The organism is Paenibacillus sedimenti (genome assembly GCF_014534655.1).
Taxonomy (GTDB): domain Bacteria; phylum Bacillota; class Bacilli; order Paenibacillales; family NBRC-103111; genus Paenibacillus_E; species Paenibacillus_E sedimenti.
The window spans coordinates 346,029-461,371 of the sequence record NZ_JACVVD010000003.1; the positions used below are offsets into that span (position 1 = coordinate 346,029).

The 115,343-nt window shown below is 47.3% G+C and carries 116 protein-coding genes and 1 tRNA gene (1 of these 117 only partly in view); 19 read left to right on the forward strand and 98 right to left on the reverse strand.

Translation table 11 applies throughout. The features are described 5' to 3' along the window. Positions 1–449: 449 nt before the first annotated feature. From ICC18_RS10280 to leuC, 10 genes are all read right to left on the reverse strand, one after another. Positions 450–2,297 carry an ABC transporter ATP-binding protein gene (locus tag ICC18_RS10280; RefSeq protein WP_376745619.1) on the reverse strand — a complete coding sequence of 616 codons (1,848 nt, stop codon included), beginning with the start codon at positions 2,295–2,297 and terminating at the stop codon, positions 450–452. Then, the gene (locus tag ICC18_RS10285; protein ID WP_188174302.1) at positions 2,294–4,114 is read right to left on the reverse strand and encodes an ABC transporter ATP-binding protein; all 1,821 of its coding nucleotides are present in this window, start codon (positions 4,112–4,114) and stop codon (positions 2,294–2,296) included. Before ICC18_RS10285 ends, ICC18_RS10280 begins: the two co-directional genes overlap by 4 nt. Before the next feature lie 266 nt (positions 4,115–4,380). Next, the gene (locus ICC18_RS10290) at positions 4,381–8,133 is read right to left on the reverse strand and encodes a dynamin family protein (protein ID WP_188174303.1); all 3,753 of its coding nucleotides are present in this window, start codon (positions 8,131–8,133) and stop codon (positions 4,381–4,383) included. Positions 8,134–8,209: 76 nt separating this feature from the next. Continuing rightward, the gene (locus ICC18_RS10295) at positions 8,210–8,485 is read right to left on the reverse strand and encodes an NAD/NADP transhydrogenase alpha subunit (RefSeq protein WP_188174304.1); all 276 of its coding nucleotides are present in this window, start codon (positions 8,483–8,485) and stop codon (positions 8,210–8,212) included. Positions 8,486–8,510: 25 nt separating this feature from the next. Next, a complete protein-coding gene (gene nth, locus ICC18_RS10300; protein ID WP_188174305.1) occupies positions 8,511–9,182 on the reverse strand; it encodes an endonuclease III in 672 nt (223 codons plus the stop codon). Between the two features lie 195 nt (positions 9,183–9,377). Then, entirely contained in the window at positions 9,378–12,101 is a 2,724-nt protein-coding gene (locus tag ICC18_RS10305; RefSeq protein WP_188174306.1) for an S-layer homology domain-containing protein, read from the reverse strand. Between the two features lie 29 nt (positions 12,102–12,130). After that, entirely contained in the window at positions 12,131–12,712 is a 582-nt protein-coding gene (locus ICC18_RS10310; RefSeq protein WP_188174307.1) for a GerMN domain-containing protein, read from the reverse strand. Positions 12,713–12,767: 55 nt separating this feature from the next. Further along, on the reverse strand, positions 12,768–14,264 hold the full coding sequence (locus ICC18_RS10315; RefSeq protein ID WP_188174308.1) for an N-acetylmuramoyl-L-alanine amidase family protein: 1,497 nt from the start codon (positions 14,262–14,264) through the stop codon (positions 12,768–12,770). Between the two features lie 270 nt (positions 14,265–14,534). Then, the gene (leuD, locus tag ICC18_RS10320; RefSeq protein ID WP_188174309.1) at positions 14,535–15,140 is read right to left on the reverse strand and encodes a 3-isopropylmalate dehydratase small subunit; all 606 of its coding nucleotides are present in this window, start codon (positions 15,138–15,140) and stop codon (positions 14,535–14,537) included. A 255-nt stretch (positions 15,141–15,395) separates the two neighbouring features. Continuing rightward, entirely contained in the window at positions 15,396–16,817 is a 1,422-nt protein-coding gene (leuC, locus tag ICC18_RS10325; protein WP_188174310.1) for a 3-isopropylmalate dehydratase large subunit, read from the reverse strand. A 167-nt stretch (positions 16,818–16,984) separates the two neighbouring features. On the opposite strand from leuC, the gene ICC18_RS10330 reads away from it, so the two are divergent. The 4 genes from ICC18_RS10330 to ICC18_RS10345 all read left to right on the forward strand — a co-directional run bounded on the left by ICC18_RS10330 (position 16,985) and on the right by ICC18_RS10345 (position 20,804). Further along, complete coding sequence (locus tag ICC18_RS10330) at positions 16,985–17,878, forward strand: LysR family transcriptional regulator (RefSeq protein ID WP_188174311.1); 894 nt, start codon at positions 16,985–16,987, stop codon at positions 17,876–17,878. 21 nt (positions 17,879–17,899) lie between these two features. After that, positions 17,900–18,859, forward strand: coding sequence for a helix-turn-helix transcriptional regulator (locus tag ICC18_RS10335; RefSeq protein WP_188174312.1), 960 nt, complete (start codon positions 17,900–17,902; stop codon positions 18,857–18,859). 101 nt (positions 18,860–18,960) lie between these two features. Then, complete coding sequence (locus ICC18_RS10340) at positions 18,961–19,839, forward strand: SDR family NAD(P)-dependent oxidoreductase (protein ID WP_188174313.1); 879 nt, start codon at positions 18,961–18,963, stop codon at positions 19,837–19,839. 473 nt (positions 19,840–20,312) lie between these two features. Beyond that, the gene (locus ICC18_RS10345; protein WP_188174314.1) at positions 20,313–20,804 is read left to right on the forward strand and encodes a cysteine dioxygenase; all 492 of its coding nucleotides are present in this window, start codon (positions 20,313–20,315) and stop codon (positions 20,802–20,804) included. A 50-nt stretch (positions 20,805–20,854) separates the two neighbouring features. Here the strand turns inward: ICC18_RS10345 and ICC18_RS10350 are convergent, their stop codons facing one another. From ICC18_RS10350 to ICC18_RS10360, 3 genes are all read right to left on the reverse strand, one after another. Next, the gene (locus ICC18_RS10350) at positions 20,855–22,237 is read right to left on the reverse strand and encodes a glycine--tRNA ligase (RefSeq protein WP_188174315.1); all 1,383 of its coding nucleotides are present in this window, start codon (positions 22,235–22,237) and stop codon (positions 20,855–20,857) included. Positions 22,238–22,606: 369 nt separating this feature from the next. Further along, the gene (locus ICC18_RS10355) at positions 22,607–23,407 is read right to left on the reverse strand and encodes a carbon-nitrogen family hydrolase (protein WP_223192468.1); all 801 of its coding nucleotides are present in this window, start codon (positions 23,405–23,407) and stop codon (positions 22,607–22,609) included. 71 nt (positions 23,408–23,478) lie between these two features. Next, entirely contained in the window at positions 23,479–24,006 is a 528-nt protein-coding gene (locus ICC18_RS10360) for a DUF1572 family protein (protein WP_188174316.1), read from the reverse strand. Positions 24,007–24,179: 173 nt separating this feature from the next. On the opposite strand from ICC18_RS10360, the gene ICC18_RS10365 reads away from it, so the two are divergent. The 9 genes from ICC18_RS10365 to ICC18_RS10405 all read left to right on the forward strand — a co-directional run bounded on the left by ICC18_RS10365 (position 24,180) and on the right by ICC18_RS10405 (position 34,743). Continuing rightward, positions 24,180–25,382 (forward strand): pyridoxal phosphate-dependent aminotransferase, encoded by a 1,203-nt coding sequence (locus ICC18_RS10365; RefSeq protein WP_312029512.1) that lies wholly within the window; start codon positions 24,180–24,182, stop codon positions 25,380–25,382. Between the two features lie 531 nt (positions 25,383–25,913). Beyond that, positions 25,914–27,014, forward strand: coding sequence for a glutamate 5-kinase (proB, locus tag ICC18_RS10370; RefSeq protein WP_188174317.1), 1,101 nt, complete (start codon positions 25,914–25,916; stop codon positions 27,012–27,014). Between the two features lie 52 nt (positions 27,015–27,066). Continuing rightward, the gene (locus ICC18_RS10375; RefSeq protein ID WP_188174318.1) at positions 27,067–28,794 is read left to right on the forward strand and encodes a proline--tRNA ligase; all 1,728 of its coding nucleotides are present in this window, start codon (positions 27,067–27,069) and stop codon (positions 28,792–28,794) included. A gap of 39 nt (positions 28,795–28,833) precedes the next feature. Next, a complete protein-coding gene (locus tag ICC18_RS10380) occupies positions 28,834–30,081 on the forward strand; it encodes a glutamate-5-semialdehyde dehydrogenase (protein ID WP_188174319.1) in 1,248 nt (415 codons plus the stop codon). Positions 30,082–30,144: 63 nt separating this feature from the next. Continuing rightward, positions 30,145–31,014 (forward strand): pyrroline-5-carboxylate reductase, encoded by an 870-nt coding sequence (gene proC, locus ICC18_RS10385; protein ID WP_188174320.1) that lies wholly within the window; start codon positions 30,145–30,147, stop codon positions 31,012–31,014. Positions 31,015–31,058: 44 nt separating this feature from the next. Continuing rightward, positions 31,059–32,327 (forward strand): 2,3-diketo-5-methylthiopentyl-1-phosphate enolase, encoded by a 1,269-nt coding sequence (locus ICC18_RS10390; protein WP_188174321.1) that lies wholly within the window; start codon positions 31,059–31,061, stop codon positions 32,325–32,327. Beyond that, a complete protein-coding gene (locus tag ICC18_RS10395; protein WP_188174322.1) occupies positions 32,324–32,986 on the forward strand; it encodes a 2-hydroxy-3-keto-5-methylthiopentenyl-1-phosphate phosphatase in 663 nt (220 codons plus the stop codon). The genes ICC18_RS10390 and ICC18_RS10395 overlap by 4 nt, the downstream gene beginning before the upstream one ends. After that, on the forward strand, positions 32,983–33,624 hold the full coding sequence (gene mtnB, locus ICC18_RS10400) for a methylthioribulose 1-phosphate dehydratase (RefSeq protein WP_188174323.1): 642 nt from the start codon (positions 32,983–32,985) through the stop codon (positions 33,622–33,624). Before ICC18_RS10395 ends, mtnB begins: the two co-directional genes overlap by 4 nt. A gap of 504 nt (positions 33,625–34,128) precedes the next feature. Further along, positions 34,129–34,743, forward strand: a complete 615-nt coding sequence (locus ICC18_RS10405) for a hypothetical protein (RefSeq protein WP_188174324.1) — start codon at positions 34,129–34,131, stop codon at positions 34,741–34,743. 51 nt (positions 34,744–34,794) lie between these two features. On the opposite strand, the gene ICC18_RS10410 is transcribed toward ICC18_RS10405, so the two are convergent. From ICC18_RS10410 to ICC18_RS10445, 8 genes are all read right to left on the reverse strand, one after another. Then, positions 34,795–35,475, reverse strand: coding sequence for a DnaD domain-containing protein (locus ICC18_RS10410; protein ID WP_188174325.1), 681 nt, complete (start codon positions 35,473–35,475; stop codon positions 34,795–34,797). Positions 35,476–35,516: 41 nt separating this feature from the next. After that, complete coding sequence (asnS, locus tag ICC18_RS10415) at positions 35,517–36,806, reverse strand: asparagine--tRNA ligase (protein ID WP_188174326.1); 1,290 nt, start codon at positions 36,804–36,806, stop codon at positions 35,517–35,519. 81 nt (positions 36,807–36,887) lie between these two features. Continuing rightward, a complete protein-coding gene (locus ICC18_RS10420; RefSeq protein WP_188174327.1) occupies positions 36,888–38,093 on the reverse strand; it encodes an acetate/propionate family kinase in 1,206 nt (401 codons plus the stop codon). Further along, entirely contained in the window at positions 38,090–38,962 is an 873-nt protein-coding gene (locus ICC18_RS10425; RefSeq protein WP_188174328.1) for a 3-hydroxyacyl-CoA dehydrogenase family protein, read from the reverse strand. The genes ICC18_RS10420 and ICC18_RS10425 overlap by 4 nt, the downstream gene beginning before the upstream one ends. 205 nt (positions 38,963–39,167) lie before the next feature. Further along, positions 39,168–40,673, reverse strand: coding sequence for an AAA family ATPase (locus tag ICC18_RS10430; protein WP_188174329.1), 1,506 nt, complete (start codon positions 40,671–40,673; stop codon positions 39,168–39,170). Beyond that, the gene (locus tag ICC18_RS10435; protein ID WP_188174330.1) at positions 40,666–41,199 is read right to left on the reverse strand and encodes a hypothetical protein; all 534 of its coding nucleotides are present in this window, start codon (positions 41,197–41,199) and stop codon (positions 40,666–40,668) included. The genes ICC18_RS10430 and ICC18_RS10435 overlap by 8 nt, the downstream gene beginning before the upstream one ends. A 136-nt stretch (positions 41,200–41,335) precedes the next feature. Next, entirely contained in the window at positions 41,336–41,824 is a 489-nt protein-coding gene (locus ICC18_RS10440; RefSeq protein ID WP_188174331.1) for a cell wall elongation regulator TseB-like domain-containing protein, read from the reverse strand. Between the two features lie 19 nt (positions 41,825–41,843). Next, entirely contained in the window at positions 41,844–43,139 is a 1,296-nt protein-coding gene (locus ICC18_RS10445; protein ID WP_188174332.1) for an amidohydrolase, read from the reverse strand. Between the two features lie 245 nt (positions 43,140–43,384). On the opposite strand from ICC18_RS10445, the gene ICC18_RS10450 reads away from it, so the two are divergent. From ICC18_RS10450 to ICC18_RS10460, 3 genes are all read left to right on the forward strand, one after another. Continuing rightward, entirely contained in the window at positions 43,385–44,011 is a 627-nt protein-coding gene (locus ICC18_RS10450; RefSeq protein ID WP_188174333.1) for a DUF47 domain-containing protein, read from the forward strand. Between the two features lie 62 nt (positions 44,012–44,073). After that, entirely contained in the window at positions 44,074–45,075 is a 1,002-nt protein-coding gene (locus tag ICC18_RS10455; RefSeq protein ID WP_188174334.1) for an inorganic phosphate transporter, read from the forward strand. Positions 45,076–45,234: 159 nt separating this feature from the next. Then, positions 45,235–46,980 carry an alpha-glycosidase gene (locus ICC18_RS10460; RefSeq protein WP_188174335.1) on the forward strand — a complete coding sequence of 582 codons (1,746 nt, stop codon included), beginning with the start codon at positions 45,235–45,237 and terminating at the stop codon, positions 46,978–46,980. A 73-nt stretch (positions 46,981–47,053) separates the two neighbouring features. Here the strand turns inward: ICC18_RS10460 and ICC18_RS10465 are convergent, their stop codons facing one another. The 14 genes from ICC18_RS10465 to ICC18_RS10530 all read right to left on the reverse strand — a co-directional run bounded on the left by ICC18_RS10465 (position 47,054) and on the right by ICC18_RS10530 (position 60,251). Next, positions 47,054–47,674, reverse strand: a complete 621-nt coding sequence (locus tag ICC18_RS10465; RefSeq protein ID WP_188174336.1) for a redox-sensing transcriptional repressor Rex — start codon at positions 47,672–47,674, stop codon at positions 47,054–47,056. Then, positions 47,671–50,538 carry an ATP-dependent DNA helicase DinG, 3'-5' exoribonuclease type gene (locus tag ICC18_RS10470; RefSeq protein WP_188174337.1) on the reverse strand — a complete coding sequence of 956 codons (2,868 nt, stop codon included), beginning with the start codon at positions 50,536–50,538 and terminating at the stop codon, positions 47,671–47,673. The genes ICC18_RS10465 and ICC18_RS10470 overlap by 4 nt, the downstream gene beginning before the upstream one ends. 96 nt (positions 50,539–50,634) lie before the next feature. Then, positions 50,635–51,228 (reverse strand): tetratricopeptide repeat protein, encoded by a 594-nt coding sequence (locus tag ICC18_RS10475; RefSeq protein WP_188174338.1) that lies wholly within the window; start codon positions 51,226–51,228, stop codon positions 50,635–50,637. A 100-nt stretch (positions 51,229–51,328) separates the two neighbouring features. Beyond that, entirely contained in the window at positions 51,329–51,712 is a 384-nt protein-coding gene (gene panD, locus ICC18_RS10480) for an aspartate 1-decarboxylase (RefSeq protein ID WP_188174339.1), read from the reverse strand. Positions 51,713–51,717: 5 nt separating this feature from the next. Further along, the gene (panC, locus tag ICC18_RS10485; protein WP_188174750.1) at positions 51,718–52,587 is read right to left on the reverse strand and encodes a pantoate--beta-alanine ligase; all 870 of its coding nucleotides are present in this window, start codon (positions 52,585–52,587) and stop codon (positions 51,718–51,720) included. Between the two features lie 26 nt (positions 52,588–52,613). Next, entirely contained in the window at positions 52,614–53,468 is an 855-nt protein-coding gene (panB, locus tag ICC18_RS10490) for a 3-methyl-2-oxobutanoate hydroxymethyltransferase (protein ID WP_188174340.1), read from the reverse strand. A gap of 237 nt (positions 53,469–53,705) precedes the next feature. Beyond that, entirely contained in the window at positions 53,706–54,674 is a 969-nt protein-coding gene (locus ICC18_RS10495) for a biotin--[acetyl-CoA-carboxylase] ligase (RefSeq protein WP_188174341.1), read from the reverse strand. Between the two features lie 50 nt (positions 54,675–54,724). After that, on the reverse strand, positions 54,725–56,035 hold the full coding sequence (locus tag ICC18_RS10500; protein WP_223192470.1) for a CCA tRNA nucleotidyltransferase: 1,311 nt from the start codon (positions 56,033–56,035) through the stop codon (positions 54,725–54,727). Between the two features lie 35 nt (positions 56,036–56,070). After that, the gene (gene bshA / locus ICC18_RS10505; protein WP_188174342.1) at positions 56,071–57,243 is read right to left on the reverse strand and encodes an N-acetyl-alpha-D-glucosaminyl L-malate synthase BshA; all 1,173 of its coding nucleotides are present in this window, start codon (positions 57,241–57,243) and stop codon (positions 56,071–56,073) included. A gap of 20 nt (positions 57,244–57,263) precedes the next feature. Further along, on the reverse strand, positions 57,264–57,956 hold the full coding sequence (bshB1, locus tag ICC18_RS10510; protein WP_188174343.1) for a bacillithiol biosynthesis deacetylase BshB1: 693 nt from the start codon (positions 57,954–57,956) through the stop codon (positions 57,264–57,266). 1 nt (position 57,957) lies between these two features. Continuing rightward, positions 57,958–58,377, reverse strand: coding sequence for a methylglyoxal synthase (gene mgsA, locus ICC18_RS10515; RefSeq protein ID WP_188174344.1), 420 nt, complete (start codon positions 58,375–58,377; stop codon positions 57,958–57,960). Between the two features lie 52 nt (positions 58,378–58,429). After that, complete coding sequence (gene dapB, locus ICC18_RS10520; RefSeq protein WP_188174345.1) at positions 58,430–59,233, reverse strand: 4-hydroxy-tetrahydrodipicolinate reductase; 804 nt, start codon at positions 59,231–59,233, stop codon at positions 58,430–58,432. Positions 59,234–59,270: 37 nt separating this feature from the next. Beyond that, positions 59,271–59,771: a tetratricopeptide repeat protein gene (locus ICC18_RS10525; protein ID WP_188174346.1), complete on the reverse strand. Its 501-nt coding sequence runs from the start codon at positions 59,769–59,771 to the stop codon at positions 59,271–59,273. Between the two features lie 141 nt (positions 59,772–59,912). Next, positions 59,913–60,251, reverse strand: coding sequence for a nucleotide pyrophosphohydrolase (locus tag ICC18_RS10530; protein WP_188174347.1), 339 nt, complete (start codon positions 60,249–60,251; stop codon positions 59,913–59,915). A gap of 147 nt (positions 60,252–60,398) precedes the next feature. Here ICC18_RS10530 and ICC18_RS10535 point away from each other — a divergent pair, with 147 nt between their 5' ends. Continuing rightward, positions 60,399–61,268: a YitT family protein gene (locus tag ICC18_RS10535; RefSeq protein WP_188174348.1), complete on the forward strand. Its 870-nt coding sequence runs from the start codon at positions 60,399–60,401 to the stop codon at positions 61,266–61,268. Between the two features lie 52 nt (positions 61,269–61,320). Here the strand turns inward: ICC18_RS10535 and ICC18_RS10540 are convergent, their stop codons facing one another. The 15 genes from ICC18_RS10540 to hisC form a co-directional block, all read right to left on the reverse strand. Continuing rightward, on the reverse strand, positions 61,321–62,199 hold the full coding sequence (locus tag ICC18_RS10540) for a sporulation protein YpjB (RefSeq protein ID WP_188174349.1): 879 nt from the start codon (positions 62,197–62,199) through the stop codon (positions 61,321–61,323). A gap of 56 nt (positions 62,200–62,255) precedes the next feature. After that, complete coding sequence (locus ICC18_RS10545; protein WP_188174350.1) at positions 62,256–62,912, reverse strand: DUF1405 domain-containing protein; 657 nt, start codon at positions 62,910–62,912, stop codon at positions 62,256–62,258. A 67-nt stretch (positions 62,913–62,979) separates the two neighbouring features. Beyond that, positions 62,980–63,867, reverse strand: a complete 888-nt coding sequence (locus tag ICC18_RS10550) for a menaquinol-cytochrome c reductase cytochrome b/c subunit (protein ID WP_188174351.1) — start codon at positions 63,865–63,867, stop codon at positions 62,980–62,982. Positions 63,868–63,886: 19 nt separating this feature from the next. Beyond that, positions 63,887–64,558, reverse strand: a complete 672-nt coding sequence (qcrB, locus tag ICC18_RS10555; RefSeq protein ID WP_188174352.1) for a menaquinol-cytochrome c reductase cytochrome b subunit — start codon at positions 64,556–64,558, stop codon at positions 63,887–63,889. A 17-nt stretch (positions 64,559–64,575) separates the two neighbouring features. Beyond that, entirely contained in the window at positions 64,576–65,121 is a 546-nt protein-coding gene (locus ICC18_RS10560; RefSeq protein ID WP_188174353.1) for a QcrA and Rieske domain-containing protein, read from the reverse strand. 283 nt (positions 65,122–65,404) lie between these two features. After that, positions 65,405–65,836: a DUF2487 family protein gene (locus tag ICC18_RS10565; RefSeq protein ID WP_188174354.1), complete on the reverse strand. Its 432-nt coding sequence runs from the start codon at positions 65,834–65,836 to the stop codon at positions 65,405–65,407. A gap of 66 nt (positions 65,837–65,902) precedes the next feature. Next, entirely contained in the window at positions 65,903–66,940 is a 1,038-nt protein-coding gene (locus tag ICC18_RS10570; RefSeq protein WP_223192471.1) for an LCP family protein, read from the reverse strand. 146 nt (positions 66,941–67,086) lie between these two features. After that, a complete protein-coding gene (locus ICC18_RS10575; RefSeq protein WP_188174355.1) occupies positions 67,087–67,275 on the reverse strand; it encodes an IDEAL domain-containing protein in 189 nt (62 codons plus the stop codon). 191 nt (positions 67,276–67,466) lie between these two features. Beyond that, positions 67,467–68,612, reverse strand: coding sequence for a hypothetical protein (locus ICC18_RS10580; protein WP_188174753.1), 1,146 nt, complete (start codon positions 68,610–68,612; stop codon positions 67,467–67,469). A gap of 145 nt (positions 68,613–68,757) precedes the next feature. Next, the gene (locus ICC18_RS10585; protein WP_188174356.1) at positions 68,758–69,336 is read right to left on the reverse strand and encodes a histidine phosphatase family protein; all 579 of its coding nucleotides are present in this window, start codon (positions 69,334–69,336) and stop codon (positions 68,758–68,760) included. A gap of 63 nt (positions 69,337–69,399) precedes the next feature. Further along, positions 69,400–70,029: an anti-sigma factor family protein gene (locus ICC18_RS10590; protein ID WP_188174357.1), complete on the reverse strand. Its 630-nt coding sequence runs from the start codon at positions 70,027–70,029 to the stop codon at positions 69,400–69,402. Positions 70,030–70,036: 7 nt separating this feature from the next. Beyond that, positions 70,037–70,618 carry an RNA polymerase sigma factor gene (locus ICC18_RS10595; protein WP_188174358.1) on the reverse strand — a complete coding sequence of 194 codons (582 nt, stop codon included), beginning with the start codon at positions 70,616–70,618 and terminating at the stop codon, positions 70,037–70,039. Between the two features lie 415 nt (positions 70,619–71,033). Further along, complete coding sequence (locus tag ICC18_RS10600; protein ID WP_188174359.1) at positions 71,034–71,897, reverse strand: polysaccharide deacetylase family protein; 864 nt, start codon at positions 71,895–71,897, stop codon at positions 71,034–71,036. Between the two features lie 171 nt (positions 71,898–72,068). Next, positions 72,069–73,157 (reverse strand): prephenate dehydrogenase, encoded by a 1,089-nt coding sequence (locus ICC18_RS10605; protein ID WP_188174360.1) that lies wholly within the window; start codon positions 73,155–73,157, stop codon positions 72,069–72,071. A gap of 25 nt (positions 73,158–73,182) precedes the next feature. Beyond that, on the reverse strand, positions 73,183–74,283 hold the full coding sequence (hisC, locus tag ICC18_RS10610) for a histidinol-phosphate transaminase (RefSeq protein WP_188174361.1): 1,101 nt from the start codon (positions 74,281–74,283) through the stop codon (positions 73,183–73,185). A 171-nt stretch (positions 74,284–74,454) separates the two neighbouring features. Between hisC and ICC18_RS10615 the strand changes: the two genes are divergently transcribed. Further along, positions 74,455–75,030 (forward strand): hypothetical protein, encoded by a 576-nt coding sequence (locus ICC18_RS10615; RefSeq protein WP_188174362.1) that lies wholly within the window; start codon positions 74,455–74,457, stop codon positions 75,028–75,030. Between the two features lie 39 nt (positions 75,031–75,069). Here the strand turns inward: ICC18_RS10615 and trpA are convergent, their stop codons facing one another. The 48 genes from trpA to ICC18_RS10855 form a co-directional block, all read right to left on the reverse strand. Then, complete coding sequence (trpA, locus tag ICC18_RS10620; RefSeq protein WP_188174363.1) at positions 75,070–75,876, reverse strand: tryptophan synthase subunit alpha; 807 nt, start codon at positions 75,874–75,876, stop codon at positions 75,070–75,072. A 3-nt stretch (positions 75,877–75,879) separates the two neighbouring features. Then, positions 75,880–76,998, reverse strand: a complete 1,119-nt coding sequence (trpB, locus tag ICC18_RS10625; protein ID WP_376745626.1) for a tryptophan synthase subunit beta — start codon at positions 76,996–76,998, stop codon at positions 75,880–75,882. A gap of 74 nt (positions 76,999–77,072) precedes the next feature. Beyond that, on the reverse strand, positions 77,073–77,762 hold the full coding sequence (locus ICC18_RS10630) for a phosphoribosylanthranilate isomerase (protein ID WP_376745627.1): 690 nt from the start codon (positions 77,760–77,762) through the stop codon (positions 77,073–77,075). 27 nt (positions 77,763–77,789) lie between these two features. Further along, positions 77,790–78,593: an indole-3-glycerol phosphate synthase TrpC gene (trpC, locus tag ICC18_RS10635; protein ID WP_188174366.1), complete on the reverse strand. Its 804-nt coding sequence runs from the start codon at positions 78,591–78,593 to the stop codon at positions 77,790–77,792. Beyond that, positions 78,583–79,623: an anthranilate phosphoribosyltransferase gene (gene trpD / locus ICC18_RS10640; protein WP_188174367.1), complete on the reverse strand. Its 1,041-nt coding sequence runs from the start codon at positions 79,621–79,623 to the stop codon at positions 78,583–78,585. Before trpD ends, trpC begins: the two co-directional genes overlap by 11 nt. A gap of 69 nt (positions 79,624–79,692) precedes the next feature. Beyond that, positions 79,693–81,240 carry an anthranilate synthase component I gene (trpE, locus tag ICC18_RS10645; protein ID WP_188174368.1) on the reverse strand — a complete coding sequence of 516 codons (1,548 nt, stop codon included), beginning with the start codon at positions 81,238–81,240 and terminating at the stop codon, positions 79,693–79,695. Between the two features lie 333 nt (positions 81,241–81,573). Continuing rightward, entirely contained in the window at positions 81,574–81,951 is a 378-nt protein-coding gene (aroH, locus tag ICC18_RS10650; RefSeq protein WP_188174369.1) for a chorismate mutase, read from the reverse strand. Positions 81,952–81,954: 3 nt separating this feature from the next. After that, a complete protein-coding gene (aroB, locus tag ICC18_RS10655) occupies positions 81,955–83,049 on the reverse strand; it encodes a 3-dehydroquinate synthase (RefSeq protein ID WP_188174370.1) in 1,095 nt (364 codons plus the stop codon). A 1-nt stretch (position 83,050) separates the two neighbouring features. Next, on the reverse strand, positions 83,051–84,214 hold the full coding sequence (aroC, locus tag ICC18_RS10660) for a chorismate synthase (protein WP_188174371.1): 1,164 nt from the start codon (positions 84,212–84,214) through the stop codon (positions 83,051–83,053). Between the two features lie 298 nt (positions 84,215–84,512). After that, the gene (locus ICC18_RS10665; RefSeq protein WP_188174372.1) at positions 84,513–84,677 is read right to left on the reverse strand and encodes a hypothetical protein; all 165 of its coding nucleotides are present in this window, start codon (positions 84,675–84,677) and stop codon (positions 84,513–84,515) included. Positions 84,678–84,812: 135 nt separating this feature from the next. Next, the gene (locus tag ICC18_RS10670; RefSeq protein ID WP_188174373.1) at positions 84,813–85,595 is read right to left on the reverse strand and encodes a CheR family methyltransferase; all 783 of its coding nucleotides are present in this window, start codon (positions 85,593–85,595) and stop codon (positions 84,813–84,815) included. A 141-nt stretch (positions 85,596–85,736) separates the two neighbouring features. Next, complete coding sequence (ndk, locus tag ICC18_RS10675; RefSeq protein WP_188174374.1) at positions 85,737–86,180, reverse strand: nucleoside-diphosphate kinase; 444 nt, start codon at positions 86,178–86,180, stop codon at positions 85,737–85,739. A gap of 301 nt (positions 86,181–86,481) precedes the next feature. Then, positions 86,482–87,459 carry a heptaprenyl diphosphate synthase component II gene (gene hepT / locus ICC18_RS10680; RefSeq protein WP_188174375.1) on the reverse strand — a complete coding sequence of 326 codons (978 nt, stop codon included), beginning with the start codon at positions 87,457–87,459 and terminating at the stop codon, positions 86,482–86,484. Beyond that, the gene (locus ICC18_RS10685; RefSeq protein ID WP_188174376.1) at positions 87,456–88,319 is read right to left on the reverse strand and encodes a menaquinone biosynthesis protein; all 864 of its coding nucleotides are present in this window, start codon (positions 88,317–88,319) and stop codon (positions 87,456–87,458) included. Before ICC18_RS10685 ends, hepT begins: the two co-directional genes overlap by 4 nt. Next, positions 88,306–88,911, reverse strand: coding sequence for a UbiX family flavin prenyltransferase (locus tag ICC18_RS10690; RefSeq protein WP_188174377.1), 606 nt, complete (start codon positions 88,909–88,911; stop codon positions 88,306–88,308). The genes ICC18_RS10685 and ICC18_RS10690 overlap by 14 nt, the downstream gene beginning before the upstream one ends. Further along, positions 88,908–89,783, reverse strand: a complete 876-nt coding sequence (locus ICC18_RS10695) for a UbiA-like polyprenyltransferase (protein WP_188174378.1) — start codon at positions 89,781–89,783, stop codon at positions 88,908–88,910. Before ICC18_RS10695 ends, ICC18_RS10690 begins: the two co-directional genes overlap by 4 nt. A 7-nt stretch (positions 89,784–89,790) precedes the next feature. Next, a complete protein-coding gene (locus ICC18_RS10700) occupies positions 89,791–90,525 on the reverse strand; it encodes a demethylmenaquinone methyltransferase (RefSeq protein WP_188174379.1) in 735 nt (244 codons plus the stop codon). A 13-nt stretch (positions 90,526–90,538) separates the two neighbouring features. Then, positions 90,539–91,405, reverse strand: coding sequence for a heptaprenyl diphosphate synthase component 1 (locus ICC18_RS10705; protein ID WP_188174380.1), 867 nt, complete (start codon positions 91,403–91,405; stop codon positions 90,539–90,541). A gap of 101 nt (positions 91,406–91,506) precedes the next feature. Beyond that, positions 91,507–92,040 carry a hypothetical protein gene (locus ICC18_RS10710; RefSeq protein ID WP_188174381.1) on the reverse strand — a complete coding sequence of 178 codons (534 nt, stop codon included), beginning with the start codon at positions 92,038–92,040 and terminating at the stop codon, positions 91,507–91,509. A gap of 119 nt (positions 92,041–92,159) precedes the next feature. Next, positions 92,160–92,408 carry a trp RNA-binding attenuation protein MtrB gene (gene mtrB / locus ICC18_RS10715; RefSeq protein WP_188174382.1) on the reverse strand — a complete coding sequence of 83 codons (249 nt, stop codon included), beginning with the start codon at positions 92,406–92,408 and terminating at the stop codon, positions 92,160–92,162. A 199-nt stretch (positions 92,409–92,607) separates the two neighbouring features. Next, positions 92,608–92,684: transfer RNA gene (locus ICC18_RS10720), tRNA-Pro, on the reverse strand. 170 nt (positions 92,685–92,854) lie between these two features. Next, entirely contained in the window at positions 92,855–93,127 is a 273-nt protein-coding gene (hbs, locus tag ICC18_RS10725) for a non-specific DNA-binding protein Hbs (protein ID WP_188174383.1), read from the reverse strand. A 250-nt stretch (positions 93,128–93,377) separates the two neighbouring features. Then, positions 93,378–94,856 (reverse strand): stage IV sporulation protein A, encoded by a 1,479-nt coding sequence (gene spoIVA, locus ICC18_RS10730; RefSeq protein ID WP_188174384.1) that lies wholly within the window; start codon positions 94,854–94,856, stop codon positions 93,378–93,380. 266 nt (positions 94,857–95,122) lie between these two features. Then, on the reverse strand, positions 95,123–95,872 hold the full coding sequence (locus ICC18_RS10735; protein WP_312029513.1) for a YphF family lipoprotein: 750 nt from the start codon (positions 95,870–95,872) through the stop codon (positions 95,123–95,125). 17 nt (positions 95,873–95,889) lie between these two features. Next, positions 95,890–96,237, reverse strand: coding sequence for a 2Fe-2S iron-sulfur cluster-binding protein (locus ICC18_RS10740; RefSeq protein WP_188174386.1), 348 nt, complete (start codon positions 96,235–96,237; stop codon positions 95,890–95,892). 14 nt (positions 96,238–96,251) lie between these two features. After that, positions 96,252–96,833, reverse strand: a complete 582-nt coding sequence (locus ICC18_RS10745; protein ID WP_188174387.1) for a hypothetical protein — start codon at positions 96,831–96,833, stop codon at positions 96,252–96,254. A 26-nt stretch (positions 96,834–96,859) separates the two neighbouring features. Then, entirely contained in the window at positions 96,860–97,153 is a 294-nt protein-coding gene (locus tag ICC18_RS10750; RefSeq protein ID WP_188174388.1) for a 2Fe-2S iron-sulfur cluster-binding protein, read from the reverse strand. 19 nt (positions 97,154–97,172) lie between these two features. Further along, the gene (locus ICC18_RS10755; protein WP_188174389.1) at positions 97,173–97,352 is read right to left on the reverse strand and encodes a DUF2768 family protein; all 180 of its coding nucleotides are present in this window, start codon (positions 97,350–97,352) and stop codon (positions 97,173–97,175) included. 106 nt (positions 97,353–97,458) lie between these two features. After that, positions 97,459–97,725, reverse strand: a complete 267-nt coding sequence (locus tag ICC18_RS10760; RefSeq protein WP_223192523.1) for a stage VI sporulation protein F — start codon at positions 97,723–97,725, stop codon at positions 97,459–97,461. Between the two features lie 136 nt (positions 97,726–97,861). Next, positions 97,862–98,905, reverse strand: coding sequence for an NAD(P)H-dependent glycerol-3-phosphate dehydrogenase (locus ICC18_RS10765; protein ID WP_188174754.1), 1,044 nt, complete (start codon positions 98,903–98,905; stop codon positions 97,862–97,864). A 49-nt stretch (positions 98,906–98,954) separates the two neighbouring features. After that, on the reverse strand, positions 98,955–99,557 hold the full coding sequence (plsY, locus tag ICC18_RS10770) for a glycerol-3-phosphate 1-O-acyltransferase PlsY (protein WP_262495855.1): 603 nt from the start codon (positions 99,555–99,557) through the stop codon (positions 98,955–98,957). 29 nt (positions 99,558–99,586) lie between these two features. Continuing rightward, a complete protein-coding gene (der, locus tag ICC18_RS10775; RefSeq protein WP_188174391.1) occupies positions 99,587–100,912 on the reverse strand; it encodes a ribosome biogenesis GTPase Der in 1,326 nt (441 codons plus the stop codon). A 161-nt stretch (positions 100,913–101,073) separates the two neighbouring features. After that, complete coding sequence (locus ICC18_RS10780; protein ID WP_188174392.1) at positions 101,074–101,253, reverse strand: capping complex subunit for YIEGIA; 180 nt, start codon at positions 101,251–101,253, stop codon at positions 101,074–101,076. 4 nt (positions 101,254–101,257) lie between these two features. Next, positions 101,258–102,163 (reverse strand): YIEGIA family protein, encoded by a 906-nt coding sequence (locus tag ICC18_RS10785; RefSeq protein WP_223192472.1) that lies wholly within the window; start codon positions 102,161–102,163, stop codon positions 101,258–101,260. Next, a complete protein-coding gene (locus ICC18_RS10790) occupies positions 102,163–102,813 on the reverse strand; it encodes a YphA family membrane protein (RefSeq protein ID WP_188174394.1) in 651 nt (216 codons plus the stop codon). The genes ICC18_RS10785 and ICC18_RS10790 overlap by 1 nt, the downstream gene beginning before the upstream one ends. Before the next feature lie 62 nt (positions 102,814–102,875). Next, on the reverse strand, positions 102,876–103,934 hold the full coding sequence (fni, locus tag ICC18_RS10795; protein WP_188174395.1) for a type 2 isopentenyl-diphosphate Delta-isomerase: 1,059 nt from the start codon (positions 103,932–103,934) through the stop codon (positions 102,876–102,878). Positions 103,935–103,951: 17 nt separating this feature from the next. After that, entirely contained in the window at positions 103,952–105,253 is a 1,302-nt protein-coding gene (gene rpsA / locus ICC18_RS10800) for a 30S ribosomal protein S1 (RefSeq protein WP_188174396.1), read from the reverse strand. A 149-nt stretch (positions 105,254–105,402) separates the two neighbouring features. Then, positions 105,403–105,984 carry a lysophospholipid acyltransferase family protein gene (locus ICC18_RS10805; protein ID WP_188174397.1) on the reverse strand — a complete coding sequence of 194 codons (582 nt, stop codon included), beginning with the start codon at positions 105,982–105,984 and terminating at the stop codon, positions 105,403–105,405. A 1-nt stretch (position 105,985) separates the two neighbouring features. After that, positions 105,986–106,669 carry a (d)CMP kinase gene (gene cmk, locus ICC18_RS10810; protein ID WP_188174398.1) on the reverse strand — a complete coding sequence of 228 codons (684 nt, stop codon included), beginning with the start codon at positions 106,667–106,669 and terminating at the stop codon, positions 105,986–105,988. A 202-nt stretch (positions 106,670–106,871) separates the two neighbouring features. Then, the gene (locus ICC18_RS10815; protein WP_188174399.1) at positions 106,872–107,096 is read right to left on the reverse strand and encodes a hypothetical protein; all 225 of its coding nucleotides are present in this window, start codon (positions 107,094–107,096) and stop codon (positions 106,872–106,874) included. Between the two features lie 68 nt (positions 107,097–107,164). Continuing rightward, positions 107,165–107,818 (reverse strand): flagellar brake protein, encoded by a 654-nt coding sequence (locus ICC18_RS10820; RefSeq protein ID WP_188174400.1) that lies wholly within the window; start codon positions 107,816–107,818, stop codon positions 107,165–107,167. Between the two features lie 118 nt (positions 107,819–107,936). After that, positions 107,937–109,301 carry a germination protein YpeB gene (ypeB, locus tag ICC18_RS10825; protein WP_188174401.1) on the reverse strand — a complete coding sequence of 455 codons (1,365 nt, stop codon included), beginning with the start codon at positions 109,299–109,301 and terminating at the stop codon, positions 107,937–107,939. Positions 109,302–109,538: 237 nt separating this feature from the next. Further along, positions 109,539–109,694 (reverse strand): hypothetical protein, encoded by a 156-nt coding sequence (locus ICC18_RS10830; RefSeq protein WP_188174402.1) that lies wholly within the window; start codon positions 109,692–109,694, stop codon positions 109,539–109,541. A gap of 46 nt (positions 109,695–109,740) precedes the next feature. Further along, a complete protein-coding gene (gene prsW / locus ICC18_RS10835) occupies positions 109,741–110,436 on the reverse strand; it encodes a glutamic-type intramembrane protease PrsW (protein ID WP_188174403.1) in 696 nt (231 codons plus the stop codon). Between the two features lie 42 nt (positions 110,437–110,478). Beyond that, positions 110,479–111,729 carry a Glu/Leu/Phe/Val family dehydrogenase gene (locus tag ICC18_RS10840; protein WP_188174404.1) on the reverse strand — a complete coding sequence of 417 codons (1,251 nt, stop codon included), beginning with the start codon at positions 111,727–111,729 and terminating at the stop codon, positions 110,479–110,481. A 21-nt stretch (positions 111,730–111,750) separates the two neighbouring features. Then, positions 111,751–113,253, reverse strand: coding sequence for a DnaB-like helicase C-terminal domain-containing protein (locus ICC18_RS10845; protein ID WP_188174405.1), 1,503 nt, complete (start codon positions 113,251–113,253; stop codon positions 111,751–111,753). A 162-nt stretch (positions 113,254–113,415) separates the two neighbouring features. Further along, on the reverse strand, positions 113,416–114,021 hold the full coding sequence (locus tag ICC18_RS10850; protein ID WP_188174406.1) for a genetic competence negative regulator: 606 nt from the start codon (positions 114,019–114,021) through the stop codon (positions 113,416–113,418). Positions 114,022–114,265: 244 nt separating this feature from the next. Next, complete coding sequence (locus tag ICC18_RS10855) at positions 114,266–114,577, reverse strand: hypothetical protein (RefSeq protein WP_188174407.1); 312 nt, start codon at positions 114,575–114,577, stop codon at positions 114,266–114,268. A 168-nt stretch (positions 114,578–114,745) separates the two neighbouring features. Here ICC18_RS10855 and ICC18_RS10860 point away from each other — a divergent pair, with 168 nt between their 5' ends. Next, positions 114,746–115,343, forward strand: the 5' portion of a protein-coding gene (locus ICC18_RS10860) for a polysaccharide deacetylase family protein (protein WP_188174408.1). Its footprint extends 254 nt past the window's final position; the window shows 598 of its 852 coding nt (coding positions 1–598); it begins with the start codon at positions 114,746–114,748; the stop codon falls past the right edge of the window.

Consider the following 115,343-nt stretch of genomic DNA (forward strand, 5'->3'; position numbering starts at 1 on the left):
TATACACGAAAAATCATACACAAAAGCTCTAATTGAAGCGAAGAGCCCGATTTTATATGAAATTTCATACAGAATCGTTGTTTCTGTGATTTATGAACCTTCGCAGTTCCGCTCTTTTTTAAGGCCCGCTACTTAAATAAAGAAAATCAACAACAAAGTTTAACAGAGCCTTTTATAAAAATAAACAATAAATTCTTCTTCTAACTATTGATACAGGATCATATGTTCGATATAATAATAGGTCGTCGCAAACGATAATATCATTCGCGATTGCCGCAGGTTAGTGAGAAAACCTCTATCGAGGCCATTCAATGAAGTGCGACCGCGTTTAGAGGTAAGTTTTATCGCCAATAAGAAAGCGGTTTTCGGGAGCCGAAAACTTTAACTTTCTTATGTGGTAAAAAAAAGCTGCATAACCACCGTAGTAGTCATACAGCTTTGAAGCTTTTTTACCCTGCATCCTGCAAAAACTTGTATTGTGCTTGGATCAAGCCATAATAAATTTTCTGTTCTTTCAGGAGCTCTTCATGATTGCCGCTTTCCATCATACGTCCATGATCCAGGACAATGATTTTGTCTGCGCCTCGGATGGTGGAAAGCCTGTGGGCGACGATGAAGGAGGTACGGCCCGCGAGCAAGGTTTTGAGCGCTTCTTGAATTTTTAGCTCTGTTTCCGTATCGATGCTGGCCGTTGCTTCATCCAGAATAAGAATCCGAGGATTGGCAAGCAGCGCGCGGGCAAAGGAGATCAGCTGCCGCTGTCCCATGGACAGCACGTTACCTCGCTCCTGTACCTCCGTGTCATAGCCGTGAGGCAAGCTGACGATAAAGTCGTGCGCATGAACGGCTTTCGCTGCGAGCTCCACTTCAGCGTCAGTCGCATCCAGACGGCCAAAACGGATATTGTCCCGAATCGTCCCTGAGAAAATAAATGTGTCCTGCAGGACGATCCCGATTTGAGAGCGAAGACTCTGTATCGTTACTTCGCGAATGTCTTGATCATCGATCAGCACTCGCCCTTCCACAGGATCATAGAAGCGGCACAGCAGGTTCATGATGGTACTTTTACCAGAGCCCGTATGCCCGACTAAAGCGATCGATTGGCCGGCTTGCACATCCAGATTAATTCCTTTTAACGCAGGGCGGCCCGGTTCGTACTCGAACACGAGGTTTTCGAATTTCACGTTGCCTTCGATGCTCTTGAGTTCGGCTGCATTCGGCAGCTCGGCTACCGTCGGCTTTTCATCGATATATTCGAAAATACGCTCTGCTGAAGCCATAGCAACTAGCAATTGCGAATACATCTGACCCAGCCGCGTAATTGGTTCCCAGAAATAACCTATGTAGGTGGCGAAGGCGACCAACAAGCCCACTGAAATTTCTCCCGTTTTGATGAGGTGGGCGCCTAGCCAGAAGAGTATGCAGTACCCGATGGCTCCGGTTACTTCGATAATAGGGCCGAAGCTCTGATTGAGCATGGACGCGCGGTTCCATGACAGCCGGTTGACCATGTTCATATGGTGAAAATAGCCGATATTTTCTTTTTCTTGCGTATAGGCTTGAGTAACGCGGATACCTTGAATACATTCATTTAAATGCGAGTTGAGGCGTGACTGTTTGATCGTAACATCCTGCCAGGCACGGCGAATTTTCAACCGCAGCTTGGTAGATATGAGAAACATGAGCGGTACAGTCACAATGATGGCAGCTCCGAGTTTAAAGTTAAAACTCAACAAAATAATAATGATGCCGCAGAGCTGAACGCAATCAATTAATAAGTTAACGACCCCGTTCGTGAATAAGTCCTGCAGGGAGTTGACATAGTTCGTGACACGAACGAGCACAGAACCCGCTGGACGCGTATCAAAGAATCGAAACGATAATTTTTGAATATGGCTGAATAAATCATGGCGAAGGTCATAAATGACTCGTTGACCGATCATATTCGTGTATTTGATTCGAAATGTATTAGCCAACCATTGGATGATATATACGCCTAGCATGATGCCTACAATGACCATCAGCAAATTCCGATCCTTGGGAGTGATCGCATCATCAATCGCAAATCGAATGAGCAGAGGGATCGTCAGCTTCGTAATCGCGCCAACCAGCATCATGATGATGATGATCGGCAGCATCTGCTTCCTGTAAGGTTTCATGTAGCTGAATAATCGCCGCAGTTGATTCCAATCAAACGGCTTATCGATCAATTCATCGTCTTGATAAACAAATCGCTGGCCTGCTTGCGACTCTTCTGCCTTCGCAGATGTATCGGCCTGCTTGGAATGAGTACTCAATGCGCTAACCTTCTTTCCAAAGAAGATGAGAGGTTGTTCGTGTCTATTGCAGTTGCCGCAGCCTGATCTGCACCTGATTGTGCGCTTGGATGATCGGCGTACTGGATTTGGTAGGTTTGCCGATAAAGTCCATCCTGTTGCAGGAGCTCCTGATGAGTCCCTCTCTGCACAATTCGCCCTTGATCCAGCACAATAATCTCATCTGCATGCTTCAAGGAAGAGATCCGGTGCGCAATGATGAAAGTTGTGCGTCCCTTCATCACCTCGCTGAAACCGGCTTGAATCTCATGCTCCGTCTCCATATCAACCGCACTGGTCGCATCGTCCAGGACGAGGATTTTGGGATCTTTCAAAAGCGCCCTGGCAATGGCAATCCGCTGCTTTTGCCCGCCGGATAAGCCGAGCCCCCGTTCACCGACTACGGTATTGTAACCCTCCGGCAGCTCCATGATAAAATCATGAGCTTTAGCCAATTTAGCTGCACGAATGATCTCATCCATCGTTACTTGCTTACGGCCATACGCAATATTATTGCGGATTGTAGATGAGAACAGGAACGTTTCCTGAAAGACCGTAGCAATTTGATTCCGAAGACTCTCAACGCTTACAGAGCGAACGTCGTGTCCATCGATCGTAACCTTACCGTCTTTTACGTTGTAAGCTCTCATCAGCAATGAGATTACAGTCGATTTCCCCGAGCCGGTGCTGCCGAGAAGCCCAATTACAGAGCCCGGTGGAGCATCAACAGAGAAATCATACAGGGCAGGCTGCTTTTCCGGATAAGCAAAGGTCACCTCATTGAATGTGATATGGCCCTTCACTTGGCTTCCTTGTAACTCAATGGCGTTAGGTTGATCTTTGACATGCATATATTGATGTAAAATCTCCAAAATTTTCTCGCCTGAAGCTTTGGTATTCGTAAAGTTATTAATATGGAATCCGAGCCCCCACATGGGGCCGATGATATACCAGATCAAACTGAAGCAGGCAACCAATTCTCCCAGCGTTATCGTGCCTCCGATGACCATATAGCCGCCGACGCCTAACAGAATCACGACGCTCAGATTTGCCAGAATTTCCATGACCGGAAAATATTTGGCCCAAATGCCTGCAGTTTCAATATTCATTGACTTATAATTCTCGTTGCGAGCCGAGAACTTGGTCACTTCATGAGGCTCGCGGGCAAATGATTTTACCGTCCTGACCCCTGTAATATTTTCCTGCACCGCGGTTGTCATTGTGCTTAGCGATTGACGAACCAATCGAAACGCAGGATGAATCTTTCCTTCAAAACGAATCGCAGTGAACGCCAGGAACGGCATCGAAATCATCGTCAGAAGCGCGAGCTTCCAGTTGATCGAGAACATCATTCCCATGCCAAACACAAGCATCAAGGCGACATTCAATAGCTGGGCGAAGCCAAAACCGATAAAGTTGCGGATCTGTTCCAAATCTGCCGTCAGTCGGGACATCAAATCGCCTGTTCTTGCCTGATCATAATACTGAAAGGATAAGTACTGGAGTTTGTGGTAGAGTGCATTTCTCAAATGAAAAGCAACCCTGTTGCCTAACCGTCCCCCGCTCAATCCATGTAAAAATTGAAACATCCCTTTCATCGAAACTACTCCGACCACGATCAGAGACAGCTTGGGGACAAGCCCAAATTCTTTTTTGGTAATGACATCATCAATCAAAAAGCGCAGCAAATTCGGATACACGAGACCGAGTGCGGTTGTCACCGCCAAGCAAAAGATTGAAGCGAATAACAATTTCTTCTCCGGCCAATAATACTGTTTCAGTTGCCTGAACACATCCACCTCAAAGCACCCTCCTCAAGAAGGAAAATTGGAAAAGCCAAGAAAGCGTTTTAAAACCTTTATGAATCTTAACACCATCCCTATATAGGAGCAATGAGAGGATAAGAGGATTTAAACGCTTAAATGACCATAAATTCACAAAAACAAGCAGGAATCCCCCCTATTCTTGGAAATCATCCAAATAACCATCGATGTAAGCCTTTACATGGCCATGTAAAAAAAGAGCCGGACAAGTTATTTCTAACTTGAACAGCTCTCTGCATTTGTCAATCCATAAATGCTTTTAATTGATGCTGTTTGGAGATAAGTTCATCTAAATCGATCTTCATTTCCAAAGCATCGAGCATGCCTCTCACATGTTCATTCACCTGAAGCAGCATCTGCTCTTTCAAATCCGATAGCCACCCTTCCAGTTGGCTCGCATACGCCTGCTCGAGCTGACCGGTTTGCTCTTCTATGAATGAGGCAACGGGTGCGTTCACGCGATTCTCCAGCTCTGTTCTTAGCTTGCTTTTGCCATCGCCTTCGAAAAACTGCTTCGCATTTTTAAAAAAGCTTTGCAAAACTTTCACGGAGACGTCCGTTACTTCCAATTGGGGACTAACTTCCGGTGTATTGAATTTATGCATCTCATAGGTACCACATTCAAAATCTTCAATGAGTTCGGCAATCTGCTCTTCCCAGCGCCGGACTCTATTGCCGCTGATTTGGTTGATTTTATTCTCTACCCGCAGCGTTGTTGCCAAAACTTCCTGCGATAAATCAAACGCAATCATGCGCAACAGTTCCGCCCATGCGGACTGTAAAGCTTGCTTTGGATCACGGGCTTCCTCGCGGAACGTCGAAGGATTAAAAGCGAAATTAAACAGTTCTCCAAAACGGAACATACTTCGCTGCTTAACGTAGTATAAGAGCTCTTGAATTTCTTTTTTCATTTCTTTCAATTCAGGCGTATACTCCGTTTCTTGCAGCAGTTTTTGAGCCGATCGTTCGGCGTCATGTAATTGTGTAATCTGTTGTTTACGCTGTTCTTCACCCGTTCTTGCACGTTCTAGCCATTGCTGCATCGTTTGAACGGCACGGTTCAGCTCCAGGTTCGCCGCATGAATCGCAACATCACTAAGCTCGTTAAAAGTGAATTGAACAAAATCTTGCTCGAATGGCCGAATCCCGGATTGCGCAACTAGCGAATCGCTTCCCGTTATTTTACCTTCTGCCGCAAGATAACTGGAAATCGGATAGATGCGGGGATTACGAATGCCATGCTGCAGCAAATTCGTCTCCACATGCTTGACGACGCCTTCTAATTCATCTGTGCTCGAAGCTAAATCAGCTGCATTGACAATAAAGAACATTTTATCCATTTCAAAGCTGTCCTTCACCCGTCCCAGCTGCAAAAGAAATTCACGATCAGCCTGTGAGAAAGCGTGATTATAGTACGTCACGAAGAGAATCGCATCCGCGTTCTTGATATAATTAAACGCTACTCCGGTATGGCGGGCATTAATGGAGTCCGCTCCCGGAGTATCTACGAAAATGATGCCCTGTTCCGTAAGAGGATTCGAATAATACAACTCTATAAATTCAACAAAACACGATTTGGATTCGTCCGCGACATAGCCAGGAAAATCGTCCTTCGTAATTTTAAGTTCTTTGCCGAGATTGTTACCTGCCAGCGCCCAACCCTTCTCAACAGCTTTCAAGAAGGAATAGTGGGGCTTTCCTTTAGCCGTCACATCGGCCGGCGACAAGGCGCTGATGCGTTGCAAGGCGCTCTGCATATCAGCAGCCTGCACGCCAAGTATGTCCAGTGAGTAGAGGACGTCCTGCTGGATCGCTTCAGCCGATTTCATTTTGACTTTGGCCGTCCCGTGCGGCCAACCTTCCTGCGGCGGCATGATCTTGTTGATAGCCGCCGTCGTCGGGTTCGGCGATACCGGCAAAATCCGTTCGCCAATAAGCGCATTGGCGAACGATGATTTGCCGGCACTGAAGGCGCCGAACAGCGCAATCGTGAACGTCCGCTCACGCAGACGTTCCGCTTTCTCGCGCATGGAGCGCGCGATCGACCTCATCGCCGGCAGGCCGTCGATGAGGCTCGAAGCCGCCTGCAACGCAGCGGCTTTGCGCTCCATGCGCCCCACGTGTTCACCCGAGGTGAACACGGAAGGCGCCGCCGCTGCCTCCACGGGGGCAGCGGTCACGCCTGCGGCCGCCGACGCCGTGGCGGCGGCCTGCAGGATCGTGCCCATGGAGGTCACGTGCAGCCTTGGATGCATAGGCGAGCAGGTGACGGAGTCACCGACCAGCCCGGCCCCGCTCTGCGGGGCGGTTGCCGGCTCCTCCATGGCGGTGAACTGCTGCAAATCCGGCAGCGCCGGCGGAAGCGGCTTCCGCCAGCTGGCCATTTGCAGCAGTTCAGCCTGCGCAGCGGCTTCAAGGTCCTCAAGCCGCTGCAGCTCCCGGCAGGCGCTGAGACGGCCCTCCAGCGCCGCCAGTTCTTCGGCAAGCGCGTCAGCCGCTTGCCCGGAGCGCTCGCGGACAGCAGCCGCAAGCCGGTCAATGACCGCAAACGCCTGTTTGCGGTACTGCTGCTTGATGTCAGCGGCCACCTGCTTCATGTAGTTAAGCGTATATTCACCGCCGAAAACGGCACCTGGGTTCACTTGCGAAGCCAACCATTCCGGCGTGACTTCGACTTTTAGCGCTTCGATTTGCGCCGTTAACGCCGTATCGTGCAGTCCATGCTGCTGGGCGGCTTTTTTCAGCGCATCCCGCAAGTGCCAGTCGAGTTGGGCCTCCACCTGTTCGGCCAGATCATCCCGAAACGCCTGCAGCCGTTTCTGCGTCTCCGCGACTGTCTGCGCAGCGCGCGAGAAGAAACCCACCTTAAACCCCGGCTTGCGGCTCTCCAAGTACGTATGAGCCTGATCCCGGGTCAAGGCCGGCGTAATGTTGGCGTTCTCGATGATTACGCCAACTTCCTTGCGCAGCGCTGCCGTCAACGTCTCCGGCAGCTCCCGCAAACCCTTGAGCTCGCGCTGTTTCACATCCGCTTGCTCCGCTACCTGCTGCACGTCGCCGTCCTGGCGGATTTGTTCCATGAGCTCCGCCTTCTGCGGCTCATGCTGCTCCGCCAGCCACTTGCCGTGCTCCGCCGCCAAATAGCGCGCGGATGCGTCAAGGCTTACGCTTCGCAGCGCCTCACCGCGCTCGATAAGTCCCCTCAGGAGCCATCGCAATTTCGCGTATTCATTGTGGGGATGGCTCGGCTCCTTCATCGTGACATACAGCAATCCATCCGGCTCGATGCCCCAGCTCAGGAAAGCCTGCTTCGTTCCCTCCTGATACTGGGCAAACGATAGCTCCCACTCCTTGTGCTTATCAATCATGTTCACAATAAGATAAAGCGGTTTGCCCCACTCTTTCATCTTCTTGGTAAATGCAAGGTTGACTTCCGATTGGACATGGTTATAGTCCATCACATAGAACACAACATCAGCCAAATGCAATGCGGATTCCGTCGACTGGTGATGCGCATCGTCCGTAGAGTCGATCCCCGGCGTATCGAGCAGAGCCGCATACTCCCCTAAGAACGGAATCGGATAGGTAATCTCAACCGCTTCGATGTCCGTTCCGTTGACCGCATATGCTTCCAATTCCTCCAGCGGAATCGTATGCTTCCTTGTTCCTACATCCGTTCCCTGGCCCACCTTAACCTTAACACGATGCGTCACGTGCGCCCCGGGTTCCCCATTCCGGATGCTTACGATATTCGCACTCGTCGGAATCGGGCTGGACGGCAGCAGTGCATGCCCGCAAAGCTGATTAATCAGCGTCGATTTTCCCGCGGAAAAATGCCCGCAGAACGCAATATTCATCCGTCCATCACTTATTTTATCGAGCAACTGTCCGAGCTTACCCGCGTTATCCAGGTCTCCGGATTGTCGGAGAACATTCTGCATTTGTCTCATTGCTTCCGGCATCGTCAGCACGTTTGCCTCTGTCATTTGATTCATCGTCAATCTCCCCCAGCTAAACTAGCCAATCAACAGCCCTACAATTATAACAGAAAAAAATCTCCCCGAGGGAGATTTAGGACATAACCATTTTTTCATTTTCCGGCAAGAAAATTTCGAATACATCACGATGCTGCAAAATCGTAATATCCGAATCTTTGACTTTCATGACAACCACTTCCGGTTTCGTTTTCATTTTGTCTATGTAGTTTTGCGGAACTTCGCCGGACTCGCTGACGGTAACGCCTTCGATGACTTTTTCTTCATTTTCTTTTAATGGCGTATTAATCACTTGCTCATAGATATCGGAGAACAATTCAAAACTATTGGTGTATACGGCGATGCATTTCATTTCCATCCCATCCTTTGTTTGCATATCAATTGTTTGTAATAGCTTTTCTAGGTTTGCTTGGTTTCATACGTTTTTTGCCTTCACGGCACTTGTCAAGCAAGGGACACACCTCGCATCGAGGGCTTTGCGCTTTGCAATGGTACCGGCCGAAAAAGATAAGGCGGTGATGCGTCTGTGTCCACTCTTCACGCGGAACTTTCTTCATCAGCTTCTTTTCAACTTCAAGCACGGAATCATCCGGGTCAGCAAGGCCAAGCCTTTTGGAAACACGTTCCACATGAGTATCCACTGCGATGGCAGGCACGCCGAAAGCATTCGATACGACGACATTCGCTGTCTTGCGTCCAACGCCAGGCAGCTCGACTAATTGTTCATGCTTCTCCGGAATTTGACCTTCATACTTGTCCAGCAGCAGTTGGCACAACTTCTGAATGTTGCTTGCCTTATTGCGGAACAACCCAATGCGGCGAATATCCTGCTCCAGCTCTTCTAGAGGCACCGCCAAGTAGTCTTCAGGCCTTTTATACTTCTGAAACAAGGATTGTGTCACCTTATTCACGGTTTCGTCGGTACACTGTGCCGATAGGAGCACGGCAATAGTCAGTTCAAACGGATTGCTGTGATGCAGCTCGCAATGCGCATCCGGAAACAGCTCACCAATCGTATCTAAAATATGCCTAACCTGCTTCTGTGTCATGTCGTTTCTTCCTTGAGGCGTAATATCCTCCAGTGTAGCGAATTGTGGCGGCAGAATCAATGCTTCAAAGCGTCAAAATGCGAACATTTTTTAAAAGTTTACAAGTTTTTTTTGAGAGTAAACGAAAAAGATCCGTCTGTATCAGGAAACAAGCTCCTAATAAAACAGACGGATCAATTGCAAAATTGTTCAAACTTATTGCTTGTCCATTTCGACAATCTTGTCGTCCAGCACATAAACCATGACTTGATCGCCTGCTTGGAACGAGGAAGCTGTTAAGACATCAGTACCTTTGTGGTAATATGCTCTTGGAAAAATATTATACGCATTCTTCTCATTTGAGCTCGAAGCTTTGAAATTCATTTGATTCACAATGTTATTGTAACTTGCAAATTCACGTTTAGCTGCAGCTGCCACTTGGATGATCAGCTTATCGCTTGCATCCTTCATCACCTGCACACGATCGCCAACTTTAATCGAAGTGAAGCTCATTGCTGCGCCGCCGTTCAGCTTAACCGCAAAGTTGCTGCCTGCAGCAATCACTTGGCTTTTGCCTGTGAAATCCTGAACGGTCAGACTCGAGCTCGCCGTATCGACAGCCGTTACTTTACCGCGAACAGCACTCACTTGCTCAGCTTTTACAACAGCCAGACCTTTGAAGGTAAGCTTAACATACTCATCCGTAAGGAAGTCTGTCATCGCTCCAACGCTTTGATCGGCTTTTACAATCGGAACACCGTCAAGACTGACGACATAAGAGGTATTCGCCTCATCGAGCACTGTAAGCTGCTTACTGTTCACATTCGTCAGAACTGTTTTGTATAGAGCCGTTTTGCTTGTCACAATCTTAATGACCATCGTTTGATCATAGCTTAAAATCAGACTAACGCCATCGCCAACTTTCAAATCAGAAAGCGTACTGCTTGGTCTGTTAGCCAATTCAACCGCCGGCGCATAAGTCAGCTTAAAGCTCAAGCTTTGACCGCTGTCTGTTTTTAACGTAATGTCGCTTGTTTGCAGGTTCAGTTGTGTCAGTGTACCCGTTAATTGCGTAGACATTTGAATTTGTGTCACGTTATTTTTGGAAACTAACAAATCTACATATTTGCCAGTCGTAAACGTGCTCGCGAAACTTGTAAATGGAAGCTTCATTCCGTTATACAAGATCGTCATGGACTCGGTTAATTGATAAGCATGCGGCACGCCGGAATTGTCTCTGACTGTCAAAATCTTCGTCGTTGAGTCATATGAAATAATTTTAGCAAAGTATAAGTTCTCGATAGAGCGGTTCGTTACCGTAATTTGAGTGACTTTATTATTCAGCACATCCAGCTTTAACTCGTCGCCGGGAGCAAGGTCATAAATACTTGCATTAGCTAATCCGTTAATATTGACCCCGACATTATCGCCGATGAGGTAAGCACCCAGTTGAGAGCCAACAGATTTCGTAATCGTGAGATATGTTTTATCATCACTTATATCTTTAAGAGTACCTTCTACGCTAATGCCTACATCCGCCTGCTTTTTAACTATAATTTTAACGACTTCACTGTTTTTGACCGTATACTCAATCGTATCTCCTACATGAAGAGAATTAATATCAATTAAGCTGTTATCAGGCAAAGTAGCGATCAAACTGCTTGAAAAACCGAAAGTCTCCGGCTGGCCGGATGTACCATCTAGAAGAGTGAGCTGCAAGGCATCTTTATTTATCGTTTGAATCGTGCCGGTAGCCGTTTTATTGACAGGAATTTGTTTTACAATAATGGACGTAATATTCTCGCCTTTAACAATCCTGCTTTTTCTCAACTGGATCGTACTTCCATTAACAATGGAGGCAAGACTTAGTCCCCGGCCATCCACATCCGTTACAGTGACATCGGGAGCGAGGTCGTAAACTTCAAAATTATCAAGCGTAGCTTTCAAAGCATTCATGTTTAAATTCAAAAGCTTGCCTTCATAAATGTCCATTTGAAGCTCATCGTTCAACACTTCAACGTAATAAGCCGTTCCACCTACTTGAACAAGTGAAACCTCGTAGGTTTCTTGAATCGTTTTCGGATCTATCGGCGTATCATCTTTTTTACCGTAAAAGACAGCGTTCTGAGAAAGCTTGTATGTACTCGTATTTCCGTCTTTGTCCATAACCGCGATGCTGCCGGTTGTCTGGCTCGTCATATAACCCCTAACCGCTCTAGAAGGAAGAGTGGCGAGTTCTTTCTGCGAACGGCTTAGGAATGCAGCCATCTGCGCGCGTGTAACCGCACCTTTGGGTTGGAAAGATCCATCCTCAAATCCGTTTACAATCTGCAACTGTACGGCAGCGTTTACGTAGCCTAACGCTGTGTAGCTGATCGCGCTATTATCATTGAAGTTGCTAGGCGATGAGCCAAGACTTTGAGCCAAAGATGCTTTGCCGATAGCTCGAATGACAACCTCAGCAACCCATTCTCTCGTCGCTTTACGAGCACCCCATTTTTCTTTCGATGTTTCACTTTGTGCTCTTGCCTTTTCTTCTTCGTTGGTAATCAGGCCTTTTTGAAGTGCGACAGCAACATAGTTACGAGCATAATTATCAACTTGCATGAAATCCGGGAATACGGTTGACGCCGTCAAATTGTCGACCTCACTCTGCAGCCCCATCATTCGTGTAGCCATAATCAGAACATCTTGTTGGGATACCGAATTTTCCGCCCGGTAAGCTCCATCCTCATAACCTTCAATGATGCCTTCCAAAGCTAGCTTGGAAATGTGTCGGATGCCCCAATAATCAGACTTGACATCTGGAAAAGAAAGCTTAACGGAACCGGAGTTTGAGACTGACGTCTGATTCGTAGATTCCGCTAAAACCGGTGTCGCAGCAAGGCTGGTTGCGATTAAGGAACTGAGAATTGCACTAGCTAATTTCCTGTTTTTCATTGTTTGTATGGACTCCTCTGCTCATTCATTTAATTAAAGCGCTTGATCGGATATGGCAGTTCCATATGCCCCATCAAGCTTTCGACTTGTTTCCCGTCTTTCAACACATAAAGCGAATTGACTTCAGGAAACTGAAAGGCCGTCTTTTTCAAAGCCTGCAGGAAAAGGTCCTCGCCAGGTGCGCCCAACTGTGTTTTGGGACCAAATTTGAGATCAATTTTCAGATCGCCTTTGGCTTTATCAAATGCGACATTTGTAAACTTCAAATCCTCAAACAAGGGAACGGCTTTAGCGTCATCACTCTTTGTCAGTGCGTTAAGAGCAGCTTCATAGATATCGCCATTCTGCTTATAGCTGATCGTGACTTCCTTCTCGATTAATTTCATCTCATCCGGGTCACTGTAATAAGCCTTGACCTTCTTTTGCTTCAACGCTTCAGGTGTTGCTGTTGGCGTTGGTTGCGGATTCTGAACGGCAGGCTTCTCTGATTGAATTGTTGGTTGCGGTGTTGCGCCTCCGACTTGCAGTCCTTTTTGACCACATGCGGTAACGGTAAAAGTGATGGCACTTACAAGAAGCGCACCCTGAATTAGGCGACTGGTTTTGGTCATCTGACTCACTCCTTAAGAGCTTTCCAATATGGAAAGCTAGCTTTGCAAGCTAAGCTTATTTGAGATTCAAGTATTCTTTGATGGCAGTAACTAAGGCGGCAGCTACTTGATCCTGAAAAGCTTCCTTGTACATGGCGGCTTCATCATTTTTATTGGACAAATATCCGACTTCCACCAGGACAGCAGGCATGGTCGTTTTCTTAATGACCCGAAAGTCAGCTTCTCGCACTTTACGGTCAGGGAATCCGGTTGCAGCGACTACGTGTTTATGAACGATGTTGGCTAATGTAAGACTTTCCGGCTTGTTATAGTAAGTTTCTGTGCCCGAAACGCTCGCTTTGGCACTATTGCCGTGAATGGATAAAAACAGATCGACCTGATTGTCATTCGCGAACGCTACGCGGCCGTCCAGCTCTACAAACGTATCGTCGGAACGGGTCATCAGAACGGTAACGCGCTTGTCCTGAGAAAGAAGCTTCTGTACCTTCTTCGATGTAACAAGCGTAAAATCCTTCTCATACTTACCGGTAATCGATAATGCGCCTGGATCATTGTCGCCATGACCTGCGTCGATAACAACGGTCAAACGGTGCTCCTCAATCGTGGCAGTCCATTGATTGGGCTGCTTGGCCGGTTGAATCCGGTAATCCGCCGTGCTTTTCAAATCCATGATAACTCTCACGGTAGACGGGTTGTCCGAAAAGTTGGAGAAACGAATTTTTTGCACAAGCGGGTGCTTGGATGGCAGTTCTCCTGTGTTATTCACCAGCAGCTTCCGAAGCGAATCATCTAACGTCGTATTCGGAAAATCAAAAACGATCCGATTCGGATTCGCCAGCTTCATCATGGTAGGAGCAAGCGTGCCGTCTTTTGCTTTGACAACAAACTCCTTCTCGGATAATTCAATTGACGTAATCAGATGTACAGTAGGATCAGGCGTTTTATCGCCAGTTCCAGAACCCGTCCCGGCAGGCGGCGTTGTACCTTTTGTTGGAGGCTTAGTTCCTGTTGGCGGCGTAGTTGGCTTACCTGAGGCAACCTCCCCTTGGTCGGTACCGTCCTTTTCGCCCACCACAACCGAAGGTGCGGTTACCGGCAGAGATGAAGAGTCATCTTTTTTGAACATGTGAACCGAATACGTTATGGCGTCCCAATTGAACTCGACGCCTAGTTGTTCGCCAACGAAACGGAGCGGCAGCATCGTACTCCCATCTACGATGACCGGCGCCACTTCCATGGTTTGTTTCTTGCCCTTAATGGTCGCATTCTTGCTGTCAATCGTAAGTTGAATATTCATATCATCTTTGGTGATGGTGACTTTGCGGGCAGCCTCATCCCAGGACACTTTCGCGCCGATTTCTTCTGCGATGATCCGCACAGGCACGATCGTGTTGCCGTTAACAATGCGCGGCGGAACTTCGACGGCACGGAGCTGCTTTTCATTCATATATAACTTAATCACACCCGAAGAAGCTTCTGCTCCAAATGCATATGCAGGCAGGATTAGCATCATCACGATAAACATCAAAAAAATGGCAGGAAATTTCATCATTCACCTCTATGTAATGTCGGAATTAAGCATTATTATCGCGGTTGGAAAACAGATAACCAGATTCTAGCAGCAACTCTCTTATTATATCAAAATAGCAAAATTACCGACAGCAAAACCTCCGTTCTTACGACAATCTGGTATTCTATTAGACGTGATTAACTGCCAAAAGTTGCAAGATTCGAAGATGAAAAATGAAAGCCCTTGCTGCAAGCCGGACAAACAAAAAAAGCGTGCCGATTGATCGCTCAATCAGCACGCTTTTTTTGTATATTATTTATAAGCCAGACGTTGTTTGTGAGCTTCTTCATAAGCGGAGATTTTGTCCGCATGTTGAAGCGTCAGGCCGATATCATCCAGACCTTGAAGCAGGAACTGACGGCGGTGCTCGTCAAGATCAAACGTGATGCTGAGACCGTAGTCATCAGTCAGCTTGTTGTTTTCCAGATCCACATGCAGCTTATAACCATCATGCTTAGCTGTGCGTTGGAACAAATCTTCCACTTGTTCTTCAGACAGCTTGATCGGCAGGATGCCGTTTTTGAAGCAGTTGTTGTAGAAAATGTCCGCATAAGACGGAGCAATGATAACGCGGAAACCGAAGTCTTGAATCGCCCAAGGCGCGTGCTCACGGGAAGATCCGCAGCCAAAGTTGGCTCTGGAGATCAGTACGGAAGCTCCTTGAAAACGATCTTGGTTGAGCGGGAAGCTCTCAATCACATTGCCCGCTTCATCCCATCTCCACTCGAAGAACAGGAATTGGCCAAAACCGGAACGCTCAATTCTTTTCAAAAATTGTTTAGGAATAATGGCATCTGTATCTACATTCACACGGTCAACCGGGCCGACTAAGCCGGTATGTTGTTTAAAAGCTTCCATATTCACATTCTCCTTTAAATAAGGTAGTTTAAAATGTCGACATTGATAACGAAGCTATTTCAAGATGTGTTTCGATGTCGAATCTTGAACGAATTCGGGAAGTCCGGTACTCACGTAGCAAATCACTACAGCGAATGCTTACGAAGCCAGTTTTCCTACGGAAAACTCTTAGCTCCGTTCCTCCTTCTCCGAATATCGTCCAACCTTCTCGGTTCTGAATGCCGACATTTTAAACCTTTATTTAGTAAAAAAAAACTAAGCTTGTTGGTACTCTTTGATTTCCCAATCGCGTACGTCTACAAAACGGCCTTTAATCGCTGCAGCTACAGCCATTGCCGGAGATACGAGATGCGTACGTCCACCGCGGCCTTGACGGCCTTCGAAGTTACGGTTGGATGTGGATGCGCAGCGTTGTCCCGGTTGCAGAACGTCCGGGTTCATGGCCAGACACATACTGCAGCCTGCATCGCGCCATTCGAATCCTGCATCGGAGAAAATTTTGTCCAAGCCTTCTTTTTCGGCTTGAATTTTGACACGGCCGGAACCCGGCACGACAATTGCGGTTACACTAGGATCTACTTTGTAGCCTTGTGCGATTTTTGCAGCTGCGCGAAGGTCTTCAATACGGCCGTTTGTACAGGAACCGATGAAGACATAGTCCACTTTCAGTTCTGTCATTGGCGTTCCAGGCGTTAAGCCCATATATTCAAGCGCTTTTTCAGCGGCTTTACGTTCATTTTCAGTTGCGAAGCTTTGAGGATCCGGTACCAACGCATTTACGTTTGTTCCCATGCCAGGGCTTGTTCCCCAAGTAACTTGCGGGATCAAGGAATCGGCATCGAACTCTACAGTCCAATCGTAGGCAGCGCCTTCGTCCGTCACATATTGCTTCCACTGTTCAACGGCAGCGTCGAAATCAGCGCCTTGCGGCACATATTCGCGACCGCGCAGGTAATTGAAAGTTGTTTCGTCCGGAGCAATCAATCCGGCTCTTGCGCCCGCTTCGATGGACATGTTGCACACAGTCATACGCTCTTCCATGGAAAGTCCGCGAATCGCCTCGCCTGTGTACTCAATAACATAACCGGTAGCAAAGTCTGTACCGTATTTAGCAATAACGCCAAGGATCAAGTCCTTTGCCGTTACACCAGGCTTCAAGCTGCCGTTAATACGCACTTCCAAAGTTTTAGCTTTGGATTGCTGCAGCGTTTGTGTAGCCAGAACGTGCTCGACTTCACTTGTTCCGATACCGAAAGCCAGAGCGCCGAACGCGCCATGCGTGGATGTATGGCTATCGCCGCAAACGATAGTCTTACCCGGATGCGTAAGTCCAAGCTCAGGACCCATAACGTGCACGACGCCTTGGTCGATGCTGTCCAGGTCGAATAAAGTAACGCCGAAATCGCGGCAGTTTTGGGATAGCGTATCGATTTGTTGTTTGGAAATAGGGTCTGTAATGTTGTAACGGTCCTTCGTTGGCACGTTGTGATCCATCGTTGCGAAAGTCAGATCCGGTCTGCGAACCTTACGTCCGGACAGGCGAAGACCTTCAAACGCTTGTGGTGAAGTTACCTCATGCACCAGCTGCAAGTCGATATAAATAACGCTAGGCTTGCCAGCTTCCTGGTGAATGACGTGATTTTCCCAAATCTTCTCGAACATCGTTTTTTTACTCATATCCAGTCACCTCTTGTCATAATCCGCTCTTCATTGATAAGTTGAATTACCCTCATAACGTATACTAGCATGGATTTCGTCATAGTTCCAAGATATAATAACTATAAAGTTGATAGGTAAAAACAATAAGCAAGCCAATCAAAATATCACTAAGGAGTTGCTTTCCTATGGAATTACGTCAGCTTCAATATGCTATACAAATCGCCGTTGAGCGCAATTTCTCGCGCGCCGCGGAAAAGCTTCATATCGCCCAGCCCTCCCTCAGCCAGCAATTATCCAAACTGGAAAAGGAAATTGGCGTCCTGTTATTCCAGCGCAGCACCAACTCGGTCGAGCTTACGCATGCAGGATCGCTTTTTGTAGAAAAATCACAAAAAATTCTCGACATGGTCGAGCAGCTCAAAAAAGAAATGGAAGACATCTCGCAAATGAAAAAAGGCCGGCTCGTCGTCGGCAGCATGCCGATCACCGGTTCGACCATTCTACCTTTTGTAGTGCCTGCGTTCCAAGCGGCCTATCCGGATATTGAAATTTCGCTCGTCGAGGAAACTTCAGCGAACTTAGAGACATTGACCAGTAACGGACAAACGGATATCAGTCTTTTATCACTGCCGCTGCGCGAAGATTCGCTAATGTACGAGACACTGTACGAGGAGGAAATCGTGCTTGCCGTTCCTCCAGGGCATCCGCTTGCGACATGCAAGGAGCCGATACGTATCGAGCAGCTTGAAAAAGATGCCTTCATTGCTTTGAAAAAAGGGCAAGGATTCCGCAAGCTGACGCTGGATCTGTGTCAACAAGCCGGCATCACGCCTAATATTGTGTTTGAATCGAGCAATATGGAGACGGTTCAGTCTCTTGTTGCCGCGGGAATGGGCATCGCCTTCGTGCCGTATCTCATATCCCGAAGAAGCTTTAGCGAGTTAGCGCCTGTTCATCTTCCTTTGGCTGGACGGCCGGCAAGAACGCTAGTGATTGCCTATAAAAAAGGCAGATACATCTCCAAAGCAGCTGAAGCCTTTGTCTCCACGATGAAAAAAGTTATGAACGGCATCGTATAGCGGAAGGAGAATCTTATTGGGATGAATAAGACGCAGCGTCTCATTCAATTAATGATGGCTGTCAATGAACGCATGCAATTCACGGTCAAGGAAATGGCCGATGAGTTCGGCGTTTCCGAGAGAACGATGCATCGCGATCTGCAAGAATTGAGCGAGCTGGGGATGCCTCTGTACACGGAGTTTGGTCCTCACGGCGGCTACCGGCTGCTAAAAAAACGGATGCTACCTCCCATTTTGTTCTCCGAACAGGAAGCTGTCGCGATGTTTTTTGCCTTTCAATCTCTTCAGTATTATGGAACGCTTCCTTTTGAAGCGGAATCGACGTCTGCATTAAACAAATTTTATCACTATCTTCCAAGTGACGCGAAAGTACGAATTGATGCGCTCAAGGATCGCGTTGCATTTTGGACACCTCTACGTACCCAAAGCTCTCCGTATTTGCAGCAAATTGTTGAGGCTTCTATAGAAGGAAAACCTTTAGAAATGACCTATGCATCAAAGGCGGGCCCGACACAGAGAACCATACAGCCTATTGGCATCTATTCCAATCATGGCTATTGGTATTTGCCTTCTTTTTGTTTTCAAAAAGAAGGGATTCTCTTATTCCGTGCGGATCGGATCCTCACTTTGGAATTTGCCGGAGAGAATCATCCCGCAGTGGATTTGAGCTCCTATACCATTAAGGAATGGCTCGTAACCGGTTTGGCTCGTAATGCGGAGCAACCCGTCCTGAAGCTGAAGGTCAGATTGACCAAAAACGGCGTGCAAAACTATGAGCGCAGCAACGGTTTCGGCGGCAGTTTGCAACTTAACCAAGATGGAAGCGGGACGCTTGCGACGGAGATGCATCCTCAAAACTTAGACTACTTTTCCAAATATTTTCTAAGTCTGGGCTCAGATGCCGTCGTTGAGGAACCTGCCGAAATGGTGAATTTGATTCGGGAGCAAATTCGAGCCATGCATCATGCCTATTTGTTGTGAACTAATATGAAATACTATGACAACATTTGTCAAGGATACACCTTAACATTAAAGCTGCAGTTAACTTATTTCCGAACGGAAAATAATGAGGAGGCGCAGCAATGGAACAAGGCAGCAAGAAATTACAAGGTAAAATCGTTTTGGTCACGGGATCAAGCCGTGGAGCCGGTAAGGGTATCGCGCTCGCGTTAGGTGAAGCAGGTGCAACCGTATATGTTACAGGGCGGAGCACAAAAGCTCAGGCTGCAAGAACCGATGTAACAGGTACGATAGAGGATACGGCAGATGAAGTTACCGCACGCGGCGGCGCAGGTATTGCAGTCCGCTGCGATCATACGGTTGATGGAGATGTGGACGCATTATACGAACGCATTTACCGTGAACAAGGCAAGCTCGACGTTGTCGTTAATAATGCCTGGGGCGGGTACGAGGATTACGAGGAAGTTGATTTTTCCGCACCTTTTTGGGAACAACCCATGAAACGATGGGACAAAATGTTTCAAGCCGGGCTTCGCGCTCAGATGGTATCCAGCCGCTGCGCGATGAAGCGTTTTTTTCTCGAGCAAAAGAACGGCCTCATCATTAACACCGGCGTGCAATCCGATCTCGGCGGCAATTACCCGGTTAATGTGTTCTACGATACAGTCAAAAGGGCAGTCGTCAACATGACGAAAGCCATATCAATCAATATAAAAGCCGCTGGGATCGGCGTAACCGCCCTTACGCTTGCGCCCGGCTGGATGCGGACCGAGGGTGTCATGAAACACTTTGGCTTGCAGCCTGAGGATCCGGACTTTATGAAGATCGAAGAGCTTCACGTTACGGAGTCCGTCGAATATATTGGCCGTGCCGTCGTAGCGCTGGCAGCAGATCCTGGGGTTCATCAGAAAGCCGGCCAGCTTGTTGAAGTCGGCAATTTGGCGCTGGAATATGGCTTCACTGACATTGACGGCAGGCAGCTGCCTCCGTTTCGCTTATAGTTTTTTCATCAAACTTAAAGACCTAGCGGAAGTTCGAAGTTCACCGCTAGGTTCTTTACTGTGTTATACGTTGCGTTTGTGCGTGGGGGAGGAAAAATCGGATATGGGATTCCGATGACGAATGTCGGATTCGTGTACACAGTGCTTCTCGGATCTTGCGCAAGAGTCTGAATAACGACTGCAGTCGTTATCAGCGTACATAAATGGACGCTAATCGATGGCGATTGGAGCCAAACCGGGGTCCCATTTTATATTTTTCTATCTGTTCAAAATATGGCGGTTGGATTGCGCAGTTACGAAAAACTGCAGTTCCAATCGCCTTTTTTTGTTAAATAAGACCGATTGATAAAAAGATGCACGGAAACACAAACGCATTGGACTCCAACCGCATAAGATATATCAGAATTTCTTATCGTTCTTCAAATAATATTTGATACAAAAATAGAGACGTTTGTCCCTAGGAGGCGGAAATCATGACGTTATTGAGAGCAATTGAACGAACATTCTGTAGATTGCAGCAGCCTACACATGAGCAAATGAAGTCAGCATTATTATCTTTGGGCGAGCTGCTGCAAACAGTCCCCGAGTATAAAACGGAGCCTGAGCAACTCCCTTATGGCCGGAACGCTGTATTTAGCAATAAGGAATTAGAAGTGATCATTATTCACATTCCTGCTAATCAGTCGACAGCCATCCATAACCATGGCTCGTCCATTGGCACGGCATATTTGGTCGAAGGACAGCTTGTGAATACGATGTTTACTTTGGATAGCTATGGCTACCCTGTCCCTGAACATGACGATTTCATTCAAGCGGGACAATGTTTCGACGCACCCGCCGATCAAATTCATCAGCTCAGCAATCCGTTCCACGAACGGGCTATTTCGCTTCATGTCTATACCCCTCCGCTTCGTGAGGTCAATCGATACTTGCCGTACACGGATATCCTTGATTATGTGATCTGAGAAAAAATCCCCTGCATCGCGCTATTGCGTGATTGCAAGGGATTCTATGATTAAAACTGCAGCTTGCTTTCAATGAACGCCTTAAGCTCGCTGATCGGCATTCTTGTTTGCTCCATGGTATCGCGGTCGCGAACGGTAACTTGACCGTCTGTCTCCGACTCGAAGTCGTAAGTGATACAGAATGGCGTGCCGATTTCATCGTGACGACGGTAACGTTTGCCGATGGAACCAGCATCGTCATAGTCAACCATGAAATGCTTCGCCAGATCGGCGAAAACAGCTTGAGCGCCTTCAGCCAGCTTCTTCGAAAGCGGGAATACCGCCGCTTTGATTGGCGCTAACGCCGGGTGGAAGCGCAGCACAGTACGACTGTCGTCGCCTTCAAGCTGCTGCTCTTCGAACGCATCGATCAACAGTGCCAAAGTCACGCGGTCTGCGCCAAGGGACGGCTCGATGCAGTATGGGATGTAACGCTCGTTCGTCTCTTGATCGATGTAATTGAAGTCCTCACCGGAATGCTCCATGTGCTGTTTCAAGTCAAAATCGGTGCGATCCGCGATACCCCAAAGTTCGCCCCAGCCGAACGGGAATTTGTACTCGATGTCTGTCGTCGCATTACTGTAATGGGATAGCTCATCTTCATTATGATCACGCAGACGAAGGTTCTCCGCCTTGGCGCCAAGAGAAAGCAGCCAATTGTGGCAGAAGCTTCTCCAATACTCGAACCATTTGAGATCTTCGCCCGGTTTGCAGAAAAATTCCAGCTCCATTTGTTCGAACTCGCGCGTACGGAACGTAAAGTTGCCTGGCGTTATTTCGTTACGGAAGCTTTTGCCGATTTGACCGATACCGAAAGGCAATTTTTTGCGCATGGTGCGCTGCACGTTTTTGAAGTTTACGAAAATACCTTGTGCCGTCTCCGGACGCAGATAAACGACGTTAGCACTTGACTCTGTAACGCCTTGGAACGTTTTGAACATCAGATTGAACTGACGAATGTCCGTGAAGTCCTTGCTGCCGCAATCCGGGCAAACGATGTCATGTTCTTTGATCAGGTCAGCCATTTGGTCAAACGTCATACCGTCGACGATGATCTCGATATCTTTTTCGGCCAACTTGCCTTCAATCAATTTATCCGCACGGTGACGGGCTTTACACTGTTTGCAATCGATCATCGGATCGTTGAAGTTGCCGACGTGACCGGATGCGACCCAAGCTTGCGGGTTCATCAGAATTGCTGCATCCAGACCCACGTTGTAAGGGGACTCCTGGATGAATTTTTTCCACCAAGCGCGCTTGATGTTGTTTTTCAGCTCTACGCCTAGCGGACCGTAATCCCAAGTGTTAGCCAGTCCGCCATAAACCTCGGAACCCGGGAATACAAAGCCTCTGTGCTTCGCTAATGCTACAACTTGATCCATCGTTACACTCATGTTTCATTCTCCTTCATCTGTTCAAAATGGGTCCATTGACCTTTGACACCGTCTTGAAGATGAGCTCAACATAAAAAAGGCTCATCATCCAAAGGCATCTAACATGCCTAGGGACGAGAGCCTTACGCACCCGCGGTTCCACCCTAGTTGATACGCCGTAACTGCTGCGCATCCCCTTTATCGAATTGGCTCCGAATTGCCTTTTCCTTGAACTTCATCTCTGGGCTTTCACCGTCCCCAGCTCGCTGAACATGAAGGGCTTCAAGTACTATTTATTCATCACGGCCACAATTGTCATGCAATTGGATATAGTGTACAAAAAAACGCCAAAAAAATCAAATGGCAATTGTCTTTAGTGAAACAACCTTTTTAGTATAAGTGAGGGCGGCGGTCTTCAAAAACAGGAATTTTCCCGCGCACACGCACAACTTCACTCAAATCGATCGTTGCACGAAGTATCGCTTCTCCCTCATCGCCTTCAACGAGTACCTCACCCCAAGGGTCGATCACCATGGAATGCCCGAAAAAGTTTGTCGTACCGCTCGTACCAACACGATTGCAAGAAACGACATACATTTGATTCTCGATGGCTCTAGCCATGAGAAGCGTACGCCAGTGATGCAATCTCGGATGCGGCCATTCTGCAGGAACGAACAAAATTCGCGCGCCATCCAGCGCTAACTTACGTGCAAGTTCCGGGAAGCGAATGTCATAGCAGATCATCGCGCCGGCGGGAACACCTTCAAGCTCAAATCGGCCAAGCTGGTCCCCGCTCTGCAGAAATTTCTCTTCATCCATGAGACGGAATAAATGAATTTTCGAATACTCGGCAATTTCCCGGCCTTGACGATCGAACGCATATACCGTGTTGAGCACCTGGTCCCCCCGCTTGTCGGCGATGGAACCTCCGATAATGTTCACATGATGTCTCTGCGCAAAATCAGTTAAAAAAGCTTTCGTTCGAGCGCCATCCTTGTCTGCCAGATCGTGAATCTCGGTTAAGGCATAGCCGGTATTCCACATCTCCGGAAATACGATCACATCCGGTTTAACATCTGCGGAAACCGCTTCGTTCAACAATTGTTCCAATCGAGTATAGTTCGTATCTGGTTCGCCAATGGCAATATCCATTTGAATGAGTGCAATATTCAATGTATGTGTGTCTTGCATAACCAAGATAACTCCTTCCAACTACATAACTATCTTATTTTTATCCATTGTAGTCGAATTATCCGATGAACTCAATTGGGATTAAAAGCTTTGGATTGACCTCTAGCGATGCTAAGCGTTTGCCAATCAGCGCTTGCGAAGTGTTTGCCAAGGAAAACCATTTGACCGACATGGTAGCCGTAATGTGAAACTTGCCGCTGAATCGCCTGTAGGACCGTGTGGCCTTCGCCACGTATATAGATCGTCCGAAGCATATCTTCCGGCGTCAATGAATTAATCGCATGGAAAAGCACGCTCCAGCCCTCTTCCCATAAAGCAACAAGCTCTTCCCGCCCGAGCCGACTACCTTCGAATTCACCGTCGCGATCCCGTGTTTCCTTCTCCCCATCCGTTGTTAGAAAGTCAGTCCATCTAGACAGCATATTGCCGTGCATGTGTTTGATCAATACTTCCATAGAGTTGGATTCCGGATCTAAAGTCTGGTAAAAATGCTCGTCCTGAATCTGCGCCAACGTTCTGTCTGCGAGCTTTTTCATACTTTCAAATGCGCGAATCGATTCCTGTAAAAAAACTTCTGCTACTTGTGCATTTACTGTCATAAGAACCACCTTCCAGTTTATGTTAATTATAACTTTAGGGGAATTCTAGTAAGAAGTAAAATCATTTTTTTCACCAACTTGATAAAAAAATCCAAGTCCCTATACACCACCCTGTAATCATGGTACATTAATGTTATTATGTAAATCCCGACCTACGGAGTGTGAATTAAATCGTGTCTAACTTATCACAAACACAACCGACTTTTTCCATACAGCCTGCCGAGCGGATGCAGGGGCTTCCGACTCAATTTTTTGCGACGTTAGTTCGCAAAGCGAATGAGCAAATCGCTCAGGGTCATGACGTCATTAATTTGGGACAAGGTAATCCTGACCGGCCTACTCCGGCTCATATCGTGCAATCGATGCAAGAAGCTGCGGCTAATCCGCTTTACCACAAATATCCGCCATTCAGCGGATTTCCGTTTCTGAAAGAAGCAGTGGCTCAGCGCTATAAAGAAGACCATGGCGTTGACCTTGATCCTGAGACGGAAGTAGCGATTCTCTTTGGCGGCAAAACGGGGCTGATCGAAATCAGCCAGATCTTGCTGAATCCAGGCGATGTCTGTCTTGTTCCTGACCCTGGTTACCCTGACTATTGGTCCGGTGTGGCACTTGCCGGAGCCGAGATGGCTTTCATGCCGCTAAAAGCAGACAACAACTTCTTGCCGGACTATTCGGCGATCAAGGAGTCGGATCTGGACCGGGCCAAGTTAATGTTCATTAACTATCCTAACAATCCGACGGGCGCTACCGCTCCTGCCTCATTCTATAAAGAAACAGTGGAATTCGCACAAAAGCACGGTATCGTTGTTGCCAGTGATTTCGCTTATGGCGCAATCGGATTTGATGGACAGAAGCCAGTCAGCTTCTTATCCACGCCTGGCGCCAAAGAAGTCGGCGTTGAGTTCTATACGCTTTCCAAAACATACAATATGGCGGGCTGGCGCGTCGGTTTCGCACTAGGCAACCGGGAAATTATCCGGTTGATCAATTTGATGCAGGATCACTACTACTGCTCCCTGTTCGGCGGCATACAAGTCGCAGCGACTACGGCGTTGACAGCTGCTCAAGACTGCGTAACCGAGCTGCGCGATGTCTATGAAAACCGCCGCAACGCGCTCTATCGCGCGCTCGCAAGCATTGGCTGGAACGCCCGCCCGTCGCAGGGCTCGTTCTTTTCCTGGCTCCCCGTGCCTAAAGGTCATACCTCGACAAGCCTTTCCGATCTGCTGCTGCAGGAAGCAAAGGTCGTTGTCGCACCTGGCGTTGGCTTCGGAACTCATGGCGAAGGCTATGTAAGACTTGGGCTCCTTTCGACGGAGTCAAGGCTCGAAGAAGCCGTACAGCGTATAGGCAAGCTGAATTTGTTTGAGTAAACTGAAGACCATGCGTTTCTACAACGGTAGAGTCGCATGGTCTTCTTTCGTTATTTTTCCAGAGCGCAGGAACATTCGGCGGCTTCCAACCTTGCCCGCTGCGTATTTTGCAGTTCCATTATCAGGCATTTCAGCGAATCACATTTTTGCAATCCCTTGGCACCAGCTTCTTTACAAAGACTTGTACTGCGTGCTATTCTAGATAGAACTAAAAAAGGAAGTCCACATCGGCTTCCATATCGCAACGTTATGATGGGAATAGTAGGAAGCGTGCAATCGCGCTGCAGAGAGTAAGCTCCACCGGCTGAGAGAGCTTACCGTGAACCGGTTCCGAACCCGCCCCTGAACGGTCAACGACGAGTTGAACAGTCCCCTGCTGTTATATAGGGAATCCAGAGTTGGGTGCAGCCATAATGGCATGCGCCAATCTAAGGTGGTACCGCGGAAGCTGCAGACTTTCGTCCTTATTTGTCATGAGGACGGAAGTCTTTTTTGCATTTACATACTTGGAATAAAAAGGATGGGATCGTAATGATACAGCGAATCGTCGTCAAAATCGGCAGCAGTTCTTTAACCTCCGAGACGGGCGGCTTGAATCCGGATAAAATACGTTTTTTCGCATCGGAGCTGGCGCGTCTGCAGCAGGATGGCTACCAAGTCCTGCTCGTCACTTCCGGTGCGGTAGCCGCAGGCTTCACCTCGCTGGGCTACCGCTCGCGGCCCAAGGTGCTGCACGAGAAGCAGGCAGCAGCTTCAGTCGGCCAGGCGCTGCTGATGCAGGCGTACCACGAGGCCTTTGCGTCGCACGGGATCAGCGTGGCGCAGATTTTGCTGACGAGGTACGACTTCTCTAACCGCAAGCGCGTGCAGAACGCGCTCATGACCATCGACGAGCTGCTGCAACGCGGCGTCGTGCCGATCATCAACGAGAACGACACCGTCTCGGTGGATGAGCTCAAGTTCGGCGACAATGACACCTTGTCGGCGCTGGTCGGCAATCTGGTGAAAGCCGGCAGATTGGTGATCATTACAGATATGGACGGCCTATACACGGACGATCCTCGCAAGAACGCAAACGCGCAGCGGATCGATCGCGTGAATGCCATCAGCGATGAGCTGTTCAGCTTCGCTGGAGGATCCGGGAGCGCGGTCGGCACCGGCGGCATGCGCTCCAAGGTTGAGGCCGCCCGCATCGCGATGCGCGGGGGCGTGCCGGTATTCATAGGGCGCGTGCTCGAGCCCTATGATCTCCCCATTGCCGTAGACGGCCGCGGCAAGGGCACGTACTTCGACACGACGGTCAACAACCTGCCGGTCAAGAAGCAGTGGGTCGGCTTCCACTCGCTGCCCCAAGGGCGAATCATCGTCGACCAGGGCGCCAGGAAGGCGCTGCTCGAAGGCGGCAAGAGCCTGCTCCCCGCCGGAATTACGGCCGTCGACGGCGACTTCCACCCCGGCGACGTCGTCGAGGTGGTTAGCGCGGACAACGCGCTGCTGGGCCGCGGCGTCGTCAATTACGCGGCCTGGCAGCTGCAGGCCGTCGCCGGCTTATCGACCGACGAAGTACAAAGGCGCGTCGAAGTCGTTCGCATTGAAGTCATTCACCGGGATGAATGGGTTCCGCTGCCATAAAATTGATCTTGCGGAAATTACATTAAACATATGAAAGCGAGGTTCGACAAGCATGAGACAACAACATCTACTCAACCCGACATTGCGGGACGTACCGGCAGATGCTGAAGCTGCCAGCCACCGCCTCATGCTTCGCGCCGGACTCATCCGCCAATTATCCAGCGGCATATATTCATATTTGCCATTAGGCTTGAAAGCACTGCGGCATATTCAGCGAATCGTTCAAGAAGAAATGAATGCGGCCGGCGCGCAAGAAATGCTGATGCCCGCTCTACACCCTTCCGAATTGTGGAAAGAATCCGGGCGCTGGGACATCTATGGACCTGAGCTTATGCGCCTCGAAGACCGCCACGGCCGAGAATTTGCACTGGGGGCTACGCATGAGGAAGTGATTACAACACTCATACGGGATGAAATTCAATCGTACAAAAAACTTCCGGTCAGGCTCTATCAAATTCAGACGAAATTCAGAGACGAACGCAGGCCTCGGTTTGGGCTGCTGCGCGGACGTGAATTTCTGATGAAAGACGCTTATTCATTCGATCGCTCGGCCATCGGGATGGATGAAAGTTACATGCGCATGTATGATGCGTATCACCGAATTTTCACTCGCGCCGGCCTCCAGTTCCGCGCGGTCGAAGCCGATTCCGGTGCCATCGGAGGAACGGACACCCATGAGTTTATGGCGCTCGCCGAAGTTGGCGAGGATACCATCGTTCACTGCCCGGCCTGCGGCTATGCGGCTAATCTTGAGAAAGCAGTCGGTGCCATACCCGCGAACAGCGAAATTGCAGCAGGCGCTACCCATGATCAAACGCCGGAAAAGGTTCATACACCGCAAACAACTAGCATCAAGCAATTAAGTCAGCTCCTGCGTATCCAGCCGAAGCGCATAATTAAATCCATCGCGTTAAAAGCGGGTAGCGCTCCTCTCGTCGTTCTCTTGCGCGGCGATTATGAACTGAACGAAATCAAGTTGAAGCAAGCTATCGGCATTGACCGGATTGACATGATGACAGAGGAAGAGATTGAGAGCGAGCTTCAATCCGCAGCAGGCTTTATAGGGCCGGTCGGACTCCATAAAGTCCGGGTTATTGCCGACCATTCGGTCCAATGCATGAGCAACGCTGTAACAGGAGCCAATGAACGAGATTATCATCTGCTTCATGTTGATGTAAATCGCGATTTACCCGAATTAACATATAGCGATTTACGAAATGTAGCCGAAGGTGATCTGTGTATTCATTGCGGAAATAAGCTCGCATTTGCAAAGGGCATCGAGATCGGTCATGTGTTCAAGCTTGGAACAAAGTATAGCGCAAAGCTCGGCGCGACATTCAACGATGACAAAGGAACTGCCGAACCTATGCTCATGGGCTGTTATGGCATAGGCATATCGCGAATGCTGGCCGCTATCATCGAACAAAATTATGATGATCGAGGTATTATCTGGCCTCATGCTATCGCTCCGTACGCCATCCATCTCCTTACCGTTCAAGTACTTGATGAAGTTCAGATGAAATTATCGCTGGACATTTATACCGCCTTAACGCAATCGGGGTATGATGTACTCTGGGATGACCGTGAAGAACGGGCAGGGGTTAAATTCAATGATGCCGATCTTCTAGGCTTCCCTATTCGGTTAACAGTCGGCAAAAAGGCAGCTGAGCAAGTCATAGAATGCAAAGAACGTCGAAGCGGTGAACAATATGAGCTTACCGTTCCCGATTTGCTGGCGCATTGCCAAGCATTTTTCAATTCGAATATGAGGAGACCTTGATCTCCGCTCAAAAATATCAATTATAGGAGGTTATGACCGATGAGTGAAGTCGTTCAAAAATCGAAGCTAGCCAAACAAGCGGCCCAATCCATGGGTACCTTAACGACCGAACAAAAAAACGCTGCTTTGCTGCTCTTGGCGGACGCCCTCGTTACCGAACAGCAAGCGATTATGGAAGCTAACTCCAAAGATTTACAGCGAGGCAAAGAATCCGGCATCAGCTCCTCCCTGCTCGACCGTCTGGCACTTAATGAGTCGCGTATTGCCGCGATGGCTGAAGGGCTGCGCCAGATTGTTGAGCTTCCTGATCCAATCGGGGACACGCTAGACTCGTTCGATCGCCCAAACGGCCTGCGTATTCAAAAAATTCGCGTACCGCTTGGCGTTATCGGTATTATTTATGAAGCCAGACCTAACGTTACTGTCGATGCTGCCGGACTATGCCTCAAAACAGGCAATGCCGTTGTGCTGCGCGGCGGCTCTTCGGCACTATTTTCCAATGAGAAAATCATTGAGGTGCTCCATCGCGCTCTAAGCCGTTCTTCTATTCCGGTCGATGCGCTGCAATTAATCCTCAGCCCGGACCGTTCTTCTGTTGATGAAATGTTAAAATTAAACGGACTCATCGATGTGCTTATTCCGCGGGGCGGTCATTCGCTCATTCAAAATGTTGTCAATAACGCGTCCGTCCCTGTCATTGAAACAGGAGCGGGTGTATGTCATACTTTTATAGATGAAAGTGCACAGCTTGAGATGGCAATCCGAATTGCCGTGAATGCGAAAGCACAGCGTCCCTCCGTTTGCAATTCGATGGAGACGGTGCTTGTCCATGAAGCATTCGCCGCCAGGCACTTAAGTGCGCTTGCCGGAGCTTTTGAGACCGCCCGAGTTGAATTAAGAGGCGATGATAGAGCCAGAGTGCTTGTCCATTCGATGAAAGTAGCAGAGCCTGCCGATTGGAGCACCGAATATGGGGACTACATCCTCAATGTCAAAGTCGTCGCTGATCTGGATGAGGCTTTAGCGCATATACGCCAATACAGTACCATGCATTCCGAATGCATCGTAACGGAGCATACCGCGAATGCAGAGAGATTCCTGCAGGAGGTTGATGCGGCTGCCGTGTACCATAACGCATCGACGCGTTTCACAGATGGTTTCGAATTCGGCTTTGGCGCCGAAATCGGCATCTCTACACAGAAGCTGCACGCTCGCGGACCCATGGGACTGCCGGCATTAACTTCAACCAAATACCGCATCTATGGAAGCGGTCAAATACGGGAATAAATTGGCAATAAGCTTATGCTTACGATGCAAGTTTTCTTACGAAAACTCTTAGGGGGAAGCACAATGTCTACATCCATATCTCAAGTAAAAATTGCTTTTATCGGCGCAGGTTCGATGGCAGAGGCCATCTTTCGGGGACTTATTGAACGAGAGGTCGCCAACCCGGACAACTTGTATGTCTTGAACCGCTCGGATCAAGCCAGAATGGCTGAACTGCGTTCCCAATATGGCGTGAATACGACATCCGACGCAAAAACCAGGGAGGACTACATTCGCGGAGCCGATATCGTTGTTGTTTGCATGAAACCGAAAGATGTAGAAACGTCTTTCGGCGATCTTCAACCGCTTCTGAACGAGAAGCAACTGCTGATCTCCGTCGTAGCCGGACTCTCCATCGCCAAAATCGAAGCGCTGTTGCAAACGCGCATGCCGATCGTCAGGACGATGCCGAATACGTCCAGTACCATTGGACTTGGCGCCACCGGAATGAGTTTCTCTTCAACAGTAGACGATGCGTATAAACAATTGGCGACTGAAATGTTCGAGTCTATCGGAATCGTCAGCGTTATTGAAGAATCCAAAATGGAAATATTAACCGGAGTATCCGGCAGCGGCCCGGCTTATGTGTACTATTTCATGGAAGCCATGATCAAAGCCGGAATTGAAGGCGGCCTATCTGAAGAAAATGCACGCGAGTTGACGCTTCAAACCGTTCTCGGCGCTGCGCATATGGTTAAAATTACGCAAGAAGATCCCGCTGTACTGCGCCGCAAGGTCACATCGCCTAATGGCGCAACCCAGGCTTCAATTGAAGCTTTGGATCAATACCGATTCTCCGAAGGGATTGCGCGCGCAGTAACCCGTTCGGCAGAACGTTCCAAAGAAATGGGCGAGCAAATCGCCGCCCGTAGCACAAGCTTCAAATCCGTATAAGAGTTCCCTTCTTCTCTAACTTAATCTAAAGCAGGTGAATAACTATGAGCGCTTATTGCTTAGCGACCTATCGGTGTTTTGACGAGAAAGCCGATTTTCATAAAAAAGCGACCGGCATCGCCGTCGGACTCACGGTCGGCAGTTGGACAGAACTGCCTGAGGCTCAGAAGGCGCAGATGGAAAAGCATCTGGGTAAAGTCGTTTCCGTTGAGGTACATGAGCCTGTCGATGGAAGGCCGCAATCCGAACGCTATGCTGACATTCAAATCGCATATCCGGACGTCAACTTCAGCCGGGACATCCCGGCTTTGCTCGTAACGGTGTTCGGCAAGCTGTCCATGGATGGCAAAATCAAACTGATCGATTTGTCCTTCTCCTCCGATTTTCTTGCAGGATTCCCCGGTCCGAAATTCGGGATGCAAGGCGTTCGCGATTTATTGGGCGTGCATGACCGCCCGCTTCTGATGAGCATTTTCAAATCCGTTGTCGGATACGAACTGCCTGCACTTCGCGAGCAATTTTATTTGCAGGCAGCCGGTGGCGTCGATCTGATTAAAGACGACGAGATCTTATTTGAAAATCCGTTAACGCCGCTTGAGAAACGCATTGAAGTGTGTTTGGAAGCAGCGTCACAAGCATCTAAAGAAACAGGGCAGAAATTGCTTTACGCCGTTAATCTGACCGGACCTACCTCAAAACTTGCCGATCAAGCGAAGAAGGCCATCCGTGCCGGCGCTAACGCCCTGCTCTTTAACGTTCTGGCTTACGGCTTCGATGTACTTCACGAATTGAGTTCGGATCCGGAGATCTATATTCCAATCATGGCGCATCCGGCGATGGCTGGAGCCATTTATCCGTCTCCGCACTACGGGATTTCCGCTTCCGTGCTTTTGGGTAAACTTATGCGGCTTGCCGGCGCGGACCTGGTGTTGTTCCCTTCCCCATACGGCTCCGTCGTCATGCCAAGAGAAGAGAATTTAGCCATTAAGCATGTGCTGCTGACCAATGATTTACATAAAGATTACGCGTACGGTGCATCCGACGATGCATCATTGAAGCTGGCAGCCAGCTTCCCTGTGCCTTCCGCAGGCATTCATCCAGGTCTTGTCCCGCTTATCTTGCGCGATTTCGGCGGTGACGTCGTCGTGAACGCCGGCGGAGGCATCCATGGGCACCCGCTCGGAACGATCGCCGGCGGCCAAGCATTCCGGCAAGCGATTGACGCAAGCCTTCAAGGAATAACATTAAGAGATTATGCCAAGACACATCCAGAGTTACAAGCAGCTATTGATACTTGGGGGATTAAAGAATGAACAAGGAACGCATTATTTTCTGCGATTTCGACGGGACGATTACGGTGAACGATAACATCGTGGCGATTATGAAACATTTCAACCCGCCTGGTTGGGAGGAGCTTGTCAAACAGCTCGTGGACAAGAATATTTCGATTCGTGAAGGCGTTGGCGCGATGTTCGCTCTCCTACCGACTTCCCGTAAACAAGAAATAGTGGATTACGCCATAAATAATGCCACGATCCGCGACGGCTTCCGCGAGTTCGTCGATTATTGCAAGGACCGCAACATCACACTGTTAATTACGAGCGGAGGCATCGATTTCTTCATTTACCCGCTGCTTCAGCCGTTTCCGATTGAGGCGGAACATATTTATTGCAATGCCAGCACGTTCGAAGGCAGCACGATTGAAATATTGTGGCCTAACCGTTGTGACGAACATTGTAAGACGGACTGCGGCATGTGCAAAACGAGCATTATCCGGTCTTACGATCCTGAACGCTATGAACGGATCATTATCGGCGACAGTATTACCGATTTTGAGGGCGCCAAACTGGTAGATACGATTTTCGCCAGATCACATCTCATTGAAATGTGCGAGGAATTAGGGTATCCGTACCATCCGTTTGAAACTTTTTTCGATATTATGAAGCAATTGGAGGCTGAAACGGTAGTATGACGATATTCCTGGAAGATAAGCAGCGCGCGTTCGCTGAGTTAAGAGAAATTAAAGCCAATTTAGCAGCCAGAGGCTGGTTCCCCGCTACAAGCGGCAACCTCTCCGTACGTGTTGGCGGCTTTGATCCTGAAGCTTTTACTTTCGCCATAACTTCTAGCGGTCGAGATAAATCGGTGCAAACCCCCGAGGATTTTTTGCTCGTTAACGAGCAAGGCAAACCCACAGAAGCGACAAGTCTGAAGCCATCGGCTGAGACGTTAATCCATAGCGAAATCTACCGGCTAACCGGTGCAGGCGCCATTTTCCATGTACATACCATCTTTAACAACCTGGTCTCTGAGCTTTATTGGGAGCGCAAAAGCATTCCTGTAGAAGGTGTTGAGTTGATTAAAGCATTCAATATTTGGGATGAGGAAGCAAATATTGAAATTCCAATTTTACCCAATTACGCGGAAATCCCTCGCATCGCAGAGCTCGTGGAAGGTGCTATTGTGCCTCGAATTCCGGGGGTCGTACTGCGGAAACACGGTATTTATGCATGGGGCGCTAACGCTTTTGAAGCCAAACGTCATCTGGAAGCTTTCGAATTTCTTTTCGAATATGTGTACCGTTCCCATTTACTTAAAAAAGGCGTATAAAGCTGGGTCAACTAAAATAATAGCCAGGTCTTCTCTTCAAATGTGAAGAAAGATCTGGCTTTTTTTTCATAGGATGAACAGCAAATGGTCAAGCTAAGCGGGGACATTACTTATAAAAATGATAAAGGACTCCGCCATTATGTTACTGGCCATAAAAGTAAGCCTTAGTCTGCTATTACTTGCCCTATACGTTTATACGAAAAAGAACATGAACCTGATGGAGATTCTCTTCTATTGGTTCTGGATCTCGATTTTGGGCGAAGACTTCATGAATATTGTCTATAATAACCTAAAACTCATCCAGCCATATAACAAAATGAGTATGTTTTGGACTATGATGAATTTTCACCTGTTATTAAATCCGATCGCCATGATCTGGTTTTTGCATTTTTATCTGGCCTGCAGTCGAATATGGATTCGAATAATATTGATCCTAGCTATGACTCTACTCTTAACATGCTTTCAGCTTCTGCACGGGCTATTGGGTGAAGTGGATCTGACGAGATGGCATATGTGGTGGTCCATCCCTTTATGGATGATTTTCATTTTATCGACTTTAACTCTTATGAAAGCTTTCCGCTGGATAAAAAGAAGGGAGCAGCTGCAGCAATGATCCTGTTTCTTCCAATTCATTTCGATGCGAATGAGGGTTTCATCACGATTGTGAGCATCGTGCTGCTCCTGCTCTTTATCGCGCTTCCCAAACGAATTCCGATGCCGGTAGCGCTGCTCATTATGATCTTTAACTCTTATTTGGGCCGAGCTACTGACAATATATTGGCTTCTCCCGCTCCGTACGATTTATACGATACTATGGATACTCATTCATACGACTTGTTTGATCTATTGCTTTATTCGCTCCCTTATCCGCTACAGGGATACCTTTATGTATATTTCTATGATAAATTCAGACTTCGCGGCGCTTATCAAGCGATTCATATTATCATATGGTCGGTTGCATCGATCATCTTTGAAGCGATCGGCGTTTGGCTCTCCGTCTTTAAATACCATGGCTGGCATCTTAGTTATTCATTTCCTGTATATTTGTTGACGTTCTGTCTGAACTCGCTTCTGTTTCATTTGGCTATGAAGCACAATTCCCTTTGGAAGTTAAAATGAGAAAACGCCCTAATTCCCAAAGTGCGGAAATTGAGGACGTACTCATGGCCTTTATCTGGATTGACGAAACCGCTGCGAATATTCCTTCGCTTGTTCCACCGTGGCTACCCGATTCCGGCTCCACTCCAGCAAAATGCGATCAATATAACGGAAATAGACCTTGCCTGCGAATACGGCTTCCTTGAGAGCCGTCAGGATGAGCTCTTCCCGATACATATCTTTGTCCAGCCAACCACTGATCGTTTCGAGCTCCATTGGCGTTAACGGACGTGCAAACTCTTTTTCGAACGTAGTGAAAATATCTTTGGCTGCAGCGTCTGCATGAATAGGGGGCCGCGCCGCAGTAAGGGCTGCCATTTCCTGCTCGATGACATGATGGGCAAGCTTCTGATACAGCTGAGATAAATTATACCGCTCAAGTCTAATGCCCGTAGAAGCTTCTGTATCTTCATCGATCGTAATAAACTGCTCATGAAGAAGCTTCTGCAGGCTCGCTATCACTTGATCCGGGGATGCCGACATGCGCGATTGAATTTCCTCAATCGTCGGAAAATCGTTTTTTTCCTTTTCCCAAAAAGAAATCAATTGGATGAGCGTCATAACCTCGATCTCGTTCAGCTTTAGTGCACGATAATGCTTCAAAAGTAGCGTAGGAACGGCAACGCTCCCCTCTCGAACCCCGATTAAAAGGGCGGCTTCCAGCTGTTTGCGCTGTGTATCCAGTCTACTCATCTGATCTGTATCCCCCTTCTACCAGTGGTTGATAAATCTGTTTACGGATACAGTCGATAGAGAAGACGAGGGAAAGGAATCGTTTCACGAACATGATCTAGACCGCAAATCCAAGCTACCGTACGTTCCAATCCCAGACCAAAACCGGAGTGCGGCACTGTGCCGTATTTACGCAGATCCAAGTACCATTGATAAGCTTCTTTCGACAGCTCGTGCTCTTGGAAGCGCTGCTCCATGAGCTCTGGATCATCGATCCGTTGACTTCCGCCGATAATTTCTCCATAGCCTTCAGGTGCAATCATATCCGCACAAAGGACAACCTCAGGACGGCTTGGATCCGGCTTCATGTAGAATGCTTTAATCTCCGTTGGCCAATGCGTAATGAAGACCGGTGTCTCATACTGTTCGGCAATCGCTGTCTCATGCGGCGCTCCGAAGTCTTCACCCCACTCGAATTCATGTCCGTTCGCTTTCAGGAACTTCACGGCATCGTCATATGTAATGCGAGGGAAGCTTCCTTTGATTTTCTCCAGCTTGGAAGTATCCCGCTCCAGGGTTTCAAGCTCTGCACGGCAGTTAGTCAGAACCGTTTGCACAATGTGCGAAACGAACTGCTCTTGAACTTCCAGGTTCTCTTCGTGATTCACGAACGCCATTTCCGGCTCGATCATCCAGAATTCGATAAGATGACGGCGCGTTTTGGATTTTTCCGCACGGAATGTAGGACCGAATGAATACACTTTGCCAAGCGCCATCGCCGCAGCTTCCATATACAGCTGACCGCTTTGGGTTAGGAACGCATCCTCATCAAAATATTTGGTGTGAAACAAATTCGTCGTTCCTTCACAAGAGGAAGGCGTCAAGATCGGCGGATCCACCAGATGAAAGCCTCGCTCATTGAAAAACTGCTGCACTGCTTGAATAATTTGTGCACGGATGACGAGTACGGCACGCTGTCGCGGGCTGCGGATCCACAGATGACGGTTATCCATCAAGAAATCGACGCCATGCTCTTTCGGCGTGATCGGATATTCTTCCGTAATCTGAATAATTTCAACACCCTGCACGTCGAGCTCATAGCCGCCTTTACTGCGCGTATCTTCTTTCACCGATCCGGTTACATAAAGAGAGCTTTCTTGCGTGAGCTTGGAAGCTGCTTCCCATACCTCCTCGTTGACATCACTTTTCACTACGACGCCTTGTATATATCCGGAACCATCTCGCAGCTGCAAAAATTGAATTTTTCCGCTGGAACGCTTCTTATTGAGCCAGCAGCCAATCGTCACCGTTTCCCCTACGTGATGCTTAACTTCTCCAATCGTACACTTCATCTTACCTTCATGCCTCCTGTAAATACCGGAACCTCCGGTTTTTGTACATCTTCTCTATTGTACACTATTTCCACAAAAGAATCAGTTCGTCTTCTGCGCAAGCGCATAGGTATCTCGCGCAATCATCCACTCTTCGTTCGTCGGGATGACGAGCACTTCCACCTTGGAGCCCGGCTTCGAAATCCGCCGATCCTGCCCTCTGCCCGCACGATTGGCTTCTTCATCGAACTCCACGCCAAGGAACGTCAGCTGTTCGCAGACGGTTTTGCGCAGCAGCTCGGAGTTCTCGCCGACGCCGGCGGTAAACACGATCGCATCGATGCCGTTCATCGCCGCCGCGTAAGCCCCGATGTATTTGCGCAGCCGGTACTCATACATGTCAAAAGCAAGCTTGGCGTTCTTATCGCCCGCCTCAACCGCTTCCACGATCTCGCGCATGTCGCTGCTGATGCCGGAGATCGCCTGCAGCCCGCTGTGCTTGTTCAGCATGGAGCTGATCTCGCCCAGCGTCAAATCCTCTTTGCCCATCGCAAAGGGCACGATGGCCGGGTCCAGATCGCCGCTGCGCGTGCCCATCATCAGCCCTTCGAGCGGGGTCATCCCCATGCTCGTATCGACCGACTTGCCGCCCAGGACGGCGGCGCAGCTGGCTCCGTTACCGATATGGCAGGTAACGAGCTTGAGCTGTTCCAGCGGGCGGCCAAGGAAGGCCGCGGCACGCTCGCTGACGTACTTGTGCGAGGTGCCGTGAAACCCGTAGCGGCGCACTTTATGCTTCCGGTACAGAGCCATCGGTACCGGGTAGAGGTAGGCCGGCGCCGGCATCGACTGATGAAAGGCGGTGTCGAACACGACTGCCTGCGGTACGTCAGGCATGTTGGCCTCCACCGCCGCGATGCCCAGCATATGCGCCGGGTTATGCAGCGGCGCGAGGTCGAAGAGTCGCTTGATCTCGCGCTTAACATCCTCGTTCACGAGGACGGAGCTCTTGAACGACTCGCCGCCGTGCACGACACGGTGGCCGACGGCGTCGATCTCCGCCGTTGAGGTAAGCACGCCCTGCTGGGGATGTACAAGCTTGTCCAGCACCTTGCGGATCGCGGTCGTATGCTCAAGTATTTCGCTGACTTCATGCACCTCTGATTTTCCGGATGGTTCGTGGGTCAGTATAGCCGTCTCCATACCGATGCGTTCTACTTTCCCTTTGGCTAGGACGCTCTCGTCCTTCATGTTGAAAAGCTGATACTTGAGAGAAGAACTTCCAGCGTTTATGACCAAAATATTCATAAACGATCACCATCCTTATCATAGCGGAAAAAGCCTTCGCCTGATTTGACGCCCAGATGCCCGGCACGAACCATTTGTTTCAACAGAAAGGACGGTCGGTATTTGATGTCGCCGTATTCGCGGAACATGCCTTCAAGCGCCGCCTGCACGGAATCGAGCCCAAAACGGTCGCACATCTCCAGCGGTCCGTAGCGGAAGTCATAGCCGATGCGCATGGCGCTATCGATATCCTCGGCAGAAGCAACGCCTTCCGATAGTGTGTGCAGCGCTTCGTTTATCAACGTACAAATAAGCCTTGTCGTAATGAAACCAGGCGATTCATTCACTTTAATGCTTTTCTTTTGGATTAGCTCATCGACGAATTTGCGCGTTTGTTCGTATGTTTCATCCGTCGTTTTCATGGCCCGGATAATTTCGACCAGATCAATCTTGGCGACCGGATGCAGGAAATGCAAGCCGATGATCCGTTCCGGATTCGTCGTTACAGCGGCGATTTCCGTAACGCTTAAAGTCGACGTGTTGCTTGCCAGAATTACAGGTGGCGGACAGATAAGATTAAGCTGGAAAAAAATATGTTTCTTCGCATTCAAATCTTCCGAAATCGTTTCAATAACCATATCGCATGACGCCATATCTTGAAGTGAATCCGTTACTTTTATTTTAGCCAAAATCTGCTTTTTCTCGGCAATGGTCAGCGCCCATCGTTCAATCTGTTTATCGAGGCCGACTGTGATCATTTCCAGGGCGTGGTCAGCCTTATCCGTTGTTTTCTCGGCAAGCAGCACCTCTAGGCCGCGGGCAGCCAACATTTCGGCAATTCCCTGGCCCATCGTTCCTCCGCCTACTACACCAACTGTTTTGATTGTCATACGTGTTTCTCCTTCTCCAGATGCATCAAACTCTTCTCTATTTTCTTTGGTTTTGAGCCTAATCTCACTCTAATCATACAAGTTTTGCTCAGTGATTTCATTAGTATACACAAAACATTCATGACCTTCTCAGAACGTTGACACAATTTAGGCACGAATCAGATAGATGACGCCAAAAACCGCTGACCTATGGTCAGCGGCATTCTCAAGCACTCTCTGCGATATGTGAGTCGATCAGTTTGCGGAACGTTTCGCCGGAGAGCACTTCCTCTTTCATCAAAATATCAAAGGAGTGATCAAAAACCGTACGTTGGCGGTCCAGCAGCTCTTTGGTGCGATGCATAAGAGCATCCAAAATCGCTGCATTTTCTTTCATCAACTGTTCTTTCGTAACCATTTCGCGGTCCATGATGCCTAAAGATGTTAAACCTGAATCCATCATATTGCGGACCATCGATAACGCTTGTTCAAAATCATTGCGGGAGCCTGTACTGCGTCCGCCATAGAAAATTTCTTCGGCCGCAGCGCCGCCTAAGGCGATCATAATTTGTTGTTCGATATAATCTTTCGTGTACAAATAATGATCCTGAGGCGGATTGTGGCGTACATAACCCAGCGCTTTGCCGCGCGGACTTACGGTAACTTGCTGCACAGATCCAGGACGAACGATTTCGGCAACAATAGCATGACCCAGTTCGTGATAAGCGACGCGTTCTTTCTCTTCTATGGCTGCCTCTTTATCTGTTCGTTCACCCATCATCACTTTATCGATTGCTGAAGCAAGGTGATGCTGCTCAATCTCCGCTTTCTCTTCACGCAGCGCGTAAATGGCGGCTTCGTTCAATACACTTTCTAATTGGGCGCCGGAGAAACCAAAGGTTTGCTCTGCAATAGCCTCCAGAGATACGCCTTCAGCCAACGGTTTATTTTTGACATGAATATCCAGAATCGACAAACGCCCTTTCTTATCCGGCAAATCCACATCGATATGACGATCAAAACGTCCAGGGCGCAATAATGCGCTATCCAGCATTTCCTTACGATTCGTGGCAGCCATGATAAGGATTCGCGGCGCATCGTTCGTATGGATTCCGTCCATTTCGGTCAAAAGCTGATTAAGCGTCTGGTCATACTCGCGATGTTGGCCGCCGTCACGCTTTCCACCGATGACATCAATCTCATCGATAAAAATAATCGCGCTTTCCTTACCTTCCTTCGCTGCACGGGTTCTTGCTTCTTTAAAAAGATCGCGGACACGGCTTGCACCAACGCCGACGTACATTTCTACAAACTCACTGCCTGAAGTCGCCATGTAAACGGAATTCGTGTAATGAGCCGCGGCTTTCGCCATTAACGTTTTCCCTGTTCCAGGAGGTCCGGTCAGCAGAATCCCTTTCAACGGCCGAATTCCAAGCTTCTGAATCTGATCGTGTTTAATTAGAAAATCAAGAGCTTCCATCAGCTCGCGTTTCGCGCGATCCTGACCGCCAATTTCATCAAAAGTCAGATAGGATGGTGTCCTGTTCTTGCTTTTGCGATCGCCTCCGCCGGCAGAAACGCCAACGCCGCCGCGGCTGCGGATCATATAAAATAAAGATACGCCCAATATAGCAATAAACAATAATGGAACCACATTAACGCCTACAAATGCTAAGAAAATCAGCAATACAGGTACAAAACCGATCCCGATTTCTTTATACAATTTACTCATTCGGCCACACTCCTAACTGAGATGGCGTTCGCGGGAGCATTATGAATTTGGTGAACTCACCGTCTGTCAATCGTATATACACATACGTATTATCCATTTCGCTGTCTACTTTCATATTCGGAATATCTGCTGCATATTTCTGCAAGGTCAACGGAATGTCCGCATAATGCTTCGTTTCCATCGCTTGAGCAACTTCAAACAAGGCTTTTGACCACCATGCTTCCAGTTTCGGCGACGATTGACCTGTCACCTCAACATGAACAGTACGTTTACCGATAATAGACGCACCCTCCGTTCGGATATTATTCATAATATCCCGCATACTAGCTTCAGGCTTTAAGTTAAGTTCTATATTCACTTGGCTGCTGTCCATTTTCATTGTAGAACTAACAACGCCGGGAGCTTTGTTTATGATATCGGATAACGGATTCTCCATAGCCAGACTTGTATATGCAAACCAACCGCCGAATAATACTACGGAAGAGACAATCACACTAAGAACGACAGGTAAGAGACGTAGCTTCATCAGACAACGTCCCCCTTTCTATAAGTCTATTTTGTAAATTCGTTGTTCTTGCTATACGTGAAGTATATCACGCGATATATATGATAGCTCTATGAAATCAGTGGAAACAACCAAGCAGAGCATACAAAAACTCAGCCTATTGCAGGCTGAGTCGATAGGTATCCATATAGGTTCCATCTTTGAATTTATAATAATCATAAAAATAGCGTGTACCTGTATCGTCCTGTTTCTTATAAAAGACTTCCCAGACGTAATCATCGCCAAGCTTACCCGGAAGCACACGCTGGATTTGCAAATCTGCTCCTTTTTTTAGCATGGTATCGCGCACCTGCGCTTCTGTGAAAGCTTCGGCTGCCATTTCGGTGTGCACCTCATTGCCGTAAACCCATACCACAACCGATTGGCCAATTTTATCTTCCCCGAAAACGACCTTGAAAGGCTGATCGCCATAGAACGATTCAACCTTCGTTGCTTTGGTTAAGATCGACTTTTCATATGCGGTTTCTACAGCTTTGCTATTCTCTTCCCAATGGCCGTTCTGGACGTATAAGTAGAAACGGCTGAGAACTACGCAGAGCGTCAATATGATGAACGCGCCGAGCGTCACCGTTCGTTTCCAATTCATTGGCGCCGCTCTCCTTCAATTAACCAAGTAATTTGTCAAAAGATTGCTCAAACTCGCGTTTGATTTTTTCTTCGTCTAGTGTCAGGCATTCGCCTTTGCGAACGATCCAATTGCCGTCTACGCATACATCGACCACATCTTTTGCAGAAGCGGAGTATACAATATGAGAGACAAAATCCGTCTTTGGCAGGAAATGCGGCTGATCGATATCAAGGGCGATGAAGTCAGCCTTCATGCCAGGCAGCAGTTGACCAACGTCCTGAAGCCAAATCGATTCAGCTCCCATTTTAGTTCCCATTAACAATGCTTCAGCGGCAGGTATAGCTACAGGGTTGCCGGAAACGCCTTTGTGGATGAGCGCGGCAAGTCTCATCTCCTCAAACATATCCAGATTGTTGTTAGAAGCCGCGCCATCGGTTCCAAGGGAAACTTTAACACCTGCACGGAGCAATTCCGGCACTCTGGCTACACCGCTGGCAAGCTTAAGGTTGCTTCCCGGATTATGCGAAATACGCACATCATACTGCTTAAGAATTTCAATTTCTTCATCCGTTACGTGCACGCCATGCGCTACAAGCGTAGGTCTTGAGAAAACGCCGAGTTTTTCCAGGTGAGCGACAGGTCGAAGTCCATATTGATCCACATTGGCCTGTACTTCACGGCTCGTCTCCGACATATGCGTATGAATTGGAAGGTTCAAATCGTGTGCGACTTGAACAATACGTTCAATATAATCAGGAGGACATGTATATGGCGCATGCGGGGACATCATCGTCGTAATTCTGCCATCCGCTTTGCCATGCCAGTTTCTAGCGAATTCCGTCGCTTCTTTTAGCTTTGCATCTTGAATTTCCGGAGGACATAAACCGATAACGCCGCGTGTTAAGCAACCGCGCATACCAGATTGTTCAATCGCCATAGCCACTTCATTCATGTGGTCATACATATCCACGATAGTTGTCGTACCGCCTTTAATCATCTCAACGATCGAGAGCAATGTGCCCCATTTCACGTCTTGGGAGCTGAACTTTGCCTCCATCGGCCACATTTTTTCTTCCAGCCAGATTTGCAGGGCAAGATCGTCGCCATATCCGCGAAGCAAAGACATCGCCGCATGTCCATGCGTATTGACCAGACCCGGCATATACAGTTTGTTCGTCCCGTCAATAATTTCATTATAGTTATCTTGAGGCGCTGGAGTTTGTTCGCCTATGTATGTGATTCGGTCGCCTTCAATAACCATGCAGCCATTAATTGTAGTTTTCGTTTCATTATTAGAAATAAAAATCCCGTTTTTAATTAATGTTTTTTTCATGCTAAAAATTCCTCTCTATGCTCATTCTAATAGTGACACTGCTTTTTCAACTGTACATCTTCAAGCTAGTAAAATCAAGAAAACGGGATTTATTAAGAATTTGTAAATTGGCACAGATTTTTCGTTGCTTTCAGTAGGAATATTATGATATTTTTAATTTCGTGAGTTTTTTTCTACAAATTGGTCTGTTTATCCCCATAAAGCGGACAAAATTTTGTACATATAGTAAAACCTAGGAGGGTCTTATGACAACGTTATTCACAAAAAAAGGCGAGATCGATTTCTTGCAGCTCCTTATCCGTTCTGCAGAAAACGCATTGCAAACCGCTCAAATGTTCCGCACGGCCATGATGGGCGATAAACCGCCTATCGATTATGTTAAAGCAATCCGTGATCTCGAGCACCAAGGTGACTCTATTACACACGAAATCTTCAAAGGTTTGAACAAAGTATTCATTACACCATTAGACCGCGAAGATATTATGGAGCTTGCATCTAAGGTGGATGATGTAACAGATGGCATTGAAGCTACGATCGCCCGCTTCGATTATCTCAACGTTTCACATACCGACTCCTTTATGAAAGAATTCTCGGCCGTTATCGTAGACTCCTGTCAGCATATACTGGATGCATTCAAGCTGCTTGCCAGGAAGAAATATATGCAAATCCCTGAGCATACGGTTGCGATAAACAGCCTCGAAAATGATGGAGACCGTTTGATGCGTGAAGGCATCCGCCAAATCTTCATCACGCGCAAAGATCCATACGAGGATTTTAAATTGAAGGAAATCTACGAGCGTTTGGAAGAGACGACTGATGCATGTGAAGACGTAGCCAATATTCTGGATAGTGTGGTTCTGCGTTACTCATGAGAATCAGTTGTCACTATGCTTACGAAGTCGGTTTTCCTAACGGAAACCTTTAGGAGGAACTCATGTTAACCTATCTGATCGTCATCGTGGCCCTGGCGCTGCTCTTTGACTTCATCAACGGATTTCACGATACGGCCAATGCTATTGCTACATCGATATCAACTAGAGCTTTAAGTCCGCGTGTGGCTGTTGCCATGGCTGCGGTATTAAACTTCGTCGGAGCCATGGTTTCATCTGAAGTCGCTAAAACAGTGGGAGGCAGCGTTGCAAACCCTGCCAAGATCGAAAATGGCGTTGAGGTTGTTATCGCCGCCCTACTGGCCGCCATTATTTGGAACCTATTGACCTGGTACTACGGGATTCCTTCTTCCTCTTCTCATACACTGCTTGGTTCTCTAGCAGGAGCTGTTATAGCAGGGGCGGGTATTCAAGGCGTTAACTGGAGCGGTTTTACGCAAATCATTATTATTTTGATTTTATCGCCGATTATTGCATTCGCATTAGGCTTATTAATTATGGTGCTAATTAAATATATCATTTTATGGTCAGGAAATACTTCCAGGTCCAAGCTCAATCGTATGTTCCGATCACTCCAAGTGGTATCCGCCGGATTGCTTTCATACTCTCACGGCGGTAATGACGCGCAAAAGGCAATGGGTATCATCGTTTTTGGTCTGGTTGCCGCCGGTTACCAGTCCGATTTGAGCGTTCCGCTTTGGGTGAAGATCTCCGCGGCTTTAGCTATGGGTCTCGGTACATCCATCGGCGGATGGAGAATTATTAAAACCGTTTCCGGCAAAATCGTTAAAATCGAGCCGATCAACGGATTTGCGGCTGATCTGACCTCTTCATTGGTCATTCAGTTCTCAACACACCTTGGTAAACCATTGTCAACAACACATGTTATTTCTTCCGCCATTATTGGGACAGGCAGTGTCATGCGCTTCCATGAAGTTCAATGGGCGACAGTTGGACGGATGCTTATTACTTGGGTGATAACAATTCCGATTAGCATCGCCATGGCATTCTCGATCTACTTCCTGCTGTTTAAATTCATCTTCTAGTTGAGGAATTAAACTGAAAGAAACCGGTTTTTTTCATTGAATTCCTCATATTCCTGTGATAATATGGAAGTAGCTGAAAGGCAATGTTACCGCAATAAAGGTACAACCTCGAATTTTGATTCGGGTTGTGCCTTTTTTTATTTTGAGAGGAGAATGATTATGAACAGGCATGCCATTTATCACCGCGCCAAACAAAATTGGTCTTACGCTTATGACCTTCAAACGCTCCATATCCGGATCCGGACGCAAAGAGGAGATGTTGATCGCGTCGATCTGCTCTGTGGGGACAAATACGCTTGGGAGGAAACCCATCAAGTCGTACCAATGTCGCTATGGGTTTCGGATCATCTTTTTGATTATTGGACCGCTGAGGTCAGGCCTCCCTTCCGCCGATTGATTTATTGGTTTGCCCTTCATCATGAAGAAGAAACGCTCTATTTATCAGAGAAGGGACTTAGCCCAAGCAAGCCTATTAATTATTACGAAGGCGTATTCGACTTTCCTTATCTGAATGCCATTGATATCATTGATCCGCCGGCTTGGGTCAAGGATGCAATCTTTTATCAAATCTTTCCGGAACGTTTCGCGAATGGTGTTCCTTCCATCTCTCCTGTAAATGTAGAGCCTTGGGGAGGCACGCCCACGCCAAAAAATTTCTTTGGAGGCGATTTGCAAGGGGTGATTGACCGCCTGGATCATTTAACAGCGCTTGGTGTGAACGCGATTTATTTTAATCCTCTTTTTAAAGCAACGACGAATCACAAGTACGATACAACGGACTATTTGCAAGTCGATCCTCAATTCGGCACCAATGATACTTTAAAAACGCTAGTGAAAGCTTGTCATGAGCGTGGAATCCGCGTGCTGCTGGATGCTGTTTTCAATCATTCCGGCAAAGAGTTCGCTCCATTTGCGGATTGCATCCGAAATGGCGCTAAGTCCCGGTATGCCGATTGGTTTCATGTTCGCAAGTGGCCGATTGAAGTTGTCGATCGGGTTCCATCTTATGAGACTTTTGCCTTCGAGCCGCTTATGCCGAAATTGAACACGGAAAATCCGGAAGTCAAGGCGTATCTGCTTGAAGTAGCTCGCTACTGGATTGAAGAGGTAGGCATCGATGGCTGGAGGCTGGACGTGGCTAACGAAGTCGACCATCACTTCTGGCGCGATTTCCGGAAGACAGTCAAAGCAGTGAAGCCGGATGCTTATATTCTTGGAGAAATCAACCACGACTCCATGCCGTGGCTGCAGGGTGACCAGTTCGATGCCATTATGAACTATCCGTTTACCAATGCGGTGAACGACTTCTTCCTTCTTGGTCGAATAGACGCAGCCGGCCTCGCTCATCGTCTATCCGCTCAGCTTGCCAGCTACCCGCAGCAGGTTAACGAAGTGGCCTTCAACTTATTAGGCAGCCATGATACCGATCGCATTCTCTCTCTCGCTGGCGGGAATACTTCGCTCGTAAAGCTTGCAACCTTGTTCCAGCATACGTTCCTGGGCGTGCCTTGCATCTATTACGGGGATGAAATTGGTTTGGATGGCGGGCATGACCCGGCCAACCGCAAATGCATGGAATGGGATGAGCGGAAACAAGATCTCGAATTGTTTCAATTTTTCAAGGAAATAACCCATCTTCGTCATACGTATCCAGCCTTGCGAACAGGCAAGTTTACTATACTTCTGGCTGAGGAGAATGACGGACGGTTTGCTTATGAGCGCTCTGACGGGCAAGATCAACTTATTATTTTACTCAACAGAAGTACGAAAAGCGCTAAATTTGAGCTATTAGTCGAAGGCGCGGAATGGATAAATGTCTTCACAAACGAAAGTATGATCGCAAAAACAAATAAATTGAAATTCATATTACCTGCTTACGGTTACGCGGTTTTTAAAGCGAAATGAAAAATCATCCCAAACTCTTATGAGTTTGGGATGATTTTTGTTGCGGCTGCGCAGCTAAGCCGTTAAGTCTAAGTTAATCCAAATAATAAGCCAAGCTCTGGAGCTCAGTAGTAAAATCCGCATGATGTACACGAACATCAGCCGGTACCTTAATAATGACAGGCGCGAAGTTCAATATGGCTTCTATCCCGCATTCAACGAACTGATTCGCCACATTTTGAGCTTCTACAGCAGGTACAGTAATGATCCCAATGCGCACGCCAAGCTTTGTTATAGTTTGTTTCATCTCATGCATGGGCTGCACGGTCAGATTATTAATCGATTCCCCTGCTTTGCCAGGCATAGCATCGAAAACAGCGACAATTTTCATATCATTGCGCAAATACGTATTATAATTGCACAAAGCGCGTCCCAAGTTTCCGGCGCCAACGAGTGCGACCTGAATGTGCCGGTCCAGCTTAAGAATTTGGCGAATTTTCTCAATCAGGTACGACACATCATAGCCAATCCCCTTCTTCCCGAATTCCCCGAAATACGCTAAGTCCTTACGAATTTGCGCCGGATTCAGATCCAGCTTTTGACCCAGATCCTGCGACGATACGGTCATAATATTTTTCATCGCAAGTTCATTGAGAAATCGCAAGTAAATGGGCAGTCGGCGAACGACCGCCTCTGATATTTTTTGCGTCTTCACGGCAGTACCTCCCCCATCCAATCCTGAATCCTTGGTAACATTTGCTCGGTTGTCATATGTTCGATCTTCGGTCCCGGCAGCGAATAGAGGAAGTGCTTGCCATAGTAAGTATCGATAACACGGGTATCGTAGATGATGACAATCCCTTTATCGGATGCCCTCCGTACAAGACGTCCAAAGCCTTGCTTGAAACGAATAACGGCCTGAGGCACAGAAAATTTCATAAAAGGGTTCTCATTGCGCTTCTTAATATTCTCGCATTTGGCCTCCACGAGCGGATGATTGGGCGGTTGAAACGGAAGTCGGATAATCGCCAAACAGCTAAGCGCATCTCCCGGAATGTCGACGCCTTCCCAGAATGAACTTGTGCCTAAAAGCACGCACATTTTGTTATCCTGGAACATTCTCGTCAATTTACTCCGGTTACCGCTGTCAACCCCCTGCCCAAGCACCGTGATGCCGTGCGGCTTCAAAAAGTCCTTCATGCCCGCGTAAATCTGCTTCAGCATTCGATTCGACGTGCACAAGATCAGCATTCGTCCTTTGGTTACGAGAGCAACGTCGCAAAGAGATTGAATGAGTGCGTTAATGAAAACAGGATCGCCGGATGCACCTTTAATCGTTGGGAAATCCCGTGGAATCACGACCAGCGCTTGCTCACGATAATTGAATGGCGAAGGCAGCTGGACGGTTTTCACCTTCCCTGCCTCTTCATCCTGAGGAATGTGTAAGCCAAGCTGGTCTGCCGAGTATTGGAAAGATTTATTTACCGACAATGTTGCGGAAGTGAGAATGATGCTATCTTTCGTTTCAAAAAAATGCTGCTGCAGCAGAGGGCTCACATCGGTTGGGACACTAAGGAGCTGCAGTGATCTTGCTTTCGAATACGTGCCCGCTTCCATCCAGTATACATAGCCTTCGTCCGCCATTTTCATGAAGAAATGAAGGGCGTCCCGATGGTTGTAAAGCTCCTTAATCGTTCCGTTCAGATCTGTAACCAGTCCTTGAACCTCGAACACATCCTGCATATCCTTGATCTCGCTCAATAGCTTATCCAGGGTGCGCAGCAGATCATTCGCGCCAAGATAGATGTTGTCTTCCATGATCAATAGCTCGTTCCAATTCGACGGCAGCGTCTCCGGCTTCATTCGAAGCACATACTGCGAATTCTCCGATTGAGACGGATCGCTCTTGGAAGAGACCAGCTCGTAAAGCGATTCACTGAGCCGTTCCCAATCCTCTTTGATGTTGACGATCTTCGGGAATAGAGTATCGATCGACTCGCACCATGCCGCGGCACGCTCCGGATGATCGTCGTTTTTTTGTAAGCGGAAGCGCAACATTGGCAGCTGGCCGCTGCGATTATCTTTATACAACCATTGCATCGTATTGTAAAAGGCGGCAGAATGAAGCTCAATCCCGAGATGCTTGCTAGCCACTTCTTCAAAGTGATGAGCCTCATCGATGACCAGATGCTTGTACGCCGGTAAAAGCCGATTCTCTGCTTTCATATCCGTAAACAATAAAGAATGATTCGTAATGACCACATCAGCCGTATTGGCATCGTTACGGGCACGGTGATAGAAGCACTTCTTGAACCAAGGGCACATCCGGTTTAAACAGGAATCCGTATCGCTCGCAACCGTATACCAGAACTGTGCTCCTTTATTTCCAAAATGCAGCTCCTCTTCATCGCCATGCTCCGTCTCGCTTAACCATACAACCATTTGAGCAGCTGTAATCGGATCTTCCTTGCCATGTTCGTAATCTCTTGTGGTCAACTTGTTCTCGAACTTGCGCAAACAGAGATAATGGCTTCTTCCTTTAAGCACAGCTGCTTTAAAATTGACAGGGAAAATCTCTTTCAAAAGAGGAATATCGCGCTCGCGCAGCTGCTCCTGAAGATTGATCGTATGCGTCGAGACGATGACTTTTTTATCATGCTTAATCCCGTAGTACAACGATGGAATTAAGTAACCCAGCGATTTGCCCGTTCCCGTTCCCGCTTCAATCATAAGATGCTGATCCGTTCGCAGGGATTGCTCTACTTCGCGGATCATCTGCTCTTGAGATTCCCGTTCCTCGAACACCTCAAACTTTTGCTTAAGCGCTTCTTTCAGACCCTGATGAAACTCCGTAAAGGTAGAACCGAGCAGGTGACCTGCATCATCCCCATCACGAATGTCATCTTCCTCGCCCCAATCGTTCACATTCAACGTAAATTGGCGGAAATAACGATGTGCATCCACATCCACGCTCGTTTCAGATTCTTTAAACATGCGAATTTCATCTATAAACCAGCCTAAGTCAGTGGCACCGCTTTCGAAAATATGGTTTAAACGCTGTACCGTCAGAAGCGGTAAACGAAGCAGCCTTTCCATGCAAATGATCCAGATCAGTGCGGTTACTTCCGCGTCGCTATCCGCCTGGTGAGGACGCTCATGGTCCAAACCAAACAAGCCCGCAACCATGCTCAGCTGCAGACTGGATATCGATGGGAAAAGAATGCGAAGCATATCCATCGTATCCAGCACACGACCTGAAAATGGCGGGTAGCCTGTCTTGGTTAGTCCTCTTTGCAAGAAAGAAAGATCGAACGGGACATGGTGGCCGACAAGCACACAATCGAATAACAGCGGAAACATATCCGACATCACTTGATCCAAGGACGGCGCGTCCTTTACCATATCGTCCGTTATTCCCGTTAATGTTGTAATCGAAGAAGGTATACCGGTCCCAGGGTTAACCAGGGAAGTATACCTGTCTACGATTTGAAATTGATCTATGATGACAAGCCCGACCTGGATGATCTCATCCGCATGCCCGCTTCCTGTCGTTTCAAAATCCAATACTGCAAATTTCATGACGTGAATTTCAATCCCTTCGTCCTGCGCTTCTCCTAGCATACCAAATCTAATCAGGAAAAGGGAATAGCTAGTTCATTTCTTACGACGTATACCTTAGGACTCATCCAAATTAATAAGCGGATCCACACAGGAAGGATCTGTATGGTACGCTTTTTGAAAATACTCGAACGCCTTCTCCATATTTTGATTCTGAACTTGTATGCAGCCCATTGCGTTATAGGAGATTGCCTTCATCTTCGTATTGTCGGTCAGGGGAAGAAGGAATTGAAAATGCCGATAAGCTTCCCCATATTCCCCTTTCCGCAAATACCCCATGGCCAAATAGATGCGCGCGAGCAAAAAATCCGGCTGCTGCTTGATCAGCACCTCAAATTCTTGAATGGCCTGATCATACATATATAGCTTGTAATAGCCTTGACCTTTTGTAAACTCGTCAGTTTGCTTGCCGGATAAATCCAGTTCCATAAGTTCATTATGGAGAGTTTGGGTACTGATCGGTACGGCCCCATAAAACTTTCCCAGCTTCTCCTCAAACAGCAGCCATGACTCAATAAACTCGTCGCTCATCGTTTTCAGTACTTGTAATTGCTCATCGAGCTCCGCTTTTTTCTCACCGATACTATTTGGGTATTCCTTTTGGATTTCTTCCAAAACCTCGTTCATTGTGGAAAATAAATGCTTAAACATTTGGCATCCCACCTTTGCTTCGAAAGCTTATCCTCATTCTTTGTAAACAACGCCCTTTTCATGCATGGCATATAAGCGAAAGCGGGATTCAAACTACCTGTTAGAGAACCGTAGAATGTTCTTCTTCTTTGAGCAATTGAGCGACTTTGTTATTCGCTCCCATGATCGCGATTGTCGGGCGATGCTTCTTGGCCTCTTCATCAGTCATCATCGCATAGGACACGATAATAATCGTATCTCCCGTCTGCACTAAACGTGCAGCCGCGCCGTTCAAGCAAATGACTCCGGAGCCGCGTGGACCCGGAATAATGTACGTTTCAAGACGTGCACCATTGTTGTTATTGACGATCTGTACCTTCTCGTTCGGGTACATATCCACCAAATCGATCAAATCTTCGTCAATCGTAATACTGCCAATATAGTTCAAATTCGCCTCTGTCACCGTTGCGCGGTGAATTTTGGCTTTCATCATCGTACGAAACATATGCGTCACTTCCCTACGGGTAGAATCAAGTTATCAATAAGACGGGTGTTCCCGAATTTAACGGCCAATGCAATGATAATGGATGAAAGATCGGAAAGATAGCTGCTTTCAAAAGGTTGTAATGTAGGATATTCAAGCACTTCTACATAATCAATTGTGGCAAGCGGCGCTGATGCAATGTGCCTGCTAACCAATTGATTAAGCTGGGCAGCTGTAAAATTCGCGTTTGCTTGAACATAATCTTCGGCTTTCTGAAGTGCCTGAGAAAGTACCAGAGCTTGCCTGCGTTCCTCTTCGCTTAGATACACATTCCGCGAGCTCATCGCTAGCCCATCCGGCTCCCGAAGTGTAGGACAAGGTACAATCTCTACAGGCATATTAAGGTCGTTCACCACTTGCTGAATGACCGCTACCTGCTGCGCATCCTTCAATCCGAAGAATGCCTGATCCGGCTGTACGATATGGAACAGCTTGCTGACTACCGTCGCTACCCCATCAAAATGTCCCGGCCGGGATGCGCCGCATAAGCGGTCAGTAAGACCAGTTACGCTAACCGCTGTGCGAATCTGTCCCGGATACATCTCTTTAATATCCGGCATGAAAACGATGTCGGCTCCCGCGGCTTCCGCCACATATAAATCCCGCTCCGCATTGCGCGGATAACGCTCGAAATCCTCATTAGGTCCGAATTGCAGCGGATTAACAAATATGCTTAATACGACGAGACCGCATTGTTCACGCGCTTTGCGTAGTAGACTGGCATGACCTTCATGTAAAAAACCCATTGTCGGGACAAACCCGACGGCTTGATCGTTCTTACGCCGGTATGAGCGAATGCGTGCACGCAAATCGCTGATTGAATGTATCACTTCCATTGTATGGACAGCTTTCATGGCGACCACTACTCCTTATCCCCGTACAAATATTGAACTACATCATTATCCATATGAAACGTATTTTCCGGTGCAGGGAACGTACGCGATTTCACTTCCTGCACATATTCTCGGATGCCTTCACGTATAGTCTCCCCAATATTCGCGTATGTTTTTACGAACTTTCTGGGTACGCTGGCGCTTCCATACTGAAGAAGGTCGTGATAGACCAGCACCTGTCCATCGCAATGAACACCGGAGCCGATGCCGATGGTCGGAATCGATAGCTCCTTCGTGATCCAAGCCGCAAGCTCCTCGGTAACCAGCTCCAATACAACCATGCACGCCCCAGCTTGCTCAATCGCTTTCGCATCGCGCATCAGCTTCTCCGCTTGTTCAGAGCTTCGGCCCTGAACACGGAACCCTCCTAGCTGGTGCACCGATTGAGGGGTGAGACCAAGATGGCCGACGACGGGAACGCCTGCTTTGGTAATCGCTTCAACCGTTGCCGCTATTTCAGCGCCGCCTTCAAGCTTAACAGCTTTGGCTCCGCCTTCCTGCATCAAACGGGCTACGCCTTTTAACGTCACATCCAAGCTGCCATGATAAGTCAAGAACGGCATGTCTGCTACGACAAACGTATTACTTGCTCCCCGCACAGTCGCGCGAGTATGATACACCATATCATCGAGCGTCACGGGCAGCGTCGAATCGTAGCCCAGCACCACATTGCCCAGCGAATCTCCTACGAGAATCACATCGACGCCCGCTTCCTCAGAGAGCATTGCCGACGGGTAATCATAGGCCGTCACCATCGTAATCGGCATACCATCCTGCTTCATCTTTCTCATCTTGGCTGTTGTTAATGGCTTGCGTTGTTCCATGCGTATCCCAGCTTTCCTATAAAATGAAAAAAACCTTTTAGCCAGGAGCTAAAAGGAGCGCATGCAGAAAGAATCCAATGATCCTTCTGTCTCGGTCCTCTTAAGGCTCAGAGCAGAATCCAACATTTTGTTTCAAGTAGTATTCCATTATTGCCTTAATTAACTCCAGAGTGCAGTTCCTGCAAGATACCGCCTCATGCATTCATTATAGCAAACATTGTATATTTTTGGTACCCTCTACTTTAGCTCAATATCGCCTGAATAGATTTTCACCTTTTCACCGCTGCTTATCACAACAGTTAAAGCCCCTGAATCATCTAACGATTCTGCGATACCCTCGACGATGCCGGTAGGCGTTTGCGTACGGATCGGGCGATGCAGCGTTACGCTCAGCGCCTCCCATAAAAGCCGAATCGGAGCGAATCCTTTGTCCAAATAAAGTGCATACATCTCTTCAAACTCTAGTAAAAAAGCTTGTACAAGTTGTTCTCGAACAATATCTGCACCAGACTCTATGGCCAGCGACGTTGCAATGGAGCGAAGTTCTGCAGGGTAATCCTCAAGCTTCAGATTTGCGCTAATGCCAATACCGGCGATGACGTATTTCAGCCGTTCATCTTCGCCGCTGCTTTCCAAAAGGATACCGCTTACTTTTTTCCCTCCAATGAGCAGGTCATTCGGCCATTTTATGCCGATATCGACCTGGACCACCTTCTGGATCGAACGGCAAAGAGCAACCGCACAAAGCAAAGTGAGCTGCGGCATAAAATAGACCGGGATTCGCGGCGTCAGCACCAAGCTCATCCATATGCCTTTGCCCGCCGGTGAATGCCATTTGCGCCCCATTCGGCCTCTGCCTGCCGTCTGCGTTTCAGCGAGTACTAACGTCCCCTCAGGAGCTCCTGACGCGACGAGATTATGCGCAATCGTCTGGGTCGAGTCCACTTCGCCGTATACATGCAGTTTTTGCCCCAATATCTTCGTCCGAAGCCCGGCAAGCAGTTCGGTCACGTTCCATTTATCCGGCTTGTTTACAAGCTTATAACCTTTGCGCGGAGCAGCCTCGAACTCATATCCGGCTTGACGCAGCGCTTCGATATGCTTCCAAATCGCTGTCCGGCTTACATTTAGCGCACGGCTGATCTCTTCACCTGAGACATAGGCGTCCGGATGTTCATCGAACAATTGTAGGATGCGGTCGTTCATTAATACTCACTCACGATCTATAAGAATTTCAAGAGAAAGCCGCGCTGATGCTACTTGCTAGCATCGCGCGCGGCGTGAAGAAGTGTTTGGCGATCGTTTCGCAGCTCGCCAAGTGCGACGCGCTCAAGAAGCTGCTGAAGCAGCACGCCCATCCACGGGCCAGGCTTCTCGTCCAGCGCTTCCGTCACATCCGCGCCGGTGATGGCGAGCTCCTTCAGGCTGAGGCATGGAATCTCGCTCAGCCAGGTTTCTGCGTGCCGCACTAACAGCGGCACGACCGTTTGTCTGAAGCGCGCGAGCTCGCCGCGCGCCTCGGTATGCTGCTGCGGCAATGCGCGCAGCACTTGCAACAGCATGCGTGCCGCCGCCTCGCCGCGGCGCACGGCACCGAGCTTCCAGACCCGCGCAAGCGTGGCCGGGTCTGCGGTCTCGAGGGCGGCGTCCCGCGGATCGCCGCCGCCGACTGTCAGCTGCGCGGCAAGCCACTCGCGCAGGCTGAGCACGGCCACTACCGCGTCGGTGTCGGCGCGGGAGAAAGTCAGCTCCTGGAGCGCCGTGCGGACGGTGTCCGCCGGCGTCTCCAGGAACATCAGCAGCAGCGCCCAGCGGGTCTGCTGCCCGGATAGCGCGCTGACAGCGTCCAGCGCGTCATCATGCGCGAGCCACATCTCAAAAGGCAGCGGCAGCTGCTTTTTGAGATGTGCCATTAGGCGGCTCGCGAGAAGCAGGCGCACAGCCCGTGCCGGGGCTGGGCCTTCAATCATGCGCTCGAGCTCGCTGCGCACGCGCTCGATCGCGATGTGGCGCAGCAGCGGAGCTTGCTCCAGCAGCGCCTGCCACGTTTTTGCCTCGACCTCTAGGTTATAGGTCGAGGCAAAGCGGATGCAGCGAAGCATGCGCAGCGCATCTTCGCCAAATCTCTCCTCCGCAGCCCCGACGCAGCGGAGCATGCCAAGATCGAGATCCTTTTGGCCGCCAAAAGGATCAATTACCGTACCCGCTATGTCCATCGCCATAGCGTTCATCGTAAAATCGCGCCGCCGCAAATCCTCCGTCAAGTCCGAAATGTACTCGACGGATGCCGGGCGGCGGAAGCCTTCGTACTGCGCTTCCTTGCGGAACGTCGTCACCTCGTACGTCCCCTGTTCCAGGATGACGGTCACGGTTCCGTGCTGCAGCCCCGTCGGCGCCGTTCGCGGGAAGCATGCCATCACCTGCTCCGGCAGCGCGGAGGTGGCGATGTCGATATCCTTGATAGGCCGCTCCAGTACAGCATCTCGGACACATCCCCCGACGAGATAAGCTTCATATCCGGCTGACGTAAGTGCATTGAGTACATATGCCGCTCCATGATCCATCATCTTACTTTCAGCACCACCTAATATCCGCATCAATTCTACTGACAAGACGAAGCCGTGATGCGATGCGATTCCGGCAGTTCTCTCCCCAGCACACGATAATAAATTTCTTCGTATTGTACAGTTGTAATATCATTGCAGAAGGTTTGACGAGCACGATACAAACAATTTTGTACCACTTGATCATAATGTTCCTGAGTGGTTAGCAAATGAATCACATGTTCGGCCATTGCATCCGTATCGCCGGTTGCCGCTAAGTAGCCGGTTTGCCCATGAGTGATAAGTTCAGGAATTCCTCCTGCGTTAGAACCAACCGTCGGCACGCCGCAAGCCATCGCCTCGAGCGCAACAAGACCAAAACTTTCCTTCTCGGACGGAAGAAGCATCACATCAGCGAGTGAAATCACCTGGGCCACATCGTCCTGCTTGCCGCAGAACGTCACTTTATCCGCTAGGCCAAGCTCCTTCACTTTCGATATGATTTTGGACAAATCCGGCCCCTCCCCGACAAACAGCAGACGGGTCGGCACCATTTTGCTCACCTTGGCAAAAATATCGACGACATCCTGCACTCGCTTTACAGGCCTGAAGTTCGAAATATGAATGAGAATTTTCTCATCCGGTCTTGCAAACTCCCCTCTTAGCTTGGAAATATCCCGCGGATAATAAACGCGTTTATCCACAAAATTATAAGCCAAATCGATATCCCGGTCGATATCAAGCGATTCTCTCGTTTCTCTGATCAAATCCTTCGAAACCGCCGTAACCGCATCGCTCTCATTGATGGCATATCGAATCAAATCAGAGATGGAATGATCCTGTCCAAGCACTGTAATGTCTGTTCCGTGCAGTGTCGTTACCACTTTTAGCTTACTGCCGATCATTTGTTTGGCGAGCAGCGCACACACCGCATGAGGAATCGCATAATGCACATGCAGCAGATCCAAATCTTCCATCTTCGCTACTTGGGCCAGCTTACTTGCGAGCGAAAGATCATAAGGCGGGTAGCGGAATACATAGTATTCACTTACTTCCACCTCATGATAGAAAATATTTTTATGAAATTTGCCAAGTCGAAATGGCATACTATGGGTAATAAAATGCACTTCATGCCCTTTTTCCGCGAGCAGCTTCCCGAGTTCTGTCGCTACAACGCCGGAGCCCCCTAACGTCGGGTAGCAGGTAATCCCTATTTTCAGCTTATCGTTCATTGCCTTCCCTCACTTCCCGGTCAGTTGAAGCGATCCACCAAAAGCGGCAGTTTCGAAACGAACCCTTCTGCGTAGGTGATCATCCGTTTCTGGCCCATGAGTCGATCGCGAGCCTCTACGCGCTCCACATAACCTTGGTTAAGCGGCGTTGCCACCGTGTCTTGACCTGTTACAAATTGTGAGCGGTAAGCGCTCAGCGCTGCGATTTTGGCATCATAACTTTCGGTTACATCTACCATCAGATCAGCTTCGTATACATCATTAATAAAATAGAAATAGAGCTGCTGTACATTCACCGGCTCTGTAGCCGGAGCATAATTACGAAGCTTCGCGTTAAAAACCGCTTCCTGGATCAGATGCGAGCAGGCAATATGATCCGGGTGCCGATCCTGCCAATAAGGAGCGAATACGATTCTAGGTTTATGTTTTCGGATTTCCAAGGTAATACGTTCAATGTACGCTTGTGTAAGCGACAGACCACGGTCGGGCAGTCCTAAGTTTGAGCGCATCGTTAATCCAAGTATTTTAGCCGCTTTCTCCGCTTCTTCTTTGCGAATTTCCACGGTCCCATTCGATGACATTTCCGCGTAAGTCAAATCGCAAATGCCGACTCGTAAGCCTGAGGCCGCATGTTTGGCAATCGTGGCTCCCATCCCAATCTCAGCGTCATCCGCATGTGCACCAAATATGAGTATATCTAAGGAATCGCTCATCTTACTCAATACCCGGTTTATATTTATGCACGAGCTCTCTCCAAGCAAAGTCCCCGCGGTCCAAAGCGCGAACGAGCAGTTCTGCTGTCGCTACATTCGTTGCGCAGGGAATACCCTGAACATCGCATAAGCGCAATAATGCGATAATATCCGGCTCATGCGGCTGAGCCATTAACGGATCACGAAGGAAAATAATCAAATCCATTTCATTTTCCGCCACAAGGGCTCCAATTTGTTGGTCGCCACCCAGTGGACCTGACATAAAGCGATGGATGCTTAATTTGGTATTATCCATAATGCGCTGACCGGTTGTTCCAGTCGCATAAAGTTTATGACCGTCAAATACATGCTCATAAGCAGTAACAAAATTGACCATTTCGTCTTTCTTACGATCATGTGCGATCAATGCGATTTTTAACATGTTAGCCACTCCCTAAAGATTTCGTGAAAAAACTTGCTACGTAAGCATTTGCTTAATCGATAAAATGCTCAAATCCGTAAATCATTCCCGTGTAGGTCATCACTTTACGAACGGCCAACGCCACGCCTGGCATATAAGCGGCTCGATCGTAGGAGTCATGCCGGATTTTGAGCGCCTGGCCGTGCTCTGCCATAATCACTTCCTGTTGAGCAAATATACCCGGCAGGCGAACGCTATGTATTCTAAATCCATTGTAATACCCGCCTCGCGAGCCTTCAATGGTTTCTTCTTCTTTGGGATTGCCTTGACGCAGCTCTTCTCGTACTTCAGAAATCAGTTCAGCCGTCTTAATCGACGTTCCTGACGGGGCATCGAGCTTCTGATCGCCATGATATTCGATAATTTCCAGGTTCGGAAAATACTTCGACGCTTGCGCTGCAAACTTCATCATCAAAATCGCACCGATGGAGAAATTAGGCGCAATCAATCCGCCGATTCCGCTTTCTTGACACTGCTTGTCCAGCGTTTCAATATCTTGCGGCGTGAAACCCGTCGTCCCCATAACAGGGCGGATACCATGTCTAATGGCTAAGCTTGTATGCGAAAATGCCGTCTGAGGGCCTGTAAAATCAACCAACACATCGGGCTTCGATTCGACAAGTGCTAACTCCAAATCATTCTGCATCTTGACCCCACATTCTTCAAAGCCTACCAATCTGCCTAAATCAATAGGGCCAGAGGAGCGGTTCACGCCTGCAACCAGTTCCATATCCGGCTCAGTCAATACGGTCTTGACAACCTCCCGCCCCATTCTGCCGCTTGCGCCTACTACTGCTACTCGAATTTTACGATCCATTTCTGATATATCTCCCTTTTCTCTATTTCATGAATGACTATCTCAGCTTTAATCGGTACTGGTCAGCTTGAAGCTTCGCTAACTCATGATGGGGTTCCAGCCGAATCGCTTCAGTAACCGTTTGATAGGCTCTACTATAATCCTTCCGATGTGCAAATGCCTCAGCTAGAATTAAATAGGCTTCAATGGAGAGCGGATCCAGCGCGATCGCTTCCTTCAATAAGAAAATCGCACGCTCGGCATGCTCTGATTCTACATTCAGCTGCTTCTGCGCCAGCTCGACCAGTTCCCGCGCACGAAGCACTTGCAAATGATAACGGTACGCTTCGCTGCCTTCTTCCAGTTCCAACGCCCTAGAAGCGTGGTCTATGGCTTTTTGCAGCTTGTTGCTTCTCGCATAAGTGATGGAAAGTTTGTAGTGATAGGCAGCATTGTCTGGCTCAGCCGCTATCGCTTTTTCAAACCATTCAATGGCTTTTTCAAAATCGTGACCAAGTATGGATTCGTAAGCTTTCTGTATTTGATTTTCTCCATTCATCTGCCCATCCTCCTTCTAAGAGTTTTGCATTTAGCAAAACTTGCTTCGAAAGCATCTGCTTCGTTTTTCTTAGAAAAACTGGCAGCCTAAGCAAGAGCTTTGCGAGATGCCCGCTTGTTGGGATGGTACAGTTTATGAAGCTTATGTGTTTTCGGTGTTAATTTTGGTCCATCTGTTCGCGTCACGGGTATTGAATTTATGCATCACTTTGTTATGTGCTTCGGTTAAATCGATCCCCAGTGAATTGGCAAAACATATGGTAATAAACAGAATATCACCTAACTCCAGCTCGATGGAATTGTCCGCTTCCGACGCTTTCTTTGGTTTCTCCCCATAGGAGTGATTCACTTCCCTCGCAAGCTCTCCCACTTCTTCGGACATTCTAGCCAGCATCGATAACGGACTGAAGTAACCTTCCTTAAACTGCGAAATATAGCGATCCACTTCTTGCTGCATCTCTTTAAGTGTACGTTCTGACATGCTCACCCTTCTTTCCATGTTCGCCAACAAGGCTATCATTACCATGTTAAACTAAAGACGAAAAGTTGACAAATTTTTTTCATTTCTAAAAAAAGATATAATAGATCTAAATAGAACTTTGCAAAGCCAGATGGAGGGCAACAAACGATGTTTAAAGAACGAATTTCCGACCGGTTTACCAATTTATTTGCCATTATGATTGGAACTGCCATTTACGCCTTCGGCCTGCACTATTTCGTCATTTCGAATGAATTAATGGAAGGTGGCGTTACAGGGATTTCGTTGCTGCTTAAATATGTATTGAATGTACCGCCTTCCATCTCAACCTTAGCGATCAACATTCCATTATTCTATCTCGGTTGGAAAAACTTTGGTAAGGAAGCCATGCTTTATACGATATTCGGCGTCGTTTCCTTGTCCTTCTTCCTATGGATCATGGAGCTGCTGATTCGTGAACAGTGGCTCATCCCTTTTCATACGACTCAGGATTACTTCTTAGCTACGCTTTATGCGGGAATTTCCCTTGGCACAGGTCTTGGACTTGTTTTCCGGTATGGAGGAACGACAGGGGGTTCGGATATTTTAGCGAGGATTGGCAATAAAAAGCGAGGTTGGAGCGTAGGACAGGTCATTCTCATTATCGACGTCCTGGTCATCGGTTCCTCATTTTTGTATTTACCCAAGGAAAAGGTTTTATACTCGCTCGTTGCCGTGTTCATAACATCTCGAATCATCGATTATATTTCTGAAGGAGCATACGCGGCTAAAGCTTTTACTATTATTAGTGATCATGCGAATGATTTAGCGCTGCAAATTACGCAGGAACTGGACCGAGGCGTGACCTTGTTCCCTGCCAGGGGCGCATATTCGGGCAATAACAAGGAAGTAGTTTACTGTGTCGTCTACCGTCATGAAACGAGAAGAATGCGCGAGTTGATTACATCCATCGATCCTAGAGCGTTTATCATTATTGGTGATGTTCATGATGTGTTGGGAGAAGGGTTCAAAACGCAATGAGCAGAAAAAACATCCCGGTTCCACATTGATGATGTGGGCGGGATGTTTGTTTTTAATAATGGTCGCTTTTCTTTGCCTGATTGACGGGTACAACATGTTTGCCTGATTGATACATCCTCCAGCCTGCATAAGAAAGCACACTGACAATAATGAGCCCGATTCCCAGGGACCAAATGATTGGTTGCTTCGGATCTGTCAAAGGTACGAAAGCAATCGCATCCTTATGTTTCAAAAATAACTGATCGATGATTTGCTGCAAATGCTCCACTCCGGATTCAATCTGACGCATCTGCATAGGACTGCTGTTCAGATTACTTCGGAGAAATGTCATGAGGGAATCGAGCTTCTCTACGTCCGCTGGCTCCCGGCTTATAAGAAGTGATGGGCGAATGACCGCGATATGCTGCGACAGCTTACCAAAACCCGCTACCGCTTCTTTTTGTTGATTTGCTTTGACGGCTTGGTGCAGCACACCTACATCTTCCTGCAGCACCTTATAATATTGAAGCCACATTGGCTGATTCTTATGCGTAAGCGCATCGGTGGCAAGGCGGATTTTCGCAACCGCTATTTGGCCTTCCTCCGGAGAGTAACTAACTGCGTTATAGACACGCTTAGCCTGCGTAATCGTTTCCGTTAATGCATTGAGTCCTTCCACCGATGTAACACCATCGAACCGGATTTTCGGAATTTGATCAGAAAGTTGCAGTAATTTACTGCGTGCTTCCGTTACTTGCCCTTCCATCGTTTTATTATACATATCATCAGCGATTTGATTCAAAAATTCGATCTTTTGCACTTGTTCGGGATCTGCTTGAACGATTGCTTGTCCCTTGGAACTTGGAATCACTCCACAAGCGACACTTATGCTAACAACGGTTACCAGTAACAGCATAGCTGCCAACCGTCTGACGCCGAAATAAACAAACATGGGACATTCCCTCCTTCACCATCATCTTATGGAGGATTGTCCCATTTTAGACCAGTCTATGTAGTTGAATTTTTGTTTTTATTGCGAGTAAAACTAAACACCAGAGCGATGATAATCCCAGTAATGCTTAACCCTATTGTAAACGCTTCAATCGTAGGCAAATCATCATGTAACCTTTCAGGCAACCCAGGGAAAATGCCTCTTTCATAATCCATAAAGTCATTCCATAAAGTCCAGATCGCTACGATGATGATCGATGAAAGTTTATGTGTGTACCATCTGGCAAAAAGCAACGCCTCAACGGCCATAGCCAAATGCGAAGCCGTCAGCATCCAGCCATCCCAGCCAACTGGAACACCTTGCCAAGCTCCGGTCCATATCATTGCGACTGCCCATATCCCGTACTTAAATGAAGTGATCAAAGCGAAAGCTTCGACGAAACCGCGGAAAGCGCTCTTTGGTTTATTCGATTTGCGATCCATTAACAGATACGCGACCGATCCGGTAAAAAATAGGCTTGCTGTCGGACTATCCGGTACAAATGGGATGTACCAAACCGGATAGTTGGCTATCGTAAACACCATTTGATCCCAATACCACACATACCCATAAATTGTCCCAAGAAAATTACAAACAAGCAGCAACCAAAGCAGCTTCGAATTCAGTAAAAATGACTTGCTCCAATAATAGGAAAGTGAAAATCCTTGCTGCAATTATGCTCCTCCTCTGCAAGTATCGATCCAAAAAAACCTGACCGCTTTCGCGATCAGGTTCAATTTATTATTGAGTCTTTTGTTTGGATAACCAATCAGCAAGCTTGTCAATATCCGCATCATTCAAGCCTTTATCAATGTTGGCTTGATATTGTTTGCCCATATTGCCTTTGCCGTCTTTGATGACACCCATGATTTGATCTTTGGAAAGTTTGTCGCCGATTCCCAATAAAGCCGGTACGCCGGAAGCAGGCATACCTTTCAGCCCTGCACCGTGACATGCCAAGCAGGTTGCTTTCTTGTAAATTTCCGCTCCAGGATCATCAGCAGCCACAATCGCTGCGGCTTTTTTCGTTTCTTTGCCGCCACCGCCGCCTGCTGCGCCCTTGTTTGCGTGCATTTCTTCCTCACGCTTGATATGCTCAGGTACGATATTCTTCTCTTTAAGTTCTGCTTGGTAATGAGCCCAAGAAGTGTAAGTCAAATAACTTACGGCAACCAAAGAAAGAATCATCAAAGATGAGGCTATAGGTCTTTTATAGAAGCGTCGCTCTTTGCCTGTATCCAGGAATGGTGCCAGCAGTAAGGCTCCAAACAACAACCCGGGAAGGACAACTGTTCCGAATATCAGATAGTTGTCTGATGTATAAGGATATTTAAGCAATTGGTACATAAATAAAAAGTACCAGTCAGGCATCGGTATGAATGCAGTGTTCTTAGGATCTGCCGGATACCCCAATGGTGCCGGTTCAGACATAACCAGAACCAGTATGCCTACCAATACGACTACCCCTACCATCCATTCTTTTAACAGAAAGTTTGGTACGAATGCTTCCGATTTACCAGGATAAGCTGAATAATCTTTGGGAATCAAACGTTGTTCTTGTGTTTTCTTAATTACGCGGGAATCCCCAACGTAGACGACTTTTTCGTCAGACTTATGACCATGCGCCACGTGTTGCTCCTCCTTTCAATTATAGCGGTCCGGAAATACCTTGTTTGCGAATCATAAAGAAGTGTCCAGCAAGCAAAGCGAGCAGAACGCCTGGCAGGAAGAACACGTGGATAGCAAAGAAGCGAGTCAGTGTTTGAGCTCCGACAATTTCTCCGCCCTGCAGTAACGTTTTCGCGTATCCGCCGATTAATGGCGCGGATTCGATAATTTTGAGCGTTACGCTTGTCGCAAAATAGGCTTTGTTATCCCACGGAAGCAAATACCCGGTTAGTCCGAGACCTAACATAACGAAGAAAATAAGCATGCCTACAACCCAGTTCATTTCACGTGGAGCTTTGTAAGAACCTGTGAAGAACACGCGCAGGGTATGTAAAAACATCATGACGATAACAAGGCTGGCTCCCCAGTGGTGCATCCCTCTTACGATAACACCGAAAGCCACTTTATGTTGCAAATAGTCAACGCTTGCATAAGCGTTAATAATATCAGGTGTGTAGTACATCGTTAGAAACATACCTGACAAAATTTGAATGACCGTTATAAAGAACGTCAATCCGCCGAAGCAATATACGAACGCGGAAAAGTGATGGGCAGGGTTTACGTGCTCCGGAACCTCGTGGTCTGCTACATCCCTCCACATTGGCGTAATATCAAGACGTTCGTCAATCCAGTTGTATACGTTTTTAAACATCTGACCGTGACGCCTCCTTATACTCGTGTGTTAGCCTGTAGTTGACCCACATAAACGAACCCGTTCTCTACTTTAACCGCGTACTCGTCCAATGGTTTTGGCGCTACTGCAAGAGCCTTACCGTCTGGCGTATAGTGCGCGCCATGGCATGGACAGAAATACTGATCTTTGTAAGCGGGATTGTCGTTCCAGTTCACCGTACAACCAAGGTGTTTACATGTTGGATTCAAAGCAAAAGGCTTACCATCGCTTCCTTTGGAGATCCATGCCACGAGCTCGGCATCGCTTTCGTACCATCCATCCACTTGATGGACTTGAAACGTAAACGACTGTGGTACATTTGTAATTTTGCTTTCTTCTACAACTTTGACCCAATCTGCCGCTTTCTTAGGTTGAAGGACTGGATCTACAGCAAACCTTAGCATTGGTATCATCATACCTGCCGCCATGAACCCTCCGGCGCCACCAAGGGTGTAGGAAAGAAATTGTCGGCGGGACATTTCGCGTTTTGTGCCCGGCTTCTTCCCATGCTGTTCTTCATTGTGATTGTTGTGATCACTCATTCTCAGGTCTACCCTCCTACATTGGCCGAAGTCCGAACCCTCTCGGACGCTCAGTTACCTCTATCACGTGTCGTTCGACATTACACTACATAACTAGGACATTACTAATAATAGCCTACGACTTCTAGGGCGTCAAGAATCCTTAACTCCTTTTCCAACACTGAAATCTTGGCCTTCAGACAAATTTTAACGAAATTGTCACAACTTTTTTAACGGTCAAGAAATCGATTACTCCCCTTAGCGTGCACAACTTTTTTTCCAATAATACGTTCTGGAGTAAAAGTTAATCGCCTTGCTTCCAAAGTTGCTGCACTTGCTCGGAAATACGTGATTTGATGTCTTTCGATTGGCTTGTCCAATCTTGCATATCAACAGCAAGCAGCAAATCCATATGCTCGGCTTTCCACTGTTCAGCCGCTGTATGTATAGTAAGAACAATCACATAACGGAAGCCTGCATGCTTCAATTGAAGGCTGATTGCATTCAACTGTTCCATCACGTCCAAACCAGTCATATAATGAACCGCCGGATAAGTCACCACTCTTCCTTTATAAGGGATCTCGATGGCTTCCAAGGCGTCCCGGAGCTGCTCTAGCGCAAGGGTGGTTTGCGCCGGATCTTCGAATCCTCTTAATCCTGTAAACGGCAGCAAACAAGTGTCCAAATAAGGCTTGAGATCCGGCCATTGATCATGTTCAATTTCATTGAATTTCATATGCAGATCCTCCCATATCGTTTACAAAAGAAGAGCTTGCTATGTAAGCAAGCTCTAATAGTTACTTTAATTCGTCGTTCCTCTACTGTCAATTGAAATAGCCGATTGTTCTCGAAGCGCTGCAATCGCGTGCTCCAATTCCTGCTGCTTCACGACAATATAAGGACTTTCCCACTCACCGTTCAGATGTATATAGTTAACGTTTGATGGCTTCAACGACTTGTAGGAAGTTGTAAATTTGCGAAGTTCGTCTGCCGGTATGTCGGTTTTAACCGAGGCGCCAATGATATCAAGCAATTTGCCCCAGGCCGTCACGCCATTCAGCGATGTCAGCTGATCCATTAACTGATTAAGCACCAGCTGTTCCCGCTGATTTCTTGCCAAATCGGACGATTCCTCGGTCCCTAAATTCGATTTGCGATAACGAATAAAATCGAGCACCTGCTTGCCATTCAGATGCTGTAACCCTTTTGTTAAATTGATGTTTGTACCGTCGCTTTCATCTCTATATTTCATATCCATGTCTACTTGAACCTTCATGCCTCCAAGCTGATCGATCAGCTTACGGAAACCATCGAAGTTGATAACGGCCATATAATCGATAGGTACTTGGTATAAGTCACTGAACAGCTTCTTTGTTTGAGATAGCGCCGTATTTTTATTCTGATTGAAAAAGTATGCGTAGAAATAATTAGCTTTGTGCGAAGAATCTAATCCCGAATCTTCCGCTCGAACTTCCAGATCTCTAGGGATCGATACGACCGTCGCTTGATGTGTTGCCGGATTGACACTGATAAGCATCATAACGTCAGTATTAAGTGATCCCTCGCTGCCTTCTCTTTCATCTACCGCAGTTAATAAGAACGTTAACGGCTTATCTAAATCGATTGTATGATGGTTCATCGGTCTGAGGCCTGCTGGGACATCCGCCGTTGAGTTTGGCCCCAATAAAGGCTGAGGTGCCGCAATATGGTCAATAGTCTGATTCAATTTATGGTTTAAATAGACTGCATATACCGATACAATGCCTAAGATCATACCTATAATTATCATCAATGCTGTAAATGCTTTGTTCTTGCGCGGACTCCAAAATTTTATTTTCATGTACGTTCTCCTCGTGATTGAAATCATTATTCATTTAAATTGACGAAGGAACGGACGATTCGGTTCTTTTTTAGATACACAAAAAGACATGTGAAGTGAATTCACATGTCTTTTCAGACCCGCATATGGAAGGCACCAAACCTGCATTAACCCAAAGATTGTAAGGTTTTAAGCTCTGATGTAAGGGCCAGGAACTTCGCTTGATCTCCCTTGGCTAAAGCACTGTCAATCTCTTTGTAGAGATTTTCCTCTTTATATTTGCGTATGGCATCGTCCCAAACCATCTCCGCGAAAAGTGCCAGCAGCGCATCGTTAGATACATTCATTTTTCCCATAGGACCTACCTCCAAATGTTGTCCGCGGTTTGTCAGGAGCTTTCATTTTCGCAGAAAATATGTTCTTGTTCTTACCCATGTATGTGATGCGTTTGTGTATGCTCCTATTAAAGCATATTCACACAGTCCCTCTTCGTTTACTGCAATCGCCCGCTCAATAAGGAATGTGTTTTTACCCATTCGTACATTTTTTACGCATTATTGATCGTTCCATGTTGATCTAACATGAAAACAACTTTATCTTCCTCGGCCACATACGTCCCTTGTATAACACTGCTTCCAAGCTTCGTTACTTGAACCACTTTTCCCTTCTCCTCATATTCGCCGATGCGTATTAAGCCCAAATGCATCATCATTTGTAAAATCCGTTGCTCGAATATAGATTCTGAATTGTCGTAGTAAAACGGTCTGACTAACTTACCCAGCACATCTCCAAGGGACCCCGACGTTACCCATGAACCGGCAAGACGATCAATCCATAATGAAATAGATTGAATGTTCGGAATAGGATTCTTATACAACCGGAGCCAGAAACGATAAACGGCAGCAAGATTTTCCTTAGTCCCTTCCTGCAGGCGCACTTTCCCAACATCTGTCAATTGAAGGGATTGCTCGTGCTCGGCTATAAGCTGATGGTAATAACAATAGTCATAGATGAATGAGAATCGGTTCGGGTATTCCTTGAACTTTCGGCCGTATCCGAACCTCCATGCCCCTTTGGCTACCATTTCTTCTTGTACGGATAAGCGTTCCAGAATTTGCTGCAGCTGTCGTTTATACATCGTACCTTCAGTTGTAAGTGGTACATCTTGCTGCTGAGCGATGTAAGTCAAGAAATGATTGATGTCATCAACTATCAACATCTGTTCATCCCGATAAACCCCAGGCTCGTTGGTCATCTGCAGATTTGCTTTGAATTGTTTGGTCAATACGTCATTAAAGCGCTTCTTCAAATCTTTTGGAACATGGAACAAATACTTCGTCTGCTGCGAATATCCATTGAACAACCAGCCTAGCTTTTTAAACTTGATGATCATCTCGCGCGGATTCCATTCCTCCTGATCTTGCTTGGAGAAACGTGACTGTCCCACTCTAGCGATCAGCTCTTCCATACTAAAAGCGTTGCGTTGATCGAAGAGCAGCGAGTTAAGAAACCGAATGTCCTCCATATCCAAACTTTGAACATGGCGCTCAAAAATCTCTTTACGCAGCGCTGTGCTCAAAATAGATTGGATCAGCTCATTCTTGGAATGACCATTACATTCGCATTCGTAGGTGTGGGCTATTCTGCTCAATTCATGAATATCGGCGTAGCTGAGCATGTCCGCTAGATTCATTTCCATCATTATGCCCCCCAGTTTGCGAAGCGTACAGCTCCGTCGATTCTAGTAACCATTATGGGATTTTTTTCCGAAAATATTCCGCTCGCGGCAAAAAAAGCACCGCTCCTCGTAGGAGCCGTGCTTCGTAATCAATAGATTATTAAGATTCAGAGTTTAGATGTTTCAAACAATTGTACAACTGAAGCTCCCATCCAAGGTCCTTGCGCAAAAGAATCGTCAATGACGTATTCTGCAGAAACTCCTCCGGTTCCATCTGAAGTCCTCTAAGCACCTGAACGATGAAGCCGCCATGAGATATCAATAACAGCTTCTTATCCGGATAAAGACGAATCAACTCTTCCTCCAGCTGATACCATCGCGCGAGCAGTTCCGAATCCGTTTCTTGGCCTAAGTTCATCTGTTTCCAATCAATACCCCAGCGTGCTTCTCTTTCGGGAGCAGTCGTTCCTTCGACCAATCCATATTTGCGCTCTCGCAATCTAACGTCCGTACCCAGAAATGGAATGCCTGAAAGTTCCGAAACAATAAGCCCTGTCTCTTTCGCTCTAATCAGATCGCTGCTGATAATCCCTGTCCATTGCTCTTTAGCCAGCCTGATGCCTAGTTGTTTCGCCTGATCTCTGCCTTCTTGCGTCAATTCGGTATCCAGCTGACCTTGCAGCTTCCCGAGTCGATTCCATTCTGTACTGCCATGACGGATAAATCCAATTGTGGTCATTACTGAACCTCCGTGTTTTTAAAGTTAAACAACCTCTAAATGAAAAAAGCTCCTTTCGGAGCATTATGCTTTAGTGCGCGACAGCCAATTCATAATGAGCATCGTACTGATTAAACCTAATATGGAAATAACCAGTAAATAGTGAGGATAGGAATGAATCGGCCCGACTTGGAAACGGAGCGGCTCCATAAAGCTTGGATTCAAGCTAGCCACAGCATCGACCATTTTATGGCCGTTCATCGACTCTGTTTGGCTCGATTTTAAGGCCTGAGGCGCCTCCAGATCGAATAATGAATTATCGGCGGCTGCTATCGGGGTTTGAGGTCCCCCGTCGTAAACGATCGCAAAAAGAAAGCTAAAAATGAATAAGGCTAAACAAAATGCTATGACGGCCGTGAGATTTCTCCTAAGCTTGTAGGAGATCGCATACATGCGCTCCGGTACCGGGATTCGCCATGACTCATTCTCATAAATCCGATTCATTACCTTCTCGGATACCATCGGTTCATAATCGGGCAGCTCCCTGGACATGGATACAGAACGAATGAGTAGCGTACTTTCCTCCCAGATTTGAAATTCCTCGGCGCAATTCGGACAAGTCGCAATATGTTTATCCACCGCGACACGCCTCAGGTCATCATTCGGCAAATCCCAATAAACTCCAAATAATTCCTGAATGTCACTACACTTCATCGCTCTTTCATCCCTTCGATTCTTCGAATATCGGCTCACTGAAATAGGGGTCTAGCTGCAGCTTGACAGAAGCTCTTGCTCTAAATAACAAGGATTTCACCGAACTCACCGTCTGCCCCAAAATATTAGCGATCTCTTGATAATCCAACTGGTCGTATTCGCGCAATATCAACGCCGATCTTTGCTTTTCAGGCAAACTGTTGATCGCTTCACGGACCATAGACACCTTTTCGTTTCTCAGCATCGTCTGTTCCGGCATCGCATCGTACGATGCATGCGGCGTATGTCCGCTTTGCTCCAAAGAAACTTGAACACTTTTATTTTTGCGCAGTTCACTCAAAACCGTATTACGGGCAATTGTGTAAAGCCATGTTGAGAAAGAGGCCTCAACTTCTCGGAACGAGTGCAAGCTGCGGTACGCTTTATAAAAAGTTTCATTGCAAAGATCTTCGGCGATCGCTTCCATCTGAGTGCTTTTCAGCATATGGAAAATAAATGCAAGGATTTTACGCTCGTAACGACGCATAAGTTCATTGTATAACTGAACGTTTCCATCCTTGATTTCTCTGATCAACTGGGAATCGGTCATTACGTGGCGACCCTCCTTGCGATTCCGGGTAGCACTCCCAGCTGCTCATACATGTTGTACTGCACCGGGAGTGAAAAGTTGCGTTTTTTTGTTAATAAAATATGAATTGGACATGACGAAAGATGTTAGTCTATAAACTTTCTTGATTGATTGCGAAATTCCTGCTCAATTCGACAAAAATTTGTTAATTCCGATTGGCACATGTCTGTTGCAAACAACAGCCCGTCTTTTCCATTGTATAATAAAATCCCAAAAATATGGTATAAAAACAAAAAAAAAACCGCCGGATCGGCGGTTGCACTTATGGTGCGATTATCGGATAGGAGTGGAGAGAAACCATACTGTACTTTTATTATATGTATACGTTTTCAATTTGTCAATAACTTTTTTGAAAACGGTTACGTATCATTTTCTCTTAATGAATGGTTTGCAGTTGATGGCGCAAAGCTTGCTTGATCAGATTGTTGACGGACTTCGCTCGAACATATGGGCTGCCTGCATTAATACGAGGAATTTGCATCGGATCAGTTTGTCTGGTGACCATCCCATTTTTCGTCGTAAACCCGTATTGAACACCAGCTTGCATTAGCAACTCCATTGTTTGGTTGTCATAGCTGCCAAATGGATAGGCGTAAGCATCTTCTGTTTGGGAGCCATGTAACTCATTTAGTTTACGGGTACATGTCTTGGTATCATTTATAACTCTTTGCTTAAACTGATCGTCCGTCTCGGCAAGGCCGTCTTTCACTATTTTATTCGTGAGCATCGGCTTCCCGTCCCGCGTGGCATGCATCGAATCCGAGTGGCTTTGGAAATCAATATCCGGATACTCTTTTCTCATCTGAATAATTTCGCTTCCGGATAAATACGGGGTTTGGCCACCCAGAGGATCCTCCAATTTATTGGTAATAACAAAATTAACTGCAGGTACGCTCATTTTTTTTAATATGGGATAGGCATTTGTGTAGAAGCTTTTATAGCCATCGTCGAAAGTAACCAAAATAGCATTGTCCGGAATACCGGTTCCCTTGGACATGAATTGTTTAAATTGATCCAGCGAAATGAATTGATACCCTTTGCGCTTCAAAGCTTCTAATTGATTTTCGAATAGTTTTGTGGAAATCGTTACGCCGCCTTCCGTGTGATCATCGATGTGGTGATAAACGAGTACAGAAACTTGATTCGAATAAATGACATCGTTCGCACGAACCAGAGAGGGAAAAAAATTAACAACCACTATCAAAATAATTAGAAAAGCTTTCCACCTTCTATGGATCATATAGTTCTTTCGCCCCACAATATCGTAATATACATATAACAGCAGATGTCATTATAGCATACCTTGCTAGATTTGAATATTACATAAATTAATAAAAAACAAGCCGGTCTCCTCTCTCCTTTTGGTTGCAAAAGGCTAGATACCAGCTTGTTTTTTCGAGTGAATGGACTATTAAACGTGGACAGCGTACTCTTGCTTCAAAAGTCCCCCGGCCCTGTCAGCGTCCTCTTGATTTCGAAACGAAAGACGAAGAACACCGGGTACATCTTCGCGGCTTTCGATGATTTGAATATTGCTCAAATTAATTCTTGCATTGCCAAGAACTGTAGTAATTTGACCGATAATGCCTGGATGGTCGGGGATATCGACATAAATATCATATAAGGATGTAATCATCCCTTTGCGTCGTTCCGGCAGTTGACTCCGGAACTCACCTGCAATACGAAACTGTTCTGCAATTCCCTCTCCATCGCTATGCTCAAGCAAATCGATAAAGCGCGAAATCTCAACATTCCAATCCTTAATCAGACGCAGCAAAACTTCCCGATTATTAACGAGAATATCACGCCATATCATCGGCTCGCTGGAAGCGATTCGCGTAATATCTCTAAAGCCGCCGGCGGCTAAATTCTGATAGAGCGGATTCGAAGCATTGTAACCCCTCACTTGATTGACCAAAGCAACGGCAATGATATGCGGCAAGTGACTAATTGCTCCTACGATATCATCATGCTCGCGGGCGTCTACTTGTACAATCTGGGCTTTGGTCGATTTCAGCAACGCGGCCAACCGATCGACGACGGCTTGCGGTGTTCCCGCTGCAGGCGTCAAAACGTAGAACGCATTCTCAAACAAGTGTGAGGACGCGGCTTCTACACCATGTCTCTCTGAGCCAGCCATCGGGTGTCCACCGATAAAGTGAACGCCCTCTATGTTAAGCGCTGCTGCGCTCTCTGTAATTGAGGCTTTCGTACTGCCAACATCCGTAATAATGCACCCTGGCTTAAGGGGAAGCTTCACTAACTGTTTGACATAATCCTCCAACATGCCTACAGGCACGCAAAGAAAGATGTAATCCGCTCCTTCCACCGCTTCCTCCATTGATGTCGTAGCGATATCTACAACATCGCGATGGAGCAGCTTTTCGACGGATCTGGGGTTCGGGGAATGGCCCGCCACCGTAAATCCTGGTTTACCTTTATAGCATAAGGCAATAGATCCTCCGATCAGCCCTACGCCGAATATCGCAATTTTCGTCATGAAATCAACCTTTTATCTAAATGAATTATGCTTGAACGGCAACATCAGCAAGCACGGCTGTCAGTGCGGCAATGAACTTTTCATTTTGTTCACGGTTGCCTATCGTAACACGAATGGATGTTGGGAAATCAAGCTGGTGCCCTCCGCGAACAATGATACCTTTGCGAAGCAAGCCATCAAATACAGCGCCTGCAGGGCGACCAACATTCACCATAATGAAGTTACCATGCGCCGGGAAAGCTGTCAGTCCGAGTTTATCGAATTGCTCGGTTAAATATTGCAAGCCGGCTGTATTCGCTTCTCTGCAACTATTGATAAAGTCTTGATCTTTGATTGCTGCTACGGCTGCCGCTTGTGCGAAACGAGTTGTGTTGAACGGCTCACGAACTTGATTGATGGAACGAATCACATCCGGATGCCCCACACCATAACCGATGCGCAGAGAAGCCAAGCCGTAAATCTTGGAGAATGTACGCAAAGCGATAACATTGCGGTATTGACCGATCAATTCAATACTGTTCGGATATTCGCCTGTGGTGTTGTACTCACAGTAAGCCTCATCCAGTACAACCAATACATGCGCCGGAACTTTGGCCAAAAATGTTTTGATTTCCGCGTCAGTATTCATTGTGCCTGTTGGATTGTTCGGGTTGCAAATCCAGACGATTTTCGTTTTGTCTGTAATCGCGGCAAGCATCGCATCCAGATCATGAGTACCGTCTCTTAGAGGCACTTCAATCGAGATTGCCCCCTCGATTTCACAGTTATGCTTATATTGCGGGAATGTATGGGTAGCCATGACTGTTTCGTCGCCTTGCACTAGGAATGCCCTGGCCAGCATGAGAATGACTTCGTCAGAACCTGCGCCGAAAATAATCTGGTTCGTTTGCACATCAAGATGGTTAGCGACAGCCGCAGTCAATTCCACCGCCCCACCGTCCGGATATAAACTGATATTGGAAAGTTCATCTTCGATCGCTGCTCTAGCTTTGGGAGAACTGCCAAATGGATTCTCATTGGAAGCAAGTTTAATTACTTCTTTCAGACCTAGCTCGCGTTTAACTTCTTCAATAGGCTTACCCGGTTGATACACAGGTAAATGGACAATCGTTTGCTTCGGTTGCATGCAGGTCACCTCATCAAAAATAGTTAAGACTTCTTCATTATACCGCTATTAAAGAGTGTAACGCTTTAAAGCTGAACAGTAAATAGAAAATATAAAATTTGCTGTCTATCTGCGTAGGATCGTCCAAAATAAAGCATATTAACAAATAACAGAGATGTAAGGAGTATACATATGACATCTGAACAACAGAAGGCGTTTGAAGAAATAATGAATCATGAAACAGTTACCACAAATCTGTGGGTCGAATATTGGAAGCATTATTCTAACTTAAGTACGTGGCAGTTTTGGTTTAACATTGCGTGCCTGCTGCTGCCCTTAATATTTTTATGGTTTTTAATGGATAAAAGAAGAGCCTTCCAATTAGGGTTTTACGGCTTTAGTATTCATATGATGGCAACTTACATTCATGAATACGGTGTGCGTGAATACTTATGGGGATTTCCATATATGATGTTTCCACCCTTGCCTGCAAGCGTTTCTTTGGATGCGTCCTTGGCTCCCATTGCTTACATGCTAATGTATCAGTGGACCCTTAACCGCAAGAAAAATTATTATTTAGCCGCAGCTGTACTGAGTGGCATTTTCGCATTTGTGTATAAACCAATACTTTCAGCTTTCAATTTGTTCCATTTGTATGGTTGGATGAATTACTTTTACTTGTTTCTGGCCTATTTCATCGTCGTGGTTCTCGCAAAATGGATCACGGATTTATTCAAGCATTTTCAATCTGAAGCGGCTGAAAAGTAAAAAACCCTGCTAAACAAAACCGTTTAGCAAGGTTAGTCCTTAACGTTTCAATTGGGATACAAAACTGCCAATCTTCGATATTCCTTCAGGATGCGCACTGTCATCCTTCAGATGGTGCAAAACCTCCTCGATGGTACGGACGATCGCACTGCCCACTACAACACCGTCGCAAAGCTTTTCGAATCGCTGCACCTGTTCGCGGTTAGAAATACCGAATCCAACGACGATCGGCACGCTGGCCGCTTCTCTAACCGTCGCAAGAAAATCATCGACACCTCCGAAAAATTCGGAACGAACGCCGGTGACTCCCAGTGACGATACACAGTACACAAAGCCCTTAGCACCTGCTGCGATGCGTTTAACACGCTCATTCGATGTCGGTGCTACAAGCGGAATCAGATGAACGCCATAGCTATCGGCGATCGCTCGTGTCTCGCTGTCTTCTTCCAGCGGAAGGTCGGGAATAATGACGCCGCTGATCTCATTTTCCTGCATCAGTTTGAAAATGCGTTCAAGACCGATCTGCAGGACAGGATTGTAATAAGTAAACAATATAAATGGCAGCTTTGAGCCTCTATTGCGAGCCTCATTAGCTACATTGATAACATCAAAGATCGAGATTCTGCGCTGCAGTGCCCGCTCGGATGAACGCTGAATGACAGGACCATCCGCCAGAGGATCCGAATAAGGAACCCCCAGCTCGATAAGATCAGCGCCAGAACGCTCCATCTCCAGAATGAGCTCAACCGAAGCTTCCAAGGAAGGATCCCCTATGGTCAAGAATGGAATAAGCGCAGTCTCCCCGCGCTCCCGGAGCTCGGCAAATCGTTGATCAATACGGTTCATCGCCTATTCCCTCCCTATGCCCAAATAGTCCATAATGGCATCCACGTCTTTGTCACCGCGTCCGGAGAGACTAACTATGATGATTTGATCCTTAGACATCGTCGGTGCAAGCTTGACCGTCTCGGCAATCGCATGCGCGCTTTCCAAAGCCGGAATAATGCCTTCTGTTCGGCTCAAGAGCTGAAGTGCATCCAGCGCTTCCTGATCCGTAATTGGGACGTACTTTGCACGCTCAATATCTTTTAAATACGAATGCTCCGGCCCAATTCCAGGATAGTCCAGCCCTGCGGATATCGAATGCGCCGGCAGCACTTGTCCGTACTCATCCTGCAAGAGGTAACTCATCGAGCCTTGGAACACGCCAGGCATCCCCTTCGTCATCGTCGCTGCATGCTCTTCTGTATCTACGCCTCGACCTGCCGCTTCAACCCCGATCAGTTTAACACCCGTATCTTGGACAAAAGGGTAGAATATCCCCATCGCGTTGCTGCCGCCGCCGACACAGGCAATGACCGCATCAGGCGATCTTCCCTCGGCTTCGAGGATTTGCTCCCTGGATTCGTCACCGATCACGCGTTGGAAGTCACGAACCATCATCGGGTACGGATGTGGACCTGTAACCGAACCAAGGATGTAATAGGTGTCTTCTACATGGCTCACCCAATAACGAAGTGTCTCGTTACACGCGTCCTTCAGTGTACGAGTGCCCGAAGTAACGGGAATAACTTCCGAACCGAGAAGTTTCATCCGGAATACGTTAAGCGCTTGACGCTTTGTGTCTTCCTCACCCATGAATACCTTACATTCGAATCCCAGCAGTGCAGCTACCGTAGCTGATGCCACGCCATGCTGACCCGCTCCCGTCTCAGCGATCACTTTCTTCTTACCCATGCGTTTGGCGAGAACCGCTTGTCCGATCGTGTTATTGATTTTATGAGCTCCAGTATGGTTCAGGTCTTCGCGTTTCAAATAGATTTTGGCGCCGCCAAGCTTCTCCGACAAACGCTCCGCGTAATACAACGGGGTTGGTCTGCCTGAATATTGTTTTTGCAAATAACGGACTTCCTCTATGAAATCAGGGTCGTTTTTATATTTTTCATAAGCTTCTTCAAGCTCGATCAGTGCGTTCATTAGCGTTTCCGGTACGTATCGGCCGCCAAATTTGCCAAATCTGCCATGCTGGTCAGGAACTTGCGTCACTTCCGGGTCACCCTTTCCACAAATGAGGTAATTTTCGCGATATCTTTCACACCATCGGTTTCAACGCCGCTGGAAACGTCCACGCCATCTGGCCCATACGCATCCACCAGTTGATCAACGTTATCCGGCTGAAGACCGCCTGCTACAAGCAGTTGAACGCCTGCGCGACGCGTCCATTCCTGATAAACCGGGATGCAGTCCCAGGCGAAGGTTTTCCCTGAACCTCCCCCATATACGGGATCAAACGTATCGAGCAAAATGGCATCGACCGTTCCCTGATAAGGATCAAGCTGAGCAGCAACGGCTTCTGCGGAAGGCATGGAGTCTTCCGATTTGGAAATCGAAACCGATTTGAACACTTTTACTTGAAAATGCTCACGCACCCGCAGACAAAAAGCGGGAGTCTCCTTGCCGTGCAGCTGAACCACATCGAGCGGAGCTGCAGCAAGTGTTTGTTCCAGCTCTTCCTCGCTCGGATTGACAAATACCCCAACAGTCAGAGGTACGTCTATACCTTTCCCGGCTTCGGATTTCAAAAAAGCGATCAGCTCCCCTCCTTTTTCAGGCGTGAGCTGGCGCTTGCTTGGCGCAAAGACAAAACCGATATGGGCAATCGGCAAATGCAGGATCGATTTTAACACTTCAACGCTTTGAAGTCCACAGATTTTTACGGTTGGTGACGTCAGGACAGCCATCTGTTTCGCCTCTTTCTATTACAGCTGGTTTGATGTTTGACTGCGTGCTCCCATCAAATCGTACACAGCCTCTTCCACAACAGGTTGCCGCATAAAATGCTCGCCAATCAGTACGGCTTGAGCTCCAATTTGCTGCAGATAGGCCATGTCTTGCGTAGACGAAATTCCACTCTCGCTAACGACTGTTTTCTCGGGAGGTATATATTGAATGAGATCCTCGGTTGTTTTTAAGTCCGTTACGAACGTTTTTAAATTACGATTATTGATTCCGATCAGCTGCGTATCCAGCTCCAATGCGCGCTCTAACTCTTCACGGTCATGCACCTCAACGAGCACATCAAGTCCCAGATCGCTTGCCAAAGCAAGATACTGCTTCATCTGCTCCGTGGTCAAAATCGCCGCTATGAGCAGAATGGCATCCGCTCCAATCAAACGTGCCTCGTAAATTTGCTTCGCATCAATCGTAAAATCTTTCCTCAGAAGAGGAACGTTCACCGCCTTACGCACAGCGCTTAAGTATTCATTGCTTCCTTGGAAATACTGCACGTCCGTCAGCACGGAGATGCAATCGGCACCTGCACGTTGATAAGCTTGCGCCAATCCAACCGGGTCAAAATCAGCGCGAATCAAGCCTTTGGAAGGGGAAGCTTTCTTCACCTCTGCGATAAGTCCCATGGCGCGATTTTTGCGAGTGGTAAGTGCTTGTTGAAAGCCCAAACAAGGAGGAAGCGCAGCAATCCGTTTCTCAGCATCCTTCACGGAGAAGCTGCTCATGGCTTCGACTTCGGCTAGCTTAGTGGCTACGATTTTATCAAGAAACATGGCTTAATTCTCCTGTAAATTGGATTAGATCGTTCAATTTTTGCTCAGCCCGGCCCGAATCAATAACGTCCGCGGCCAGCTTGACACCTTGCTGTAAGGTTCCAACATGGCCCGTTACGTAGAAGCAAGCAGCTGCATTAGCAAGCACAATATCACGATGGGGTCCCTTTTCACCTGCAAAAATATGACGGATAAGCTCAGCGTTAAGTTGCGCGTCGCCACCGGCCACATCTTTAATACTGTGAGCGCGTAAACCCAGATCATCCGGTGTAATCATATAAGTGCTGATCGTATCGATTTTGAGTTCGGTAACTTTGGTCGGTGCCGAAATACTGAATTCATCCAGTCCATCCTCACTTGCCACCACCAGCGCACGTTTCAATCCTAATGCCTGCAGCGCTTGCGCGATCAGCTCAGTCTTCGAACTGTCGAATACGCCAAGCACTTGGCGGTCAGCTCCAGCAGGATTCGTCAACGGTCCAAGCAAGTTGAACACAGTGCGAATTCCCAGCTCTCGACGCGGTGCTGCAACGTGCTTCATCGATTGATGATAGGCTTGTGCGAACATAAAACAGATGCCTACTTTATCCAAACACAACGCTGCTTGTTCGCCACTGAGCGTAATGTTTACGCCCAGCGCTTCAAGCACATCCGCACTGCCGCTTTTGCTGGACATTGCGCGATTGCCGTGCTTCGCTACGCGAATACCGCCAGCTGCCGCAACTATCGCAGCGGTTGTTGAAATATTGAACGTCTCCGCGCCATCGCCGCCTGTGCCGCACGTATCCAGCAGGTTCGCTTGCTGCACGCTTACCTGTACAGCCTTACTGCGCATCGTCTCCGCGAAGCCGGTAATCTCCTCCAGGGTCTCTCCCTTGATGCGCAGAGCTGTCAGCAGACTGCCAATCTGAGCCGGCGTTGCCGCGCCCTCCATAATTTCCGACATCACGCCCCGCGCTTCTTCACGGCTCAAGTGTCCGCCGCTAACCACTTTGCCGATTGCTTGTTGTACAGAAATGTGTTGACTCACCGAATCTCATCCTCCTTAGCGTTTTCGTGAGAAAACTTGCATCGTAAGCATAGGCTCTCCATACGTTCCCTATGAATTGACAAAATAATCTTTGTTGATTTCACTCACCGGTCTTGGTTCAGGGTTGAACATCGCCTCAGCCATCCGTATCGATTTGATCGACGCCATCGCTTTATTAACAGTTTCTTGATATTCGCTCTCAGGCACCGAATCCCATACGATTCCGGCTCCGGCTTGTACATAAGCTTTACCATTTTTGAAAATAATGGTTCGAATCGTGATGCACGTATCAAGATTTCCGGAAAATCCGAGATAACCGATCGCTCCGGCATAAGCGCCGCGGGACTCAGGCTCAAGCTCCGCAATGATCTCCATTGCTCTCAGCTTAGGTGCTCCGGACACGGTACCAGCCGGCATGCATGAAAGAAAAGCATCGAAGAAGTCTTTGTTCTTGGCGATCTTACCCGATACGTTCGAGACGATATGCATGACGTGAGAATAACGCTCGACATCCATGAAAGTGTCGCATTTGACCGTTCCGAATTCCGATACGCGACCGATATCATTGCGTCCCAGATCGACTAGCATGAGATGCTCTGCACGTTCTTTCTCATCCGCAAGCAGATCTTTCTCCAAAGCGAGATCTTCTTCCGGCGTTTTCCCTCTGGGTCTTGTTCCCGCGATAGGTCTTGTCTCCACCTTTTCTTCTTCAACCCGGACCAAAAGCTCAGGCGATGTGCCGACAATCACTTCATTATCCATTTTCAGAACGTACATATAAGGAGAAGGATTCATCGTGCGCAGCACTCTATACACTTGCAACGGTGAAACTTTCGTTTCAATCTCAAAACGCTGGGAGAGGACAACCTGGAAAATATCGCCTGCCCGAATATATTCCTTTGCTTTTTCCACGTTCGCGATAAACTTATCTTTCGTAATATTCGATCTTACGTCCCCAAGTGCCGGCTCCGATACAATCGGATTGTGCGTCATCGTATCCGCGCTCAGCGGACGTTTGATTTTCTCGATGGTCGCATCGATTTTCTCACAAGTCGCATGATACGCTTTGACGATGTCTGCGTCCGTCGCAAAAGGCGGTACGTGAACGTTCGCAATCACCTTAATTTGCTGTTTGAAGTGATCAAATACGATAACTTGATCGCAGAACATGAACTGAATATCGTTCATTTGCAAATCGTCGACTTGATGAGCTGGCAGTTTTTCGTAATATTGCAGCAAGTCATATCCGAAAAATCCAACCGCACCGCCCGTAAAACGAGGCAAGTCGGCGAGCTGTGGGCTCGAGTAGGAACGAAGGTAAGCTTTTAGAACATCAATCGGCTTCTCTTCGGACACTGTTGTCTCCGTTGGTGTCTCAACCTCGGTCTTCCCATGCTTGGCCTTTATCATCAGGAAAGGGTCGCTGCCAAGAAAGGAATATCTGGCCCATTTTACGCCACCTTCCACGCTTTCCAGCAGGAACGCCCTCCTTTCTTGATATAGATGTTGAAATACGCGTATCGGCGTTTCGGTATCCGCCAATAGATGTCGAACCACGGGAATTAAATTATGGTCTTTGGCCAGCCGGATCACTTCTTGAATTTCAGGTGTGTACATGGTAACATCCCCTCTCGGCTTGAAAGCTGTACTCGCATTTAGCACTTTCAGCCCTATTCCTTCTCATGTGCGCGAAGCATGTTTATTCATATGGAAACAAAAAACCTCTACCGAAGTAGAGGTTTGACTTTAGTTATCGTAGAAGACTAGCAAGATATGAAAAAAGAAAACAACGACGGTATGGATAAGCAGACGTACCCCACGAAAGGAGACTCATCCCATCTTAGACCAAACGCATTGGTACCTTTTCTCAGCTCATCTCTGCTCTACTCAACTAAACTCAGCTCTACTCTGCTCAATGCTCACTCATCTATCTTCACTATACTACCGCACTTAAGCATTTGTCAATTTCACAATATCCGGGCGCAGCGCTTTCGCTTCCTTCAAGTATACGTGATTCATCTCGGCTTGCCCTTTGGTCGTGTTGACCTGCACCATCAAGCGAATGCATTTGGCCAAGGAGTTCTCCACGGGAACTTCCAAGGAACACATGAGAGGCACTAATTCCCAACCGACCATCGTACGAATGGCACGAGCGGGAAACGTAGCGGTAATATCCCCAGTTACCGTTATGAATACCGAGCAAATATCTTCCGGCCGAAAATCGTTGGCATCCACAATCGCACGGAGCAGTTCCGCCGTTGCATTCAGAATCTCCTGCTCTTCGTTATGTTCAACCGTCGTCGCACCGCGAATTCCCCTTACGAACATCGCCTAACTCTCCCCTTTTAAAAGCTCCACAATTTGCCTTACTTGCGCAACCGTAACATCCTTGCGGATCTCGACTTTGCCGATTTCCGTCGGAATGATGTATACCATAGTTCCTTCTTTGAATTTCTTATCGTGCATCATGGCATTCATGATGCTGCCCGTATCCAGGTGAGCTGGTATGCTTACCGGCAATCCGTATTTTAGGAATAAGTTCTTAGTAACCGTATGAATGTTCTCGTCATAACCAAACTGCTGCGCAAGCTTAGCCGCACCCACCATGCCGATGGCAATCGCTTCGCCATGCAGCAATTCGCCATAACCCGCTACGGCTTCCAACGCATGACCGATCGTATGTCCGAGGTTGAGAATCGCGCGGAGGTCGTTCTCCCGTTCGTCTTGGGACACAACGATCGATTTCACTTTGCAGCCGATGTACAGTGCGTAGCTCAGCGCTTCCGGATCCAGAGCAAGCAGCTTCTCCGCGTTGTCGTCACACCATTGCGTAAAAGCTTCGTCCCAGATCAAGCCGTGCTTGATCACTTCCGAGAGTCCCGCCTTCACTTGGCGGGACGGCAAAGTCAGCAGCGTGTCGATGTCGAAGAGAACAAGCTCCGGCTGGTGGAACGCGCCGATGATGTTCTTCGCCATCGGATGGTTCACGGCTACCTTGCCGCCGACACTGCTGTCGTGGGCAAGGATCGTCGTAGGGATCTGCACGAAGCGGATCCCGCGCATGAAGCTCGCCGCGGCGAAGCCGGCGAGATCGCCGACCACGCCCCCTCCGAGGGCGACGATCGCAGAGCTGCGATCGAGGCCCGCCTCTAGGGCGGCAGTTACGATTCCCTCGAGCTGCGCGAGGGATTTGGTCGGTTCGCCTGCGGGCACGATGCAGGCCGTAGCGGCGAAGCCGCCCTCACGGAGCAGCGCCATGACGCGCTCCAGGTGCAGCGGAGCCACCTCGTCATCGGTGATGACGAGCATCGGCGATTTGCGGCTTAGCTGGTGCTTTTCGAAGAGACCAGCGATATTGTTCAAAATGCCTTGGCCGATATAAATAGGATAAGACCGTTCTCCCAAATCGACGGTAAGTTCTCTCATCTTAGTAACTCTCCACTTGGGCCAGGAAATTGTTCAAATTCGCGCGGATCTCCTCGATCGAGTCGCCGCCGAATTTTTCCAGGAAAGCATTCGCCACTTCCCATGCGATGACATTCTCCATAATGACGCCTGCTGCAGGAACCGCACAAGTATCGGAACGTTCAACCTGGGCTGTAAATACTTCTTTGGTATCGATATCTACGCTTTGCAGAGGTTTGTACAATGTAGAAATAGGTTTCATGACGCCGCGTACGACGATTTGTTCACCGGTTGTCATACCGCCTTCGAAGCCGCCGGCACGGTTAGTTCTGCGACGGAAGCCGCCCTCTTCGGTATACAAAATTTCGTCATGCACATTCGAGCCTCTGCGCTCGGCCGCTTCAAAGCCGATACCGAATTCAACGCCTTTGAACGCTTGAATGGACAAAACGGCTTGCGCGATTTTACCATCAAGTTTGCGATCCCATTGCACGTGGCTTCCAAGTCCTACTGGTACGCCTTCAATGATCACTTCGACGATACCGCCAAGTGTATCTCCATCTTCTTTGGCTGCATCGATAGCCGCAATCATTTTCGCTTCAGCGTCTTTATCCACGACACGCACCGGTGATTCTTCCGTAATACGGATCAGCTCTTCAAGCGGCAGCTCTTGGCGCTGCGCTTCGACATCGCCGATACGGATGACTTGTCCGGCTACTTTGATGCCGAATTCGGCAAGCAGTTGACGAGCCACGGCACCCGTTGCAACGCGCATCGTCGTCTCACGGGCACTGGAACGCTCCAAAATGTTGCGCAAATCTTTTTGATTATATTTGAGGCCGCCATTCAGATCGGCATGTCCCGGACGAGGACGATTGACGCGGCGCTTGCCTTCGCTATCCTCAGGAGCGGCTTCAATCCCCATCACGGATGTCCAATGCTTCCAGTCATTATTTACAACGACAAGCGCTATCGGAGCTCCTGTTGTTTTACCATGGCGAACACCGCCTACAATTTCAGCAGTATCTTTCTCAATTTGCATCCGACGACCGCGACCGTAGCCTTTTTGACGTCTATGTAATTGAAAGTTCAAATCTTCGAAGTTCAGGGTTACATTACTTGGGAACCCTTCAATAATTGCAGTGAGCTGCGGGCCGTGCGTTTCCCCTGCCGTTAAGTATCTCACAATCCGTTACCCCCTAAAAGTTTCACGTAGAAAAACTGAGTTTGTAAGCAATACGATTTCCTATTTCCGCCATAATAATATGCTGAACACTTTAGCGCTTTGACGCGCGATTATCTTTTGTCATTATAGTATAGGTCATCAGGTTTGGCAACAGAACATATCTCGTAAAAGTGAAGAAATCCTTTGTGCGTATTCGAATACTTTCGGGGGCTTCCGTAAAAAAGCAAAAACACGCTTCGCCTTCGAGGAACGTTCCTCTAAGCGAAAGCGTGTCAATATCCGGTCCGAACAAGAACAACTAACCGTGCATCGGCTGCTTTTGAACCACTCTTGGACTTTCAACCATTTGCGGATCGTTCATCAGTCCCATGATTTGCAACGAATCAACACCCAATATTTGCGCGCATTCCTGGATCGAGATCATTCCCCTGCGATAAGCGGTAATCACTTTTCGTTTGTCCATTTGTACCCTCCTAAGAGTTTTCTGTTAGGAAAACTTTCTTCGTAAGCGTATGCTGAGCTTTCCGTAGGAGAGCTTGCTTCGTATGCATCAGCTGAGCCCTCGTATATATCTTAGTATTGGAAGATATGGAAGAAGTTATACTCCCTTTTTTCGATAAAAGAACGTATCAGCAGGTTCCAGATCATATTGTCCCGGGGAAAAAATTTGCTCAGTTGAACCCACGAACAAGAGTCCACCCGGCTTCAATGCTTTGGAGAACTTTTGATACAAGACATGCTTCGCTTCTTCCGTAAAATAGATGATAACGTTTCTACAAACGATGAGATCAAATCCGGTATCGAACGCATCCACCAGCAAGTTCTGCCTTTGAAATTTTATCGCGCGCTTCAGCTCGTCAGACACATGAAACATCATTTGGTCCTGACGAAAATATTTTTTCACATATTTTTCCGGGACGTCCCGCAATGAACGATCCAGATAAACGCCTTTGCGCGCTTTCTCCAAGGCGCCGTCATCAATATCCGTAGCCAGCAAATGCGCATCACTCAGCGCTCCTTGCTCGGCTAATATCATAGCCAGCGTATAAGGTTCCTCCCCTGTCGAACAGGCGGCGCTCCAAACTTTGAGCCGGCGGTTTTTGCGCAGCATCTCGGGAATAAACCGTTGTTCAACGACCTCCCATCGATTCGGGTTACGCCAAAACTCCGATACGTTAATCGTCATCCGATCCAAGAACTCATAGAAAAGTTCTTTGTCTTTCATCATTGCATCAAAAAAGGCTACAAATGTCTGATGCCCGCGCTTCATCCGAAGTGTTGTAAGACGGCGCTTCATTTGTGCTTCTTTATACAGGGCCAAGTCAATGGCCGTATAGTCTTTCACTTTTTTTATAAACAATAAAAAATCCTGATCCTCCATGATACACCCACCTTAGCCTTTGCTTGATCATTAATTCTATATGCGGGTGCTTTTTCCCTGCAAATAACGACAAAAACTTACATTTTCATAGCAAAACAGCCCGCAATACTTAGATCGCAGGCTGTTGCTTATGTATGATCATTAGATCCACTGCTGAATCACTTTACTATAGTCCACGAGTTCATCCGGTTTGAAGAAGTTGCCGATTTCCCGCTCAGCGCTTTGCGGCGAGTCCGAACCATGAATCAGGTTCAAATGCGTATGTATGGCGTAATCTCCACGTATCGTACCAGGTGCTGCCTCAAGCGAGTTTGTTTTCCCGATCATCGCGCGTGATAACGCAATAACTTGATCGCCTTGCCATACCATCGCGAAAACAGGTCCGGATGTAATAAAATTGACTAATCTTTCGTAAAAGTCCTTACCTTTATGTTCTTGGTAGTGCAGCTCCGCTTGCTCTTTCGTAATGTGCACCAGCTTGCTTCCGACCAGTTGGAAGCCTTTTTGCTCAAAGCGTTTTACGATCTCACCGATAAGCCCGCGTTGCACGCCGTCTGGTTTGACCATTAAGAATGTCTTCTCCATAATACGGACAGCCTCCTAAGGTAGTTTTAAAAGTCCACTTTGTCCACATCAGACGAAAGTCTGATTGGCGAATAAACCTACATTTGAACGCGGTCGCTCATCTTCGAAAGACTTCGATAGAGGTTTATCTCAAAACGAAGTATTTCAGGATGTATCTCGGCATCGAATCTTGAACGAAACCGGGAAGTCCAACCTTCTCGGTTTTGAAAGCGCACTTTTAAAAACTCTTATTTAATTATTTAATATGTATTTACAACTAGTTTACACTTCTTGGAAGCATTTCTCAAATGGAGGCCGGAAATTAATAAGAACGATTGCCGATAAAATATGCGACTTCGATTAGATCTTTTTTGGCTTGCTTGTCAGGCAGCTGGTCTAGTGCTGCAATAGCTTTGTCGATATATTTCTGAGAAAGCGCGTCAGCTCTGTCAATGCCTTCGCTATTTCGGATGATATCCAGGAATCGACTGACATCAGTCTGTCCATCGAGTTTATGGATCCGGTCCAGTTCGGAAAGAATAAGCGGTTTGAGTTCAGGATTTTGCATGGCGAACAAGACCGGGAGGGTGATGTTTCCCTGTTTCACATCGTTGCCAGGCGGTTTCCCGAGTTGTTTTTCAGTCCCGATCAAATCCAGGATATCGTCGCGGATTTGAAAGCACATCCCTACGTTATACCCGAATGAATACAACTTGTTGCTTACCCAATCAGGCGCATCGGCCGCCATCGCTCCAAGCTGGCATGAAATGGCGATCAGCAGCGCGGTCTTGCGCCTAATTCTAAGTAAGTAATCCCGGATCGTCTGTTCCGCATTAAAGAAGAAACGAATTTGCTCCATTTCGCCGATCGACATTTCCACAATCGCTTTGGACATGATCTGATGTACGGCCGGTTTATGGATCTGCGTAATGACGCCAAGCGCCTTGGCAAAGATGTAATCCCCTGTATACATCGCAATTCGGTTATCCCACTTCGAACGAACCGTTAATTGACCTCTTCTCGTATCCGCATCGTCGATGACATCGTCATGCACCAACGTCGCCATATGAATGAGCTCTAGTGGAACGGCTACGTGCTTCATGGTTTGAAGCTGATAATGGCCGAACTCCCCGGAAAGCAGGACGAAAACAGGACGGATCCGCTTCCCTCCAGCCTTGAGCAGGTGCAGCGACGTTTCTTTGAGCATAGCGTGGTCGGTGTAAACACTTTCCTCCAGCTCTTTTTCAATAGCCGCGATATCTTTTTTCTTCCTTGCATAAATATCCAATAAATTTTTCATTCTGTCACCCGTGCTTTTTCTTTCTCTGACCAGATGCCGATGATAGCCGGCTTAGACAGGAAACCAAGTTCATAGCAATACTTGTAATACATTTGGAGCCCATCCCATTGCTCCTGTCCGAAATCATAGCATAATGTATGAAAATAATGATGCCAGTAAGCTTCCGTTCCGCCCACTTTCTGCTGTGCTTCTTGAATCATTTCAGCGGGCTGCTTATGAGCTTTGAACTTGCTCTTCAAGAAAGCTTCGAACACTTGCGACACCAGTTCAGGGTATTGCTCCACAGTCTCTTTGCGTATGGCCCACACGGCGAACGACATCCATTGACCGGTCCATTTCGCCCATTCTTGCCCAAGATCCGTAATCATATACTTACGATTGCGCCAGTTTTCCTTGATGGCATCATCGCCGATTAATAAAGCGCCATCCGCCTGCTGCATCATTTCGTCCAAATTGGGGCTCGCAAATTCATATGTCGGCTTACCGTTGTAGAATTTCTCAAGAATGATCTTGAGCAGGTTGACGGAAGTCGCCGACGTTGTCGGCAAGACGATACGTCCGTTTGCGATTTCACGCAGAGGCTTTTCATGAAACAAAAGAATGGAATTGACTTCTCCATAGGCGCTGACGGATAAATCAGGGTAAAGCGAATAATATTCAAAAGACTCTCCATAGGCGAAGGAAGAAATCGGTCCCATGTCAATTTCACCGGCTGCCATCGCCCGATTGAGCGAGGTCGGCACTTGCTCAATAATTTGTACATCATCGCTCTTCATAAGCTCAGGAAAATAGTAGTATATGGGCCATACATTGGTGTAATTGATTCTGCCGATACGTATCTTAGGGTTATGACTGCTCATCGTTCTCTCCCCATCTCCGATATAAGGAATGCTCTATATTCATGCTGTCCAACACTTTGCCCACCAAGAAGTCCACCATCTCATCGATGGAACTCGGCCGATTATAAAAAGCAGGCATCGCCGGAAGCATACGAACACCCATTCTCGACAAGGTGAGCATATTTTCTAAATGTATGGCATGCAGTGGTGTTTCTCTCGGTACCAATATTAATGTTCTGCCTTCTTTGAGCATCACGTCAGCTGTACGTTCCAACAAATTATCGGATGCAGCCCGCGCAATTCCTGATAACGTTCCCATTGAGCAAGGGATTACAACCATGCCGCGTGTTCGAAAAGATCCACTGGCTACAGATGCTCCAATATCTGCAATCGGATGAAATTTATAAGTGCCTTTCAAACCGCCAAAATGTGCTTCCAGCGTTTCTTTGCGCTTGCTTACATTCCAGTCCAATTCATCATGGAGAACCCTCCATCCAGCCTCCGTAATAATCAGATGCACATCTTGTCCTTGTGTGAGCAGTACTTGGCAGAGTCTCACCCCATAGATCGCTCCGCTAGCGCCTGTAATGCCTATAACCCAGTTACCGTTCATGTGCGCTGCGTCACGAAGACGTCAAGCAGGGTAAACGCAAACACCACTAAACTTAGCACGCCGTTCATTGTGAAAAAAGCCGCATTCAGTTTGGACAGGTCGTTGGGTGAGACGAGACGATGTTCCTTGTATAAAAGGATATAAGCAATTACAAGTCCGATTAAGTAGAACCAGCTTAAATGCGTCATAAAGAACAAAGTGATTAGGCCGACGGCTGTTAATGCGTGCAGCACACGAGCCGTCATTAGCGCAGCTTTAATTCCAAAACGGCTGGGCAAGGAATATAATCCTTCCTTGCGGTCAAAATCGGCATCCTGACAAGCGTAGATGAGATCAAATCCAGTGCTCCAGAAAACGACGGTCAAATAGAAAACGATTGACGACCAAGTGAATTGCCCGGTTACGGCGATCCATCCGCCTAATGGCGCAAGGCCAAGCGTTAAGCCCAGCACAAAGTGGCACGCCCAAGTAAATCTCTTCGTATACGAGTAAATAACAAGAAAAAACACTGCAATCGGCAGCAGTTTCATGGAAAGAGAACTTAAATTGGAAGTTGCCCAGAACAACAATGCAAAAGATAAAATGATATATAAAGATACCTGTTTAATGCTGATTAAGCCTGCTGGTATTGCCCGATTCTCAGTTCTAGGATTTTTCTTGTCTATTGCTCTATCAATTACGCGATTCAATGACATCGCGGCTGTTCTCGCCCCAACCATAGCTAATGTAATCCATAGAATTTGCATCCAAGAAGGTAATTGTCCGTTAAGGACGACTGAGCCTAATATCGCACCCATGAAGGCGAATGGTAAAGCAAATACGCTGTGTTCAAACTTAATCATTTCCAGAAAAATTTTTAATTTAGTAAACATAGCAAAATTACACTCCTGATTTCATTTTCCCCTTGGTGCCAATGTGCAATGCTGCAATGCCGCCCGTTAGGGGGTAAGCCTGTACATCTTGCAGCCCCTGTTTGGCAAAAATAGCGGCAAGCTGCTTATGATCTGGAAAATGGATTAATGATTCCGGCAGCCATTTGTACTGTTCGTAACGTTTGGCAATAAGCTTGCCTAGGAAAGGCAGTACACGCTGAAAGTAGAAATAATAAATGGATTTAAAGGGTTCCCATGTCGGTTTGGATAACTCCAGTGACACCACTAAGCCTCCGGGCTTGACGACCCGCTGCATTTCACGGATAACTTGCTCCAGATCGGGAACATTGCGCAATGCAAATCCGATGGTAGCATAATCAAACGAGTTATCGTCAAACGGAAGACTCATGGCATTTCCTTGAATTAATTGGATCTGACTGTCCAAGTGAAGCTGTTTAATTTTCTCAGCCCCGTAATCCAGCATGTTTTGACTGAAATCAAGTCCGACCATCTTGCCGTTGCCGCTTGCTTGTGCCAGACTGATCGTCCAATCACAGGTACCGCAACACAAGTCTATAGCTGTACTGCCCGGCTTCACATTCATTTTGCTCATGGTAAACTTGCGCCATGCTTTGTGCCTGCGGAAGCTCAAAATATCGTTCATCAAATCATATTTCGGAGCAATGCTTTCAAAGACGGAATGAACGAATTCTTCTTTGGATTTCGTTTTTGTCGTGTTCATCTGATTCGTCACCTCAAATTTCTTCAAGCACTTTAGGCTGCTTCGCTGAAAAGCGAAGGATTGGCTCCCCAATGTGAAACAGTTCACTTATTAGCTTATCGGAATCTAGCTGCTGTACTTTTAATTGCAGCTGCTTGATATGCGTCTCGAGCATTTGATACAGTTGAGAGGAGACATTATATTTATGAATCAATGTCCGTACTTTGGCCTGATCCGTTTCCTCTGCATGGAGCTGCTTTCGCTCTTCTTTGGTAGCATGCTGAAGGATATGCCAAAATCCCCAGCTTCCATGGAAACCAGTTGCAGATTCCGTTCGAAAAATTTCCTCAAAAATCACTTCGCATTTCGTATAGCTTCTTAGTACGTCCGGCCAAGCTTGATCGTATACGTCAGCCATAAATTCCGAAAAAGACAAAAAAAGCTGAGATTTGATCTCCACCGTTTGATGGATGTAATCTTCTGCCGTCATTTTCAACTGCTTCATTTTGGTATATAAATTCATCTTAAGACGATTAACTTCACAAATCGCACCCGACAGCTGCTTAATCATATCGATTTGCCCTGCTTGCGAGAGCAGGTAATAAAACCGGGAGCTGAAATAATCGCCGGCAAGCACCTTTAGCTGTCTGGAACGTGCTGCCTTTTTCTCTTTGATCTCATTGGACGCGTTGACCATTTCATGGGTATCAAGCGCTAATTGGACGAGGGATGTTGCCAAAGTGTACAGCTCGCTTGATTCACTATGCTTCGTGTTCCCGTTCAAGAAAGCAAATAGCAATCGTGAGCGAAGCTCTGGAAAATCGGGCAAATCTGTGTGAATTTGGATCATATCATATTCCGTGTATTGCTTAGCGATCTCAGGGATCCGATAAGAATTCATGCAAAAGCCTCCGTAACCGTATGCCGAATATCATTTGTGCTTCTATCCAAGTAATTATAGCATAACCCGTTCGCAGAAGCACAATTAATTATCTGCACTCTCTATAAAGGATATCTTTGCTGCCATCTGGACGTGTAGGTAATACGGAACCGGTTTTGCAGCTGCTGTTCAAGCTGAATAAGGCTGAGCTCGCCTGCGCTAGCTTCCATATCTTTTCCGTGCTCGCGATCTGCAACCATCGCCAGCACAAGCTGTGCGGAGGCTTGATCGGTCGCTCCTGAATAATCCATCACGCGAACCCATACCTGATTCACATTTTTCGTCTTGGTCGTTATCATTTGGGCGATTGTATACAAGTCGCGATATACGGAAGCGGATTCCGCATTTTTAGGCAAGCTTAAATCAAGGGACAGCCTCGCATTGGTCAGCTCAACTTTGCGAATTCGCAGCTGCAAGGGTACCTGCACAAGGAAATCGACTAGATTACGGTCCGTGAGTTGCGCCGCGCGCTTGCTTGACCAAGCGTCGAGAGGGTTCGATCCGGCTAGCTGATCAAGCTTTGGGAGCAATGACAAGCTGACAGCAACGGCAAGGGATAAACTTGCCGTAATTATGATTCGTAGAGACCATTTCATGTACAAGGTACCTCCTAAGAGTTTTCCGTAGGAAAACTTGCTTCGTAAGCATAAGCTTTGAAACAAGCTCATACACCATTGTACAAAGAAAAAAAGCAGGCTATGCCTGCTTGGAAAAATTATTCCTCCGTATCGATCGTACCGAACTTCGTCATGATCAAAGCTTTGCCTCTTACTTTCACAGCTGATGTATGTTCAGTAAACTGAGCAATCATCACTTCACCCTTGTCCAGCTTTTCCGTATGATGAAAACGAGTATCTTGTCCGCGGGTTAATCCAATCACATGGACACCGTTATCTTTGGCCTTAATGACGAAATATTCATTCCCGTTGGGGGCGCTGGTGTTGTTGTTGTTTTTATTATCCACTTTTCATTCCTCCGTTCGTGCCATACTTACATTAACCTTACTTAATGATGCTAAAAAAGCACCAGGAAGTCAATAAGGCGATATGAAGCCGTCATCCCCTTCGAGGAAGGAGCCCCCTAACCAATCTCCATCAAGCAATGCCCAGCCCGTAATTCGTTCCGCAAAAGAAAAAGACATCGGCTTTACGATGTCTTTCTCATGGTCGGAGTAACACGATTCGAACGTGCGACCTCACCCACCCCAAGGGTGCGCGCTACCAGGCTGCGCCATACCCCGTTCGTAAGCATGCGCTTACTTATTTACTTTTGTAATTATAGTAGGAGATTTTCGAATTGTAAAGGTATTTTGCAGATTGTTATAGAGCAACAAATAAAGCCGTAACTGCAATAATGCGGCCACGGCTTTGTTCATTTGGAATAACGTACAATCATATGTAAAACTAACAATTATTGAATTCCGTCTCTAAGCGCCTTACCAGGTTTGAAAGCTGGGATTTTGCTTGCAGGGATTTCAATTTCATCTCCAGTCTGTGGATTACGTCCCTTACGAGCGGAACGTTCACGAACTTCGAAATTACCGAACCCAACAAGTTGTACTTTATCTCCGCTTTGCAGCGCTTCGGAAATCGCTTCAAAAACAGCATCCACCGCTTTTGTCGCGTCTTTCTTGGAAAGCTCGGAGGTTTCAGCAACCTTGTTAATCAATTCAGATTTATTCATGCCATTCACCTCCCCCCAAGAATACTGACTTCCGTTACTTCCTGTTTTCACCGTTTCCTCGCAAAATATACATGATCCCGTGAAAAATCGCTGATTTTCTAAATGAAAATCGATTTCGAAAGCAGACGAATAAATTCATAGTAATACACTGGGAGAGCAATTTCAAGTATAGATTTCCTTTTTATGTAGGCTTTTCTGCTAAAAATCGACAAAAAACACTCTTTCGAGTGTTTTTTCGTCTAAACTATGATTATAGAATGATTGCGATGAGACCCCCGGAGCCTTCGTTAATTATGCGGCCCAATGTCTCCTGCAGCTTATAGCGCGCGTTGTCCGGCATCTGAGCAAGCTTGCCTTGGATGCCTTCGCGAACGATGGAATGCAGGGATCTGCCGAATATATCAGACTCCCAAATCTTGAGCGGGTTATCTTCAAAATCTTGCATCAAGTAGCGTACCAACTCTTCGCTTTGCTTCTCTGTTCCGATAATCGGAGAGAATTCCGATTCTACATCGACACGGATCATGTGGATGGACGGCGCAGTCGCCTTCAGGCGGACACCGAACCTGGATCCTTGGCGAATGAGTTCCGGCTCATCCAGCGCCATTTCCGCAAGCGTAGGAGGCGCAATACCGTAGCCGGTCGTTTTGACCATTTCCAATGCCTCTGCGAACTGATCGTACTCCCGCTTCGCATGTGTGAAATCCTGCATCAGCTGAAGGAGATGATCCTTGCCCCGGATTTCTACGCCAACCACTTCCTGCAAAATGCGGTCGTACAGTTCATCAGGCGCGTACAAGTCAATTTCCGCCACACCTTGGCCCATATTCATATCCGCAAGTGCCGCCTTGTCGATGAAATCATACTCGCCAAATTGGCTGACCACCCGATCTACGTCGCGCAGACGGCGAATATCTTGTACCGTATCGCGTACTGAATTTTCAAATCGACCGCGCAGCCAATGATTTTCATCCAGCACCATTACCCAGCTTGGAAGGTTCACGTTCACTTCGTGTACGGGGAACTCGTAGAGCACCTCACGCAGGACGGAAACCATTTCCTCTTCCCCCGCACTGGCTACGCTCATCGTGACTACAGGGACGTCGTAACGGCTTTGCAGCTCGCTGCGCAGTTCCAGAGCAGGTTCGCTGTTCGGTTTTTGGGAGTTGATGACGACGATGAATGGCTTGCCGACTTCTTTTAACTCATTGATAACCCTTTCTTCGGCCAGTACATACGATGATCTTGGAATATCAGAAATCGTGCCGTCGGTTGTAACGACAACGCCGAGTGTTGAATGCTCCTGAATAACCTTGCGCGTTCCGATTTCGGCCGCTTCCTGGAATGGAATAGGCTCATCAAACCACGGTGTGTTAATCATACGCGGTCCGTTCTCGTCCTCATACCCTTTGGCGCCATCGACTGCATAGCCTACGCAATCAACGAGGCGAACGTTAACGTTCAGCCCTTCTGCAACTGAGATTTGAACAGCTGTGTTAGGTACAAACTTCGGCTCGGTCGTCATAATCGTGCGGCCAGCAGCGCTCTGCGGGAGTTCATCGGTAGCCCGGATCCTATCCGCTTCGCTTTGAATGTTCGGAAGCACTACAGATTCCACAAAACGTTTAATAAAGGTTGATTTTCCTGTCCGGACCGCTCCGACAACCCCCAGGTAAATGTCCCCTCCCGTCCGTTCTGCAATGTCCTTAAAGATATCCACTTTCTCCAAGAGAATCCCTCCTACAGTTTGGTCGTCAACTGACGCAAGTGACGGTAACAATTGACTACTCGTACATTCATTTGGACTAGTAAGAAATATATGTACGTTCGATAAAAATATGATAGATGCGCTGAATCTTTTTTAGCAGCTCATATTTCACGGAAGCATACGGCTTTCCTTCTCCATTGAGATGAATATATGTCTGGGAGGCTATTGATATTCTGAAAAAATGAGAAAACCTCCCGCACAGTTTGTGCAAGAGGTTCGGTTTAAACTTATTCTTTATCTTGAGGCATGGGCTGATTATTTTTCCAATAATACGTAAAACTGCGAATCGGAACGAAATGCGATTTGGCAACCAGGAGATCACGCAGATCCTGATCCGGCTTGAGCGTACTTTCCAATGATCCGCTTTGGACCATTTTCATGATATCCATCCCATAATCGATTGCGACTTTGCCAGAATTCTTATGCACCATATACGTGAGGAAATCTTGTCGATTAAAGTCCGACTTAATTTCAGGCGACTTCATGCCAAGTTTACTAAAATCCACATATTCAAAAGAGTCGTTGATGGCAATCCCTGCCGGCAGATCACCATTATGTTTCACTTTATAGTCATCAACTTTCTTCTGAACATCTTCGACACTTTGATAGGCGGATAAATCCATGAGTTTTACTTGCGGTTTGGTCTCCACATTAACAAGTACATACATAAAGATGCCGCCGCTTTCGAAAGCGTTGGCTGGAATGCTGCTGAGCAGATGCATTTTTTGCAGCTTACCAAAATCAATCACATATTTCTCATATAAAGGAGTATTCATGTCACTGTTTTTGATTGGCAAGACACCGTTTTTTTCGTGAAATTGATCAACGGCCTGCTGAACGAGCGTAATGAATTCGGCCGGATTAATTTGATTCTCTTTACGCAACTCTTTGGGATAAGCACAGCCGCTTAGCAATAAGACCAAGCAAATCGCTGTACATATCCACTTCCCAAACAAACGAAGTCGGAATAATTTCACTTCAACCATCCTTACGTTTAAAATAAATCGTCATCAGTCTGCTGTTTGGCAAGCTGAGCACGAATTGCAGCTTTGAGCGGGTCTTCAGGCACAGTTACATCGACAGCCCCCTTGACACGGGCTTGGCAAGCAAGCCGGTACCCTTCCTCAGCTTGAGAGCCTAACTTTAGCCGCTCGTTTTGATTCATGGGCTCGAGGCCGCTTTGATCACTAACTTTCACTTTGCACATTAAACAAGCGGCTTTCGCACCGCAGCGTGTGCGAATATGGACCTTGGCTTTCCGCCCTGCATCGAGCAGTGTTGTGCCGGAACGCACCTGAGTTTTTTTATCATCAGGCCAAAAGTGCACATCTGAAAAAGACATCCTGTATCCCTTCTTTAGTCAAATAAAAGCTCTAATTTCTTACGGAAATCATGGCCCCAACTGTTTCGCGCAAGCAAATCCTGAAGGGCAGGCATGTGCTGAGCAGGCTGCTTCCTAATCACGCGCGCGATAGGTTCATAACGGTCTGGACGATCACGAAGCAGGTTAAATAAGAGCTCATGCGCCAAAGGCATAATTTTGACGGAACATGAATCTGTTACATGCACGATACGGCTATGACGCTCCCATAAGTAAACTGCTTCGACCTGATAAAGTGAATGCTGCGCAGCTACGCGAAAGTCGCCAACGACCTCAACGGCATTGCCGAGAATGTCGTAATGGCTAAGAATGGATGAATAAATCGGAGTTTCACTATGGGCCGGCGTATCCATTGAATATGTTTGCAAGGCTTCATGAAGGGAAGCAACATCGCATTGATCAACATACAGATCCAGGTCCCTTGGGATTCTCTGGATTTCTACGTTATGTAGAAGTAGACCGCAGCTGCCGCCGATCAACCAGCGGGACTCTTGGACATGCATCAAATGCCTCTCTAAGGTCTCGATGGTTTGCAGCATGGGTTGTTGCAGAAGCATGAGGCCAACACCTTTCCGTTCATGGTTTAAAAATAAGGCTTATGCGTAACGGAAATGTCCCCGCCCTGCTTTACGATACATTGACAAGCTAACCGGTAGCCTTGCTCGATTTCTTCCGGCTCCAAGCGATCTTCCTCTGCTTCCGTAGGAGCCTCTAACAGCTCTCGACCCGAAGCTATGTAACAGCGGCATCGGGCACAAGTGCCGCGTATGCATGAGAATCCCCAGTCCACATCATGTTTCAGTGCATGATCGAGTATAGTTAGTCCGGTTTCCGGTTCGATCATTTTTTGCGTTTTCCGCGTTTTCAATTCTAGCATTTTCCCAGCCTCCAAGTTGTTAGAACAAAGATAGCAGCATGTACAACATGATAGGGACGAACATTAAAAAGGCAATGGTTGATAAAATTACGCGAATCGCACCCTTCGTGCGTGTTCTTGCGTATGAAATTAAGAGCGAGGCGACAACCATAAGTCCAATCGCGACGAAGGATGCCCACATTTTATCCAAACTTGACATGTTCATAACTCCTTAGATCTATCGTAAAAGTATACAAAGTCACGGCTAATTATAGCATATGACAAGAAAAAAAGCATAAAGGGGAACGCTCTCCCCTTCATGCCCCTCATTTCTTGCCCATCATCATCTGCATCAGCTGCTGCATGTTGTTTGTATCCAATTTACTGCTCTTTACAGCATGCACGATCTCGTTAATCGTTTCTTCCGATACTTTGACATTTACGAGACCGGAAACCTGTTTGATCAGCTGACGAAGCTGTGCTTCGCTTTGAAGAGTCGATGGTTTCACGCCGCTGGCCAGCTTTTGAATATCTTTAGGTGTAACGGATTTGCCCGTTTTCTTCTTTACAACATTCAATACGTCCTTGGACATATCTTTATTCGTCAATGATGTCGCCTCCCTATACCGCATGATGACTAAAGCGTCTAAGGTATAGTATGAAAGCGGACATTAGGTTGTGTAGGCTATATTCCCCCGTTAGCCATATCATTTAGCTTCGCATATTCGATTAACCCATCCAATTTGCAGATGAGCCGCTGGCGACTTCTTCAATTTCGTGGGTCCTGACTCGTCCCATCAAGTCTTGAGCAGCCAGATTCGGTGATTTGCCCGAAAACATAACCTGATATAGCTCATCGGTGATCGGCATCGTAACTTGAAAGCTGCGCGATAGTTCATAAGCAGCCTTAGTTGTTTTAACACCCTCAACGACCATGCCCATCTCGGCGAGCACTTCATCTAGCGGAAGCCCTTGCCCGAGCTTGTTTCCAGCTCTCCAATTCCGACTGTGCTTGCTTGTACAAGTGACGATCAAATCCCCAATACCGGCAAGTCCTGCAAAGGTGAGAGGATTCGCACCCATCGCTGTGCCAAGGCGTGCAATCTCCGCCAAGCCTCTTGTCATAAGAGCTGCCTTCGCGTTGTCCCCAAAACCTAAACCATCGGTTAGACCCGCACCAAGCGCAATAATATTCTTGAGCGCGCCGCCGACCTCTACGCCTGCGACATCAGGGTTCGTATAGACGCGGAAATAGGAATTGATCAGCAAATCCTGAGCGGCTTCAGCCGCCTCTAAATCTTGTGCCGCGACAACGACGGTTGTTGGGCATTGGCGGATGACTTCCTCCGCATGGCTAGGACCGGAAAGCACGACAAAGCGCTTCGGATCCATCTCGGGAAGTTCATCTGCCAGTACTTCCGTCATTCGCTTCAGTGTGCCAGTTTCAAAGCCTTTGGTGGCATGGATTAAAAGTGTTTCTTTTTTTAAAAAAGGACGAATTCGTGAGGCAACTTCCCGCATCCCCGACGATGGAACAACTAAAAGAATCGCATCCGCATCTTCGATGGCTTCCTGCAGGGAACTCGTAGCGACAATATGCGGAGATAATTCAACGTCTTGCAGAAAGCGGCTGTTGGTATGCTTCTCATTAATTTCAAGAACTTGCTGCTCGTTACGAGACCATAACAGCACCTGCTTGCCATTATCCGCCAATACTGAGGCAAGTGCCGTCCCCCAACTGCCGGCAACAAGTACCGATACTTTGTTCGACATGTCAACATTCCTTTCCTGAGTCAGAGCCGCCTTCGTATTCATCATCCGGCTAGGCTCTCTTTTGCCCCAGCTTATTTTCTTTGCCTTGAATAAGCTTCACAATGTTTGTCCGATGACGAACAAAAGCAAAGACACAAAGCAAAATGCTGATCCACAAAATCGGCAGCGGTCGGTCCATCCCCCAGATAAGAAAAGGTAAAAGTGCTGTAAGTATAAGGGAACCGAGCGATACGAATCGGGTAATCGCAATAATAACGATAGCGGTAACACCAGCGATGACGGTTGGAATGAAGCAAAGCGTCGCCATCACGCCGATGGTCGTCGCAATACCTTTCCCACCCCGGAAGCCGTAATAGATCGGCCAATTGTGACCTACAATGGCGGCTAATCCGCACAGAACGGGAATCCAGATCTCATCGGCGCCGGGGGCTGCCAACTTGCCAATGAACACGGCGGCAACCCCCTTCAACGCATCAAGCAAAAGAACCAGGATCGCAGGACCCTTACCAAGAACGCGCAGCGTATTCGTGGCACCTGCATTGCCGCTCCCGTGCTTGCGGATATCGATTCCCTTAAACCATTTTCCGAATAAATAACTAAAGCTAATGGAGCCTAATAAATAACCCGCCACAATTGTCATTATCCAAAACAACTGCATGACCTCCTAAGAGTTTAATTTCCCTATTCGCTATCGGAAGATTTCCGGCGGCTCAGGATGCGAATCGGCGTACCTTCAAAGCCAAAGGCCGCGCGAATTCGGTTATCCAGGTACCGCTCATACGAAAAGTGCATGAGCTCAGGCTCATTCACGAAAATCACAAATACTGGAGGCTTAACCGCAACTTGAGTCGCGTAGTTAATGCGCAGACGCTTGCCTTTATCTGTTGGAGGCGGATTGTAAGCAACTGCGTCGGAAACGACATCATTAAGCACATGCGTCTGTACGCGGAGCGCATGATTTTCAGCGACTTGAACGACAACCGGAAGCAGCTTGTGCAGGCGTTGAGTCGTTTTGGCCGATACGAATACGACTGGCGCGTAAGTCATGAACAGGAAGTGATCACGAATTTTCTGCGTGAATTGTTGCATCGTCTTATCGTCTTTCTCCACAATATCCCACTTATTCACGACGAAGATCGCTGCTTTTCCCGCTTCGTGTGCATAACCGGCGATATGCTTGTCCTGCTCGATGATGCCTTCTTCGCCGTCAATAACGACCAGAATAACATCTGCGCGTTCAATGGCTTTCATGGCGCGCATAACGCTGTACTTCTCCGTATTTTCGTAAACGCGTCCTCTTTTGCGCATACCCGCTGTATCGATAATCACATATTTCTGACCATCACGTTCAAAAGGAGTATCGATCGCATCGCGAGTCGTTCCAGCCAAATTACTTACAATAACCCGTTCCTCGCCGAGAATGGCATTGGTTAAAGAAGACTTACCGACATTCGGACGCCCGATGAGCGCGAACTTAATAACCTCTTCGCCATACTCTTCCTCCTTCTTATCCGGAAAATGAGAGCAGGCGGCTTCCAGCAAATCGCCGATGCCAATACCATGAGAACCGGATATCGCAATCGGGTCGCCGAAACCTAGGCTGTAAAATTCATAAATTTCATCCTGCCGCTGCAGATTATCAACTTTGTTAACGGCAAGAACAACTGGTTTCTTCGAGCGGAATAACAGCTGCGCTACTTCCTCGTCTGAAGGGGTTACGCCAGCTTTGGCATCAACCATGAATACAATAACATCCGCTTCCTCAATGGCAAGCTCAGCTTGTATGCGCACCGATTTCAGAATTGCATCTTCTTCATCAATCTCGATACCGCCTGTATCGATGACGCTGAACGATTGATTCAACCATTCTCCTACTCCATACAACCTGTCGCGCGTGACTCCCGGTTTATCTTCCACAATCGCAAGGCGATCGCCTACGATCCGATTAAAAATGGTGGACTTGCCAACATTCGGTCGGCCAACAATTGCAATAATAGGTCTAGCCAATTGATTCACTCCTTAAAGTTTTCGTTAGAAAACTGTCTTCGTAAGCAAATTCCATGATCAACCATGGAAAATTACGCAACTTACATCATAACAAAAAAGACACGACTTGGCTAATCTCATCTGAGAATATATCCCGCCTAAGTCCGCGATCCTGAATGTTTTCAGGTATGCCTCACCAAAATCATCGTGCCGTTTTTCAAATCATGCGCGGTTGCATCCAGGATTTTCTCTAAAGAAAAAGATACTTTCTGCTGCTGCTCCGCATCATTCACAATGAAGATGGGAGCTCCTCCGCCTACCTTTTCCTTATCCATGGTGACTACCGCTACTATTTGAGACATACAATTACGCCTCCTTCTGTTGATTGACGCCAGCTTCGGAAGGCATCCGTACAGCGCTCTCCAGAACCGGTACACGGTGCAACGCGATTAACGTTCTGTCCGCGTCCTTCTCCTGTGGAAGCAGCAGTATGCCTAGCACCCCAGAGCTCATCTCCAGCTTGGCCATTGGAAGCAAAGAAGGCTCTCCTTCGTCTCGAAACACGCCAAATAACGTAGAAATATCATGAAGGATCGCCTGCCTTTGCCCTAAATTGGCCAAAGTAACGCGCGAATTTCGATTTTTGGGCTTAATAATAAAGCCAAGTGCTTGTTCTTGAATTTTCCGGCGGCTATCTTCAAGCCCAACGTTCATGATATAGATCGATCCAACAAACAAATCGGGCCCATCCAATCGAATGGGAGCCTGCTCAATATCGGCGATCTTAGACAGATTACTGCCCGATTTAAAGTAGTTCGCAATAAAAATCGATAGAACGCCGGCCACTAGCCCCCAATACCAGGCAAGCAAAATACTGAATAAGGAGGCGACAAACGCAGAGAAAATGACTAAGTAATTCCGACCCTCGAAAACCATGGCGATACCCTCGATATATGCAGCACCTCTTGGCACTAGCTCCAATTCATCGATCTTTGTCAAGGTCTGTCTTTCCATATTGCGCACGTCGCGAAACTGTTGGGCTGCTAACGAAAGGAAGGTGACCGCAGTATAGTTTTTATCGAGCAAGGCAGGGACAGCAACCGCTCCTAAACCCGCTGCGATGACACCCAGAGAGATATGAATGATTTTACCATGCGGATAGGTTGGATACTGACGGTAATCCGTTCGCAGCATGTTCAAACGGGCAACAACGCCGAAAATAACGCCTATCACAATGCCGATCGTATAGCGATGCGAATAAAACCAATCCATTATTTGCGCCATCCACCTTTCCGTTCCATCCAGGTTCTGATGATCAAGCGACAGCCATTGTAAGCAACCTGAAGTACAATCGTCATCGTTCTTGCCGCAAAGACCGAAAGCCACCACTGATCTTGAAAATGGGAGCTGCCTAGATGTAGGTTGCCATTTGCTTGATAAACTCCCGCCTGATACAGGTCCCCCAGCAAGTAACCCATAGAAAGGGCTGCGATTTGCTCCAGCTCGTTTCGCTGCAGGATCGTAATAACAAATGCAAGAAGTAATGCCGTATCCCACTCCGAATTACCGACGATGAGAATCGGGTCCATCTGGAGCAGCTGCTGAAGCAAGAAGTGCAAGGAACCTAACAAAAGCCCGATCGAAAGGAGATGAAGTTTATGGATGAAGCCTTGGGTTGCATAAAGAATTCCTATGCAAATGCACATGATCCATAGATAAACTAACTGCATCTTTACATGCCCGATGATGATCGTTATTTGCGATAAGGTCAGCCATGCGACAAAAAAAAGAAGTAACCCCTTGTGCGATATACTTCTTACGTACAGCTCCTTCCATCCGCTGGCAAACAAAATCAACGTGATGCAGAGGAGTATGAGAGATAAGTAGCCGGAGTTCATAATCATTACCACCCTGCGGATCATCAGACCTCCCCTTGCTCGTCGAGGGAGAAGCCCGTCTGATCCTTAGTATGGCAAAAAAACGATTATTTAACCCGGCTGCCTCTTTCTGCATATGAAGTTAAGTCGATACCTCTGACACGGCACCATTCCGCCGTTTCGCCCATAATGACGACTGGATGCTGCCACAAGTCTCGAACTGTTTTGGCGCCAAGCGCCGTCATGATAAGTATTAGTCCTTGCTCCAGCTCGTCCGCAAAGCGATGGAGCGCATCTACGCCTTCGGTGCGCAGCACTTTCAGGAAGGCGCCGGCCATGCCCACGGCCGGCGAGCCGAGAGCAAGCGCTTTGGCTGCTTCCAAAGCGTTCGTAATGCCTCCCGAGGCAATCACCGAGCCTCGGGGATACACCGACAACGCCTCGAGCAAAGCGATGCTTGTCGGTGTACCCCAATCGTTCAGCCACTCCAGAGCGGCTGAACGGCGTGCATTTTCGATGGCGGCGAAGTTCGTGCCGCCGGATCCGCCGACGTCCACAATAGAGACGCCGATGTTGTGGAGCTGCTTGGCATTCTCCTTCAGAATGCCAAAGCCGACTTCTTTCACGATGACCGGAACGTGAATGCGGTTCACAATCACAGCGATGCGATCGAGCATACCGACGAAGCTGCGGTCGCCTTCCGGCATAATCAGCTCCTGCATGACGTTCAAATGAATTTGCAGCGCATTCGCTTCGATCATATCGACAGCCCGGAGCGCTTGATCGACAGTCGCCTCACTGCCCAAATTCGCGAATATCAGGCCGTTCGGGTTTTCACGCCGTACCACTCGGTAGCTGGATGCTACCTCGGTATTCTTCAGTGCCGACATCTGCGAACCGACGGCCATGGCAAGTCCCTTTTCTCTCGCCACGATGGCCAGCTCGCGATTAATGCTCTCTGTCTCCTGAGCACCGCCCGTCATCGCATTAATTAAAATCGGCGAGCTCATAATGAGATCGCCGATTTGGGTATTTAATGCAATTTGATCCGTCGAAGTCTCAGGCAGACAGTTATGCACAAGCTTGATATCCGACAGCCCTTGCTGTCTGGATTGTCCAAGCTCCAGCGCGTAATGGACATGCTCCATTTTGCGTGAGATGCGCATGCTTGTTGTCTCCTGACTTATTTGAATTTGGAAAGCTTGTCGCCAAAACGTTCGCCGAGTGTCAAGGAAAGACCTTGGTTGCTCAGGGAAACATTTTCGTTACCGGCAATCTCTTTTTGGTGGCTCGCGCTGTTACCGCGATCACGATCGCCTCTCGGCTGTCTTTCTCTTTCTGGCTTTGCAGCCGCAGCAGGAGCAACAGGCGCTTCTTCCGTTTCTTTGATGCTCAAGCTAACGCGTTTTTCAGCTGCATTGATTTCTAGAATTTTCACTTGAACTTCTTGGCCTTCTTTCAACACTTCATGCGGAGTGCCGATGTGACGGTGAGCGATTTGAGAAATGTGCACAAGACCTTCAACGCCAGGCGCGATTTCTACAAAAGCACCGAAAGCAGCCAAACGTTTAACTGTACCGGATACGATATCGCCTGCTTTGAACTCGCGATCCACTTTGGACCATGGACCTTCTTGTGTCGCTTTGATGCTCAGGCTGATTTTCTCGGTAGCCGGATCAAGCTTAAGAATTTGCACTTTTACTTTATCGCCTTCTTTGACAACATCCGAAGCTTGTTCAACATGATGCCAAGCCATTTCGGAAATATGTACCAGTCCGTCGATACCGCCGATATCAATGAAAGCTCCGAATTGTGTTAAGCGTTGAACCGTACCGTCCAGCACTTGACCCACTTGCAGGCCTTCGATAATTTTCTTTTTGTTTGCTTCGTATTCTTCATCCAGCACATCTTTTTGGGAAAGAATCACTTTGTTTTTCTCGCGGTCGATTTCTTTCACGCGAAGACGCAGAGTGCGGCCTTTGTAGGAGCTGAAATCTTCAACGAATTGACGCTCAACCATGGAAGCAGGAACGAATCCGCGTACGCCGATATCAACGACAAGTCCGCCTTTCACAACTTCAGCTACAGTCGCTTCAATGATTTCTTTGCTTTCAAGCTGACCTTGCAAAGTATCCCAAGCTTTTTCATTATCAACAACACGTTTGGAAAGAACCAATGTTTCTTTCGCGTCATTGATCGAGACTACTTTCAATTCAACTTCTTGACCGATTTCCACAGCCTGACCAGCATTTTCCACTGCTACGGAAGAAAGCTCGCGAACCGGGATGACACCATCGTATTTATAACCGATATCAACGAAGGCTTGATCTGCGTCCACCTTCACGATTTTACCTTTAACGGTAGCGCCTTTCTTCAGCACAGCTACGTTATTAAGCGCTTGTTCAGCCTCAGCTTGTGATACAGCTGTTTCCTGTACCTCTTGAACCTCTTGAGATTGATCTTGAACTTTTACTTCATCTGACATTAGGTTACCCTCCTCTATTTACAACCAACAATAAAAAAATTTATAAGTCACAAAGCAGCTGCAAGAAAGCGTCTACTTTGTTTCAAACAAAAACTTTCCATACGTTTAAGGATAGTATAATTCCAAGCTTTCGATTCCATACATCGCAATCAGCCTTTGCTGTATGCGGCATGGAGTCTGCGGATCTCTTGCATGATGGTTTCGGTGGCCAGCTCCAAATCCTCCGAGCTTCCACTTGCATAAGCGCTTAAATCAAGCGGCTTGCCATATACGATGGTCATGCGGCGAAATAAAGAATAGCTGCCCACAATCGCAACCGGCACGACGGTCGCCCCTGCTTTGAGCGCTAGGCTCGCTGCGCCCTTCTTGCCCATGCCACCGGCGTTGCTTCGTGTCCCTTCCGGGAATACGCCCATCATATTGCCGTCTTTCAGCAATTGAATGGCGAGTCGAATGGATTCCTTGCTCACGCCTCCACGCTTGACAGGGAAGGCGCCGACCTTCGAAATAATCGTTCCTAAGACCGGAATATCAAACAACTCTGCTTTTGCCATGAAGTGAACCTTACGTTTGAGAGGCGTGCCAAGCACGGGAGGATCCCATAGGCTTGTATGATTGCCGCATAGTACAACCGCTCCATGTGTGGGAATGTTCTCTGTGCCAATTGCCCGAAGACGGAACATGAGTGCAAAAAGAACTCGAAATATGGCTCTGCCGATGCGGTATAGCATCTTATTTGCCACCTCCGACTTTGTCTTTGCAAAGTCCCAGAATTTCGTCCACAACTTCCTCAATGGACATTGATGTACTGTCCATTAAGACCGCGTCGTGTGCACGCTTCAGCGGCGATATTTCTCTTTCCTGATCCATTTGATCACGACGCGCAATGTCATGTTCCAATTCCTGCAGGGTCATCGTGCACGATCCGCTGCTTTGCATTTCTTTGAAGCGTCGTTCCGCTCTTTCCGAAACGCTGGCCGTAAGGAAAATTTTTATCTCAGCGTCCGGCATGACATGGGTACCGATATCTCGGCCATCCATAACCACGCCCTTGGAAATCGCCATCTGCTTTTGCATTGCGACTAATAACTGACGAATCGCACCAATGCTGGCAATTTGGGAAACATCATCGGTAATGGCAGTAGTGCGAATGGCTTTGGTCACGTCGATATCATCGACAATTACCTGTTGTCCTTCAGCTCGCGGAATTAACTCAATGCGCATCCGATTCGCTATAGCGACAATCTCTGATTCCTGGTCAGGACGCAGCCCTTCTTGCTGTACCTTCCATGTTACTGCCCGATACATAGCCCCTGTATCCACGTAAACAAAACCAAGCGCTCCGGCAACTAACCGTGCGATGGTGCTTTTACCGGCTCCAGCAGGACCATCGATGGCAATATTGAACTTATCCAAGCTGCAGTTCCTCCCTAAATTTACCCCACAAAGTGAAGTATTGCTTCGTAGCAGAGTCCGGTTACTTTGCGGGGGCCCCAAAAATACGAACATTACCTTACGAACAAAAAAGCAGGCACTGCCTGCTAATTAAGGAAATTATATCACACTACCAAGTCATATGCAAAACTTAGACCGTTATTGATAGCAACCTCTAGCGTATCTATGAACGCTCTCTGCTCGAGTCTTGCGGTTGTGAATACGGTTTGCCTTCCAGCGGTTCAACGCGTGTAAAATGATTTCTTACGTATGGAATTTGCAATAGGGCCTGGGAACTAATAAGCAAAACAAAAAATACGAGCATGAGCCGAATAATAATCTTCTCTACTTTCGCAGAAAAGCGAATAAACAGCTGCTCGTATGATTGATGTTCTTGGTCCGATGGCATGGAACGATTCACCTGCTTACTTCACGTCATGCATCGTAGTATACCCATGGGGCGATGATCTCATGCACTTACCGTTTGCGGAAATCCATTTGTCTTTCAAAGCAAAAGCGAATTAATTTTTGGCGGTCGCGATCAGTAATTTCAATAAAGCGGACCATCGCCAGCAGTTTCCCCGTCTCCAGTTGTTTCACGCGTACGATCTCTCCTTTGAAAGGAAGGTGCTCAATCGTACCGTTCTTGTATGGAACAAGAAGCCAGCAAGATATTGCAGCTTGTAGGCCCAATGGAACATGTCCGTCGCAAATGAAAGAGATCCCGCCACCGCTGACATCTTCTGTCAACGCAACAATTTGAATTTGTTCGGAGAGCCTAACAGCGATTTCGAGCTCGGCAAGCACGCGCAGAAAGTTTCTTCGCTGTATTTGCGTTATCGCTTCAGGCTCAGGCTTGCTGATTTCCACAAGACGTATGACATCTTCCTGAAATCCTGTGACCGTTGTGGAGAAATAGTGCTTTGCTCCACCTTGCGCCAAAAAATATGTACTAAGCTCGTCGCCTGCATAAAGCTTCTTTAGCCGGCCTGTCTTCTCATTGAGAGGAACCTCTATCACAATTGATGTGTCTGTAATGTCGGCAATTCTCGATTTGTATTCAATCTTGGATTCTTCATCATCGATGGAGTTAATTTGAAAATATAAAATCTGGTTAACCTTAGGAAGCAATTTCTGCACCTCCGACATAATGTGCCAAAACTTTCATTACTCCATCGATTATACCACGACTAAAGAATTAGGAAAGCAAAAAAAGAAGCAAGGAAAGTCCTATGCTTCTTCCATTCGATTACTTAGCTGCCGCTGCGGTTTGCTCCGGACGAATAGTTTCGATTTTCTCTTCAGATCCTGATTCGGCGTTGATATAAACTCTGTAGACATTACCGTTCATTTTGCCGATGAATTCATGGCAGAGCACTTCCTCATCCAGCTCGTTTTTAATAATCGCCAACGATTGACCTGATACTTCCATGTTAGAACTTAACGTTTTGCGCGCGTCCTCGGCTGTTACTTTCGGCTGTCCTATGCTCCGCTGTTTTTGCCCGAAAACGTAATCCGTTGCCTGAAGTCCTGTCACTTCCAAATTGTCCAAAGCAACTCTGACGCTTACCTGCTGCGGATAAATGGTAACATCCTTTTCACGCTTGGCAAAAATGATATTTGCAATATTTTGGTATTGATCGTAGCTTACGGCACTCATATCTTTATATTCATGCTGATCCAGGAATTCATTCGCGATATCCCTTGCCTGCCGGAGATCGAACTTTGTTTCTTGCACTGTGCGCGGCTTCATGAAATAGATGAGGTGACCACCCTTTTTGGTATAATCCATTTGGATATCATCTTCGCTGCCCGCAACTCCGGGTACGACAACGCTGAAACTTTGATATTCGGGGCCTGCGTTTCCATTTTCAACAACTTGCAAATTGGCTGAGTCATTGATTCCAAGAAATTGAGCCGCTTTCTGTTTGATCGTATCTGCCGTCATGTCGTTACCGGACAGCATTTTCACATCGTTTTTAGAAAGAATGCTTAGATTACCCGGACCCCAATTGAGTTCCTCGTAAGCACCGACTTTTTGATCCACCAGCGTAAATCCGTCTATAATCGCGTTATCATGTACTTCATTTTGTGAGATTAGAGCATTCTCCACATCCATCCAGCGCAAATTGTTCATCATGACTTTATCTTGAACGCCCTGCAGCTCCGTCGTAATCTCTTTGGAATGATTATATAGCGCATTCAATGTCTTGATTTCTTGCTCATTCAATGGCTGCTTGGTCATATCGCGAACGGACATCCGATACGAGAAGTTTGCCATGTTGGCCAAGAAATCTTCCGTTTTGTTAAATGGAAGCAGCGTGAGCGGCAGCTGATTGATATCGCTTTGCGCCTGACTTGTCAGCCTCCATACATTAACCAAGCCTTTCCGGTAGGAAGGCTCGGATGTAGAATTTACAGCAAGTGTATTGCCAAGCTCCGTATGAAGCTTGTCCAAATGAAAAGAGAGATCATGAAACGCTCGCTGGTATTGATTCTCCGCTTTGATTAAAATTGCGTTTTTCTCTTGATGCTCCAGATACCCCCACACGGAAGTCCCAATCAAAGCTAGCAAGAGGAATGGGAACATAACGATGCTTAATCTTTTATACATAACCTGACTCCTTTCATTTCCACCAAACTTGCCGTTAGTTTTTACGTGGAAACAAAGGTTTATACATGCAAAACGGTCCCCCAAAAGTGATGATAACCTTCGCAGCTTATTAAGTCCGAATCGAGGAAAACTCGATCGGCGTCTAAATTTACCTTATAGTGCGGTCGATCTTCGATGCTTAACTTCGAATCAAGTTTAGACATAAAAAGAGGCTCATTCTATGAGAATGGCCCCACGTTATTCATCGGTTTCTACGTCAAAATCATGCTCGTTACTGCAAATGCATTGACGAAAACCTGTTTCGATTTTTCCTTTTTCCTTTTTGCCTTTCAGCACAAATCGTTCGCCGCACCGCTTGCAGCGGATCGTCACTTTCACTCGTGTCATGGACATGTGCACCCTCCCGGATCGGTCCTGTTACAGTCCATTATGACCCAAATCAGCTTATTTTAATCTTTTCGTCTGTTGAAGCGATTCTAAGCGGCGAGCGTGCATTCGCCCGATCGATACGCCAGATTGTTCGAATCCAGAGATAGGACATGACCGGAATCATGATCCACACCCAGTACGATTTGGCCACGAGCAAAATATAATCGAACAAACCGTGCCAAGCGATTGGCAGCAGCAAGGATATCCATAAATATCTTTGTGACTTATTCGGTGTAAATTTGGCCTTTCCCATATAATACCCCATCATCACACCGAATAAGGCGTGCCCGGATACAGGGAGCAGCGCACGAATCATTAATGCTGAAAAAGATGAGGCGTTCAAGAACGCATAAATGATATTTTCCAATGTCGCATAACCCAAGCTCACTGCTACGGCATATACAATACCGTCATAAGGCTCATCAAAGGAAGTATGTCGGTAGATCAGATGATACAGTACGAACCATTTGAGAAACTCTTCTATTCCACCAGACAGGAAGAAAGCTAAAGTAAACGTACTTTCTCCAATCTCTTCAATAAACGATCGCTGCAGCACCATTGTCGGATAGACGAGCAGAACACCGAAGATAAACATTCGGATAACCAAATGTATAGGTTCCGTTTCGTAGCGATCCTTCAAATAAAAGTATGCCAGCAGAGAGAGACCCGGGGCTACGGATGCCAGCACAATTGGCCATATATGCATGCATAGCTCCCCCTTTTTACTTTAGTTCACGGAATTCTCTGCCTAGATCCAGCCTCTAAAGCGAGAGGCTTCGGCCATTTTACGAACGCCAACCATGTAGGCGGCGAGCCGCATATCGACTCCGCGAGTGCTATGAACATTATAGACATTTTCAAACGACTTTTCCATGACAATTTGAAGTTTGGCATGAACTTCTTCCTCGGTCCAATAATATCCTTGGTTATTTTGTACCCATTCGAAATAAGAAACGATGACGCCTCCGCTGCTTGCCAGTACATCAGGAACGATAAGAACGCCTTTGTCGGTCAGCGTTTTCGTGGCTTCTAAGGTGGTTGGACCGTTCGCAGCTTCTACAATAATACTCGCTTTGATGCGGTCCGCATTCTCGGAAGTAATCTGATTCTCAATCGCAGCCGGTACCAGGATATCGCAGTCCTGCTCAAGAATTTCTTTATTCGTTAACGTGTTTTTGAAAAGATTCGTAACACCGCCGAAGGAATCGCGACGATCCAGCAAATATTCGATATCCAATCCATCCGGATTGTACAAAGCCCCATGTACGTCGGAGATGCCGATCACTCTGGCACCTGCTTCATGCATAAATTTGGCCAAATAACTGCCCGCATTGCCGAAGCCCTGGATAATGACTCTAGCGTCTTGCAAGGGAATGCTCTTCTTCTGCAGCGCTTTGTCAATCATGAGCGTGACTCCCTTTGCTGTCGCCGTCTCCCGTCCATGAGAGCCTCCCAGCACGATGGGTTTGCCAGTAATGAAGCCAGGTGAGTCATATTCGCGTATACGGCTGTATTCGTCCATCATCCAAGCCATGATCTGAGAATTCGTCATCACGTCGGGCGCGGGAATATCTTTGGCAGGCCCTACGAGCTGACTGATCGCTCTAACATAACCCCGACTTAAACGCTCCAGTTCCCGGAAAGACATTTCACGAGGATCGCAGATGATGCCGCCCTTCCCCCCGCCATAGGGCAAATCGGAGATGCCGCATTTGAGGCTCATCCATATGGAGAGAGCCTTAACTTCATCTTCCGTCACACCCGGGTGAAAGCGTACGCCTCCTTTGGTCGGACCGACCGCATCATTATGCTGTGCCCTGTATCCCGTGAATACCTTTACCTTTCCGTCATCCATACGAACCGGAATTCGTACGGTAAGAACACGTAATGGCTCTTTCAACAGCTCATACATATCGTCCGAATAACCAAGTCGCTTAAGGGCTTCGTGAATGACCGTTTGCGTGGATTGGAGTACATTTAAATTTTCCGTATTCGACATAAAGTCCACCTCGTGAGCGATTTATTCAGTAAATAGAGCGCGATCATTATGAAATTGTAAAGGCAAGCTTCCTAACGATCCGTTTCGATTTTTCGTTAATTCAATAGTCAAGGCGTTGCGGAGGCCATATTCCACCACGTTAGGCTTCATGATCATGACAACATCCGCAGAAGCTTGTACCGCTTCGGGTACACTGTCTTGACCCAGCTCCAAAGCCGTCGCGGCAATAACAGGACAGTTCCATTCACGGGACCATTGTTTCAGCGTATAGGCAATTGCGGCTTGCTGCTGCTGCCAGGTCAGTGGGACTGTTTGCTTATGGATAGGAATGCGCTGCAGATGATCGATGAAGATGACCGGTTCCCGGCCGACAATAACCGCAATTCGCTCAATAGAAGCCGCAACCTGATCCAGCGTCGTATCTATTGTACATTCAAGTGTCCACAGCATCTTGCTTATTTTGGCGTACTGTTTATTGGCTTCGGATACGTGATCAGGCTCGACTTTCCCGGCAAGCACCTTCTGCGGAGCCACCCCAATAATTCTGGCGATACTACGCGACCAAAGTTCGAAATTGGTCATGTCCCATGAAACGAAAATCACAGGCGTTTGATCTAAAGCAAGCTGATCGGCAATCTGCTTCAGCAACATGCTTTTGCCTGTAGAGCCGGCACCCGCCAGCAAGTATAACCCGTTATCAAATCCGCCAAAAAGCAGGGTATCCAAACTTGCGAACCCGGTGCTTATACTGGCCACTTGCCCTCGATAGCGCTTCATATACTCTTCCAGATAGATCGTGCTGTTCTTAATGTCCGGCGCAACAGGTGCTAGCATCGTTTCTTCAACTGATTGATTGACAAGTTGAATGAACGATTCGGCTGGATTCTGCGCTCTGACGAACAAATCATTAATATCTCGAATCGTTTCCGGTAAATTTACGATGTAAGTTTCTTTAGCATGTTCCCTTAATAAGGATTCTATGCGGGAGGCTTCCCTTCTCCCCGTTTCGTCGTTGCCCATGCAAATGTAAACGCGCTTATTTTCGAACATCGGTACATGATACTCTTTGAATACGGCAAAATCGGGCACACAAACAGCTGGAACTCTAGCCTGGAACAAGGTCAATACATCGAAAATACCAGAACAAAGCACAACTTCTTCCGACTCTGCAAGTACCGGATAATTGAACAGATATTGATCCAATCCGTACAATGGCTTATATTTCGGCTCCCTATGGTCAATTGCTCTTCCGATCAGATCGACTATGTCTCCTGCGTAATTGCGAATCGGGAGAATCACCCGATTTTCAAAGTAATCGCCTAGCTGGTTCTGATCCACATAAAAGCCGATTTTTCCGATTTCAAATCCGATACGGAACTGCTCAACCGTTTCTTCGGCAATGCCTCTTTTTTGCAAATAGAAAAAAGCCTCTTCGCGCAGCTGCTTTTGGTAATAAGCCAACAGGCCGTCCAAATCAACTGCTGCCGGAGTAGGCGCTAAACGTTTACGTTCTGAGCTCGTCATCTATGGTGTCCCCCCGATATCGCATATCAGCATTACAAATCCCATTATCCATTGAAATGAGCTTCGCATAACTTCCTAAACTTAAAAAAGCATCTCACAAAAACGGATGTTTTTGAAGATGCTTGTTTCATTTTAATGCAAAAGTAAGATAACCAGATTGATTTAGCGGAAATGGTGGCAGAGCACCTTAACTGCATCATCAGCGATAATCGTTTTACCATACTCCTCCAATACGGCAGAAGTAACCGAAGCGGCTTCCCCGAATTCAGAAAGAACCGCAATGAGCGCTTGATACTTGGACTCCTCAAGCTCGACAGGCTCCAGCTGTAAAATATATTTTCCTTTGTAGGAATACAATGTACCGCCTTCCATCAAAAGCGGGTTGATTACTTTCGCAACGCGAAGCAGATCTTCAAAATCACGGAATGCATAGGAGATCAGATCGCTCTGTTCGAGCGTAACTTCCATTTCGTACACTTCTTCAGCTTCATGATCGTCATAAGCGTCGGAGTTCGCATATAAATCAAGCTTGCCCCTGGTAACGATAACTACCATACCTTGGGCAGGAAGCGCAAACACTTCGACTGCAAGGGGGCCGGAAGGGTCAAATCCGAGTTCAGAATAAGCTTGATCCATCATCTCGCTGAAAAGCTCATGTACTTTGGGAATTTCTCTCCACATGTCGTCCTTTTGAATCCCGCGTTCAGTTAAGTCATCGAATGTTAGGAAAATCCGTATCTTATCCTGACTTAAGCGTTCAATTTTCATGATAGGATCCTCCTTAGAGCTTTTCGAAGAAAAGCTATCATCTTAAGCATGTTCACCTTATTAAAACAGAATATGACAAAAAAGAAAAAAGGTGAGTTGTTGAAAACGATTTGGACTTGCATCCAACAACGTTTTCACCTCCCATGTTAACACTAATTCCATACAAATGCACGTGGAAGTTAAGTATAAAAGAAAAAAGCACAGCCGGCCCCGTGGGTATGCCTGACTGTGCCGAACCTTATGTTTATTGAATCGCCGTCGTTGTTTCTTTGTTTTCCTGCAAAATTTCGTTCACTGTTGCCTTCAATGCAGGGTCTTCTTTCACGATTTTTTCGACCTGATTCAGATTGTTCGAGCTTGAGTTTGAGAAGCTTTTAGCAGCAGAATCTTTGAAGTTTTTACTTACGAATGTATCTTTTGCCTTGTTCATTACTTTACCCATTGATTCGGTGGGAGAAGTGAATGCGGAGAACAATAAGGATTTGCTTCTGCGATTCAAATAAATGACCGCAGCTGCGCCTGCTATGCCGCCAAGCAAAAATGTACTAAATCTCATCTGGCTTCCCTCCATGTCATGTAGTTTGAATCAAGACTAGCTTATGCGAGATTCAAGAGGTGCATACGCCGCTAAGGCAGGAAAACAAAGGGGATATGGTAACGCATGAATTGTGGTAAAATACTTGTAGCTCTATTACAAAAGAAGATTGAACATTAAGGAGAATTCATGATGAAACAAGCAAGTGTACTATTGGTTTGCGCGGCTCTGCTGCTGACCGCATGCAGCCAGGAAAAGGCGATTTCAAATCCTGCAGCTACTTCAAGTCCGTCGCAAACAATAGCTGCTACGCCAAGCCCGACACCAACAGCGACACAAGCACCTACACCTACGCCTACGCCTACACCTGCATCGGAAAAGCCTGCTGAACAAACCATCAAAAAAGAATACCGGATGAACAAAAACTATGATATTGTCCCTATCGATCCTAACGGCAATAAGAATATTGTGCTGCTAACATTCGATGATGGCCCCAAAGAACGGGAAATGAACGAGGCGTTGATTGCTACGTTGAAAAAACATAACGCCAAGGCTATATTTTTCTTAAACGGTTATCGCATCAAACAGAAGCCTGAGCTTGTCAAATTCATCCATGACAGCGGACAAGTCATCGGTAATCATGCCTGGGATCATAATAACTTGAAGGATATGACAAACGAGAAAATCGATCAGCAAGTAGATGATGTACAGAAAATCGTCAAGGAATTGATTGGCCAGGAACCGCAATTTTTCCGTCCCCCATTCGGTTCCGGCAACAACTATTTGA

Excerpts from the sequence above, each read along its gene's own strand:
- ICC18_RS10350 (WP_188174315.1), bottom strand. The coding sequence starts at position 22,237 with ATGAGTGTAACGATGGATCAAGTTGTAGCATTAGCGAAGCACAGAGGC.
- ICC18_RS10805 (WP_188174397.1), bottom strand. The coding sequence starts at position 105,984 with ATGCTATACCGCATCGGCAGAGCCATATTTCGAGTTCTTTTTGCACTC.
- trpC (WP_188174366.1), bottom strand. The coding sequence starts at position 78,593 with ATGTTTCTTGATAAAATCGTAGCCACTAAGCTAGCCGAAGTCGAAGCC.
- ICC18_RS10830 (WP_188174402.1), bottom strand. The coding sequence starts at position 109,694 with ATGTCCATGACACGAGTGAAAGTGACGATCCGCTGCAAGCGGTGCGGC.
- ICC18_RS10405 (WP_188174324.1), top strand. The coding sequence starts at position 34,129 with ATGGCATATGTGGTGGTCCATCCCTTTATGGATGATTTTCATTTTATC.
- ICC18_RS10605 (WP_188174360.1), bottom strand. The coding sequence starts at position 73,157 with ATGACGAAAATTGCGATATTCGGCGTAGGGCTGATCGGAGGATCTATT.
- qcrB (WP_188174352.1), bottom strand. The coding sequence starts at position 64,558 with ATGTTTAAAAACGTATACAACTGGATTGACGAACGTCTTGATATTACG.
- ICC18_RS10760 (WP_223192523.1), bottom strand. The coding sequence starts at position 97,725 with ATGTCCAAGGACGTATTGAATGTTGTAAAGAAGAAAACGGGCAAATCC.
- ICC18_RS10375 (WP_188174318.1), top strand. The coding sequence starts at position 27,067 with ATGAGACAACAACATCTACTCAACCCGACATTGCGGGACGTACCGGCA.
- proC (WP_188174320.1), top strand. The coding sequence starts at position 30,145 with ATGTCTACATCCATATCTCAAGTAAAAATTGCTTTTATCGGCGCAGGT.
- ICC18_RS10570 (WP_223192471.1), bottom strand. The coding sequence starts at position 66,940 with ATGAAAATAAAATTTTGGAGTCCGCGCAAGAACAAAGCATTTACAGCA.
- ICC18_RS10705 (WP_188174380.1), bottom strand. The coding sequence starts at position 91,405 with ATGAATTCTTATCGGATCCCTGAGATCGCTAAGCAATACACGGAATAT.
- hisC (WP_188174361.1), bottom strand. The coding sequence starts at position 74,283 with ATGCAACCGAAGCAAACGATTGTCCATTTACCTGTGTATCAACCGGGT.
- rpsA (WP_188174396.1), bottom strand. The coding sequence starts at position 105,253 with ATGTCAGATGAAGTAAAAGTTCAAGATCAATCTCAAGAGGTTCAAGAG.
- ICC18_RS10430 (WP_188174329.1), bottom strand. The coding sequence starts at position 40,673 with ATGAGTAAATTGTATAAAGAAATCGGGATCGGTTTTGTACCTGTATTG.
- ICC18_RS10450 (WP_188174333.1), top strand. The coding sequence starts at position 43,385 with ATGACAACGTTATTCACAAAAAAAGGCGAGATCGATTTCTTGCAGCTC.
- bshB1 (WP_188174343.1), bottom strand. The coding sequence starts at position 57,956 with ATGAGCGATTCCTTAGATATACTCATATTTGGTGCACATGCGGATGAC.
- ICC18_RS10665 (WP_188174372.1), bottom strand. The coding sequence starts at position 84,677 with ATGGACAAACGAAAAGTGATTACCGCTTATCGCAGGGGAATGATCTCG.
- ICC18_RS10440 (WP_188174331.1), bottom strand. The coding sequence starts at position 41,824 with ATGAATTGGAAACGAACGGTGACGCTCGGCGCGTTCATCATATTGACG.
- ICC18_RS10395 (WP_188174322.1), top strand. The coding sequence starts at position 32,324 with ATGAACAAGGAACGCATTATTTTCTGCGATTTCGACGGGACGATTACG.
- ICC18_RS10410 (WP_188174325.1), bottom strand. The coding sequence starts at position 35,475 with ATGAGTAGACTGGATACACAGCGCAAACAGCTGGAAGCCGCCCTTTTA.
- dapB (WP_188174345.1), bottom strand. The coding sequence starts at position 59,233 with ATGGATCGTAAAATTCGAGTAGCAGTAGTAGGCGCAAGCGGCAGAATG.
- ICC18_RS10525 (WP_188174346.1), bottom strand. The coding sequence starts at position 59,771 with ATGAATGGAGAAAATCAAATACAGAAAGCTTACGAATCCATACTTGGT.
- aroB (WP_188174370.1), bottom strand. The coding sequence starts at position 83,049 with ATGAGAGAACTTACCGTCGATTTGGGAGAACGGTCTTATCCTATTTAT.
- trpA (WP_188174363.1), bottom strand. The coding sequence starts at position 75,876 with ATGAACCGTATTGATCAACGATTTGCCGAGCTCCGGGAGCGCGGGGAG.
- ICC18_RS10435 (WP_188174330.1), bottom strand. The coding sequence starts at position 41,199 with ATGAAGCTACGTCTCTTACCTGTCGTTCTTAGTGTGATTGTCTCTTCC.
- trpE (WP_188174368.1), bottom strand. The coding sequence starts at position 81,240 with ATGTACACACCTGAAATTCAAGAAGTGATCCGGCTGGCCAAAGACCAT.
- ICC18_RS10530 (WP_188174347.1), bottom strand. The coding sequence starts at position 60,251 with ATGTCAGAACGTACACTTAAAGAGATGCAGCAAGAAGTGGATCGCTAT.
- ICC18_RS10685 (WP_188174376.1), bottom strand. The coding sequence starts at position 88,319 with ATGAGCAGTCATAACCCTAAGATACGTATCGGCAGAATCAATTACACC.
- nth (WP_188174305.1), bottom strand. The coding sequence starts at position 9,182 with ATGACACAGAAGCAGGTTAGGCATATTTTAGATACGATTGGTGAGCTG.
- ICC18_RS10390 (WP_188174321.1), top strand. The coding sequence starts at position 31,059 with ATGAGCGCTTATTGCTTAGCGACCTATCGGTGTTTTGACGAGAAAGCC.
- ICC18_RS10335 (WP_188174312.1), top strand. The coding sequence starts at position 17,900 with ATGAATAAGACGCAGCGTCTCATTCAATTAATGATGGCTGTCAATGAA.
- bshA (WP_188174342.1), bottom strand. The coding sequence starts at position 57,243 with ATGAACGATAAGCTGAAAATAGGGATTACCTGCTACCCGACGTTAGGG.
- ICC18_RS10460 (WP_188174335.1), top strand. The coding sequence starts at position 45,235 with ATGAACAGGCATGCCATTTATCACCGCGCCAAACAAAATTGGTCTTAC.
- ICC18_RS10740 (WP_188174386.1), bottom strand. The coding sequence starts at position 96,237 with ATGTCTTTTTCAGATGTGCACTTTTGGCCTGATGATAAAAAAACTCAG.
- ICC18_RS10495 (WP_188174341.1), bottom strand. The coding sequence starts at position 54,674 with ATGAACGACCGCATCCTACAATTGTTCGATGAACATCCGGACGCCTAT.
- ICC18_RS10345 (WP_188174314.1), top strand. The coding sequence starts at position 20,313 with ATGACGTTATTGAGAGCAATTGAACGAACATTCTGTAGATTGCAGCAG.
- ICC18_RS10420 (WP_188174327.1), bottom strand. The coding sequence starts at position 38,093 with ATGAATATTTTGGTCATAAACGCTGGAAGTTCTTCTCTCAAGTATCAG.
- ICC18_RS10295 (WP_188174304.1), bottom strand. The coding sequence starts at position 8,485 with ATGAAATGCATCGCCGTATACACCAATAGTTTTGAATTGTTCTCCGAT.
- ICC18_RS10850 (WP_188174406.1), bottom strand. The coding sequence starts at position 114,021 with ATGAAAATTGAACGCTTAAGTCAGGATAAGATACGGATTTTCCTAACA.
- ICC18_RS10380 (WP_188174319.1), top strand. The coding sequence starts at position 28,834 with ATGAGTGAAGTCGTTCAAAAATCGAAGCTAGCCAAACAAGCGGCCCAA.
- ICC18_RS10500 (WP_223192470.1), bottom strand. The coding sequence starts at position 56,035 with ATGATGGATCATGGAGCGGCATATGTACTCAATGCACTTACGTCAGCC.
- hepT (WP_188174375.1), bottom strand. The coding sequence starts at position 87,459 with ATGAAAAATTTATTGGATATTTATGCAAGGAAGAAAAAAGATATCGCG.
- ICC18_RS10840 (WP_188174404.1), bottom strand. The coding sequence starts at position 111,729 with ATGTCGAATACGGAAAATTTAAATGTACTCCAATCCACGCAAACGGTC.
- ICC18_RS10455 (WP_188174334.1), top strand. The coding sequence starts at position 44,074 with ATGTTAACCTATCTGATCGTCATCGTGGCCCTGGCGCTGCTCTTTGAC.
- ICC18_RS10855 (WP_188174407.1), bottom strand. The coding sequence starts at position 114,577 with ATGAGATTTAGTACATTTTTGCTTGGCGGCATAGCAGGCGCAGCTGCG.
- ICC18_RS10290 (WP_188174303.1), bottom strand. The coding sequence starts at position 8,133 with ATGAATCAAATGACAGAGGCAAACGTGCTGACGATGCCGGAAGCAATG.
- ICC18_RS10780 (WP_188174392.1), bottom strand. The coding sequence starts at position 101,253 with ATGTCTCAAATAGTAGCGGTAGTCACCATGGATAAGGAAAAGGTAGGC.
- ICC18_RS10595 (WP_188174358.1), bottom strand. The coding sequence starts at position 70,618 with ATGACCGATTCCCAGTTGATCAGAGAAATCAAGGATGGAAACGTTCAG.
- ICC18_RS10315 (WP_188174308.1), bottom strand. The coding sequence starts at position 14,264 with ATGATGAAATTTCCTGCCATTTTTTTGATGTTTATCGTGATGATGCTA.
- ICC18_RS10765 (WP_188174754.1), bottom strand. The coding sequence starts at position 98,905 with ATGTCGAACAAAGTATCGGTACTTGTTGCCGGCAGTTGGGGGACGGCA.
- asnS (WP_188174326.1), bottom strand. The coding sequence starts at position 36,806 with ATGAAGTGTACGATTGGAGAAGTTAAGCATCACGTAGGGGAAACGGTG.
- ICC18_RS10475 (WP_188174338.1), bottom strand. The coding sequence starts at position 51,228 with ATGTTTAAGCATTTATTTTCCACAATGAACGAGGTTTTGGAAGAAATC.
- ICC18_RS10745 (WP_188174387.1), bottom strand. The coding sequence starts at position 96,833 with ATGCTTCTGCAACAACCCATGCTGCAAACCATCGAGACCTTAGAGAGG.
- ICC18_RS10535 (WP_188174348.1), top strand. The coding sequence starts at position 60,399 with ATGTTTAAAGAACGAATTTCCGACCGGTTTACCAATTTATTTGCCATT.
- proB (WP_188174317.1), top strand. The coding sequence starts at position 25,914 with ATGATACAGCGAATCGTCGTCAAAATCGGCAGCAGTTCTTTAACCTCC.
- ICC18_RS10710 (WP_188174381.1), bottom strand. The coding sequence starts at position 92,040 with ATGAAATGGTCTCTACGAATCATAATTACGGCAAGTTTATCCCTTGCC.
- ICC18_RS10445 (WP_188174332.1), bottom strand. The coding sequence starts at position 43,139 with ATGAAAAAAACATTAATTAAAAACGGGATTTTTATTTCTAATAATGAA.
- leuD (WP_188174309.1), bottom strand. The coding sequence starts at position 15,140 with ATGGAAGCTTTTAAACAACATACCGGCTTAGTCGGCCCGGTTGACCGT.
- ICC18_RS10425 (WP_188174328.1), bottom strand. The coding sequence starts at position 38,962 with ATGACAATCAAAACAGTTGGTGTAGTAGGCGGAGGAACGATGGGCCAG.
- ICC18_RS10470 (WP_188174337.1), bottom strand. The coding sequence starts at position 50,538 with ATGAAATTTGCAGTATTGGATTTTGAAACGACAGGAAGCGGGCATGCG.
- ICC18_RS10330 (WP_188174311.1), top strand. The coding sequence starts at position 16,985 with ATGGAATTACGTCAGCTTCAATATGCTATACAAATCGCCGTTGAGCGC.
- ICC18_RS10755 (WP_188174389.1), bottom strand. The coding sequence starts at position 97,352 with ATGTCAAGTTTGGATAAAATGTGGGCATCCTTCGTCGCGATTGGACTT.
- leuC (WP_188174310.1), bottom strand. The coding sequence starts at position 16,817 with ATGAGTAAAAAAACGATGTTCGAGAAGATTTGGGAAAATCACGTCATT.
- ICC18_RS10700 (WP_188174379.1), bottom strand. The coding sequence starts at position 90,525 with ATGAACACGACAAAAACGAAATCCAAAGAAGAATTCGTTCATTCCGTC.
- ICC18_RS10615 (WP_188174362.1), top strand. The coding sequence starts at position 74,455 with ATGACATCTGAACAACAGAAGGCGTTTGAAGAAATAATGAATCATGAA.
- ndk (WP_188174374.1), bottom strand. The coding sequence starts at position 86,180 with ATGGAGAAGACATTCTTAATGGTCAAACCAGACGGCGTGCAACGCGGG.
- ICC18_RS10560 (WP_188174353.1), bottom strand. The coding sequence starts at position 65,121 with ATGAGTGATCACAACAATCACAATGAAGAACAGCATGGGAAGAAGCCG.
- aroH (WP_188174369.1), bottom strand. The coding sequence starts at position 81,951 with ATGTTCGTAAGGGGAATTCGCGGTGCGACGACGGTTGAACATAACGAA.
- ICC18_RS10750 (WP_188174388.1), bottom strand. The coding sequence starts at position 97,153 with ATGCTAGAATTGAAAACGCGGAAAACGCAAAAAATGATCGAACCGGAA.
- ICC18_RS10695 (WP_188174378.1), bottom strand. The coding sequence starts at position 89,783 with ATGTTTACTAAATTAAAAATTTTTCTGGAAATGATTAAGTTTGAACAC.
- panD (WP_188174339.1), bottom strand. The coding sequence starts at position 51,712 with ATGTTTCGTACGATGATGAAAGCCAAAATTCACCGCGCAACGGTGACA.
- ICC18_RS10310 (WP_188174307.1), bottom strand. The coding sequence starts at position 12,712 with ATGACCAAAACCAGTCGCCTAATTCAGGGTGCGCTTCTTGTAAGTGCC.
- hbs (WP_188174383.1), bottom strand. The coding sequence starts at position 93,127 with ATGAATAAATCTGAATTGATTAACAAGGTTGCTGAAACCTCCGAGCTT.
- ICC18_RS10590 (WP_188174357.1), bottom strand. The coding sequence starts at position 70,029 with ATGAAGTGTAGTGACATTCAGGAATTATTTGGAGTTTATTGGGATTTG.
- ICC18_RS10540 (WP_188174349.1), bottom strand. The coding sequence starts at position 62,199 with ATGTTTGTTTATTTCGGCGTCAGACGGTTGGCAGCTATGCTGTTACTG.
- mtnB (WP_188174323.1), top strand. The coding sequence starts at position 32,983 with ATGACGATATTCCTGGAAGATAAGCAGCGCGCGTTCGCTGAGTTAAGA.
- ICC18_RS10600 (WP_188174359.1), bottom strand. The coding sequence starts at position 71,897 with ATGATCCATAGAAGGTGGAAAGCTTTTCTAATTATTTTGATAGTGGTT.
- ICC18_RS10585 (WP_188174356.1), bottom strand. The coding sequence starts at position 69,336 with ATGACCACAATTGGATTTATCCGTCATGGCAGTACAGAATGGAATCGA.
- ICC18_RS10580 (WP_188174753.1), bottom strand. The coding sequence starts at position 68,612 with ATGAATCTAGCGGACATGCTCAGCTACGCCGATATTCATGAATTGAGC.
- prsW (WP_188174403.1), bottom strand. The coding sequence starts at position 110,436 with ATGCATATATGGCCAATTGTGCTGGCATCCGTAGCCCCGGGTCTCTCT.
- mgsA (WP_188174344.1), bottom strand. The coding sequence starts at position 58,377 with ATGTTAAAAATCGCATTGATCGCACATGATCGTAAGAAAGACGAAATG.
- ypeB (WP_188174401.1), bottom strand. The coding sequence starts at position 109,301 with ATGTATAAAAGATTAAGCATCGTTATGTTCCCATTCCTCTTGCTAGCT.
- ICC18_RS10815 (WP_188174399.1), bottom strand. The coding sequence starts at position 107,096 with ATGCCATCGGACCAAGAACATCAATCATACGAGCAGCTGTTTATTCGC.
- ICC18_RS10355 (WP_223192468.1), bottom strand. The coding sequence starts at position 23,407 with ATGCAAGACACACATACATTGAATATTGCACTCATTCAAATGGATATT.
- fni (WP_188174395.1), bottom strand. The coding sequence starts at position 103,934 with ATGCGCATCTCACGCAAAATGGAGCATGTCCATTACGCGCTGGAGCTT.
- ICC18_RS10575 (WP_188174355.1), bottom strand. The coding sequence starts at position 67,275 with ATGGGAAAAATGAATGTATCTAACGATGCGCTGCTGGCACTTTTCGCG.
- ICC18_RS10305 (WP_188174306.1), bottom strand. The coding sequence starts at position 12,101 with ATGAAAAACAGGAAATTAGCTAGTGCAATTCTCAGTTCCTTAATCGCA.
- ICC18_RS10785 (WP_223192472.1), bottom strand. The coding sequence starts at position 102,163 with ATGGATTGGTTTTATTCGCATCGCTATACGATCGGCATTGTGATAGGC.
- ICC18_RS10340 (WP_188174313.1), top strand. The coding sequence starts at position 18,961 with ATGGAACAAGGCAGCAAGAAATTACAAGGTAAAATCGTTTTGGTCACG.
- panB (WP_188174340.1), bottom strand. The coding sequence starts at position 53,468 with ATGGAACAACGCAAGCCATTAACAACAGCCAAGATGAGAAAGATGAAG.
- ICC18_RS10690 (WP_188174377.1), bottom strand. The coding sequence starts at position 88,911 with ATGAACGGTAACTGGGTTATAGGCATTACAGGCGCTAGCGGAGCGATC.
- panC (WP_188174750.1), bottom strand. The coding sequence starts at position 52,587 with ATGGAAGTGATACATTCAATCAGCGATTTGCGTGCACGCATTCGCTCA.
- ICC18_RS10565 (WP_188174354.1), bottom strand. The coding sequence starts at position 65,836 with ATGAAATTCAATGAAATTGAACATGATCAATGGCCGGATCTCAAGCCT.
- ICC18_RS10360 (WP_188174316.1), bottom strand. The coding sequence starts at position 24,006 with ATGACAGTAAATGCACAAGTAGCAGAAGTTTTTTTACAGGAATCGATT.
- ICC18_RS10790 (WP_188174394.1), bottom strand. The coding sequence starts at position 102,813 with ATGATCCGCAGGGTGGTAATGATTATGAACTCCGGCTACTTATCTCTC.
- ICC18_RS10845 (WP_188174405.1), bottom strand. The coding sequence starts at position 113,253 with ATGACGAGCTCAGAACGTAAACGTTTAGCGCCTACTCCGGCAGCAGTT.
- ICC18_RS10670 (WP_188174373.1), bottom strand. The coding sequence starts at position 85,595 with ATGGAGGATCAGGATTTTTTATTGTTTATAAAAAAAGTGAAAGACTAT.